Raw genomic sequence first — 115,343 nt, forward strand, 5'->3', positions numbered from 1 at the left:
CGTCATTTTCATGACTTATGGGACACCCCCTTGTTTTCTATCGGGAGATGAGTTCGATTAGTTGGGACGGGGTTCTGAGCTTTGGAAACTCCGTCCATTTTCCCGCTCTTTCTTCGGGAAGAAACCAGGTCGCATGGTAAGCCTGCAGGCCGGAGCTTGACGCGCCGGACAATTCATCAGAGCCTCCATCGCCAATAAATAAGGCGGCAGACGGCGGCACTCCGATCCGTTCGCAAGCAAGCTGGTAAATGCGGGGCTCAGGCTTGGCGGTATTTACCGCATAAGAGAAAATCGCATCGTCAAAGTAAGCGGCTAGTTCGCTGGTTTCCCATGAAGATACCTCTTCCGGCGCACAATTGCTAATCAGACATCGTTTAATTCCAGACGAGCGAAGCTGCTCAAGCATGTCCAGAATAGCCGGCTCTATCTGGTTGAACGGGACGGACTTGGAAGCAATCCGTTCATTATGAATGTTATCGATGATTTCTTCGGCTGCTTCATGTCCAAGCGTACTCAAAATATCTCTTAATACGGAAGGGAAATCCGGAAATGTCCCGTTCATCCTCCGCTCTTGCCTCTTTTTCCACTCTTGCTCGAACAGATGGGTATCAACCCCCAACTGCCCGACAAAATGATTCGAACGCGGCGCTTTCCGTACGCCGTTCTCAAACTCGGTAATTAAAGTCTCGAACAAATCAAAGAATACGGCTTGAACTTTCAACAGGATCCCTCCAGGTTGGCGTGGTAAACAGGAGACAAATAGCTTAAGCCAATTTTATTTAGATGCAACAGGCGCTCTTCCAATTCTAGCAATATAGGAAGCGAAACTGTTGCTTTATTAGGAGGTATAAGATCACGGACAAACAACAATAGCTTTTGAATAGACAATCTCGAAGTCTCATTAATCGTCAGACCATTTATCGTAACAGACAAGCATTCCGTGTCGTAATGACTGCTTTGGCTGCAATCCGGGCAATGAACCGAGCCTGAAAAATAATCAATAGCTTTTAGATTGCCTTTGCTTGTTGTGCCGGAGTCTCTCAGAAACTTAACATCGTTCACGCAACCCCTGTAGAAGCCCTGTTTGAGTTTAGATCTGTGCGTATAAGTTAGGAGTTCTTTCTTATAACCGTACAATAAAATCTCAATAAAGAGAGGATCTTGCTCTGCCAACGGACGATCATAGCTGATGCCAAGCACTTCGGACAATTGCTTCATCATTTCGACGGGTCCGCAGTTTGTGCCTGCCCATAATAGGACGGCACCGCGCTTAAGAGACAGCTCCGAAGCAATCATGCGGCGGGGATCAATGTCAATCATTGCCGGACTGCCGCTGCATGTAGAGCACTCTCCATTTGTTTTCCGTTCTGAGAATTGATCCGCTTCCCATCTACTGCCGGCATCCGTTAGATTCCCGCTCCAAGCATATAATTGCTTTAGTCTTTCCTGCACACTTGTGATTATCGCAATTAGAGAACTGCGAGGATTAAACTTTTCCGTTGCTATCATGGTTTGCTGCATGCTCGCCGACGCCCTCCTCCCTAATATTGGAAATAACATCTAACACCAACTATAACGAATTCCAGCCTTCCTATCAATCATTCGATATGCTAGTATAGCGAAAAAGAATCCTTTCTTTCTTCATTAAGGAGGCAGCAAATATGTCTACATTCCGTTTTTCGCCTTATAGCGTAGCCATCATTACGCCTTTCCGTCAGGATGACACGATTGACGAACAAGGAATTCATCAAATGGTTCAATATTATGTAAAGCAACAGGTTCCTGCCCTGCTAGTTGGAGGCTCAACCGGGGAGCAGCATTCCTTGTCCTTGGAGGAGAGAATCCTTCTCTATCAACGGACCAGGCAAGCCGCTCCTGCAGACACTCCTTTGTACGCGGGAGTAGCGGCGATCCGGACTCGTGACGCGGTCCGACTTGCGACGGAGGCTGAAAAAGCCGGACATGCGGCCATTATGCTTGGCTTTCCGCCTTATGTCCGCCCAAGCCAACGTGAAGCCGCTTTATATGTTGAAGCGGTATGCTCAGCGACGGCACTGCCCGTGATGCTCTACAATAATCCGGTACGAACGGGATTTAATCTGGAGCCTCAAACCTTAATAGCCCTGGCTAAGAAGTTCCCTCAAATTAAAGCGCTAAAAGAAGCCGGCAATCCTGATGTCGTTAGAGGCATTACAGAAGAGCTTGGAGCAGACTTTCAGGTGTTGTCCGGAATCGACGCTACCATTGCAGATTATTTCTCGAAAGGTTATAACGGCCTAACGAGCGTCGCAGGCAGCCTTTTCCCTACAGAAATGAAAGTAATCGTTACTCTGCTAAGCTCGGGACAACAAGCAGAAGCTTTGTTAAACCTTGCAGTTATTCAACCTAAGCTTGAACGGCTCGGCAGCATCGGCTGGGTCAGAGTTATCCGTCACCAATTTGCAGCTGAAGGGATCATAGCGGGCGGCTTCCGCGAACCTCTCACTCCTCTAACCCCGGAGGAAGAAGAAGCGGTACGCACCGTCTTGCTGTAAAGAAAAGGCGCCTTGCAATTTAATTGCTAAGGCGCCTTGCCCATTCTATTCGATTATGCGGTACAGCTTATTCTCCCAGCCTTCTTGGCGGACGGGATGCTCATGCTGCAGCCAGAGGACCATCGTGCCCCGGGAACGGTTATTCCAGTATGGATAAGGAACCGCCGTAATTGGACGGCCGTCCGCATCCGTTGTCCGGATGATAACGGCGCCGTCGAAGAAGCTTGCGTCATGCTCCGTTTCGAATACTGGCTGAATCGGCAGCTTGCGGTCCATATGATTCTCTCGCAGCGCTTCGCGGGTATAGAGAATGCTGCCGTTTTCCACTTTTTCATTATCCACCGACTCCAGACAATACAGCACAGGTCCGCGCCGGATGGCTGCTTTGTCCGCATGTGTCGTTACATTCGGATGAACCTCTACCAAATGAACGGGCATATCCAGTTCAAGCTGTATCCGGTCCCCCGGCGACCATACCCGGTGCAAGACGGCATATCCGTCTTCCAACTCATAACTTACTGCTTGATCGTTCACGCGGATCGCATACTGCCCGCACCATTCCGGAATGCGCAGCCTCAAGTCAAACTCGGCATCCCGCTCCGGCGTAACCGTAATTCCAACTGCTCCCGACCACGGATAATTCGTCTGCTGCTTAACCGTTACAGTCACCTCCCCGATAAGCAATTCGCTTACGCTTCCGATGTACAGATTAACGAATGCTCCCTTGCCGTCATAGGCGTAAATATAGGAAGCGAGCTCAGGCAAAAGCTTCATGATCATCGGCGGGCAGCAAGGGCAGCTATGCCACTCCCAGCGGTTATGGCCGCCTTTGCTGACCAGCGGATTTTCGTAAAAGTATTTATGCCCGTCCATCGAACGTCCCGCCAGCACGATATTGTAGATAATCGTCTCCAGCTTGTCGATATAGCGGCTTTCACCGGTTGCAAGGAACAGATTCCAGCTGAAGAAGCCCATGCCAACGCCGGCGCAAGTCTCCAAATAGCCGTTATCCGGCAATTCATAGTTTGCGCCAAACTTCTCGTCATGGTGAACCGCTCCAACACCGCCGGTAATATGCGATTTCTGGTACGAAATGTTATCCCACAGCTTCCTTGCGGTCTCCAGGTAAGGCATTTCACCCGTGCATAAATAGAGAGCCGTCAGACCCGTGTACAACAAAGTCGCGCGAACCGCATGCCCGACCGCTTCCTCCTGCTCCAGCACCGGCTTGTGATCCTGCGCATATTCCCCGCCATGCGAGTATCTGCCTTCATGATTGCCCCGGTTATGAATCCAGAATGCAGCAAGCTCCAGATAATCCGATGCAACAAAAGGAACCTTCATTACCGCGCCAAGCTCAGGCTCATCCAAAGCCAGCTGATACAGCTTCAGAACCGCCTCCTCCGGCAGCGAGTGGGCCGGGACAATGTTCCGTTTCGGCGGAGGCCCCATAATGCCGCTCATATGATTGGCGTACTGAACCGCTGCTTTAAGCAGGGTTGTTTTGCCCGTCGCCTTATAATGATGAACCGCTGCTTCAATCAGGCAGCCGGCATTATACACATCATGCTGCCATCTCAGGAATCCGCCGTTCTCGCCCCAGCGCTGGCCGGGACGGTCAAGCTGCGTATAGGTATTGATGTATCCGTCATCGCCAGCTTCTTGGGCAAGGACAATTTTCTGAATAATATCGTCTACTCTATCATCCAAACGCTCATCCTGGGATACGGCCAGAATATCGGAGATCCCGCGGATCGTTTCATAGACGAGCCCATCAAACCAAGGCTCCCCGGAATGAAATCCGCCCGATCCCTCCGCTACAAAATCGAAATTTCGCATCGCTCCGTCATTCTCGAATTTGCGGAGCACATCATAGGCGGTTACTTCATGCAGCACCTTTAATTTCGGATTCCAGAACGCATCCTGGATGCGGACGGCTTGAACGGGCACGTTGTGCACCGTCTGATACTTGTAGGTTGTTGGTTTCTTCTTAAGTTGAGCTGCTTTGGAAGTCAAACTTGAACACCCCTTCGCATGGAATGGAATTGTATTCGTATCGTTAAACCGCGAGCAATTCTTTCAAAGCTTGACCAACGGTATCCGCTCGATGGGTAGCCGTAGTCAGAACTGTACCGTGGGCATGGGACATGGCAAAGCTGCGGGAGCAAATACGGAACATCGCCAAATCGTTAAACGAATCGCCAATGCATGCCGTCTCTTCCCTGCGGATATCCAATAATTGCATTAGAGCTTCGACAGCCGCGCCTTTATCTACGCCGCCGGGCATGACATCAATGCCGTCAGGGTCGGAGAACGATGCCGTAATCCGGTCTGCGAAACGCTCATCCAAAGTCTCAAGCATCCGCTCTAACAGTGGAACCTCACCATAGACGGAAAACTTCGTGACGGGCATTCCGTTTGCCATATCTTCAATGACTTGGCGGCGCTCGATTAACGGTGTCAGGAAGCGCGTTCCTACACGCTCCGTCTCTGCCGTTTGCCTGGCAACGTAATTGCCCTCGCTGCCGCAAATAACGGTAACCAGATCGGCCGGCGCTATCAGCTGCTGCACGTCAAGCGCCAGATCAGCCTGGAACGTACTGGCCCGAATGACGGTTCCATCCTGGTCCACAATGGTTGCCCCGTTCTGGCAAACCGCGTAACACGGTACGCCAAGCAGCTCCATAACGACCTTGATCTCCTCATGCATCCGTCCGGACGCCAGACAGATGTGAACGCCCTGCCGATGGGCCAAGCGGATGGCGTCGATATCCTCCTTGCGAATCAGTTTGTTTCTGTCCATCAAAGTGCCGTCAATATCCGATACGAAGAGCTTTAGCAACGTTTATCCACCTCTTCGGCTTTTACTTTTCTACCCGAACTCTACGCCCAAGCTTATAGGATTCAATCGCCGCTTCCGCGATTAATAAAGCCCGGTAACCCGCCGAAGCATGAACCGGAGGCGCTTCGCCGTTACGCAAAGCCTGAAGCAACGCATCGACATGGTAATCAAACGTATGGTGGAAATCGCGGTCCGCGTCGTTGAAATAACCCGCTTCCCAGCTTTCCCCGACCTCGTTGCCTGCGGCATGATACGTATATTTCTTCACCGTATCCTGAATAACGCAGCGGCCAAGCGATCCGTTAATCTCGACGCGGTGCGTATCCGGATAAGCATAGGAAGAATCATAGCTTCCGACCAGACTGCCGACAGCTCCGTTCTCGAACCGTAAGGCAAGCGACAATGTCCGGTAACCGCCCCCCGTCTTATCCGTCATTTCCGCCACAACCGTATCAACCGGACCGCATAAATACTCAAGCATATCAAAGCCGTGACACTGCGTTTCGATGAGATTGGCATGCGGATGATCGCTGCTTCCTTCTCCGCCAAAGCGCCAGGTTGCGAAGGAAAGCTCGCCGAGCTTTCCTCCCTGAATGGCAGCATGCGCCAGCTGTACCGGCTTGGCGAACCGGTGGTTGAAGTTGATGGCGAAAAAGACGTTCCGTTTAGCAGCTTCATTAAGAAGAATGTCGGCTTCCTTCAAGCTGAACACCAGCGGCTTCTCGACCAATAACGGATAACCGGCCTGAATAACCTCCAACGTCGCTTCGAAATGCCCCTGATTCGGCAGGCACATGCTGACCAAATCCGGCGTTTCTTTTTCAAGCATATCGGCAATCCTCGTATACGCTTTAGTTCCGAACAACTCCGCTTTTTCCTCGGTCCGGGCAGCATTGCGTCCTACGATTGCGCAGAAGTCCACGTCCGGTCTCGCTTCCCAGATCCGTGCATGCTGCAGGCCCCAGCTGCCTGCCGATTGGAACCCTTCCGATCTTCCTCGGCTGCTTATTGCTCCTCCGGCACCGATTAAGGCTACTTTTAGCTTTTTGTCCGCATTATTCATTGTTCGATTAACACCTTTCCGGTATTGCCTTGGAAGAACAGCTCGTAAGCCTCCTGAATTTCATTCAGGCCGTATCGATGCGTAATAATCTGCTGCAAGTAAGGAAGATGCTCAAGAATAAGGGCATGATTCTCCGCCAGCTCGTTATATTGGAAATATTCGCTTCCGAGCACCGCGCGTTCGGGAGCAATCAGATCATTCGATACGCCGAGATTCAGCTCTTGCCCATGACCCACGCAGACCAGCACGCCGCGCTGGTTAAGCGCATCGAGAGACGTACGGCGGCCGGAGGTTTTGCCGCTTGTATCTATGGCAATATCCGTACCTTCAAGACCGGCAGCCTTGATGACCTCCTGAACCGACTGATTCGCCAGCTGCACCGGAATAGCTCCCATCTTCTCCGCAAGCTCCAGACGATAATCGACGTAATCCATAATAAAGACCGGAGTTTCTTCTCCAAGCAGCAGCTTCGCCATGGCAAGCACGCCAAGACCGATAGGACCGGCTCCCGCAATAAGAACGGACTGAATATCCGGATGAACCAGCTTTGCACGCTTAATGGCGTGTCCTCCCGTGCCCATAATATCGAGAAGCATAGTCGCCTCAGCCAGCGGAATAGACGGATCAATCGGGAAGAAGACGTTTTCATTAACAACGATATAAGGCGTATAACCGCCATCATGCGTGAAGCCGTAATCCGCTCTCTTATTCAGGCATTGGTTCGTGAAGCCCAGCCTGCAGCTGCGGCATTCCCCGCAGAAGTCCATCAGGAACACAACTCCCGGCGTCCCGATGGCCGTTGCTGCACCAACACCTGCGCCAACGACAATCCCCGCCGCTTCGTGACCGGGAACGGTATCGCTTCCGTCATAGAACTGGCTGCGGTCCGAGCCGCAAAGAGCGTTCGCTTTTACCTGCAGCAGCAGCTGTCCTTTGCCCGGTACGGGTACCGGCTTCTCGCCGTATTCGATTTTACCTTGGCCTACAAAAAGCGGAATGTTCATTGTTTGTGGTACATGGATAACTTGACTCATCTTCTTCCATCTCCTTAACCGTTCACATTATCGTTCATGTCTAAGGGTAAAAAGGGGCGCATCCCGCATCCCATCTGCGTTTATCTGGTGCTTTCCCTTAAAACCAGCTTGGTATCGATAATTTCGTTAAACTTCTGCTTCGAATCCGGATGATTGATCTTGTGCAGAACAATATCGACGGCCCGTTTGGACATTTTGCCCTTGGAATTGCTCACCGAGGACAGCTGGAACGGAATAAAAATCCGCGACTGGATATTGTCGAAGCCGATAACCGAATAATCTTCCGGTACTTTGAAGCTATGCTTGCTTAATACGTATGCCGCTTCCCAGGCAATTACATCATTGAAGGCAAAGATCCCGGTAAACGCCGTCTGCTGCTCGATAAGCTGCTTCATAACCTGCCTTGTATCTCCCGCGGAAGCCCCGACCTCGATAATGAGCTCCTCGAGTACCGGCAAGCCCGCTTCCTCATGCGCCCGCTTATAGCCTTCAAGCCGCTCCTGCGCACTGGAAATCCGGATGGGCCCGTTCAGGAACAACACTCTCTTATGTCCGTTGTCGATCAAATGTTTGGTTGCGAGATACCCGCCCTTCTCGTCATCGCAGATCACGTAATCGAATTCCGGCTCATCCTTGAACCTTCTGCCGATCAGCACGAACGGCACGCCGTTCTTCTGCAGAAACCGGATGTTATCGGCTCCGCGCTGGGAAGGACAGATAATGATCGCATCCACATTTTTGCCGATAGCGGTGTATATGGCCCTCTCTTCCATCTCGTAGTCATCTTCCGTGTTAATGACAAAGATCGTGTAATGATGCTTGCGCGCCGACTTTTCGATTTCCTTCACCATAATGCCGAAGTGCGGGTTGGCTACATCACTGACGATAACCGCGATCGTGCGGGTCAGACCCGACCGGAGCGAACCGGCAACCGCGTTGCCGACATATCCCATTTCCTTGGCTAAATCCTTAATCATCTGCCGGGTGGAGGCTGCGATATCCTCTTTGTCCTTCAGAGCTCTTGAGATGGTGTTGACCGAAAGCCCGGCTTTGACGGCCAGATCCTTCAGTGTCACTTTCCTGCCTTCCATGCTTTCTCCCCCAGCTACTAGAATGTGTTTGCTAGACTCTCTTGTTTGATAAATAGATTAGCACTTGAAATTTTTGGAGTCAATTATCTAGAGGAGAACAGCTTGTTAACCTTTTAATCCGGTCATGACGATGCCTTCGACAAAGTATTTCTGCCCGAGGAAAAAGACCAGCATCGCCGGCAGAAGCACGACCGTTGTCGCCGCCATCATTAAATGCCACTGCGCGTTATACATGCCTTTGAAGGTTTGCAGACCCAGCGCAAGGGTATAAAGTTTCTCGTCGCTCAAATAAATGAGCGGACCCATAAAGTCGTTCCAGCCGTTCAGGAAAGAGAACAAGCCGACTACGACAAGCGCCGGCACTAGAAGCGGCAGCATAATCCGGCTGTATATCCGGAAGTAACCCGCCCCGTCCACCAATGCGGCTTCATCCAGCTCTTTCGGAATGGTCATAAAAAACTGCCTGAGCAGGAATACGTTAAACGCACCTCCGCCGAACCATGCCGGCAGCGTCAACGGGATAAACGTGTTGGTCGCCCCAAGCTTCGCCCATCCGACGTATTGAGGGATCAGCGTCACCGCTCCGGGAAGCATCATGCTCGTCAGAATGACCATAAATACGAGGTTTCTTCCCGGCCACCGCAGTCTGGCGAACGAATAAGCGCAGATCGAACTCGACAACACAACACCGGATACCTCCAGCACAACGATAATTAACGTATTCAGAAAATACCGGTTGAACGGCAGAATCGTGAGCGCCTCCCGATAGTTGCTGATCAGCCAGTCATGGGGGATCCAGATCGGCGGGATGACAAAGATATCCGACTGGTCCATAAACGAGCTTCGAAGCAGCCAATAGAAAGGAAACAGACAAAGACAAGTTCCGGCAGCGAGCAGCAAATAGATGATGGATTTGGATAAGAACCGGCCTCTAATCATCGTTTCCCCTCGCTTTCGCTGTACACCCATAACGCCGATGTCTTGAACACCGTCAAGGTCAACGCCAGAATAACCAGGAACAAGATCCAGGCAATTGCCGATGCGCTTCCCATGCTGGAGAACTCGAATGCTTCCCGGTATAGGTAATAAGAGTAGAACAACGTTGCGTTGTTCGGCCCGCCCTGCGTCATAATGTAGGCCTGCCCGAACACCTGAAAGCTTCCGATGAATCCCATAACGAGGTTGAAGAAAATCGTAGGCGTCATCAGCGGGATCGTAATCGAGAACAGTTTATGAAAAGGTCCGCCGCCGTCTACCTCTACCGATTCATACAAATGCTTCGGAATGCCTTGAAGCCCGGCCAGGAAAATAACCATTGTTCCCCCGATCGTCCATAGGCTCATCAAAACCAGGGACGGTACGGCCAGATTCTCCGAATAAATCCACTGCAGTCCAGGAAGCCCGAATACTTTGAGCAGCTGGTTAAGCAGACCAAGATCCGGATCAAACAGCCACAACCAGATCATCGACGAAGCTACTGCGGGCACAATCGTTGGCATATAAAAGACGGTGCGGAAGAACGCCTTCCCTTTAATCGGTTGATTAAGCAGCAGCGCCACCATAAACGCCAGCAAAATCTGCAAAGGCACGCTCAAGATGACATAATAGCCCGTAACGCCAAGCGACTTGTAAAATAGCGGGTCCTTACCGTCGAACAGATCCGAATAGTTGGAGAAGCCGGTAAATTTCAAGGGAGTTATGACGTTGTATTCCGACAAGCTGAATATAAAGCTGGCAATCATCGGCCCCAGGACGAAGATCAGAAATCCGGCAATAACCGGTGACGCGAACAAAATGCCGGCCCTAGCCTCTTTATTCCAAAGCTTCCTCCCGGTGATCATCGCTCCGTATAAACCCCTTTCAGCTCTTTCTCCACTTGAGGTTTGATCTTGGTTAATGCTTCCTGCGCCGTTGTTTTGCCAAGCCAGACCTGCTCGAGAGCCGGGTCGATAATGCTGTTTATTTTGGACAAGTTCTTCACGTAATAGGATGTATTAGGAAAGCCGTTGTCAAAGGCGTTTCTCATTACCGCATCCTGGTAGCCTTCCGGATGAGCCGGATTGCCGGCCGCCCATTTCGCAACCAGATCCGCATTCTCGTACCATTTTTTCAGAACCGGCATCCACAGTCCGCTTGTTTGCAGCTCCAGCGTGTTCTCCGGATTCATCATCCACTTGTACAGCATCCAAGCTTCTTCCGGGTGTTTGGTATCTTTGAAGATCACGATCGGTTCGCCTAAGGTCATCGTCGCTTTGTTCTTCATGACGGGAGCTACGCCAATGCCGAAGTTCAGCTTTTTCGCCGCGCCAAGATCAACCAGACTCCACTGGCCGTCAAGCGTCATTGCCACCTTGCGGGAGGACAACGCATTGGCGCCGGAAGGAATGTTCTTCGACTGGGTAGGCGACGGAGCGACATGGTATTTGTTAATCAGATCGGCCCATTGCTGAATCGCTTCGGCCGCTTCCGGATCAGCCAGCTTGAACTGTGTCCCGTCCTCGTTCACGAACTGTCCGCCGTTTGACACGACGCCGTTCATGTAGGCCCAGAGAGGCATCGTTACTCCGAATTGCTTGATCGACCTCGGATCAAAATCCGGATCAAGCGCATTCCGCCCTTTTTGGTCCAGCGTCAGCTTTTGCGCCGTCTCCACGAATTGATCCCAGGTATACGCCTCGTCGGCTTTTGTAGGCGGAAGCGGCAGACCCGCGTCCGTAAAGGCTTCCTTGTTGTAGAACAAAGCGAAGGCTTCAAGCGCGCCGTTAACGCCTGCCAGCTTTCCTTCCTCCCAGTAATACATCGTGTTTGGCAAAATATCGTTTACGCTGACATCCGGATCATTCGCAAGGAAATCCATAATGTTATAGATCCGCCCCTGCGATGCCCATTCCAGCGCAACATCGCCATTCAGGAGTCCAATGTCCGGCATCTGATTCGAAGAAGCCATCGTTGTCAGCTTGGTCGTATAGGAGTCCGGGATATGAAGCGTATTCACCTTGATCCACGGATATTTCTCCGTAAACGATTTAATCGCCGCTTCCTGTACCTTCTTCTCGTTCGGGCTTCCCCAGAACGTATATTTCAGCGTCACCGGATCATGCTTCACCGGTTCTTCCCCGCCGGCGCTATTGGCCGGAGTATTTGCGGAAGTCGTTGCCGTATTGCCGGAAGACTCTTTCGCTTCCGAATTACCGTTAATACCGCTATTGCCGTTATTCCCGTTGCTGCTTCCGCAGCCGGCCATCAAGACCGAAAGCGCTAATAAAGTTGCCGATGCCACACCTGCCGATTTTCTCATAGACTTACCTCCCTCAAATTGGTTAAAGATCCCCACTCTTTTTCTTTCAACCAATGTTGCAAGTCATGATGGATTTTTTGCGTTTTGAGCTCTCTCGCACCTCCATTTACGTTAACATTATCGTTAATGTAAGCTTACAGCGTCATTATAAAAGGATTATTAAGGAATGGTCAATTGTAGAAAACGGACATTTTAAGGAAATGACCACACTATAATGCGTCGTAATTCTGGAGTAATATTCCAGGATAGCCAACATAAAAAAGCCGGCTCCAACTTGAAGTTGGAACCGGCGAATGACACGGATCGACCTTTATTCAATTGTCTTAATTACATTTTCGAGTCTATTCAAGCCTTCTGTCAAAATCGCGCGCGAACAGCCGATATTAATGCGGATAAACCCGTCTCCGGCTTTGCCGTAAGTCGAACCCTCGTTAATCCGAAGACCGGCTTCGTCAAACAATCTGCGGCTGAGCTCCTCTGACCCAATCCCGAGATTTCGGCAATCCACCCACATTAAGTACGTGGAATGCGGCGTGATTACCTTTAGCCTTGGCAGTTTTTCTTGAATATATGAAAGGAAATAGTCACGGTTGGCTTTCAGATAAACCAGCAGCTGATCCAGCCACTCGTCTCCCTTATTGTACGCAGCGATTAAAGCTTCCACCCCAAAAGTGTTTGGTTCATGAACGCCCCTCATAAGCAGATCCTTCTTGAATTTATCCTTGTATTCCTTATTGGCGGTAATGATGTTCGCCATCTTTAATCCGGCAATATTAAAGGTTTTGCTCGGAGAGGTACAGGTGATCGAGTTGATCGCGTCTATCGAAGCAAACGGAACATAAGGCTGTCCTTCAAACACCAGATCCCTGTGAATTTCATCGGCTACAACAAGAACCCCATGCTTTTGGCAAATGGCGCTTAACCGCTCAAGCTCGTCCTTCCGCCACACTCTTCCTACCGGGTTATGGGGATTGCACAAAATAAACAGCTTAACGGCTTCATCCGAAGCCTTCCTCTCGAAATCCTCAAAGTCGATTTCATAGGAATCGCCCGTATGGATCAGTTCATTCTCGACGATCTCGCGGCGGTTATTGGCAATGGTTGTATAGAAACTGTTATATACCGGAGCTTGAATAAGCACCTTGTCTCCCTGGCTTGTAAAAGCTTGAATAATAGCGGCCAAAGCCGGAATAACGCCGGGACTGAAGGCTATCCATTCTTTTTCAATCTGGAAATCATGTCTCTTCTGCCACCAGTTGATTTCCGCTTCATAATAGGCGTCCGGCAAATGGGCATAACCGAATACCCCATGCTGGAGCTTGCTCTCCAATGCCCGAAGGATGGGATCCGCTGCCTTGAAATCCATATCTGCAACCCACATGGGTACAATATCTTCTTTGTCCTTCGCTGAGTCCCACTTAAAGCTGTTCGTGTTTTTCCTGTTAATGACTTCATCAAAATCATACTTCATCTTGCATGCCACCTTTTCTGTTCGCAAACTTCTGCCTAACATATAATAGCACAACTCCCGCCAGCAATGCCCATAAGGGAGCCGATATGCCGAACAAATGAAGATGCGAAGCGGCCAGGACAAAGGTAACGGTGGACGGAACGATGTATGGACGCAGCTGCACGGCCGATTTGACTGACTTCATAAAAAGGCCAAGCAACGGAATACCGGTCATCAAAGCGATAAACGGGGCAGGCAAAATCTGAATCCAACCGATCAATTTCGAAGCGAATAGCCCGAAGAGGATAACCAGAACGTTCGAGGTGATTGCCGCGCCAATCCGTCGCGATGGCCAGCCTGTTTCGGGACTGCTGCAGAGAGCCGTCATCATCCCACCCACGTTTGCCGCATGCCCGCCGAACAGTCCGGCAGCTACGGATGCCAAGCCGGAAGCGCTTATGACACGGTTGACCGACGGATCATACTCATGGCTTTTTAGGGCGGTAAGAGCCACTGCCAGGTCATTGCTCATCACGATAAACGACAAGGGGATTGCAATGGAAAATATAGCGGTAGTCGAAAATTCGGGAATGATCGGCGCGGGAAGCTCAAACGGTAAGCCTTGCACAGCCGCCCATGGAAGTCGCTGCTGAAGAAGCAAACCAACAAATCCCATGATCATTGCCCATAAGGCCGGCGACAGGAACCGCGTATAACGAGGAATCAGCCAATACCCGGCTGCGGCCAGGATGCCGCATAGCGGAAGCTGTACGGAAGACGGAATCATTCCCCAGACATAGGATAATAACAGCCCCGCCAATAAGGCATCGATTATAGGCTTGGGAATCAAAGGCAGAGCCCGTCCAAAAATCCCCGTACTGCCAGCCGCAATCATGATGACTCCCGACAGTATAAATCCCCCGGCTAATTCCGGCAGCGTATAATGGGCGGCAATGGATCCAATGTAGGCAATCCCCGTAATGGAATGCGCTCCCGCAAAGGGCATTTTATACTTAAGAGTGAGTATCGTATTTAACACACCGCCAGCGACATAAACGGCAAAAAACCAAGATAAAAGCTCGTGATCGGACATTCCGGCCCGATCCGCCGCTTGGACAAGCAGGATTGCGCCTCCGGTACAAGCAAGCATGGCAGACATTATTCCCGTAGTGAAAAATCGCAAGGCACATCCCTCCTTCAGCCCATAATAGGACCAAATGGAAAAACTGTAACCAGCCAATTCGGAGAGACTTCTGCCATCCACCCATAAAAAAAGAGCCCGCTCGCGCAGGCTCTTCCTCCCTTAAGTCCACTTTTTCTGATAAGCGGCAATTTCTTTGTATTCTGGCGTAAGCAGCCTGGATACCCGGACGTAGATCCGGCTCAGCTCCTTGTAACGTTCAACGTTGGCTTGTTCAGGCAAATGCTTGTGGGAAGTTCCCATCATGCCCGACACGACATGAAGCGAATCTACCTCGCCAATGCTGTACAAGCCTAGGATCGCCGCGCCAAGGCATGAGCTTTCGAAGCTTTCCGGCACATGGACCTCTTGCTCGAAAATATCGGACATCATCTGACGCCACAGCTCCGAGCGGGCAAAACCGCCGGTTGCCTGGATTTTCGTCGGATGGCCAATCAGCTCCTCCAGTGCCATATACACCGTGAAGAGGTTAAAAATTACGCCTTCCAGCACCGCGCGGATCATATGCTCCTTCTTATGCTGCAGGCCAAGGCCAAAGAACGAGCCTCTTGCATTGGCATCCCACAGCGGAGCTCTTTCGCCCGCGAGATAAGGATGGAACAACAAACCGTCTGCTCCCGCCGGCACGCGCGCGGCAATTTCCGTTAGAATATCGTACGGATCCTTGCCGAGCCGTTTAGCGGTCTCGGTCTCCGCGGCGCAAAGCTGATCTCTCAGCCATCGGAATATCATCCCGCCGTTGTTAACCGGACCGCCAATCACCCACATATTCTCGGCTAACGCGTAACAAAAGATCCGTCCTTTCGGATCGGTGACCGGCCGGTCCGTTACGGCCCGGATTGCCCCGCTTGTTCCGATTGTTACGGCAACGGTTCCCGGCTCAATCGCATTCACGCCAAGGTTGGACAATACGCCGTCGCTGGCTCCAACAACGAAGGGAGTTGAAGCAGGCAGCCCCATCTCGGCGGCCCATTCCGCCTTCATGCCTTCCAGCGCATAGGTCGTAGGCACAGGCTCGGATAACCGCTCGGGCGTAACGCCTGCCACCTGCAAGGCTTCGGCATCCCAGCCCAGCTGGGATAAATGAAACATTCCCGTTGCCGATGCAATCGAATAGTCAATCACGTACCGGCTGAACAACTGATGGAACACGTACTCCTTGATGGAGATAAACTTGTGCGCGCGGGCGAACAGTTCCTGCTGCGTGTTGCGCAGCCATACCAGCTTGGACAACGGAGCCATCGGATGCAGCGGCGTACCCGTGCGCAAATAAATCTGATGGCCGTTCATCTCGTTCCTGATCCGCTCCGTCCACATCGCGCTGCGGTTGTCTGCCCAAGTGATGCAGCGCGTCAGCGGACGGCCTTCGCCATCAACCGCGATCACGCTATGCATCGCCGAGCTGAACGATACGCACAATACGCCTTCCTCGCCTATGCCGCCAAGAGCAACCACTTGCTTGATCGTGCCAACTACCGCGCGGAAAATCTCGTCCGGATCCTGCTCCGCTACATCGGGCTTCGGCGAGTACAGCGGGTATTCGATCGTATGAGTCGCGATGACTTGTCCGGCCTTGTCAAACAATACGGATTTCGTGCTTGTTGTCCCGATATCCGTTCCAATTACGTAAGAGGAAGCCAATGCCGCTCACTCTCCTTTCTCTCTATCCAACCATGCCTTCTATCTTTAAACGACGGCGTTCAACGCCATAATGAGCACAAGCGCCACAACGGAAATAATCGTTTCCAGCGCTGTCCAGGTCAGGAGCGTTTCCTTCACCGTCATGCCGAAATATTCTTTGATCAGCCAGAAGCCGGAGTCGTTCACATGGGACAAAATAAGCGAGCCTGCGCCGGTTGCGAGTACAAGCAGCTCCACGTTGGTTCCCGGCATTGCTGCCGCGATTGGAGCCACGATACCCGCAGCCGTCATCATCGAGACGGTTGCGGAACCGGTTGCGATCCGGATCATCGCCGCGATGCCCCAGCCAAGCAGAATAGGCGATACATGCGAAGAAGTAGCAAGATCAGCGATGTAGTCGCCGATGCCGGAATCCAGCAGCACGCGGTTAAACGCGCCGCCCGCGCCAATAACAAGCAGAATCGTTGCCGTAGGGGCGAGACAGTCGTTCGTAAATTTCAATACTTTCTCGCGGCTGATACCGCGGGCAAAGCCTAAGCTGAAGAACGAGTATACCGTTGCAATCAGAAGCGCCACAACCGGATCGCCTACAAATTTCGCGGCAAGGAATAGAGTATCATCCTTCGCAAGGGAGCCGCTTTCCACGAATACGTCCGCGAATGTGGCAATTAGCATCAGGAATACCGGAATCAGAATCGTGATGAGCGTATTGGCAAAACCGGGCAGTTCGCGGTTCTCATCGGTTTCCGCAAGCTGATCTCCCATTTCCTTCGGTACTTCCTTATGAATTCGTTTGCCAATCCAGCTGCCGTACAGCGGTCCGGCAACGATTGCCGTCGGCAGACCAACGATAATCGAATACAAAATCGTCTTGCCGATATCGGCATTAAAGATGCCAACGGCAGCCATGGCAGCCGGATGCGGAGGCACCAGACCGTGAACGACGGATAAGCCGGCTACCAGCGGTACGCCGATTTTGACAAGCGAAAGACCCGTTTGTTTCGCAATCGTGAAAATAAGCGGTACAAGCAAGACAAAACCAACTTGGAAGAAGACGGGAATTCCTACGATAAACGCAACAAACATCATCGCCCAATGGACTCTCTTCTCTCCAAACAATCCGATCAAGGTTCGTGCGATCCGCTCGGCGCCGCCGGATTCAGCCATCATTTTTCCGAGCATTGTGCCAAGCGCCAATACAATCGCGAGGAAGCCTAGCGTATTCCCCATCCCGGTCTTGATGGAATCAATGATGCCGGTCTGGTCTTCGGTAGCCACAATAGGCATTCCCGCGGCAAGCCCTGTGCCGATCGCCGTAATGATAAGAGCGACAAACGGGTTAAGCTTGGCAACCGTAATGAGCAGCAGCAGCACAACGATCGCTGCGAGTACAATAAATAGCAACATGGTGTTAGTTCCCCCTGAAATGGATTATTGCGGCTGACCGTCGCGGTATTCCTGCGGCGTCATGCCGAACGTTTTCTTAAAGGCGCTGATGAAGGAATGCGGCCGTTGATAGCCCAGCCGGGCGGCAATGACATAGACCTTCTCATCGCTGCGCCGCAGCATGGACTGGGCTTCTTCCATCTTCGCGCGCTGAATGTAATCACTTAAGTTCTCGCCTGTTTCCAGCTTGTATACCTTGGATACATAGACGGGATGCAGCTTGACGTAATCGGCTACCGATTGAAGCGAGATATCGCCGGTCACGTTGTCGTCTATAAAGCTTCTAATTCTCTCGATCAAGGTATGGCGGTTGTCCTTTGTTTCCTTCGCCATATCCTCCTGCAACGCTTTCAGGGTACGGAAGGCCCATTCCCGGAGATGCTGCACGGTCCGAAGCGGCATGCCGGTCGTCATCCGGTTGTAATCGGTACCAAGTGTTTCGTTTAGAAGACGTCCGTTCTTATGGGCGATATAAGCATAGGCCGAAGCCATCGTAAAATAAATTTCGAGCAGATGCTCTTCGGAAACGGATACACTGCCCTCCACTCCCGCGAAAATACGCTTATACCTCTCTTCTACCGCTTCCCATCTCGCGGCTTCCAGCAAATGAATCAATGCCGGCGGCTCGTACAGACAGTCCAACGACCGGATTGCCGCAGGCTCGCTTTCCTTCTCCTCCAGACGCATGAACTGCTCCGGCTCCTGCCCGATCCGGTTGCGGAAAGCCGTAATGGATCGGTTATAAAAGCCGGGAACATCTTCCGGAAAAGCTCCCGCGCCGCTTACCAGAACGGATATCTTTCCTTTCAAGTAGACCCCTATGGCGGATTGCAGCACCGATGCCGTACGCTCAAGCCAGCCCGGATCATCCCTTTCCGCTACATCCTCAGGGGTCAGCAGAAAGATGAGATAATCATGGGCATCCTTCGCATGCCAAAGCGAGTAACGACCGCCGAACAGCTCTTCGGCCATATTGGCAACCGCATATTCCTTCCAGGACATGTCCTCTTCGGCAAACTCCCCGAACCGGTCATCCAGCCGAACAGCCATCAGCGAAAATCGCTCCCAATCCCGGTCGCCAAGCTCTAACCGCGACATTTTCTCCCGAAGCATCTGTCTGCTCCACAGCTTTCCCTGCAGCAGCTCCTGCAACAGGCTTGCCCTTAACAGGGGCAGATGCTCCTTCAGCGTATACGTCATCCGCTGGGCGGAGATCACTTCTTCCCACTCCTGCTTCAGCTTTAGAAGCACGCGTTCCACCGTTGACAAGAGATCCGCGGTCTTAACCGGCTTGAGCAGATAGTCCTCGGTCTGGAACTGCATAGCCTGCTTCGCATAGTTGAATTCGGAATAGCCCGACAACAGGATGCTTTTGGTCTTCGGCCATTGCCGCTTGATCTCGGAAATAAGCTGCAGCCCCGACATCCCCGGCATGCGGATATCCGTAATGACGATATCGATGGAGAATTGATGAAGCTGCTCAAGCGCTTCCTGACCGGAATACGCCTTGTACACCTGATCGATGCCCACGGATTCCCAATCGACCGTTGTCGCCAGACGGTCGACGACATGCGCTTCGTCATCCACAATTAAGAGCTGGGCCATTCCGTTTCACCCTCCAACCGATCGTTATTCCCTGCCTTGGCATTTACCTCGCTCTTCAGCCACGCTACCGTAACGACAAGACCTTCTCCATCCGCAACATGCCGGAAACGAAGCCCCGAGCCTTTTCCGAACCGGCCCTGCAGCCGCTGATGCACGTTCCAGGTGCCGCATCCGATCTCGTCGCCCATTTCCTTCTCGTCTAGCAGCGCTTCCAGCCTAAGCCGTTCCTCGCCGGTCATTCCCGCTCCGTTATCGGCAATTTCAAGAAGGTTATAATCACCCTCTTGCCTGCCGCTAATGGTGATAAGCCCTCCGCCGATCCGGCCTTCAATCCCGTGCACAATCGCATTTTCGACGATCGGCTGCAGGGTCAGACGGGGAAGCGGCTCCTCTAGCAGGGCATCCGGAACATCGATCTCGAAGGCTAGCCGCCCCATCCTCAGCGTATGGATATTCAGGTAATGCCGGACGAAATCCAGCTCCTCTCCCACCGTTGACAGCTGATTGTCCACCCTGGTCGTATACCGGTAAAACTCGGCCAGATTTTCGGACATCGAAATAACCGAATCCCGGTCCTCCATCATCGCCGAGTTGATAATAAAGAACAGCGAGTTATACAGAAAATGAGGATTAATCTGCGACTGCAGCTGCTTCAACGTCGCTTCCCTGGATCTTAGCTTTTCGCTGTATATATCCTCGATCAACCGCTGAATCTGGCCGGCCATTTCGTTGTAATGACGAATCAAGTCATCAAATTCGTTATTAGCCTTATAGCCGATCCGCCAGGACAAATCGCCGCCCTTCATCCGTTTGATACCGGCAATCATCTTGGACAACGGGATCTGAACATTGCGGTAGAGCAGAACGGAGGCCAGCAGCCCAATCAAAACCAGAAAAGCGATTGAACCGTAAAACCAGTTCCTGGCCTGAATGATAGGGGCTACAATCCGTTCGACCGGTACGTAATCAACCAAATACCAGCCTAACTGGCGCGACTTCGCGTAACTGACCAGATACGTCTGTCCATCCATCTTCAAGATCCGTTGACCGCTTTGTCCGAGGCTCCCGTGTGCAAGCTCCCGAATGACCTTGGCGGAAGACACTTCCGCATACGTGCTGTTGCGTACAGGCTCCTCATTAGATCGGAACAGAAACGGGTCGCCCCGGTTCTCCTTCTTGTATAAATCAAGCATGTCGCTAATATTCTGGACGGGAAAACGGACCTGAATAACCGCTTCCGCGTCTTCAACCTTTACGGCAGCGGCAGGAACTCCTGTCTCGCGGACGAACGTATCAATCGGATAACCGCGCGAGCTGTCCCGCTCGTAAATCCAATCCTTCTTGATCATTCTCCCCGGTGATTGGACTTCGCTGCCGTTTAAGTAAATATTCGAGGAGAGAACGAGATTCTTCTCCGGAAAAGCAAAGGTTAAATCGTTTGACCATGAGCTGGATACGCTTTGCAGTCCCAGCTTTTCCGTTAGTCTGGCCTGCTCCTTCAGCAAAACGCTTTCCGGCTCGCGTTGGGCGGGAGACAGAAAATCGCGAATATGCGGATCATCGCTTAAGATGACCGGGAACATCGACAAATTTTCCATCGTTCCGTCCATTTGATCCATAAAGAAAACAAGCTTGCTCAAGCTGGAAGAACGCATCTGCTCTTCCACAACGCCGGTTGCAATCCGGTTCGAATAACCGTATAGCAGCACAACGGGTACTAGAAGCAGGATGATGGTGAAGGCAATCTTGTTGAAAATCGATAATCGGCGCGGCATCTTGGTTACTCCGCTTCCTCATCAAGGAGAGCCTGCAGAGCGGCATTCGCCTGATCGGCCGATTGCCGGATGTCCGTCTCTCCCGTGATGACCATTTGCACGATTTTCCCTACCTGCTCCCGCGCTGCCGCTACATCAACGGTCTGAGGCCGGTCGTGATCGATGCCTCCGTTAACCGTTTGCCGGAATACGGCTGCCAGTTGCTCCGGGAAGCCAATCGTGCCCCGCGGATCCTTCCATACCGACGATCTTGGTCCGGGATTGCCCGCCTGCTGAGTAAGCAGCATGACTGACTTTCCGCTTGCCCATTTGATAAATGCCCATGCCGCCTGTTTATTCGGCGATTTCGGGTTAATGGCAAGCCCCCAGGACGTAATGTTGTACGGCATGGAACCTTTTGTCCCCGAAGGAAACGGCGCAAAGCCGACATTTCCCCGCACCTTCGACTCTTCCGTATCCAGCGCGCGGTAGATCGAATTGGCATCGGTGTATAACGCGGCCTTCCCTTGCGCAAAAAAAGCGCTTGCCTGAGGCCAGGACATGTTGATCGCATTAGGCGGCCCGTAATTTCGAAGAAGACCGCCATAGGTCTCAAAGGCTTTGATCGCTTCCGGAGAATTAATCGCTGCTTTGCCGTTCTTGATAAAATCTCCGCCTTCGGAGTAAAGAAACGACGAGACCTGCGTCACTAGCGGACTCCGTTGTCCTCTGGCTACAAAGCCGTAAACGCCTTGCTCCGGATGATTCAGCTTCGCCGCCGCTTCTTCAAGCTCATCGATAGTAGCGGGAACCTTAATCCCGGCTTCCTTCAGCAAATCTTTCCGGTAATACAATATTTGTTGCTCCGTCACGATCGGAATGCCGGCTAGGTGGCCGTCTACCGTTGAAGAACGGATCGATTGCGGCGAGAAATCGCCCAAATCGTATTCCGCATCCTGCCCTGCATAAGCATCAAGCGGTTCAAGCCAGCCGCTCTGGAAGAAAAGCTTGCCTTCCTGCAACGGCCGGTACATGAACACATCAGGCGTTTCCGAGCGCGCCGTGAATTGCACCGTCAGCTTTTGTGTCAGCTGATCCTCGAAATAGCCCTGGATCCGCACATTAATGCCGGTTTCCTTCTCGAACTGGGGAATTAACGGCTTAATGACGTCAACCCAGGGATGGGATCCGGTTACGAACGTAATCGTTCGGCCTTGGATTCCATCTCCGGGCTTTGCTTCGTTCTCTGCTGAGCCCGACTGTTTGGCCGGACTGTTACTGTTACTGCATCCGGCTAACGCTGCAATGACCAATAATCCAGCCCATCCGGTCTGTAAGAGCTGCAGCTTTTTCATGCCTTACTCTTCTCTCCTTCAAGCGGAATCGGCCTTGCCTCAAAAGCAACGTCGATTTGCGTCGAAAAATTTTTATTAAGCATCCTTAACATTACTGGATCGCCGGTTCAGGCGATATAACGAATACTAAACATTGATAACGAATCCTAAAGATCGGCTTTGCCTATTATTGCCTGTACGTTCGTTTATCACTCCAATCGGGCAAATAGAAAGAGACCGCAGCAGGTGCGGCCTCTTTCGTAAGCGGATTTACACGTAAAAACTTCTAAAAACAATATCCTGATCGTAATTCCCAAAGCCCTTTCCGTATAGGGTTAGTCCTCCCCTTCCGCGTCCGGTATCTTCAGCCGCAATGCGGAAAGTCCAGTTGATCGCGCCGGTCCCGATATCTTTAAGACCTATGTCCGAAATTTTCAAACCGTCGATATACGAGCCTGTCTCCTTGACCCGGAGCACCTTCAACAGGCCGTATTGATTGACGTCGCTGGACCACCAATCCGGAGTAAGCCTTCCCCTCGTTTTCCCGAAATCTCCCGGGCTTGTCCATACGCCAAGCGATTTTCCGTTAAGACTGAAATGAATATCCGATGGCCAATTCTCATTGACGCGAGGAGCCTCGGAGCCGATTTCGAAGGAAATCTCGATCTCGTGCAGCCGCTGATCCTTATAAAGGTAATTAGGAATTTTATATTCCACCCACCCTCTTGCAAGCCACAGGATTCCCGCGTTTACCCTCTCCGGGTCCATGAAGCAGGCCGGATTATCATACTGTCCGATCATTTTCTCCGTGGTTGCAACCCCGCAGGTTGGCCATGCCTCATAGTCGGTGTAGTGGCCGATTGGCACGGACAGCCCATGAAAGCTTAATGACGATGATACATTGGGAGACAGCTTGATCTGAAGAAATTCAGACTTGATATAACAATACTTGTAAGTTCCTCCGTCAATCCGCTTCATCTTGCTGCCGACAATTCCCGCCTGCTCCAGCTTGCGGATATGGCCGCTGATGACCGCGCTGCTTAGAAACATCTCGGAGGCGAGCTCCTTCACATGGCGCTCCCTCTCGAACAATTTATCAATAATTTTCAAACGCACCTCGCTTGCCAGCGCTTCATAGACAATTAAGGACTCCGCATTGGTTGATAGCATCATTTCACCTCGATAGGATTTTGTTTTTCCAAAATCCTAAAACTTATTGTTGTCTGCTAATACCTATTATGTTACGAATATTATAGGATTTCAACCATACGGATTTTGTTTTTCCCTAATTCTAAAGGAGGCTTTACCATGACTATTCGTTCCAGCATGCTTGTTGACAAGAACTTTACCGTCTCCCCTGTTGATCCCCGTGTATACGGTTCCTTTATCGAACACTTGGGCCGCGCCGTCTATGGCGGCATTTACGATCCGGGACATCCGACGGCTGACGAGAACGGCTTCCGCCAAGATGCCATTGAAGTCATCAAAGCTCTGCAGGTACCTATTATCCGCTATCCGGGAGGCAACTTCGTATCCGGCTACAATTGGGAGGATGGCGTAGGTCCAAAGAGTGAACGGAAACGCCTGCTCGAGCTGGCCTGGTGGACGACGGAAACGAACGAGGTAGGCACCAACGAATTCGCGGATTGGGCCAAGCTGGTTGGCTCCGATGTCATGATGGCTGTAAATTTGGGGACGCGGGGCATGGATGCGGCAAGAAATCTTGTGGAATATTGCAATCATCCCGGCGGTACTTACTGGAGCGATCTGCGGATCTCTCACGGCTACAAGGAGCCTCACCGCTTCAAAACCTGGTGCCTGGGCAACGAGATGGACGGTCCGTGGCAGATAGGCGCCAAGACGGCCGTCGAATACGGACGGCTTGCCAATGAGACCGCAAAGGTAATGAAATGGGTTGACCCGTCGATCGAGCTTGTTGCCTGCGGCAGTTCCAGCAGCGGCATGAGCACCTTTGCAGACTGGGAAGCTACGGTGCTTGATCTTACTTATGATCAAGTGGACTACCTGTCTCTCCATACTTACTACAATAACAACAATAACGATACGGCGAACTTCTTGGCCAAATCGCTCGATATGGACCAATTTATCGACAGCGTAGCCGCGATCTGCGACTATGTAAAAGCGAAGAAACGCAGCAAAAAAACAATCATGCTCTCCCTCGACGAATGGAATGTATGGAACACCATCGGCACAAGCCGCGCCGACGAGCGTTGGCAGATTGCTCCTCCGGAGTTCGAGGATGTGTACACGCACGAGGATGCTCTTGCGGTTGGCTGCTTCCTGATTACGCTGCTTAAGCATGCGGACCGCGTCAAAATGGCTTGCATCGCTCAATTAATTAACGTTATCGCCCCAATTATGACCGAGACGAACGGCGCGATCTGGCTGCAAACGACCTACTATCCGTTCCTGCATGCCTCAAACTTCGGACGGGGTACGGTGCTGCAAGCTAATATCACCTCTCCGAAATACGATTCCAAGGATTTCACCGACGTTCCGTATCTCGAAGCGATCAGCGTCTTCGACGAGGAGCAGGGTCTGATCACGGTGTTTGCGGTTAACCGCCATCTGGAAGAGCAAATGGAGCTTAGCCTGGACCTCCGCAGCTTTGGCGAGGTAAGCGTAATCGAGCATGTCGTCATGGAAAGCAAGGATTTGAAAGCAACCAACACCAAATCCAATCCGCGCAACGTCGTTCCGCATGCCGGAGGCCGCACGACGGCGGATAACGGCAGCGTTCAAGCCGTCCTGGGTAAAGCTTCCTGGAACGTGATTCGCTTGCAGACGAAAAAAGGATAAACCGAACAAGTATAGCGGTGCTTTCTGCACCGCTATACTCTAAGCAATTTCGTCGCTTGGGAGCAGCCGGCGTTATTTACCAATGAATTAAGGTCTGCGTTCAGGAAGCTGCGTTGATCAAGCAAAACCACGAAAGCTGACGCCGGTTAAATACCAGCGTCAGCTTTCCGTTTGTACGAACTATAAAAAGAATCAGACGGTAATAGGCTCTTCCCAACGGGTCATTCCGGCAAGCTCCGGATGATTGTCCGGACAGGATTCCGTTGGCAGCTTGGTTTTCTTGGATAGCACGCAGCCGCATTTACCGCAGATCTTCTCGGCAGTTCCGTCGCTTGCCGCAGATTTGGACAAGGCGTTGTATAGCAGCTTATCCGGTTTGCTCTGACTGTGCGGGCATGCCGTACAGGCATCCATCCGCTTGCGGTATATCTCGTCCTCTACCGTGGCAAAGCCCGCTTTGGCCCATTTCCACAAAGCATGTCCAACCTTCTTGGCGAGTTCCATATTGGAAGGGTTTCCTTCAGCGGATGTTGCCTCCGTCTCCGCTTCCGACGCCGAATCCACCTTAGGAGGATTACTGAGCAGATAATTCAGAAACATCTCCGATCTTCTTGCGGACAATAAATTATGCGCGTAGCTGGGATCATGAACAGCCGCGAACAATACCTCTTCCGATACCGGGCCTTCCAAACCCAGGATACTGCCGAATTGCCTGCACTGTTCTTCAATCGTCCCTGTGAATGCTCCCATCTCTGGAGCGGCTGATTCCATCTCTTAATCCCCTTTCTCGTTGTAATTAAGCTGTTATTTCAACGTAACTTCTGCCGTCGAGGCGTTCGGATCCAAGGTTGATCCGATATCCGAAGTTAATGCTCTGGAGACGGACACGGTATACGTGACTCCGCGCTCGAGAGAAACCTTCAGCAATACCGACGAATTGTTCTTGCCCGGCTGCGCATCCGTAATAACGGCGTTAGGCGTAAACGAAAAATCGTCTTCATCGGCCGCATGGATCGCTTTTACAGCCGTATTAAAATGCAGCTCAACGGTGGATGCGGCATGCAGCAAGACATAACGAACCTCCTCCGTAAGCAGGGTCCTCATTTCGTCAGCCTGATCGGCGAACAGGAACGATAAATCCGTTGCTACCGTGAAATCCGCCGCAATCAAGCCAGACGCATCTACAATGCTTTTCTCCTGCAGCAGCTTGAACGCCGCCGCCGCAAGGTCGGCCGCAATATCCGCCGTCACTAGCGAAGCAATACTGATTGCCGGCCCCGTTACCGTTGCTCCGGTAACCTTCAGCCCGTTCAGCTCAGGGCCTCCAATCCCGTTCGGAGGGAAATTCATGCCGTTGCCCGCTTCCACCGCATCCATTCTCGTTCCCGTAGTCGGCTGGAAAGGATCGGTCTCGAAGGCATCGTGCAGCGAGACGTTAATGTTGCCGAAGATCACGTTTTGAATCTGCTCCAAACCGCTGGTCATCAGTGGTGCATAGAGATTGCCGAAGAACATATTTTGCAGGATCGCCGGCGTGTAGTAATCCGCCATGCCAACGGTTGTGAAGCCGTCCGCGTTCAACGGGGCGCTCTTCTGAAGACGGCTGACCATATTTCCGAGGATAAAGGCCATTCCTTCCATGCCGAGACCTTTAATGCGGGTCAATCCGCCGGATAATACAATGTACTGTTTGCCATATTGGGTGAAGGCGTAAGCGTTTGGCTCCAGACGGCCAATATCATGATAGAAGGTAATGTCCGGGTAGAAGCCCTGGAACAGGTTCACCAAATATTTCACCATCGCATTGCCGATGCTCACTTCCGTAAAGCCCCATCTGTCCGCTTTATCGTTTACATCGATGGCTTGCAGAGGGCTGATGAAGCTTGCCGCGTTGTCCGGTACAAACGCCACGTTGGAGCCATGCACGTAGAACTTGCTGCGCTGCGCCGCTGCTTCGGGAGTAGCTGCTACCGCATGCGTATCCTCGCCAGCTTTAAGATTCGGAGCGCTGAACGACAAATAATTTCCGGCAACCAAATGCGAGTGAGCCGCTTCGTATTCTTTTGTGCCTACTATCGGAAGATCCTCGGTATCCTCGAGCAGACCGCTTCCCTGAAGCTCTCTTTGATGGATCTGCAGATTGAAATCGCCGGATACGAGTCCCTCTGACAGCAGCAAGTGCCCGTCAAGCGTTCCGTCAAAAGCAACATCGGTAGCGATATGATGCACGCCGCCTTTGTATTCGCCAACGCTGATCTCGTTGATTTCTACTTGCGTATTGTTGTAGGACACGAGCAAATCCTTGCCCGGCACAAGCCGGTCAGCGCGCTTCAGCTTGCCGCTTGGCATAAGGAACAGATGGTCCGGCGTTACGATGATGCTGCCATGACCGCCGAAGCGGATGTAGATCATCGCGGGCTGATGACTCTCGGGGCCGGTACCGTTACTGAAATTCAGCTTGGCTTTCTTCCACTCCAGCTGCAGCCCTTCCGAGCTTTGCTTCAAGCTGGCCGTGATCACTTTATCCCCAACGCTGAATTTCTCGATCGCTTGAGAGCCCTGCGGCGTGCCGATTTGAGTACCGTGCGCGAAGCAGGAGCAGCAGCAATAGCAGGTAACGACATTCCAGGTATCGCCCAGGCTCATGCAGCCTCGGTTGCCAAGCGTGGCATGGCTCAAATCGGATGGATTGCTGGTATTGAAGCATATTTGAGCCGCATACGGGTACAGGTAGTCGTGCGGGGAACAGCCCGGAATCGAATGCCCGTTAATGTCCGTACACTGGCACAAGCGGTGAGCTTGAGGCGTGAAATTGACGTTATCCTGGCAATGCTCCCCGGGACATACCAGGTAGAACGGCTTTCCGAATTGAAAGTTGTTGTTGTTAATATCTTGAATATTCACTTGGGACCAGTTCACGTCCGTCAAATTTTTCGCCTCGCCCAAGTTGATTTTAAGAGAGTCTAAACAATCCATCATTCATAACCCCTTTATTGGTTTAGTTGGTTGTGCTTGTTTTCGCGAATACATTGGATTGATAAGTAATAATGACCGTAAGCCCTGCTAACACATCCGGATTTAATGCTCCATTAAGCAGAAGAGCCGCCGGCGTATTGGATAATTGGAATTGCAGGACGGCATTGAAGCCGGTTCCTGCGATATTGCTTAAATCGCAAGTGCCCGAGTTGTTCGTAACGTGAATCGGCGCCGCTGGATTATCCCCAAGCTTCAAGCTCAAAAACGGCGTATTCGCATCCTTATCGGACACGATTGCTTGATTGGACGTCTGTACCAGAACCGTGGCTGACAATAGGCTTACATTCGATAAATGAGTCAAAATCGTCCGGTCCGTAATTGGGAAGCTGATCTGCTGCACGCCTTGAGCCGCAGGCGGACTAAACAAAGCAAACCATTCGCTTGGGTAAGCTTGCTTCAGGTCGATCATTTTCGCCGGCGTATACGGATAAGGAGCGCTGTCCGCATGCAGTTGCTGCCGTACCTGATTGGCAAAGTCTGTCCCGCCGTCTTTTGCCGTGTATTGAATTTTGACGATTACATCCGATATATTGCCGAAATCGAAACGGTTCGTCTCCGGCGGCAGACTCAGCGTCCACGAGGATACGGCTCCCGTCCCTTCGAACGGCAAATACCGGTCGTCTCTGAAATCGAGAACAAACAGCCCGGAATCATTCATCCCCCTGGTTACGGCAACCTGCTGCGCGAGACGGCTTTGCCTTAATACGTCCGTTCCCGGTAACGGATTAGCCGGATCGAGGAGATATTTGACCCCCGAGATTTTATCGTCCGATTGGACGACAACCGAATTGCGGTTTTGAACCAGTATCGCGTTAAGGTTCTGGTAAGGTCCGACAACAGCCGGAATGGATATCGTGATGGACTTGATCTTACGGCAATAATGACCCGGGAAGTCGAAATCGAACAGCTTCTCGCTGAATTCGAAATCCAGCTTGCCCTGTGTCCCCGTACCGCCCGGCATCCCCCCTTTAAAAGCTATAAATTTAACCGGATCCAAGCTAAGCAAGGAAACCGTCTTTTCCAGCTCCAAATCTCTCGAGTTGTTGAACAGGTATGCCTTCTCCATCTGGTTCAAGGCCAGAAGCAGCCCCTCTCCGGCAAGAAGTCCCCGGTGGAGATTGTCCCAGTAGTCGAACTGCAGGAATTGATCCTGCCGCTCCAGCTCGTACTGGTAAGCCGCTTGCGCAGCCATCGACAAGTCCATTGCCAGCTGATAACACTGGAAATAGGCGGTTGACAGCCGGCTGATCATCCATTGGTACAGCTCTTGGCCGGTAAACTTGCCGCGCAGGAACTGCTCGACTTCATCCTGCTGTTTCATCGATTGCTGATGAATGTCCAGCTCCCGCTGCAGCATGTCCGCGCGGACGTTTGAACCGGCAATTTGCTGATCCAGCTGCTTCACCTCGGAAGCCGCAATGTCCCGCTGCAGCCCCCACTCCTCCCGGCGGCGCACGTACTGTGCTCCGGTGCTGATCAAGCCGGCGGCTTTATCCAATCCGCTTGCCGTTCCGTCCACCATGGCGGCGCCCGCATTTACCGCGTCGCCGAATTGCATGCCGCCATCCGCCAATCCGAATATGTTCGGTGCCAGATAAGCCCCGATCGACAGCCCGTGAATGGCAACGGAGGCCACCTGAAGATTAGCCGAGACCCCTCTTAAGGTTAGATCCGTAATTTCAAGTCCGTTAATATTCTCGTTATAGAGGGAGCTGTAATGATTCTGACGGAACAAGGCATTTGCACGGCTTTCCGTTAAGGACGCAACCGTATCCGCAATCTCCTCCAGCTGCTTTTCCTTAATCATTGTCGTGAGATTAAGAATATTTTTCTCATGCGTGCTCTGCAGGAGCGCCAGACCCTCCGCATCGTTCCTCTCAAGCGCGGCTAGCAGGCTTCCGCCAAATTGCGTTAACGTTCCCGCGATCGATTTGGCTCTATCCAGCAGGAAGGCGAACCGGTAAGGAACTCCTTGATTTACCGGCGTAAGAGCCGAGAGCGGATTCACGCCCGAGCTGACCATGCGGATTAATTGGGCAGGATCAATCGGCGGCTCGAATAAAGCCAGAGATTGCGGTATGCCCTGGATGTTGAGACAATGCCGGATTTTGAACAGCCTGTCCTCCACCCGGTCCCAATACCCGATAAATTGCCGGTTCTCCGGTACGCAGAAATAGGTGTCCAGCGCATTGAACGGAGAATACGCCATTAAAGCGTCGCCTGCAGGCGCCTCCTGCTCCAACGCAATGAAAAATTGCGGAATGTCCTTCTGGTACTGCGCAAGAAGATCGTTAAACGTTTTGGGTTCAGGCTCAGGGAATTTTCCCAGATCCTCCGGTCTTGGCCCCAGCAGATCATAAGCGTACACGTACATCATCGTAGCCGTTACAATCGATTCCCAGGTGTATTGCGCAAAGTAGGAATCGCCCCACTGCAGAAGATTGTCGATATAAGCCATCACCACCGCTTTCTCGTAAGCGCCTATACGAAGGCCGGCGATGGCGTCGGGATCAAACGGATCCATGTTATAGGCTTCAATCTCCTGCGGATTGGTCAATTGATCCTTAAGAGCTTCCAAGCTATGGTTGCGGAAAGGATTGAACTGCCAAAAGCGTGCATTCGGGTTGCTTAATTGGTCATTCAGAAGCCGGTTCCGGACCGAATCGATCTGCTTGTCGTCCAGAAAGGCGAACAGCTGGTTGATCGGCGTTGCTTCCGAGAAATCCCCGCTTACGGCGCCTTCGTCCGTAATAATCTTCTGATCGACCAGAATCTTGTAAATGCGCTGAGAGCTTGTGAGACCAATCGTCGACGTCTGAAAGTCTCCCGGACCGATCCGCAGCGGCTGCAAGGTTGGGTTGAAAATGTACTGATACCACTTCTCGGCATCCTGATAGCTTTGATTGGTCTTGAGCAGATCCGCTATTAAATACGGGGCATGGAAGAACAGCTCCCAATAATAGGTCTTGTAAGCCCCGTCGAAATCAACCTGCGCTCCGTCCGCAGCAGCCGGCGCTATGACAAAATGGCTGTCGAACCGGAATCGCTTGAACAGCAGCTCCGCTTCAACCGGTATTTGCTGCGACTCGAGGCTGAGCAGCGCGTCGATTCCGCCGGTGAAGAGCGCGGAGCTAAGCCGGTGAACGGCTGCTGTCGTCAGGCGGAAAGCCGTAAAATTGTATTTGATGCTTCCAATGCCATCCTTGTTCCGGTCCAGGAAACCGACGGACACCGGGAACGGCCATTGATACAGCGTATCCATGACATGACGGACCTTCAAATTCTCGTTTGGCTGTCCGTCCAGCAGCCCTTCGACGAATTCGTTTAATTCATAGAAATCGATATCGGCCATAATTCTGCCGTTAGGGTCCAAATACCCCGATTTGACGAGCTGCTGGTACACGGATTGGGAGCCGGAAGCTTCAATATCAATCGGCGCCGGCGCGACAAAGGACTGTTCCATGAACATGGGACTGTTCATCAGAATGTTCACGACTGCCGAAGTATTGGCGACGAGCTGCGGCTGCAGATACTCCGTTAAGCTCTGGGCATCCGAGTCATTTTGCAGGACCCCGTCCTCATCCAGGAAACCTCCTTGCGCGAGCAGATTGTAGATCGATTGGGAACCGTCTGCGTTAATGTTGAGATTAGGCGAAATAAAGGACGCCGTCGTAAAAATCGTATCCGGGTTCAGCAACGCTTCGCTGATTGCGGGCACATGCAGCTCCTCATCGATATCCATCAGCAGGAAGGCTTCTTTATCTCCTTTGAACAAAAAGGCCGCCGGATGGTTCTTTACGGTAAGCACTTCGTATTCATTGCCCCGCATATTGCCGGACAGCGATACCGTTCCCATTGCTCCGCTGATCTGCTGCAGCACATAAGACGTTTTCGCCGGGATATCCGCCTGTCCCGACAGATAGCCGGCCACGTCCTTCCCGAGCTGAGCAAAGCTGAAGGAGCCTAGAACGAGACCTCTTTCGTTGATGTAGCCGGATTTGATGAGGCCGTTCCAAACGGCCGTTGACTGTGCGGCATCCATGCCAAGCCTTGCCGAGACAAAAGAAGCTTCATTCAACCGGGATGCCGCAATAACCGGCGAAGGAGTCCGGATGGAATCCGCCGCATAGTTGTCGTAAACGATTTGATTCGTGTCAATCAGATTCAGCCTGCCGGAGCTGCGGTCGATTTCCGGCCGGAAATACGTCTGGCTGATTAACGCCTCTTTCCCCGCTATGATGTACTCGTCCGGGTTTACGATAAAGCCGGGCTGAAGGTCATCGTTCATTACGATAGGACGGAACACGGGCAGGAAGCCGGTGTGCCCGACATTTTTAGCCAGGACGAACTGATGAGTCACTTCGTATAAACGGTCCTCGAATTGCTGCAGCGCGTCTGTAGCGGACTGCGGGGCCGCCGGCATCGCGAATGCGGACAGACCGCCAATATCAATCATGGGGCCCAGGAAAATGACCAGCTTCTCGAATTGGTTGGCCCCGACATTAGGCGTTAGATAGTTATTTCTTTCGATCTTAAGCGGATAGACCTTGTTCCACCAAAGCTGAGAGGCATCGAATTGCGAAGCGTCGAACAGCGTTTTGACTCCATTCAAATTCATAAAGGTGCTGTTGTCCGCCGAAATGACCGTATCCTCCGACAGCGTTTGCGGGGCAACCCAGCTGCCGCTGAAGTTATAGAACGTATACCGGATCGTTGCTCTTACCGATCGCTGCTGGGCCGAGCCGGTGCCGTTATCCCTTACGGACTTCTGCTCTACCCAAAACAGGAAGAGGCGGTTGAATACATATACAGGCGAGACGGTATCCGAATTGATCGAAACCTTGATCTCGTTCCATTCCGACCACACGTTGCCTTCATCCCGCGTCATATAGTAATACTTGTAAGGCTGCGTCTCCGTCCGGGCAAAAAGATACGTCACCTCCGCGTTATTATGCGTCTCATCCGTAACGCGCGTATGATAGGTGTCGACAACCTTCAGCTTGGCAAGCTCGGCGAAGCTGTCGAGGTACCTGCGAAAGGCGGCCTCCACGGTCTCCTTCGTAATATCGCCCTGCTTCAGCGTATTCTGCAAATCGGTGAACAGAGAGGTCCTGTTCTTCCGGTAGGACGGATTAATGTAGTTTTCCGGATATAAGAACACTTGGCGGTTCGCTTCCCAAAGACGGTAGTTGATCATCCAGCTCCACCAGGCCTCAGGAATATCGAAATGAATGACCCCGGGCTCCAATCGCTCCCTGCATCTCTGGAGATACAGCTGAATGGCGTTTAACGCTTCTTTGATATAAGAGATTGTCGCGCAGCCGCTCATTTCCACGTCGATTAACAAATATTCATACAAATTCCGGCTGTTCTTGATCCATCCCAAGTCGTCCTTTTGCGACAGTGCATTCAACGCGGTTGGAATCAATGCCGTCCTCTGCTTCTCCTGAACGGCTCCGTTCACCTGGAGGAACAAGCTGTCCCAATCGTCGCCTCCCAAACGCGCCCTTAACGCCAATAGCAGATTATCCGCCGCTTTCGCGTAGTCCGTCCAATGCGTTGCGGCATCCTGTCCGGAAAGCCTACTTACTTCTGACAGAAGACTAAAGCCGGCGCCGGTTGCATGCAGGATTCCCGTCACCCTCTGAAGCAGATACAAGCGTTCAATACGGGACAACTGTGGGAACAACGCAAACAGGGAAGTCAATTCGGTATCCGCTAGACCGGTCAGCGGGGCAATAGCAGCGGATGCATCACTGTCCGAGGCGGCGCTCAAGTATGCGGCAACCGCTCCGTTCACATCGCCAAAGATCGCTTTCAATTCCTGATAAGCGTAAATGTCAAGTACATTCGAGGCACTGAGCTTTGCCGGGTTAACAATGCCAAATGCGGTGAGGCTGTTCTTGATCACCGCAAGATCATCGTTTGTCAGCCCGAACCTCTTCGCCAGCACAAGCCACTGCGACAACTGCTTTATTGTTGCTTCCGCCGTGGATTGCTGCTTCGGATCGGTGAATACGGCGATCATATCGGTATAGCCGAGCAGTTGAATCAAGCTGCTTATTTGCGCGGTTTGCACATGAAAGAATGCCGCAAGCTGTCCAATCAGCTTTAGTTGCTGATCCTTCAACGCCATGCCGGCATCCTGATCCGAATCCGCGCTTGCGATAAGCTTCGGCAGATTGCCGAGCCAACCGTCCAGCTCCGCGTAACGGTACAGCGGATCGACGTAGTCGGATACGTTCCCGTTCACCACGTAGTCCAGTTCGTAAACGTTAAGTCTCGACCGCTTCAAGCGGTCCGCGTTCTTTCTCAATAACATCCACGCATCCATTGAAGGTACGGGCGTGAAGGAATGAAACAAGGCAAGCAGCATAACAAATTGCGCCATAGGCATTCCGAGCATGCCGGCAAACAAGGAATAACGATAGAGAACCGATAATTGACCTACGGTTAACGCTACCTTAGACTGGTTGCCGAACAGCGCTGTCGCAAGCTGCTCAAGATCGTTTTGTTTCAGCTTTAAGGCCGCGGCAATCCGGGCGGCGAGCTTCGTATTGTCGGCATCCGCGGCACCGATTGTCCAATGCAAAAGGTCATCCCTAAACATCGGATTAAAGGCATAGCTGTCTTTCCCTTCGTCGGCGGGATGATAGAAAGCCGATTCCGGTCCGTTAAAGAGGTTATCGAACAGCGTGTTCGATACCGCAGAATCGCCCTGCCCGTACGTCTTCACATCGAAGATAAGCGCGCCGGCCTGCAGGACGGACAAGTTCCACTGCTCCATCGCCGACTTCAGCTTCGCAAGACCGGCCAATGCTCCGGCGTCCAGCTTCGGAGCTCCGGCGTTGACGCATTGCAGCGCCCAGTCCAGATCCGCATAGCTCCAGCCCAGCTTGCTGCTCAGCCTCAGGAACCGGTGGATCCGGTCCAGAGCGTCATTGGTTAGATAATCGATCTTCAAGGCGGCACCTTGACTGTTGACCTGAAGGGGCTGGGCAAGCCCATAGTTAATGAAGAACGATTTCATTAGCCCGGCTTCAATCTCGGCTGCCGAAAGATCTTGGTTTAACAACGTCTGAAGCTGCACCAGCGTTATGCCGGTTTGCCCGCAGAAGGTCTTTACGTCGGACAGCGTTGCAAGATCGGTTACGCCATAAAAGGCCTTCAGCTGCGTATCGTCCGTTGCAGAGGTCCCAATCAAATGGAATTCCTCCGGAGACAGGCCTAGCGTTTCAGCAGCCGTTCCCTCGTCAGGTGCGCCAAATACCGCAAACAAATCCTGGAGTCTTACGTTCATCCGGTTCAAATATATCCTGATCTGCTCCAAAGGATATTGGAAAGGCAAGTTAAACGGATACACCTGTGCCGCCAGCTTCTGATACAGATCCCCCTCGATTTCCATTGCCGACCTGACGGTCGCCTCGAGGCGCTCGTTAACAACCTGCAGATAAGGCATCGTGGTGTTCGTATTTTCGCAGGTAAGCGCTAGATTGGCCAAATCCGGACGGCGAGCCGCCAACGCCATATTAGCCGGAATAGTCGATTGGTTTGGCACCGTGATGTTCTGATTCACAATACGCATCAACTCGACCAGGTACGCTGCCGGTCCGAAAATGGATTTGCATTCATCGCACTCGCAGTAGTTCAGCGTACCGAAGATCTTCTGATAATCGGGGAGCTCTTCATAATGCTGAACAATAGCGCCCGATATGGAGTTAACCGCGAAATTTCGCGTATACGGCGCAGACAGCTGCGAGACGGAAGCCCATTCATGCATCAACTGCGCTTGAATATGCCTAGCCTTCTCATGAATGGCGGTTGCTTGCGCTTCCCCGTCATCCCCCAGCAGCGGTCCGTAGAAGCTTACAAAATGCTCCGGATTGACCGCTGCAATCTGAATCGCCGAATGCAGAGGAGGATGTCCGTTGTCGCTGCCGGCCAGCAATACGCCGGCCGCCTGCGGATTATCGGTGAGTCGGAGCAGCCTTTGGTAGCCGCCAAGCCTATGCAGCGCCTCCGCATGTTGTTCGCCGGTTCCGTTTAACGCGTCTACCGATGAAGCGTCTGCGAACTGGAAGCTGGTAATGTCGAACTTCGGGTTATTGGCGTAAAATTGCGCCACCGACGGATGAGTATCGCTCAGATACGATCGAATATCCATGTGTAAATATGATCCTCCTTGGTTCCCGAATGGAGTTAATAGCCGAAATGGCTGTTCAAACTCTTGGTCGCTTCCGTCTTCTTCTGCTTCTGGAGCGTATCCGCCCGAAGAATATCGGCTTTGAACTTGGTGGCGTAAACTTGTTTGCCGCTCAAGTCATAGATTTGGTAGAAGAATTCATCCGCAATATGCGTGATTGCGCCGTCAGCCCTAAGCCGCACGTTGGCGCCTACCTTAATGAGCACTTTCTCGCCCGTTGTGCTGACAAAATCTTTAACGGCGAGCTCTATTCCTAGCTGCACGAGGTTCGAGCCTTGGCTTCCCGCCACGAGATTGTTGGAGGCTTCGGGGCCGCCCAGGCAGTGAGCGATCAGATGGCACCAGGCCTCGCCCAAGCCGCCAAGCTTGGTATCATCCCGGTTGGAATACAGACTCGCCGGCAAGTTGTTTGTGCTGTGGAAGGCGCTTGCCTTGCCCATCGTGTCGTTGGTGGAATCGCGGCCGTCCACGTTTAGACTGGATGGGGAAACGATATGCTGTCTCTCGATGTAGTCGCGTTTGCCGAAGAAGAAGCCTCCCTGCACGCCTGCCGGGTCGGCTACCTTTACCGGCAGGGCTTTGCCGGAGCTTGGCGGCACGTCGAATTGATCCAGCTCTACCTGCGCCTTGTCCGCTTCCTTATGGAGCACCTTGCGGACAAAAGACTGCCGTGCCAAAGTAACCCTGAGAGGCCGCCCCCTCAGCTGCGAGATGGTTTGGGCTTTCGTCGCGCTGTCGCCGTTAACAAACTTCGTCAAATCGTTTTTCCGTTGCTGTGCCTTCATCTTGGCGTGGAGCTTCTTCTTGGCGACCGCATTGCCGGATTTTTTCTTCTTCGCCATCCCGTTCAAATCGGCGAAGCGGATTGGGTTGCCGCTGACGAATGCATACATATTCGGATCATCCGACATACCTGCCGGATCCGGGTTCATCCAACGTCCCAGCCAAGGCGGATAATACCTTGCCCCGTAATAATACAAGCCGGTACAGTCATCCCGCTCCCTGCCGCTATAGCGGTACTCCTTCAGCTGCACCTCCAGCTGATTCGATCCGGTGAGGTAAGACGTCCCGCCATAAGGGAAATATTCTTCGTAGCTGATCAAACCGGCGTCCTCGTCTATCTCCATGGTGGAGGAACCGAGATAATCGCTTAATTGATACCGCAATTGCCGTTTGCCAATGGCATCGGTCTCGCGTCCCGGATCGTCCTTGGTCCAAAAGTTTACGATGGCGGCCATTCGCTCATCCTCCATGACCCGGTAGGTGTACCGCTCAAGAATGATGGATTGCACGCCATTCTGAACCCGGGTAATGCGTTTGATTTCCAGACGCCCAACATAGATTTTTTCTTGAATCTCGGTGATGCCGTCGCTGATTTTGCGCTCCAGCACCTTTCGAACCCTGTGTCCGCTGCTTTCGTAGATGAAGTAGGAGCAGTCCGATTGATCCCCTTCTCTCGCGATGACGGTTGCGCTTGCCAGGTTGTTCCTGTAATTCCACTGCAGGGAGCTTAAATGCTCCAGCGCCCGAAGATTGCCGTTATCGTCGTATTGCAGCTGTACCGGAAGCCCTGTCTGCGTGCCTGCGGTCATTTCCTTCAGCCGGTTGGAATCCTCGCTTACCGTCAGCGTTCGCGTCCAAGTGGCGGAAGCTGCGGCATGCCGGGTTTTGACCAGATTGCCCGCTTCGTCGTACGAATAGGCTTCCGTATAATTTTCCAGCTTGTCCGCATCATTCAAGTGCGGCGGTGCGGCGGGCAGCCACATGCTTTGTTTAAAGCCCGTTGCGTGCGTATCCGGCAATATTCCCGGATGCTGACGTCCCGAAGCCTGAATTAACCGGTAAAGGGCGTCATAGGTGTAGTCGCTTAACGGCTCCACGATCTGTTGATTCTGGAATACCGTATCAAAGCTGTCGTCGCGCATCCTCGTTATATTTCCGACAGGGTCCATCGCATAAGAAAGCTTCTGAAGGAGCGTGCTTCTTGCCGCCCCTTTGCCGTCCGCGGCCGACCGGGTTGTTGTTATCCCAAGCAGCCTCCGGGTAGTCTCCTCGTAAACAAAATCCGTTATTGTCCCGTTGCCCCGGATAATCCGCGAATGCTGGCCGTCAGCGTCGTATTGAACGTCCTGAATGAATGGCACTCCGGCTTGCTCCGCGAAGTCAACCGTCACCTTCTGCAGTTGGCCGGCCAAGTTATAAGCGGTCCTGTACACCGTTTGATCGGCGGAGGTTTCGGCGATCTGGCGTCCCAGGCCGTCATAGGAATAAGAAGTGACGAAGGATTCCCCGTTTAGCGCGGGCTCGTCTTCCGCATCCCAATCCGGTTCCGCCGCGTAATCAACAAGCAGGAGCTTTTCGGTAGCCTCTATATGTCCTTGCAGGCTATATAGCTGATAATGCGTGACGCCAGACTGGTCATATAAGGTATACAGCTTGCCAAGAAGATTCCGGTTTTGGGCATCGGCCAAGCTAAGTCCGGCATTATCCCCGTAAACATATTTTTCAACCGTATTAGCCAGCTTCAGATTGGAAGCTGGATCGGACCCGTCCACTCGAATCCGGGCCGTTCTTTGCAGTCCGTCATAAAGGGTAGCGGTGTGAAACCCCCGGCTGTCCCAGGTATGCGCAGGATCGTCAAACATGTTGTTTATCCCAAGGCGCACGCCAGCGTCCCTGCTGTCCGTGCGTAACAGACGATTCTGCATATCATAGGTAAACTGCACATCCTTCAGCGTGGTGCCTTGCGAGATGCCCGAATAATAATGCTTCGCGTTGATCTCGTATTTAACGTTACCTTTGCTGTCATAACCCGTGTACTCCGGCAGACAGCTCTGTCTGAGAAGCACGGCAATCCGATCCGCGAAAGGCTCGTATGCCGGTCCTATCGCAAGCTTGAAGTCCGGGGCGTACGGACGGAACCTTGCCGATGCTCTCCCGCTTCCAGAAGCGGTATCCGTCATCTCCACATACCCTTGTCGAACAAGCTCATTCCATACATCCGATGCGGAAATGCCGCTGCCTTGCACCATAGCAGAAAACAACCCGCTTGACGTTTCGCCCAGATTATCGCGCAGTCTCAGGAAAACGCGTCCCAAGTTATCTTTCACTTGCACAAGCGGCGTGTTACGGAACCGGTAAGCCTTGAGCAGAGCGTCCTTCTCGTCTGCCTGGCTTTGATTCGGCTGGCTTGGGTAACTCTGCATGAACTGCTTGTAATATTCGGAATCCGCAATCGTGTCATTTGAATCGTATTGCGCTTCCTCCCAAGGCGTATATTCCGTTTTCGCATAAAATCCTTTGGGCGAATCCACGCGGTATACACGGGAAAGCGGGTCATAAGAGGTTCTTGTCGGCGGAGGCAATACTGCCTGTGAATCCGCATCCTTCTCATAGACCGGAACGCTGGAATAATAGGGCAAATACTGCTCGACAGGTCTTCCTTTGTTGTCGTAGACCGTGCGGCCGGAGACGAGCCAGCGTTCAGCGTGCGGAGAAGCGCCCGCGGAATCCGCTCTTTTCCTCGTTTCCATAACCCTTCCTAGTCCATCGATATAAGTGACGTTGACGAGAATACGGGTTGTTTGGCCGCCGGATTCCTCCGACACGCTCGTTTCCCGGAAAAGCTCGACGGTACGGTTCGGCCCCTTGCCTTGTCCCCAGGCAAAAAGCTCGTAGTAAGTAAACGACGATGCCTGCTGAAGGTAACGTTCCGGGTAGGCTAGAACATCCTCGAATGAGCCGCCCGCGACGGTCTGGTACGCGTTAAGATCTCCGTCTCCTACCCTCTTGCCGAGCAAAGTCCCGAACAAGGAGGATACCGTGACCATGCCTAACGGATCATAAAGAACCTGAGCCGTATTTCCGTTAACGTCCGTCGTGTATTTCGGCTTGATGACGTTGTAATCCAGAACCATGGACATCGAGGTGGATACCGTTTCACTGACATACTGAGTCGTATTCGTCGGAACCAGACAATAAGGATCGTAGCTGAACTGCGTCCGGTTGAAGAGATTCGTGTTGCCGGCTAGCAGCGTATTCTCGATTTTCCAAGGCAGATAGAAACGGTTATCCGTACTCGACGCGTAGTGCTGGACCAGCCCCCGATTCCACCAATACCCTTCATTCAGAACATAGCCGCAGTCGTCCGTGATTTCTCCGTTTGTCAACCTGGACGCATAGAGGCTGCTGACCTGGTCCGATGCAAGAAGCGCATGCTCGCTATGATGGTGAAGCGCTATTCCCGTCGTTTGACCAAGCGGCAAAGCATCCGTCTGAGCCAAATTCCAATAGTAATGCCGGGTCCAGGAAAGCAGCTCAGCCTGAACCAGGCCTGCTGTTGGAAGCGTACCGTACGGTATGACCGGAGGCAGCGAGTCTTTGAACCGGAATTGCAAATCTGTCACATTGAAATAAAAGGCTGCCGGCTGCCCGATCCCCCACAACGCGTAAGCTTGGCTCTCGCATTCCATGCCAAGCAGACGAAACTCGGCGGTTTCGTTAATATAGGCATTCACTTGAAGCAGCATTTGCAGCTGATGCTGTTCAGGCAGGGACAATTCAGCATTTGACCGGCGAGGATAATAAATTTGAATCTCCTTCGTCACATGTCCGAACTCATCCGCCGCAAGAACCAGATCATGACGCACGCGCGGATCGTGTGGATCCCGCTCATACTCGTAATCTATCGATTCCCTGGCCTGGACGAGCAGCGAGGCAAATATGGCGGATGGCCGCCGTGCTTGGATCAGCTTTACGGTGTAATTACTCTCGTGCACGGTATACGGATGCTCGGAGATTCCTCCCGGTTGATCTAATCCGTACACCTCTTCGCGAAGAGGCATACCTTTCAAGGCAACATAGCATTGGCGCAGCGTCTCTCCATCCGCACCTGTCAGCGCCTCGTCAAGAGCACTGTCCGGCATTGCATAAGCGAATGCGTCCTGTTTATAGTACTGATCGTAATAGCGGCGGGACAAAGCGGCTGCGTTTAGCGAGGAGCCTGTATGGTACCAACGCCTCCAATACACGGGAGCCGCTCCGGTTCCCGCTGAACGTTCCTCGGCGTCCCATTGCTCCACGAAGCCAAAGCCTCTGAATTCTTTTTCCGCCGGATCGTAATACCCCTCATGATAGCCGTACCGGGTAGTGAGCTGATTGCCCGTGCATTCCTCTGTCACGAGAACCCGCTCCACCACATGGACGGGAAACGGAAGTACGGTCTGCCAGCGGCGGCCTGCCTTTTTATCCTCCAGATAAAACTTGACCGAGCTTGCATATTCAATTTCGGTTATGGCGCCTACGCCGTTGTCCGTCCGGTTCAGTAGGTTTGGCTTCTGTCCGCCGGAAAAATCATAGTAATAATGCTTGACCGAATCCGTGCTGACTTTAGTGAAGAGCAGGCAGTCACAACCATTGCCAAGCACGTCCGTAAGCTGAATGCGATCCGTCTCCGCAAACGTTTCGGGCAAGTTGACCGTTACCGGTTTGCTCCACGCATTGCCGCCCAGATTGAAATACAAATCCGCCCGGTCCGGGTACACGTAGACGATATCCGTCAAGCCTGATCCGTTTAGATCTCCAAGAAACAGGCGCGAGGCATTAAATTCGTCTTCAAAGCAAGGGGCTTGCTCCATCCGGATAACCGGCGCGAACTGTCCGTATCCCAGGTTCGGCCAGCATTCTATACTGCCGTTCCGGATCCGGACCCGGTGCGGCAGACCGTCGCCAATAACATCGGCAAACGTTACTACTTCATTCGCGCTGTCCGTTGAGCCAAGCGGAAATGCTGCAGGGTACATTGCGGTAATCGGATTCCCATAGCCTCGTTCATACTTGGAAGGGTAGATTTTGATTTGGCGGTCCTCAAAAACAACCAAGTCCGGAACGCCGTCTCCTTGCATATCCGCCAGCTCTTTCGGATTGGAGCTTTGCAAATACTCCAGCGGGAAGCTTTCGAATGGCCGCAAGCCATTCCAGGATCGCCCGTATTCGGTTTCATAGTAGCCTGCCCAATGCGTATCCGTTACGACCAAATCCATGACGCCATCGCCATCGAGACTGGTTAAAGTAAAGGTCCTCGATTCCGCTGCAGACTCCTCCGTCACGGGAAATGAATCTGCAACCCGCACGCTTCGAAAATTTCCGTTTCCTTCCTGTTCCCAATAGGCAGCCGAAATGGAGCGGACTTGCAGGATACCGGGCAATCCTTCGCCGTATAAGTCGGCAAATTCATAGGAAGTACCGTCCAGATATCCGGGGATGGTATGTCCTCCCTCAATCTGAAGGAGTTGAAATGCTTGGTGTTTCGGTTGAAAAGAAGTGTAAGTAAATTCTAAAGGAGGTGTGGAAAGGGTGATGTAGCTTCCATTCTGTTGTCTCTGACAGCCAATCATCTCGACCGAAGTCAGCCGGTTCAATTGAACCAAGGGATCGAGAGAATAGGAGAATCGCGTGATGCGAACGAGACAAGGATCTGGACCAAGCTCCGCAAAACGGTGAAACATGAGAACCTGACGGCAAAGCCGGTGCGTTCGCACCTCGAATCCGCTTCGGTAGGTAGAGAATGAGTCCACTCGTGTCGGCCAAGATGTCTGGGGGACGTGGGGGTTGCTGCCGGCCTGATTTAGCGACTCTAAGGAGATATCGTATTCTCCGTAATCAAATACAATCTGATAGGCAAATTTCTCTTCCTGTTGTTCATCGAAGTAGTTGCCGTAATCGATGCTGTGCAAATAAACGGCAGCCATACACTGCCTGTTCTGCCCGGACAAAGCGAGCGGAATATTCTCCCCGTTCTCGGGAATATACGAATATTCTCGCTTATTGCCTTTAGCGTCGGCCTCTTGCTCCAGGCACCACTGAAAAATCCGTTCCGGACGCGCCGAATCGGCTATTCGTGCCGTTGCACTCTGGCCGTAAACCGAGCTAACGTTGCTGCCGGATTGCAGCTTCCAAAAAGAAGCTCCGGCGGTCTGCCAGAATTCGATTTTCGCGAAAGAGCCTTCCAGCCGATGAATATAGTCGGTAACGTTCCAAAGGTGATTACCTGCGTTTTCTGTTCGAATCAGCGGATTGCCGGTGTCGGGATCAAGCTTGGGAATAATCTCTTCGCCATCCAGCAAAAACCGGTCCGTACCGTCGTATTTCGGAATTCCGGTATCCGTTCGCCTAGAAATCGATGAGACGGATAAGGAAAAGCCGAGTCCAAATACACCGTTCCCGCTGCCCGAGCTGTATTGAAGCTGGAGCTTCGGTTCAAACTCCCTGCAGGGCGACGAATAGACAGGTATACTCATATGCATGCTGCCCGTGAATAAATCCGGCTCGTAAGTCTCGCCCATTCCTCTGACGGCTCCTCCACCTTTCGGAAGAGTGAGTTCAGATTTAATAAATGACGCGGACCGTTCCTGCTCGTCATTCCATGACTTGCGTTGCATTAATTCCCTCCCATATCGTTCAAATAAAATCTTTGTCACTCCATATAGAGCGTCCATGACTTTTATCGGCATCCGGAAAAAGTTATTGAACCCAGTGTAAGGTTTATGTCAGAATTGTTTTAATCATAAAAAAAAATAACCCGTTCGTGATCAACCGGGTTATTGAAGGTTATTTATTCAGCTATCAAGTTCATCTCAAACTCCTCATCCCGGTCGCATACGAGAATCCCGTCCCACACATCGAGCCGGGCGGCTTGAACGGATGACCGGCGTTGCTCGTATCCTTCTTTTGCGCCCTCTTGCATCCCGTTTCTTCCCGGATGGGTGAAATAAAAGACATACGCCTCGTCCCCGGTGACGACTACATCCGCATGATGGCCGATCCATGCGTCATCCTTACGGACGCCCGGAGTTTCGAGAATCATCCCGTTCCGCTCCCAATTGTCCAGATCATCCGAGCGGTAAACGCCTTGCCCTCTCCATTCGTCGATAATCATCCAGTAGCTGCCCTTGAACCGGAAGACATTAGGTCCTTCATGCCCGCGGTGCGTAAGTACAGGTCTGGCGTTATGCCAATGGTACAAATCCTCGCTGTCTGCCGCATAAGTAGCCGATCCATGCTCTTCATCCTTGTACCACATCCGGAAGCCTCCTCCCGGAAGCTCATGAACGCATACGTCAATCACGCGATCCGAGCTTAGAGAGAGCGGTCCTTCCAGTGTCCAGTCGATCAGGTTTTTGCTCGTATAATGAATAATCCGGCGATCCCCCGTCCACTCCACCTGGATGCCTTGAATATAGCTGACGTACATATGATAAATGCCGTCATGCCAATAGATTTCCGGTGCCCAGAACGTATTGCGCCCCCATTCGAAATCAAGCCCTGGCAGCGTCCCCCGATATACCCAATTCCGTCCGCCATCCGCAGACGTCGCGACTCCGAGATCTGAGCCATGCACCCAGGCCACCCCAGGCCCTTCCGCGGTTGCCCGCCTGCTCGTATAGACCATCCACCATTCTTCTGTTTCCCGGTTATAGATGATCGTAGGATCCGTTGCCCCGTCATAGATCGGATCTCTGAATAAAGGTGCTTTCATAGCCGCTGTTCCTCTCCGTTCCCAGTTGGAATTAACCTTTCACCGAACCTAGCAACACGCCCGAAATAAAGAACCGCTGCGCGAATGGATACATCACAATCATCGGAATCGACGCGATTACCATGGAAGCTAATTCGATCGTACGCGACGTAATTTCGCCTTGTCCTTGCGCCAAAGACAGCAGCTCGGATACCGCGGGATTGGACAGCGAGGCCGAGCTTGACAGCTGCTCTACCGCCGAGCTTGTCTGAAGCAGCTTCAGGATCAAATACTGCAGGGTCTGAAGGTCATTGGACTGCGTAAAATAAAGCGTTGTTCCGTAATCGTTCCAAATTCCGACCGCCGTAAAGATCGACAATGCCGCCAATACCGGCTTCGACAGAGGCAGAACAAGTCTCAGGAAAATCGAGAATTCGCTTGCCCCGTCCAGCTTGGCGGATTCAAACAAGGCATCCGGAATCGCTTTGTAATTCGCGTTGAGGATAATAACGTTCCAGAAGCCGCCAAACAAAGAAGGAATAATGTATACCCAATAATTATCATAGAGATGGAGCCAGTTAATCAATAGAAAAGACGGGATAAGACCGCCGCTGAAATACATGCTCGTAAATCCAAGCGCCATATACCATTTTCTCCACTTCAAATAGGGACGCGAGAAGGCATAAGCGAACATCGCCGTATAAAAAATCGAGATGATTGTTACGAACGCCGTACGGGATATCGTAATCCAAGCTGCGCTAAGCAGACCAGGATCGGCCAGAACCGCTCGCCAGCTCGCCCAAGTAAATATACGAGGCCATAGAAACACCGGTCCGCGCTGCAAATCGATCCCGCTGTTCAGGGAACTGATAATGGCGTACCAAAAAGGATATACGGTCACAATCATGATCACGACCATGATCACTGTATTCGTAACGGAAAATGTACGGTCTCCTAGAGACTTTCCTCCAACCATACCGGGATGCCTCCTTAGAACAGACCTGATTTTGTCATTTTTTTCGAAGCGAAGTTAGCTCCCACAAGCAGGACAAGCGCAAGCACGGACTTCATTAATCCGATAGCCGTTGCGACATCGAACTGGAAATTCAATAGGCCCGTCTGATAGACGTACGTATCGATGACCTGGCTCGCAGGCAGGTTCAAGGAGTTCTGCAACACGTAAATTTGCGTAAAGTTATTGTTCAGCATGCCGCTTACCGCGAAAATAATCATGATCATTAAAGTTGGCATGATGCCGGGCAACGTAATATGGAACATTCTTTTGAACCGTCCCGCTCCGTCGATCGACGCCGCTTCGTATAACGATTGGTCGACGCCGGCCATCGCCGCCAAGTACAGAATCGCTCCCCACCCTAGATCCTTCAACAGATTCGTCACGATTGCGAGACCCCAGAAATAGCTTGGATCGGATAGAAATTGAAGCGGCTCTTTCACCAGATGCAGATGGACCAGCAAATAATTGATAATCCCTTCCTGCGGATTCAGAAGCGTAATATACAAGCCGCCATAAATGACCCAAGACAAGAAATGCGGCAAATAGGTAATGGTCTGAATAGCCGATTTAAACCGGGTACTGACGATTTCGTTGAGCAGCAATGCGAAAATAATCGTGACGGGTATGCCGACCAGCGACCCGATCAGATTAATGCCAAGCGTATTTTTGACCATGGGCCAAAATTGAAAGTTGTCAAAGATAAGCTTGAAGTTATCGAAATGATTCCAGGGACTGGTGAAAATCCCTTTAACGCCGCTGATGGGGTCATAATGCTTGAAGGCCATCAGCAGGCCAAACAGCGGCAAAAAGCTGAATACGATGATGGAGATCACGCCAGGCCCTATCATTACCGCTAGCTCGGTCTGCGTTCGCAAGTCGGATTGCAGCGCATAGCCTGTTTGTTTCTTCCTTTTTTTATCCGACGGATTCATCAGTTGACTCCCTCCTGCTCAAGGGCGGATCGTGCCGAAGCATTCGGCTTTGACACGATCCCCTTCTTGCCTTGCTTAAGAATTGATGCCTTTAATCGTTGTACCGTAGCTTTCCTGCTGCTTATGGAATTGCTCGTTGATCTTCGCGTTGATATCGTCTAGTCCCATCTTTTTCACCTGGGCGATCATATCGTCATAGAGCTTGTCTCTTGACACCTCGTCTTTTGCCAAAACAATTTTGGATATTTGAGCCTCGAGATAGGTTTTGATTTGCAGCTGATCATTGGCCATCTTGCTGCCGGCCTCAATAAAATTGCTAGGCATAATCAAGGCCGAAGAATCGTAAATCTCGGAATTTTTGCCAATCGTCGTCTGTACCTGCATGGCCATTACGCTGTCCGCCCCTTTGTTCGAGGTTGGGGCTACCGTTGCATGGTCATGCCAGGCAATATTATGGAACGGCCAAAAGGCAAATACGCCGGTTTTAGAATAATCCGCGGCAGCCTTCAGCCCTTGCTCCGTTTGCACGACAAGCCCATTCGCATCGAGCGTATAATCGGTTCCTTCGAAGCCGTAATAATTAAGCAAGAGTCCCTCGTCGCTCGTCATGAAATCCAACCATTTAGCGATTCTCTCCGGGTTAGGAGCATCCTTCGAAATAAACGTGTTCATCCAGCCTGTACCCGCCTTCAAGGAGCGGCCTGCTACCGGCTTTGTCCCCTCATTCGACAACATCGGACCTGGCGTAATCCATGTACCGACCGCATTCTCATCCGTAAATCCGGTATTCGCGGAATTGCCGATGAAGCTGAATACCCGACCGGTCTTGACGGATGCTTTTGTGGATGTATCATCCACGGTCATCTGGCTTGGATCAAAGGCGCCCGCCTTTGCCGCCTTGTACAGAAAATCAAGCGCATGCTTCGTTTCCGGAGCCAGGATGACGTCGCGGTAATTGCCATCCTTGTCGACCGGCATGGCGCCAAACATCGCTTCCAGCGTGCCAAGGGTGCCGCCATGCCCTGTTCCGCCAACCGATAAACCTTGATAATCTTTCCCGTTAATCATCAGGGGAACAACGGGTGCTCCGTCGATTTTCAGTCCCTTCACTTTCTCAAAAGCCGCAAGCACGCCGTCTTCCGTCTTTAGCCCATCTTCCGTAATGCCCGCTTGCTGCATAATCTCCTGATTGAACATAATCGAATTATTATTCCGGTACTTGGCTGCATCGGAGTAATATTCACTGGACGGCGGGTAAATCTTGCGTGCATCCTGCGTATCCATATGGCTTGGATAGGCGTACCAACCACCATCACGCTCGATTAAAGCCTGCTTTAAGTCCTGCGGAAAATTGGCGAGCAGCGGGGAGGAAGGATCATACTTTTTCAGAAATTCATCCAGGTCCCATACTTTTCCGGCATCAATCAGCTTCTTCTCCAAAGTGCCGTCCGTCAGCGTCATAATGTCCGGCAGCTTATTGGACGAGACAAGCATCAGGCTTAATTTCGTGCCCGCATCCTGTGCCGGAATGTTGAACTCGAAGGACAGTCCGGTCTTGCTCGTAATCGTCCCTTCTACCGAATTGGGATCCGAATTCCAAGGCGAAGGCGGATTCCAACCGCTAACATCGGAGAACCAAGTCAATTTGACCGGAGCCGCATCCGCGGGCGCTGCGCTCGCTGACGGCTCTGCAGAGTTAGCTGCGGCGTTATTTTTCCCTTCCTTGCTGGAATCCGGTTGATTCGAACTGCAGGCTGAAAGCGCTATCGAACAAGACAATAGCATGACCGTCCACAAGCTGTAATGCTTTCTCATACCTTTGTTCCCCCTTAAGACTTGTAATGGCTCTTACCCTTCCCATGATAGTTGGATTCCGCCCCGAGCCATATGTTTGTAATTTTGCAAATTGGTCTGGATTGTAGATAGCGCTTTCATATTTTTCTGAACTTGCTTGGCGTCAGCCCGACGTGTTTTTTGAACAGCTTGTTGAAATGAAAATAGTCCTTGTAGCCGACACGCTCCACTACCTCGTGAACGGAAGTAGAGTTTTCTTTGAGCAGTTCTTTTGCTAGCGCGATTCTTTTGCCCGTAATATAGTCCGAATAAGAGGTTCCCGTCTCCTTCTTAATCAGGAAGCTGAGATAGCTAAGGCTCAAATTAAAACGTTTGGCGATGGCTCCCAGCATAATATCCTCCGTAAAGCTTGAATCGATATAATCCATCACGGCTTTCACCTGCCCGCTTATTACCGGGAGATCAGGCGTTCCTTCCAGCTCGAGGCCATTCTTCAACCTCTCAAATACGGCATCTATCGAAGAATAGTTCCTTGCCAGCTGATCGCAAGCCAGAAATTCAATATCCTGGCTGCATGCTTGCGTGGCTGTAATATTTATGGATAAGCGAAATGATCTGATTGTACACGCTGGCGAATTGGTCCAGCTGCATGCCGCGGCATTGCTCCATCAGCCGTTGAAGGCATTCCTGCATATCCGATAGTTTTCGTTCTTTCATGCTCAGCTCCAGCTGCAGCATAGTTCCCGAAATCCCGGCGGCCGCTGCCTCATGCTCTTTATAACGGACAATCCGTTGATCCGGATAAAAGCAGGAAGTGTATAACGCGATATCCGCCGCATGAAACATCTTTGAGAGCGAATAAGACAAATCCGCCGTCATACTGATTCCGATATGACTCGCATCATTTAGACTTCCAGTTATAAAATCCAGCAGCTCCTTGGCATGCACGGCTTCATCGTATAGCAAAATATGAGACAGCTTGTTTGAGCCCGTTCTCATGACATGGGCATTCATCCCAGACAATTCAGCAACTCTTTCGGAGGCATCCGTCACCGTAGCATACGGAAATAGAGCGTTTATGAGCAGAACATTCGGATGCTCCGGCTTTATCCCCCGATTGAGCATATACTGATCGATCGAAGTACGACCATCGGCATCCAGCAGTTCAAACAGATCGTTCAACTGTGCATCGGGGTCGCCAGCAGCCAGCTTTTTTTGCTCCAAATAGCCTCTCAAACGCCCGATCGTTTCGAGCAACTGCACCTTCTCGATTTGCTTAAGCAAATAGTCGAACGCGCCAAGCCGCAATGCCTGCTGGGCATATTCAAACTCGGAATACCCGCTCGCGAGAATAACCTCCGTCCCCAGCTTCCGCTTGGCGATTTCATTCAGCAATTCAATCCCGTTAAGACCAGGCATCCGGATATCCGAGACTACCGCTTCGGGACGATGCTCCTCAATAAACCGCAAAGCCGACGAACCGTCGTAAGCTTCGCCAATAACCTGAAACCCTTCCGACTCCCAATCGATAAGTTTCGATATGCCGTAAGCGACCCAAGGCTCATCATCCACGATTAACACGCGATACATGTTCGTTTCCTCCCTCGATGACGCGCGGCGGGAAAGAAATCCTGACGCTCGTCCCTTCATTCAACACGCTGTCAACCTCAAGGGTTGCAGCTTCGCCATAGAATAAAAACGTCCGGTTATAGATATTGGAGATTCCGATCCCCTTTTGCTTACCCAGTTCCCCTGAGACAAATTCCTGAATGCCGGCAAGTCCTTCCCTTATTTCTTGCAGCTGGCTCCCGCTCATGCCGTAGCCGTTATCCTGAACAAGAACATGGATCCGGTGATCGGCGGATCTATGGATATCGATCAACACCTCTCCTTCACCCAGCTTCCGTTCCAGCCCATGAAATACCGCGTTTTCAACAAGCGGCTGCAATAACATTTTGAGCATCGTCTCGTTCAGCAAATTCTCTTCGCAGCGGGTAACGATCTTAAACCGCCCTCTGAATCGAAAATCTATTATTCTCGCATATTCCCTAATATGGGCCAGCTCCTCCGCAATCGTCACAAAATTGCTCCCTTTCACCGCATAGCGGAACATGCGCGACAGAGACTCCGAAATATCCGCAATATCGCGGACATTATGGTAAAAGGCCATGGCGCGGATGCTTTCCAGCGTGTTATAGAGAAAATGCGGATTGATCTGGTTCCGGAAAGCCGATATTTCCATTTGTTTTTTGGCCAGCTCAATTTCCAGCATTCGGATTTGGGTAGAGCGGACCTCATCGCTCAGCTCGCTTATATCGTCCAGCATATTATTCAGCTTTTGGCCAAGCACTCCGATCTCGTTTTTGTGAACGACCTGATAGCGGCTATCCTCTCCGTTTTTCGGATAGGATTTGATGAAATCCATCAACGATTTAATAGGCTTAAGAATTCGGCTGAAGAAAATAAGCAGGAACATGCACAGAATGCCGAACATAATCGCGTAGGTTGTTATATTAATCCGTTTGACCGTTCCCAGCTCGTTAAGCAGCTCGCTCTTCGGAATGATACTGATCAGCTTCCAGCCGGAAGGAGCAAGCGTAATCGACTGGACGATAAATTTCGAGTTTGCCTTCCACTTGCCTACATTCACCGAATCGCTGCTGGACACCTTGCCTTCGCTGGTTAAGATATGATCGTTCCGGTCCAATAGCATTACCCGGGAGTTGGCCGTAACTTTTGCGCTTCTCAGAATCGGGCTCAGGTTGGAGACATCCATCACGTAACGGCCGGTGCCCCGGTATTCCGTTGCGATATGGTTGCTGTCCAGTCCATAGATCGGAGCCGTAATGATGTAAAAATGCTCCATCGGCCGGTCATCCAGATTAACCAACCCGGAATAGGACATCGTTTGAACGGGTGCCGTCGTCTCGTCCTGGCCCTCGCCAAGCCTTGTCATCAGCTTCCCGCTTCGGTCATACAACTGAATCCCTCTTATATTGGATTTCATCGACATTGTATTCGCGAATACCGACAGCACTTCGCGGTTCATTAGTACCCGGTCCAGCATATCGTCCGTATTGATATAAGTCTGCACGGTAGGGCTATAAAACAAGAAGGTGGAGATTCCCTGCATGTCGCTGTCGAAGCTCGTCATCTTCTCGTTGACCTGCTGCAGGATGGTATTGACGGAAGCGGTTACCTTCCGTTCGATAATTTGCTGGGCAATGCGGTTCGTAATGATATACGTAATAAGCAGCGTGACCAGCATAAGCGCAATCAAGATCAAGATCTGCCTCATCAAGCTGGGCTTCCATATCCGGTTCAGCATAACGATCCCCTTTTCGAATAACGGCTGTAAGGCCCTTAAATAGACGAAACAACAAAAAAACCGCTTTTTAGGCGATTTTTTTGAAAACTTGCTTTATTTCACTCTGAATACCGTAATGGAATGCTTGGGAAAATCGTACGCAAACCGGTTGCCTTGGACACGGATATGGCTCTGCTTTGGGGATACAAGGTCAGGCGCTTCGAATGTATTCTCGTCATCCAGCGAATGGCCGGACATCTCGTGGATATCAACATTCAGGAACGGTTTCTGCAAATCTTCCAGCACCACGTCAGCGTTCACGGAGTTGTCTTGTACATTCACAACCTTTACGATGGTATCGCCCGTTGTGCGATCATAGCTGGCGGAATAATACAAAGGCTCGATGACCGGCAGCGTATCTTCCGTCTCATTAATGAGCTCGCCGTTAATCCATGCTCGTATCCGACGACCCGACACTTCCAGCTTCATGTCGTATTCTTTAAAATCTTCTACGCTAAAAAGGCTTTGGGTGAGGACGGAGCCTCTTCCATTGATATGGGAGGCAATAATCGAATCCTGATTCTGCCAGCCGCCAAACTCCCAGATTCGCTTGTTCTTCTCGTCCGTTTGCCCGAACTTGAGATTAAAGCCTTTAGGTCCGCTCATTCTTTGCGCTTTCAGGGTTATCGTATAGTTCTCCCAATCCGTTTCCCCTAGATCAATTGCCTTGACCGACGTCCCGTTCCGTCTGTCTTCTTCCGTATCGGAGAGCGTGCAAGGCAAGCCACCGTTCAGCTCTTTTACTTCCCCGTTCTCGTTGTTCACCAGCAAGATATCCCAATAACGGAAGGAGCAGCGATCCGTCTCAAGAGATAATGCTCCGTTAATCGGCATCTTTATATCGTTCGGAGCAGCTTCCAGACCGCTTGCTTCGATCGTTATGAGCTGATCCCCTTGATGATGCATAAACAGCTGCTGCACATAATAGTTAGGCGTGCCGTAAACTTCATGATTGTTGAACCAGATCATATCCGGCTTCCAGTTCACGTAATCGACGTTGCACAGGAGCGGTGCATAACAGGCAAGTCCTACGGCATGCGCGTTTTTCTCAAGCCCCGTCATATAAGCCGCTTCGGCAAGCGCGTTATAATACGTGTTTCCCCACGAGGCATATTCGCCGAGGAACACTTTCGGGTCATCCGCTTTGAAGTTGTCATAGCGATGGTAGTTGGCTAGGAACCATTCCGGCGAACTGTAATAATGCTCGTCCACCAGATCCGATTGATGCTCTCTGGCAGATTGCCAGCCGCGTTCATATTCCGTTCCCGCGGCAAATGGCCCCGAGGAGTTTATCACCTTCATTGCCGGATACTTCTCTTTGATGGCGCGATGGAAGTACGGGTATCGTTCGAAGAACGGTTCCCCAACCTCTTCGTTGCCGATTCCGATATACTCAAGCCCAAACGGCTCGTGGTGACCCAGCTCCGCGCGAATCGCTCCCCATGTAGTCGAAGCATCGCCGTTAGCGAATTCAATGAGGTCTAACGCATCCTGGATCCATGGCGACAGCTCCTCGACCGGAACGATTCGGTTGTGATGCGGATCATAGCCGCCCGGCAGAATCGGGATTGGCTTGGCGCCGATGTCCTCGCATAATTGAAAATATTCGTAATAGCCAAGACCCAGCGTCTGATTGTAGCGCCAGTTGTTCCTTCTGGCCGGTCTTTGCTCAACGGGGCCAATCGTGTTTTTCCACCGGTACATCGAATTTCGGTCATCCGCGTTCAAGGAGCCGTCATGCACGAGGCAGCCGCCCGGGAAACGCATAAACTTCGGCTTCAGGTCGGCAAGCAGCTTCGCAATATCTTCTCTTAAGCCCCCAGGCCGCTTAAGATAAGTTTTCTCCGGGAACAACGATACCATATCGAGATACAGCTTCCCTTGCCCTTTTGTCAAAAGAACAAGACGACTGCCCATATCCGTCGCGTCTGATGTTATTACAGCCTCGTATTTCATCCATTCCGATGAATGGACCTCAATGGCCGCCTCGCCATATACGGCACCATCCGCCCCTTCAATCGTGACGGTCAGAGGTTCATGGAAGCTGGCGTCACGCCGCGCAAATACGGAAAATAAATAACGGTCGCCTTGCTTGACGGGAATGCCGCTGTTGAAACCAAGATTCATAAGACCAACGCCATTCCCCTCCGCAGCAATTTCAATTACGGCGTAATGAGGGTTACGCGAGTTAAGCGGTTGGCTATCCCCGATCGTTGCTTCCGCCTGTCCGCCGCCTCTTTCTACCTTCTCCCAACCCATGAAAGCGTGGTAATTGGGATGGTCAATCGGATCAAATTCGAAGGAACGGTTCAGAACAAGCTCCGCGTAAAGCCCCCCATCCGCCGCATGATTCAAATCCTCGAAAAATATGCCGAACAAGTCGCCTAATTCCGCGCCTCGTTCCTTCGAGCGTACTGTTAATGCAGGCTTCGTGCTCATGTAGATAAGATCTCCTTTGCCCTCGTTTTCTTAAGATTCTAAGGAGTTGCCTCATCGAAAACAATTCATTATCCTGCGTTAAAACTGACCTATCGTACTTTCCGTTAACGAATAACGATCAAAAAGATAGCGTTGCGGGCATAGCTGCCTGCAACGCTATCTTTTATCAAGTCGCAATCTCCTGCTGAATAGCATGGCTGTTATCCAAAAATACCGACCTTTCTACTTGATACAAATCATAGATTTGCTCGGTCTCATTGATTCGAGTATACATATACGGATTAAGCTCATTGGCTAAGGCGACATAGGGCAGCTTCTCGACCGCTTTTTTCGATCGGATATTTTGCTTGCGAATTTTTAAAAATACCGTTTCAATCCCATGCTCCAGAAAAAGCTCCGTGAAAAAAGCATCCTTAGCCAGCTGGTTATACCCTTTGCCGAAATAAGGAATACCGATCCATGTAGCCAGGAAGCCTGTACGATTGACAATATCGTAAAGATCGATACTGCCAATGGGTTGTGCCGTCTCATTCAGAATCGTTCTTGAAATACAGGTGCCCTGCTCCTCTTCGACGATCAACTGCTTGGTTGCGAATAAATATTGTTCATACGACTGGGGTTTGTAGCGAACGTAAGGGAAAACAGCGGGATCAACCAATAAATGATACAAGGAGTGGCATTCGTGCAAATCTCGTTTTTTAATCATCTTATATCACCCTAGTCCTTGAAAGTCGTCTTCTCAAGTATATAAAAGGACATGAGGGATTGTATGAACGCCACGTTTTGTTTGTGTAAATCGCGCTTGAAAAAGGACCACTCCTAGTCAATCGGAGCGGTCCTTTCCTCTAATTAAAAGTTAACGCAAATCCGCTTTGCACGTAGTTCACGTTCGGATAGGCGATGTTTCTCGTAACCAGATTGTTAAACGTTGCCGATCCGTTCCCCGTATAGGTATAGATGGCCGCCCCTAAATGCGGGCCAGAGAACCTCGACGTCGTTACCCCGTCTTTGCCGGTACCGTCAATGGTCACGTTGTTAAAGACGATATTCTCGAAGCCGCCTCCGTAACCGAATTGAATCCCGTCACGCTGCGCATTAATGATATCAATGTTGGTAAAGGTCACGTTCTTGATCGAGTCATTGGAAGCCTCCAGGTCGATCGCTCCCCGCTCCCCGTTATACAAGTCTTGACTCGTACCGCTATTAATGATCGTCGTTTCCGAGACCGTAATACCCGTATTGTTCTGGAAGTGATAACCCGGGAAGACCGTATTCAGGCGGACGCCGGAGCCGCCAACGGTATCGATAATCACGTTGTGGTCGGCTTTGTGTCCGCTGCCGCCAAAGAACGCAATGCCCGCCGCGCGCCAGTTATTCTCAATCGTGTTGTAGGAGAACGTATTGTTCACGCCTGCGGGAGCGCCGTTCGTGTTACTCGTCCAGACGGCCAGAGCATCGTCGCCGTTATTGCGGAGATTGCTGTTGCGAACGATGGAATTGCTGGTGCCTTGAGCGAAGTTGACGCCATCCGCCAGATTGTTCCGAATTCGGCTGTTCTCGATCGTCAGCCCGTTCGCGTAAATCGCAGGAGTGTGGGCATAATCCCCCACCCAAAAGCCGCATTCGAAATGCTCCACCCACACGTCATGGATTTTGGAGTTCGTTCCGAAATTGTCCATAAAGCCCTTGTAAATCGCGTTCTGACCGTAACGGGAACGAAGCTTCGAATTCAGGTAGACGTTGCTGAAATCCAGCTTGCCTGTAATTCGGAGCGAGATTCCCCCGCCGGCTGCGTTCGGATTCGTAAACTGAATATTCGTATACCAATAACCCGCGCCTGTAATCGTCAGGTTATTGATCATGTTGCTGACCGAGCCAATCTCCCACATGTTGCCGAGATGGAACGTGCCTGCAGGGATATATAACGTTTTGTTGGCCGCTGCCGCAGCGTTAACCGCAGCTTTGAAAGCCGTAAGATCATCTTGCCCGTCATTGGCAATCGCGCCGTAATCGGTAACGGACACCGAATTAGCCGGTTGGGCAATTGCCGTCGGAACCTGTTCGACCTCGATGAAGTCTACCCCGTATTCGATGCTGTCATTTCCTTTCTGAATGCGAACGGTATCACCCGGCTGAAGCGGAGTATCCAGCTTCCAATGCACCTCGTCGAAGCGGAACAGCGGCCGTCCGCCGCCTGGAGCATCCGCCGGCATATCTCCCGAGAAATATTGCCAGTTATAGTAAGAGGATAACGCTACGGTCTTCACTTTCACGTTGTTGACATAGACGTCAAGGGAGCCGCTTTGACCCATGCCGTCCGCCGAGTCAGGCATGGTAAAGCGCATCGTCACGCCCGCTCCGCCCTCACCCTGCCGTACAGTCCATTGCAGATAGGAACCGCTCGAAGGAAGCGCGATATATTTTTGCCCGGAAGCCTCGGATGCCGTTAATGATTGATCAAAGGTTGGTGCGGATTGCAGCGTTGCTCCGCCGCCGCGGGTTGCGTCATTCGTATCGTACCGGGTATACGGCACGCTTGCGCCACGGACCGAGTAAACAACCAGATTCGTTGTGCTTACGTTATTCCCTTGCTTGGACGCCGCTTCATTGGCATCCGCCGCAATGGTTGTCGTTACGGTGTAATTGCCGTTGACGGCCGTCCAAGTGCCCGGAATGCTTACATTAGCCGAAGCCCCCGAGGCTAATGCGCCGTTATACGAGCCGCTAAACGTCTGGATTGTGGAGCCGGCCGAATTTTTCAAGGCCACGGTAATGGCATGGGAGCCGCCAGCGGAAGCTACGGTACCCTGGTTTTTCAAATTTACCGTAAAGGCAATCGAATTGCCGGCTACCGGATTGCTAGGCGTCCATGAGGTTGTTCCGGTAAAGTCTGAGCTTGCAATTGGCGCAACCACCAATGCCGCCGCGTTCGTGTAGCTGTTATTGTTGTCGTTAAGCTCGATGACGGCATTATTCTCGTCTACTTTCGCGCTGACCGAGTAGCTTGCTGCTGTCTTGCTGCCGAAATTGACGGATACTGGAGCAGAAGCACCGGCAGCTAACGCCGCCACTGCAGCAGAACCGGCAAGCTCGTTGTTCAGGTAGAAGTTGACGGTAGTTGCCGCAGAGCTGGCATTGCCATCATTCTTAACCGTTGCGTTAAGCGTAACTGCGCTGGATTCATCCGGTGAAACGGGCGACCAGGACAAGCCCGTAATCGTCAAATCCGGATTGGCCGCAGGCGTGCCGAATATTTGGAATTCCGCGATTTGACCTGCCGGAGCTCCGGAATTGGACGCAATGTTTAATTGAAGCCTTTTTACCGTAGCCGTAGCCGTAACCGGAATCGTCACGGTGTTGCCGGAAGCCGGGTTAAAGGTATACGACTGCGAGGAGACAAGATTGCCGAAAGTTGTTGTTGTCTGGTTGTGGCCAAGCACTTGAATCGTCTGGGTGCGAGTGCTCCACTCGCTTGCCGGATTCAGCTTTAATACGATGGAGGTGACATCGTAGTTTTTGCCGAGATCAAGAGTCAGCGTGCTTGGGTTGCTGCCGCCTTCCCAATACGTGCCCGTATTGTTGTCGTTAGCGTTCGAAGCTACAAACGATTGCGTGTTTGAGGACGCCGTCATGGTCTTGCCAATCGCGATGTTATCGGTTGCCGGCGGTGTTGGTGTTGGCGTTGGTGTCGGTGTTGGTGTTGGTGTTGGCGTTGGTGTTGGCGTCGGTGTCGGTGTTGGCGTTGGCGTTGGTGTCGGCGAGCTGGACGCCGTTACTGTGATCTCGTCGATGTTAATGTTCGCGGAGTCCCCGGCGTCGTATTTGTAGGTTATCGTATTATTGCCTGCGTTTAGCGTAAGCGTCTCTACCTTGGTTCCCCAAGTATCCCAATTCGCCAGATTGGGCAGCGTTGTTTGACGAATCTTTGTGCCATTGACGTAAATGCTGACGGTTCTCGAAGCTCCGTTGGCATTGGCGTATTTCAAAGCGACGTCATAACTACCGGCGGAAGCTACGTTTGCGGTAAAAGCAGTCGATGCCCCTTGCGTCCAGTATCCGTCAACGAAGCCGGTACCGGAGAAGCCCGTATGATCGGTATTTACCTTGGCCCCGCCCGACAAAACGGCGGATTCCGCTTGATATGTACCGGGCGCTGCCGGAGTGCTCGCTCCATAAATTTCGAACTCGGATAACTGGGCTGCCGGCCATCCGGTATTTGCCGTAACATTCAGACGGACGTAACGGGTGCTTGCCGCGGCAAAGTTGATCGTAACCGTGTTGTTTTGAACGGCCGGATCAAACGCGTAATTGGCGGAAGCAACAATATTCGAAAACGTCGAGCCGTCCGCGCTTCCTTGGACTGCCAGGGTTTGCGTCCGCGCTCCCCAGCCAGCGGGCAGCTTCAGTACAATCTGATCGATGCTTGCAACGGCACCTAGATCAACCTGAATCCATTGCGGGAACGCGTTATTCGCGCTTTCCCAATAAGTAGCCTGATTACTGTCTTTCACATTGTTTGGCGTGTACGTTTGCGATTGTCCGCTTGCCGTGATGGTCTTGCCAAGGGTTAGATTCGTTCCTCCCGCAGCGGATGCGGGTTCTCCAATGGATGCTAACAGGCTCGTGATCAGCAGCGTAGCAATTAACAGCCACGCGATATGCTTGTTGCGCATTCTATTCCTCCTCGAATGATAACTCTGATTGGCCTTTCAATTGGAAGCGATTACAAGTTGTCCCTTAACGGTCCTCCTTTCATTAGGCATATCACTAATTATAGGAAGGATAAGGCTATTGGAATAAGATGCAAATCTACGGAAAATGTATGTAATTCCAAGATAATCAAGCCGGATGTTCGGGAATGCGGAGCAACAAAAAAGCAGTGCATCCATTCGGGACACACTGCTCTGCTTATCACAATGATTAAGCTAATACGATTTGATCTTGTCTACCGCTTACGTGCCAACGGCCGCCTACCAGCATCCCTCCGGAAAAGACGGCTTCGCGGGGAGGTACAGCCGCGATAGCATGTCGGGCATTTAAGGCATTAACCAAAGAAAAGCTTGCGCGGTCTCCAACCTTCGGAACAAGCGAATCCGATGAAATAAGCGAATAGGTTTGCAGCAGCTGTTCGTCCGTAATCCAGCTGAATTTTTCAGCCAGCCGCGAGCCGCGCGCAAGCAAATCTCCGTTGCCGAACGGACTCCACGCATCCAGAATATTGTCCGAACCGACATGAACCCGAACCCCTTCCTGAAGCAGCTGATCTACCCGCGGCATAGGACGGTCGATAGGAACGCTGGTCATAATCGCCACTTGGCTTGCGCTAAGCTTTTGCGCCAGCTCTCGGGATTCGGCTTCACTGACCTGCCCGAGACAATAGGCGTGGCTGACAGCCGTACGACCGCTTTGGCTTGCCTCCAAGGTCAAGTCAGCGAATCGGCTAATCGTATAGGTTCCCAGATGCCCGGGGTCATGCAGATGCAGATCTACGCCGGCATTAAACTCCGTGCCGAGCTCGAACATCGCTTCCAGGCTCGCGTCAACCTGTCCGTCCAGCCCGGCCGGATCAACTCCTCCTACGTAATCCGCTCCTGCCCGAAGCGCTTCTTTCATAATCGATACGGATTGGGACCGCAGCAGGCCCTGTTGAGGAAAAGCTACAATCTCGATAGCCATCCGCCCTCTAAAATGCTCTCTGACCTCCAGGATATCCTCCAGATGAGAAAGTCCAAGCTTGGGATCAACATCCACATGCGTCCGAATCGCCGTTGTCCCATTCATCAGCAGAAGCTGCACCAGCCGGTGCGCTCTTTCCGCAGCACGCGTTGGCAGTGCTTCCAGCATGCGAGTTTCGAACTCTAGCTGCCCGGGTAACGTAACTAAAGGCTGCAGCGGCTTCCACGGCTCTCCGAGAAAATGTTTGTCCAGATGGATATGCATATCGGACAAGGCCGGCAGGTAGAGCAGCCCGTCAGCATCCCAGACTCGCGCGAAGTCCGCTGCGGACGGCATCGTTTTACCGCTGGCTTCAATCTCTGCCACGCAGCCTGTCGTCAGGTCCAGAGTCAAGTCATACAACCGGTCTTCGATCTTTACGTTTCGCACTATTGTTTTATTCGCTTCCATCACTGATCACCTTCATCCCTCTCTGGTTGGCTAATGGGCTCCCAAATAAGCTTCAACCATCCGCTCATCCCGGAGCAGCTCGTCGGAATCCCCGTGCATCGCGACCGAGCCTTTATCGATCACGTATCCTCTGCTTGCTAGGTTTAGAGCTTTATGAGCCATCTGCTCGACAAGCAGAATCGATGTCCCTTCCTTCGATAAACCGTAGATCGCTTCAAAAATTTCGTTTACGATAATCGGAGCAAGACCAAGCGAAGGTTCGTCGAGCAGCAGCAGCTTGGGCCTGCTGATCATCGCTCTCGCCAGAACCAGCATCTGCTGCTCCCCGCCGCTTAAGGTGTAAGCAAGCTGCGTCCGCCGCTCATACAGCTTCGGGAACCGGTCAAATAACGGCTCCAGCTCCTTGTTGAACTGCTCCTTTCGGACTGAACCAATCCGTCGCTTTAAGCCCATCCGCATATTTTCTAGCACCGATAACGTACCGAACACTTCCCTCCCCTCCGGGACAAGCGACACCCCAAGGTTTGCGGTCCGGTTGGCCGGCATCGCGGTAATATCCGTCCCCTCCAGCAGCACTCTGCCGGAATGCGGCTTCACAAGCCCTAAAATGGTTTGCATAAGCGTTGTCTTGCCGGCGCCGTTCGAGCCGATAATGGCTACAATCTCGCCTTTCATCACTTCGATATCCACGCCTTTTAACGCTTCGACCGGACCATACCTGACGGATAAGCCATTAACGCTCAGCATCCGCAGCAACCTCCTCTTTGCCTAAATACGCCTGTATGACCCGCGGATCGCTCAGCAGCTGGGCAGGGTTACCCGTCCCAATGACTTTGCCGAAATCCAGAACAGTGACGGTATCGGATACGCGCTGAACAAAATCCATATGATGCTCGATCAGCACGATCGTGAGGCCATAACCGACAAGCCTCTGAAGAAGCTCCTCCAGCTGCTTGATTTCGGCTGCCGTCATGCCGGCCGCCGGCTCGTCGAGCAGCAATACGCTTGGCTCCGTCGCAAGCGCCCTTGCAATCTCCACCATTCGCTGATGACCGTAAGGCAATTGGCTGGCGGACATATGCCGGTTCCCATCGTAACCAATCAGATCAAGCAACCGATGCGCCTTCTCCTGCAATTCCGCTTCCCTGCGGCGTTGTCCCGGTGTTCGAAGGAAAGCCGCTCCAAGCCCGGTCCTCGCCTTTACGGTCATTCCGGTCATGACATTTTCAAGAACGGTCAGTTCTTTAAACAGCCTGGAATGCTGGAAGGTTCGGGCAATACCTAATCCGGATACCGACGACAGCGAACCGGAGAGAGAAGCTCCATGCAGCTCCATTGCTCCTTGTTCCGGCGTATACAAGCCGGAGATTACATTAAGGAGAGTCGTTTTCCCGGCACCGTTGGGTCCAACAAGGGAATGAATCGTGCCGGCTTTAATCTCAACCGAAACTTCTTTTAAGGCCTGTAGACCGCCGAACGACTTATTAATGCCCTCTAGGCGAAGTGCGGCAGCAGGAAATCCGCCCTTTTTCCTATCGTTCGCGAACAGTAAGCTAAGATCAGCCTTACCGCCGCTGCGATCCGCTTCCTGTGAACTTAGCTTTAAGCCAAACCGCGCTTCCAGCCAATCATTCATCGTTCCCATAATCCCTTTCGGGAGAAAATAAAGAACCGCGAACATGATCGTCCCGTACAGCGCCATACGCAGCTTCTCCATCTCCAGCATTTCAGGCAGGAAGACCAGTATAACTGCGCCGATGATGGGCCCAAGCAAGCGTCCGGAGCCGCCTAAGATTACGATAAGCACAAGCTGAACCGAGGCCTGGAAATGATAAGTATCCGGACTGATAAAACTGTTCGTATGGGCATACAACGTACCGGCAAGACCCGCTAGAACGGCGCTGACCGCAAATCCGATGTATTGCGGCTTAAACTTTCGAATACCCAAGGAAGCCGCGGCTATCTCATTTTCCTTCGTGGCGATCATGGATCTCCCCCAAGCCGATCGCCGTATATTGTAAGCAAGGATAAGAGACCCAATAGCAACCGCCGCTACGAGGAGATACATGCTCTGCAGATCAAAGACATAATCGCCTAGCTTTGGCTTAGGAATGCCCGATATGCCAAGCGGCCCGCCGGTAACCCCATCCCACCTGATCAATGCTTCATGCACAACTACCCCGAAGGCGATCGTAATCATGGAGAGATACACGCCGCCCGCTTTAATCGTAGGAATGGCAATCAGGCTTCCGATGATCAGTGAAACCGCAATGCCGGCAAGCGCGGACAGCCAGAAGTTCAATCCGTAATGCGTGCTGGCATATGCCGAGGTATACGCTCCCGCAGCCATCAATCCGGCATTGCCGATGGAGACAATCCCGCAATAGCCGACCAGAATATTCATGCCGACACACGCAATCACATAAATGCCGATTGTAAAAAACAAGTTCAGCATATAGGCATCAGCCGTCCATGAAGCGGAAGCAATTGCCGCTGCGGCAAGCAGTCCGCCCCATAGAGCTGACCTGCGGAAGATTATATTTTTCCAGGTATCATTCATTTCCGCTTCCCCCTAAGCAAGTCTAACCCTATACCTTGACGACTATTTTCCTGACGTTAAACAGCCCCATCGGCTTCCAATACAACACGAGAATAACAATGCCGTACACGAACATCTCCCGGAATGCGGTCGAGATATATTGACCGATAAACACCTCGGCGACGCCAAGCAGCAGCCCCGTGCCTACGATTCCCTTGGGATTATTGACGCCTGCCAGAATGGCGACGGAGATGGCTTTTAGACCTAGCGGCAAGCCTACATCGACGGATACGGCATAGTTCGTAGACATTAAAGCCCCGCCAATCCCCGCGAGCAATCCGCTTAATACGTAAGCAACTGCCACGACACGCCCGCTGCTAATGCCCATCATCTCAACGGCTGTCCGGTTATCCGCCGTTGCGCGCAGCCACAAGCCCCAGTGCGATTTTTGATAAAACAGGATTAACAACGCGAGCAGCACGCCAACGATAGGGAAGAAAATAAACTCCTTCCAATAAATGCCGGCATCCATAATGCGAAGCATTCCGCTGCCTGCCGGAGAAGGGACAACCCCTTCATCCGGACCATTGAAATAGAGGGCAACGTCTTGGATAATAATGCCGACCGCGATTGTGCTGAGTACCCATTCAACCGAATTCGCACCCTTATCGAACTTGCGTATGGCCAGCCTCTCGATCACGAGATTGAGCAAGGCTACCAGCAGGATTGAAGCAGCAAACGCGAGAGGAAACGGCAGCCCCGCGTGCTCGGAGAAACCAAACAGCAGGACTCCTCCTACCATAACGAGCTGCCCTTGCGACATATTGAGAGTACCGTTTACGACATAGGTTAAGCTGTAGCCGAGAGCGATAACGGCATAGAGGCAGCCGACCGCAAGACCACTGATGATTAATTGCAAGATAAGCGACATGCTGATCCCTCTTTTCCGCTCTGTTACTGTTTGTCGGATACGACAAGCTTGCCGTCCTTCCACACGGACATCAAATACGAATGAACGTCGATTGCATCATGGTTGTCTTTCGTGAACGCCTGATCCCAATCCTTGATAACCCCGCTGTATTGGCCAAGATTGGTTTCCAGCGTGTTTTTGACCGCCTCGCGGTCTTTCTTCAGATTGCCCGTCAGCTCCGTGCGTTCAATGGCCTGGAACAGCATCATCGCGCCGTCATAGCCTTGCGCCGCGGAAGCAAACGTCGTTGGAATATGGCCGAATTTTGCCGTAAAATCCTTCAGGAATGCCGCCGCAGGCTCCCGGGTCTGATCAACGTTAAAGTTGGCTGTCTGAATCGCGTAGGTTCCCTCCGCCAGCTGCTGGCCTACCTCCTGCACGCCTTTGTTGGCCATGCCGTTCTCGCCAACGATCGGAACCTTCCAGCCGAGCTTATCCATCGCTTGAAGCACATAGCCATTGCCGGCTCCTTGCCCGAACAGGTAGATCACTTCGGCTCCCGCTTCCTTTGCGTGGTTGACCTGCGCGGTCATATCTTTATCCTTGGCATTGTCGAACGACTCCACGGCTACCGGCTTCAGTCCCTTTTCCTCAAGCGCTTTTGTCATCGCCGCAGCGGCGCCTTTGCCGTAACCGCCATTCTCATGAAGAATCGCGATTTTGTCGGTAGCAAAGTATTTATTAATGAATTGCAAAGCGTATTGCGCGGTAATGTTCGCGTTCATCCGTACGCCAAAGGTCCAAGGCATGCCGCTTTCTACCGATGCGGGAACATTGGAGGTGGCTACGACAAACGGAAATTTCTCCTCCATAATAATGGGGGATTGCGCCAGCATAACGGTGCTGTAGAAGCCCCCAACTGCTCCAAGCACGCCTTCCTTCTGCCCAAAATCCCTAATAATGCTGATGCCTCGCGTAGGATTCTGCTCGGTGTCGCGAACGACCAACTCAACGGTTCGGCCATGCAAGCCGCCTTTGGCGTTAATCTGATCAACGGCGATTTGAACCCCCTGGTACAAATTAATAGAGTTCATGGCGTTATCGCCCGTTGCTTCCGTCGACATGCCGATCAGAATGGGTTTATCGCTTTTGTTGCCATTGCCCGAAGCCGCTTTGTTGCCGCCGCAGCCCGCGAGCACCAGTACCATAACCGCCATCCATGCCGCACACCATACCTTCAGGTTATAACGTTTACTCATCTATGATCCTCTCCTCTATCTTTTATATGATGGACAATCTCTCTCTCTCGATTCTTGTATCCGCGACCATAACGCCTCTTTTCCATACCGTCCGGGTCTCGGACTTATGAAGCAGTACGTCTCTTTCCGTCCTCTCCCGGAACAACACCATGTCAGCCGGCGCCCCTTCCAGAATCCCGTAGCCCTCGAGGGCTAACACCCGGCTTGCGCCCTCTGTGAGCATCCCCAGCAAGCGGCTCGCATCGCTATCGCCTCCCATATAAGCGGTAACCGCAAGCAGCCATGCCGTTTCAAGGGGATCCGCTTTGCCGAACGGGGTGAAGGGATTCTGCACGTTGTTCATGCCAATGGCTACGTTAACCCCTTTTTCCTGAAGCAGCTTGACGGGCGTCAAACCTCTGCGCGGCTTCTCCTCATCACCCCGTCCATTAATAAAAAGGTCGGTTGCCGGCAGCGTGATGATATGAATGCCCGCTTCGCTCAGCAGCTCTGCTGCCGCTTCCGCCTCCACTCTCGCAAGAGAACCCAGAGAGGTGACGTGCCCGGCGCTTACGCGGCCTTGAAGCCCGTATTGCATGGTCCGCTTGGCAATTTTAACGATCGCGAGATCCTCGGGCTTGTCGGAGAAATCCGCATGGAAATCCAGCGGCTTGTTATATTTGCCCGCGAGATCAAACACAAACTTCAAATGTTCGTCCAAGTCCGGATCTTGATACGTAATTCCGCCCACAACGTCACAGCCAAGCCGAATAGCTTCTTCCATCAGCTCGGCGGTTCCCGGGCTTTTGAATATTCCCTCTTGAGGGAAAGCGACCACTTGCAAATCCAGCAGATGCCGTACGGATTGCTTCAGCTCGAGCGCCGATTCAATGGCCGACAATCCTAGAATGGGATCAACCTCCGCATGGCAACGCATATGGGTTACGCCGTTGCGTACGGCTTCCTTAATCACTTGCAAGGACCGCTCTCTCATATCGCTTCTCGTAAAAATCTTTTTCATGTCGGCCGTCATCCTTATCGCTTCCTGAAGCGATTCAGCTTCCTTTTCCATCCGGGTCAGCAGATACGCCTTTTCCAGATGGATATGCGGTTCTACCAGACCTGGCAGTAGTACGCCGCCTTCCCCATTCACAACGGCATTCGCCGTCCATTCCGTTGCAGCCCCGCTGTTCTCCACATAAACGATTTTGCCGTCTGCTACTCCTACATCCTTCAATGGATGATGACCCATTACTCTGACATTCGATATGATTTGTTCAAGCATTGCAGCCCCCTCCATGTCACGTTTCTTGACTTCGTTTAAGCTAAATTCAGAATAGCTGTTCCTATACGGAAAGTCATTGGCTGCATCAACTAAAAAATTATAAGGAAATTGGATGAATGATCCAAATATTGATTTACACCCACCCAATTACATGTTACATTTCATGACACAAAACTCTTTTTGAAAAGGAAGGGATCCCATTGCTGCTAAGCGAGCTGCTTGCCAACGACATTTACGAGCATGCACGAGTTATTGCCGGGTTTAACGGACTTACTCGCAAGGTTCAAACCGTCAATATTATGGATGCCCCCGATATCATCCGGTTTCTGCGCCCTGGCGAGCTTTTATTGACCAACGGTTTTTTCATGAAGCAGACACCCGGCATGTTTATGGAGCTGATGCGGGATATGCAGCGTATGGAATGCTCGGGCATGGCTGTCAAGACGGAACGCTTCAAGCTCCATGTCCCCGAGGAAGCGCTTCTCGAAGCCGAACGGCTGCAGTTCCCGATTATCGAAATCTCGGCAGTAGAGCTGTCTTTAGGCGAGATTTTGCAAAGATCCACAAGTCTGATCATGAATAACAAGAATGAAGAACTGCAATATGCCTTGCATATCCATAAGCAGTTCTCCGAAATGATCATGAAAGGCAAAGGCATTACAGGTATTGTTGATGCTTTGACCAAGCTGCTTTCCTCTCCCATTCTGCTTCTTAACGGAAAACTGCAGCCCATTGCGGAATCCAGGCTCGGTTACGCATCTCTTATGCCTGACTTGGCAGCGGCAGCGGATGCCATTCTCGATGGAGCAGCCATACCGTCGTCGCCAACTTCCTTCTGTCTCCTTGACGTTTCGCTTCGCAATCGCTGCAACGTGCTGCTGTATCCGGTTCACACTTACCGCCACGAAGGTTATTTACTCTCCTTCCATTCCGGAGAGAAAATGTCCAATTTGTACGGTTTAACCTTGGAACAAGCCTCCAATGTCATTGGCATGGAGCTGACAAAAGCACAAGCGGTGAAGGAACGCTCGCGCCGTTACAAAAACGAATTTTTCTCCGATCTGATCGACGGCTACATCACCTCCGAGCAGGAAGCTATTCATCGAGGAAAGAAATACGGAATAAAAGCAAACGGAGCTTGGGTCATGCTTGCGGCTCGCCGGGATGGGGCAGGTTGGGGAAACGGTCAGAGGGATAGTCAAACAGAGAGGCAGGATGAACGGAACGTATCCGAGCGTGATGAGCATTACGAGAGGATTAAGCGGCATTTTTCCGCTATCGGGCAGTCCTTTGTGATGTTTACCAAAAACGATTCATTTGGACTTCTGCTGCATCTATCCGATTCAGGCTGGGATGAATCCTTCTTTCTCCAGCAACTGGCCCGCCTGTCCGACCGACTATACGAGGAGATCGGATTAAGCTTGTCCATAGGTATCGGCAAGCCTGCAACAAATGCGCTTGGAATCAAGCACTCCTATGAGGAAGCCATCAAGGCTCTCCAATACGGCTACCGCTTGAAGCGAACCAAGTTCGTGCAATCCTACCAGTCGAAGGATATCGGTTACTTGTTCCACATGCTGCCGCATGACGAACTGAAGCAATTTTACGAGGAGACTTTTTACGGTATCAGACATACGGAGGAGCAGGAGCGGAAAGAGCTGCTTCGGACGCTTAGCGCCTTCTACGACACGCAATGCCAGCTGATGGAGACCTCAAAGCTGCTATTCGTGCACCGCAATACCGTCGTGTACCGGCTGGATAAATGCGAGAAGCTGCTTGGGGTTAAGCTGAAGGATCCCATTGAGAGCTTAAGGCTGAGAATTGCTCTTTCCATAGAACCGCTACTGAGCGGAGACGGCTCCGTTTCTTTGTCGAGGCAACAAAAAAAGCCCAAAAAATAAAGAGGGACGCATGTTGATCATGCGTCCCTCTCCCTGTGGCCGAGCCCTAGTTAACCGTAATGCCATCCACCGTTATCGTTGCTTTATCCGCATACCAGACTCTATATTCGAGATTCTGGTTCAGCGTCTGGTTGAAGGACAACGCGAAATCCTGGTATTGATTCGCCGACGCGAACTGCTGCCGCGTAATCTTCGCTTGTTTCACGACGGTTTTTGTTGCCGCATCCCAAACATCGATAACAGCCACTACGTCTTTGTCGGTCGTGTTGTTATCGATTTTCATTCGATAAGCAATCGTATGCTTCCCCATTGGCACATTCGTATCATTCGGACCGTTCAGCATATATCCCGTTCCATCGAGCGATGGCGTAGCTTGCCAGCCATCTCCGCTGGCACGTCCCACTTCATGCCCGACCACAGCACCTTCCGCTTCATACTTGCCGATTCTTTTTGACACCGTCACCTTATCAATACTGATTGTCGCTTTATCCTTGTAATAAGCCTTGAATTCCAGGCTGCTACCGGACGGATTGTCGAAGGAAAGGTTGAAGTCCTGATACGCATTGTTAGCTTTGAACTGATTGCGGGACACATCAACCGAAGCAAGGGTATGCCCGGTTGCGTTATCGCGAACTTCAAGCGTAACGACGTTATCGTTGGTGCCCGCGTTGGAATCGATCTTCATTTTGAAGGTCGCCGTATTGCTGCCTGCAGGAATGGTATTGTCGGCATTGCCGGACAGCATGTAGCCTGCATCATCCGCGCTTACGCTAGCTGACCAGTCGCTGCCGCTCGCTGATCCTGTTTCATGCGAGAAGGCGGTTTCCGCTTCGTATTGCTTAACGACCGTAGACGGATCGATAGGCAGCTGGTTGTTTTCGCGCATTAATTGGAAATAAGTATCCGGTCTGACAAAAACGATATTGCTATTGCTGCTAAAGTTATTTACCGCATTGACGATCATCTGGTAATTAACATCCCACGGATTGGATTGGATGCTGACAAAACGAGGTGCCGTTCCATCCCAGCCTGCAATCGCGTGATTAATCTCGGAAATAATCGTTGCTTCGGAGTAACAATAAGTCGCGCTTAGCCCCTGCGTTGGCAGCGAATTGCCGTAGATCGTAATCGGACTGCCGGCGTTTTGGCCCGTTAAGCCTAACAAGGACGGCGCGTATTGGGCAAAGCTTTCCCCTACGTTCGGATTAATGCCGCCGGTAATGGTATTCCAGATAGTAGCTACCTTTAATCCCGCGCGATTCATGTAATCGTTCGATAAAGCAACAAATTTATTCAGATAGGTTTGATTCGCCCATGCATTCGGATAAGTATAGCCAAACCCGGACGGCCCTGCTATAAGCGCGTCATTTGGCGTAGCGGAATCATACAAATAATTCAACACGCCAGGCATCGCATCGAGCATAGCCGGCGATACCGTCCACCCAAGCGGTACGGCTCCGCGGTTAGGCGAATCCCAAATTTTCTTGAAGCGGTGTTCCATATACTGCAGGTTATCGCCGTCGCTCAAAATAAGCGAGACATAAATTTTGTTCTGAAGAGGCGGTTTATTCGGCACCGGCTTCACGTTGACCGTTCTCGAAGTACCGCCGAATACCGTCAGGTTGGAAGACCAGTCGCTGGCAATCGTTGAAATGCCATACTCGGAAGCGGCTTGAACGCCAATCGCTTCATCCGGCCACCAGCCCATGTACACCCCGCTGCCGGCAGGCATATCGGAGAAGAAGCTTTGCAGGAGGGTCTTCTCTGCCGGGACGGAAGGATTCAGCCAGATGACTGCCGCGCCGGTTGCCGTTGCATAATCGCGCAGCGCGCCTTTAATTCCGGGGCTTAATCCAATAATGAGATTATGGGACAGCGAGGACCAATAATGATCGTGCAAATATTGATAGACTTCAAGCTTTGTGCTGAAATCTCCGCGCAAATCATCTAGGATCGGCAGATTGTACGGCGCGGAAGTCAGCTTGCCGACCAAGCTTGGCGGCGCAACAATGGCTCCGGATTGCGCAGCGATTGTCGTAGCCAGGTTTAACGTATCGGGCAAGGCATCGTCATAAACGACGATTCCGTTAATCTCGCTGGCATATTTGGTAATTAAGGACCAGTTGTCCGCTACATCCGTATGTCCCAATCCCAAATCATTCAACCATTTATCTTTTCCGTCTTCGTTTCTCACGTTGTCATCATACGTATAGATTCTCGGCTGCGTTTTATTGACAAGTCCCTTGAGAGTTGTAAACAAGACCGTTTCATCCGATTTCCCTTGCTGTATGGAGCCTACGGCATCTACTTTGGTGTAAGCCCGGCCGTACCAATACACCCTGAATTCCAACTCATGTCCGGTGGTCGGGTTATTGTAGTTGAGCGTAAACCGCTCGTAAGTGCCTACCTTCGTCCATTGCTTCCGGGTAATGTCGCGGCTTGCCAATACCTGACCCGTCGTATTGTCTCTGACATCAACCGTAACAATGAGATCATCATTAGCCGTATTGTTATCAATAATCATATCGTAATAAGCCTGGTTATCTCCTGCCGGAATATCCTTAGCGTACGGTCCGTAAACCATATGCTTATTTGGAGCATCGATGGAGGTTTGCGCCAGCCAGCCATTGCTTTCCGGTCGACCGGTGCCATGGCCGATTCCGTTCCCTTCCGCCTCGTATCTATACTCCGTTACCACATTCATAACGTCGAGCGTAGAAGCCGGCGCCGAGAAAGACGGCAGGATCTGCTCGGAAGGCCAGCTTAATCCGGCTGCCTCCGCTTTGGGAAGCCCCACGAATGGAGAAGATGCAGCCATTATAACGGTTGCAAGCAAGACTGCACCAAATTTCTTATTCCATTTCATCTTTAGTCTCCTTTTTCCTCTTAAAATGATTGGGTTTAACTTTTATGCAAAAAGCCTTACCGGTTGCCGATTTCTTCCCTCCTACCACCTGCCTTCACCCTGACGTGAGAAGTACTGACCTAAAAACGCAAATAAGCACCCCACAATCATGCCAAATGTGCCTGAATATGTAAGCGCTTATCTCGTTGAAGATTATATCACCCATATTATATATATTCAATATATCTTATTCCATAATTCTTTCCCAACCTTTAGACATGGTTTATATTGAGAAACAAGACTAATTTCGATTTTAAGCAATCGCAATTGAAGGGGGTACAAGCTTGAAGCAGGCATCAACCATTATGGTGCAAGGCACGGCATCTGACGTAGGAAAAAGCGTGCTGACTACGGCATTATGCCGCATCTTCGTGCAAGACGGATGGAAAACAGCGCCTTTCAAATCGCAAAACATGGCGCTTAACTCCTATGTAACGCTTGACGGCAAGGAGATTGGCAGAGCGCAAGGCGTTCAAGCGGAAGCTTGCGGCATCGCGGCGACAACCGATATGAATCCGATCCTAATCAAGCCTACCGGAGAGATGAAGGCGCAGATCGTCGTACACGGCAAGCCGCTGGAAGAAATGAGCGCCTGGCGATACCGCGAGGAGTATATTCCTTTGGCCGAAGGCATTGTAAGAGACGCATTGGACCGCCTACGCGGGGAACATGATATTATCGTGCTGGAAGGCGCGGGAAGCCCTGCCGAGATTAATCTGAAGGACCGGGATATCGTCAATATGCGCATGGCCAAATGGGCCGATGCCCCTGTCGTGCTGGTTGCGGATATTGATCGCGGCGGCGTCTTCGCTTCCATTGTCGGAACGATGGAGCTATTGGAAGAAGACGAGCGAAGCCGGGTAAAAGGATTTATTATCAATAAATTTCGAGGCGACATCAGTCTGCTGCAATCCGGACTGGACTGGCTCGAAGAACGTACGGGAATTCCCGTGTTAGGGGTTATCCCCTATATGCCAAGGCTCGATATTGAAGCGGAGGATTCGGTTGTGCTGGAGAAGCGGACGGAGCAATCCGGGACTGGAGACTTGGATGTCGCGGTCATTCGGCTGCCCCGCATTTCGAATTTCACCGACTTTGATCCGCTGGAGGCCGAGCCGGATGTCCTGGTCCGTTATGTTGAGAGCATAGATCAATTAGGGCAACCGGACGTTATCCTTATTCCGGGCTCGAAGAACACGATGGAAGACCTTCTCTTTCTGAAGAAAACCGGGCTCGCGGAAGCCATCGCCAATCATGCCGCAAGCGGTTGTTATGTCGCCGGGATATGCGGAGGCTACCAGATGCTTGGACAAAAGCTATACGATCCGCATCAAGTCGAATCCTCAATCGGCGAATCGGAAGGATTAGGGTTTCTACCGCTCTCTACAACCTTTTATACCCATAAACGAACGGAACGAGTCAACGGCAATGTTTCCTGCGGGCATTCCGCTTGGACTGATTTGCATGGTCTTGCCATTGAAGGTTACGAGATTCATATGGGGCAGACCACTCCCCTCGCGCCGGTTCTACCCCTTTTGTCCATTAACGGACAGGACGAGGGCAGCATTTCGGATGAAGGCCGAATTTTCGGCACGTATGTACACGGCATTTTTCATAACGACGCCTTCCGTCGGCAATACCTGAATAAAGTACGCGCACGAAAAAATCTGGCTCCAATCGAAGAGATACTCCCCTTCCGCAGCAGACAGCTTGAAGCCTTTGACCGGCTGGCCGGGCATGTCCGCGCTCATTTGGATATGGAGAAGGTTTATAGCATTTTACATAAGCAATAACCATAAGAAAAGCCTCAAAAGCAATCCGTGCTGCGGATGTGCGCTTGAGGCTTTTAACTTATCCGTATGATCAAGCCGACAGGTAATGCCCTGCCTGAAGCCGGAACAGCTTGGCATAGCTGCCATCCAGCTGCATCAGCTCTTCGTGGCTGCCGGATTCGATGATCTCCCCGCGTTCCATCATATAAATACGGTCAGCTAGACGGGTTGTGGACAGCCGGTGAGAGATAAAGATCACCGTCTTATCCTCCGCGGCCTCCAGCATCGCCCGGTTCAAATTGTATTCGCTAATCGGATCAAGAGCGCTGGAAGGCTCATCGAGAATGAGGACAGAGCAAGGCTTGGCGAATGCCCTGGCGATTGCGATCTTTTGCGCTTCACCGCCGGAGAAGATCTGCCCTTTGTCCGAAAACTCCCTTGTCAGTTCCGTATTCAGACCCTGATTCAGACTGCTCAAACGGCCGGCAAAATCCGCTTTCCGCAGCGCTTCAATGATGACGTTCTGACGCTCCGTATCCTCGTCTCCCACCCGATCCATCCATACGTTCTCCGCGAGACTAGCCGCAAACAGCTGAAAATCTTGAAACGCTACCCCGAACTGGCCGCGATAGTCCTCCGAACGGTAATCCCGAATGCTTCGCCCATCGTAACGGATATCGCCATCGCTCGCGTCGTACAGCCTTAACAGCAGCTTGATCAGCGTAGACTTGCCTGCGCCGTTATAACCAACGATTGCGATTTTCTCTCTCGGCCGAATGCACATATGTATGCCTCGAAGCGTCGGCGCATCGTTATTGCCGTAGGTGAAGCTGACGTTGGACAACCGTATTTCTTTCGGCAAACGCGGCATTTCGCATGGCTGCAGCGGCTCCTCCATTTGCGGCTTATCGTTAAGAAAAGAGCGCAGCTGCCGGATATAAAGGTTATTTTTCTGAAACTTCGTCACCGTGTCAATCAGATTATTGAGACTCCACCCTAGCGTCCATACGCCGTTCGTTACAGCCGCAAACGTGCCGTAGGTAATCGAGTGCTGCACAATAACCTGATAAGCCGTAATGGCAAAATAAATGCCGTCCATAAGCAGCGTGCGGAATACAAAGCCGTTCAATATCCGCAGCAGGATTAAACGGGGTGCGTATTTGCGGACAACCTGCTGCATCGCCGTATTCGCTCCGCGGTAATCTTCCATGAGCGGCGCCGCGATTCGGCTCGTGCGAAGCTCCTTCGCGTAATCGGGCAGATAGAATACCCGGCTGGTATAATTCTTTTTCCGTTCCAGCGGCTTTAATTCCAGCTCGCTTTTAAACTCTGCTTTATTGGATAGAATCGTAATCCCGAATCTCGCCGCAAGTCCGATAATAACAACAGCAACGCCTAAAGGATTCAAGACCAGCAAGGTCCCGGCGATTCCCGCTACGGTAATCGTGCTTTTAAGCAGCTCGGCAGTCTGACCAAGCACATCGGCCGCTTTGCCTTCCGTCTGCGACGCCGCCCACACGAATTGATTATAATACTCGGGGTCGTTGTACCTTGCGTAATCCATTCGGATGGCTTTCCCGTACAATTCCGTCTGCATCGCTTTGTTCAGCTTCTGAAGCTGGAAGGGCGCAAACATTTCGTAAACGTAACCGGCCGCAGTCTGAATGGCTGCCCCGTAGATCAAATAACCTCCCGCGGCAAGCAGAACGGGGACGACCGAATGATGAACCGTTACCGCGTCAACGACAAGCTTGATGAGCAGGACGCCCCACATGACATCAAACAATCCGAACAACGCCTGCATGATCAGATGGACGACTGCATACAGCGGTACGATCCGGAACACGTACCTCAGCATAAAAAGATTATTGCGAAGAACGTCTCCCCGCTTAGCCATACTGAGCGGCCTCCTCCCTGTAATGCTCCGCCTGCTTGCGGAACATATCCGCGTATTTCCCGTTTACAGCCATTAACTCCTTATGGGTGCCGGTCTCTACGATTCTGCCCTCTTCCAGCATGAAGATCCGGTCGGCAAGCGCGGCGGAAGATAGCCGGTGCGAGATAAAGATAATGGTACGGTCCGCCGATGCTTGCAGCAGCAGCTCGAACATATAGGCTTCCGCCGCCGGATCAAGCGCGCTTGACGGTTCATCGAGAATAGCGATCCGGCTATTATCCGCGAATAATCGGCTGATCGCAATCTTTTGAATCTCGCCACCGGAGAGAACTAGTCCCTTGTCATCAAATTCCCTCGTCATGACGGAAATGACCGAGCCGCCCATGCTTTCAATTTTTTGATAGACGCCTACCTTGTCCAATACCTCAGCCGCCTGCGCATATTCATGCTGGGATGCTCTGCGCATAAAAACATTGTCCGCAAGCGGCATCGCGATCACCTTGCAATCCTGGAATACGGTTCCGAACAGCTCCCGATATTCGCTAAGACGATAGGTTTTAATGTCCGCGCCGTTTAAGCGAACGACGCCTTCCGTTGGATCATAGAGCCGCATCATCAGCTTGATCAGCGTGGATTTGCCCGCTCCGTTATGGCCAACCAGCGCGATCTTCTCGCCGGGCTTCACCAGAAGATCAATGCCGCTCAGGATTGGCTGCGACTGTCCGTCATAAGCAAAGCCGACCTGCTGAAGCTCCAGGCTTGGCTTTCCGGCGTCCGGAGCCACACCGTCTTGGCTCTGCGGAATAACCGGCTCATAACGCAGAAATTCCTTCACATTCTCAATATAAATGCCGTTTTCCTGCAAATTGGTGAAGAAGCCGGACACGGTAGCCATCGAGTGGCTTAAATTATTAATCGCATTCAGCAGGACGATAAACTGAAACGCCTTGATTTTCTGAAGGACAAGCACGCTATATCCCGCATACAGCATCGCAAGGGGATACGGAGCAACTCTGCCCAGGACATCGTCAAGCGCCCTGTATTTAGCGACCTGCCTGCCCAAGGTCAGGAAGTTGCCGCGCATGATGCCAACAGCCTTCCCGTAACGGTCCAGCATCACCCGAAATAAATTCGAAAGTCTGAGTTCCTTCGCATAGCTCTCCAGATAAGCAATCCGGTTTACGTATTTGCCGACCCTGACGGACGGCGTGTTGGCTTTGTTCAATTCATATAAAGCGCGGTTGCGGCGGACCGTGATCGTAAGCTTGGTTACGGCCGGAAGAATAATAAAGACAATGGCAATCGGATCCAGATAAATAACCGTGATTAACAGCATGATAAATGAAGCAAGCGCCCCCACGAAATTCGTCAGATTGTCCAGAACGCTGGCCATGCGGGTGTCCGCTTCCAGCCCCGCCCGCGTATATTTGTCGTAAAATTCCGTATTTTCATAGCAGGCTAGCTCAACCTCCGCGGCTTTTTCGAACAAGATCCGGTTGAGCTCTTGCGAGATCATGAGATCGCACACCGGCTTGTAACGCTTTTCGAACCATTCGGAGACGACTGACAGAACGAAATACGTTGCGATCATGGCGCATATAAAAGCCAATACATAACGATATGGCGTCCCGTTCTCCACCGCACCAAACACATACCCGATAAATAATATGGCATACAGATAATCCATTCCGTAGTTTAGAACAGCGAGTATAAATTGCAGGATTACCCGGCGGGGCGCCGTGCGGTAAGCGATTCCCAAGAAATACATATTGTTGTTCCAGTACATTCGAAATTGCCGGTAAACCGATTCTTTACTAGACATTGGATTCCCCTGCCTCTTCTTTCTGACTTCTTGCCTCTTGAATGACCCCGATTCCCTATGCTTTCGCAACCGATGAACGGGCAATCAATCCCCCTCTTTGCTTTCACTGCTCCAGATCCCAATATATTACAATACATTTGACATGTCAAAATAAAATTATCTATATCTTTTATAACAAATTATTTTATTTGTTTTATCCTAAGCAACAAAAAAAAAGGGACATCGACTGATGTCCCTTTTATATGCATTAATATAATCGATTAACGCTTTGGCGCAAGCTCTACCGCTTGGCGGAGCGCTTCCTTGATGCTTTGGTCATCCGCGATGCCTTTGCCCGCAATATCGAAAGCCGTTCCGTGATCGACGCTCGTGCGGATAATCGGCAGGCCGACGGTAATGTTAACGCCTGCTTCGAGGCCTAACACCTTTACCGGACCATGTCCCTGATCGTGGTACATGGCGACAACGATATCAAAGTCGCCGCGCGTCGTACGGAAGAATAACGTGTCCGCGGGGAGCGGACCTTGCGCGTTTATGCCTTCCCGCTGCGCCCGCTCGACGCCTGGAATAACCTTCTCTTCTTCCTCCCCGTAGCCGAACAGCCCATTTTCTCCGGCATGCGGATTAATGCCGCAAACCGCGATGCGTGGCTCCGCGTAGCCGGCTTTCCGAAGCGTTTCATGAGCCATTTGGATCACCTTGTAGACGCGTTCCGGCTCGATCATTCTTACGGCATCAATGATGCCTACGTGCGTGGTTACGTGAATGACCTTCAGCTTTGGAGCGGAGAGCATCATCGCAAAATCCTGCGTCCCCGTCAAATCGGCCAGAATCTCCGTATGACCCGGATAAATATGGCCGCCCTTGTGGAGTGCTTCTTTGTTCAGCGGCGCCGTGCAGATACCGTCGATCAGCCCTTCGTTTGCCAGCTCAATGGCGGTCTTCAAGTACATAAACGCGGCATGCCCCGCTTCCGGAGACACTTGTCCAAACGGAAGGTCGGCGGGCAGCAGATTGAGATCAAGGCAATCCACCGTACCGTATTCGTATTGCGCTTCCGAGACGGAAGCAATAGGGCGAATCTTGAGCTCGCTGTTCACGACACCCGCCGCACGTTCCAATATTTTCGCATCGCCAATGACAAACGGATTGCAGCTCTCATACAGAGCCGAATCGCCAAGAGCCTTCATAATAATCTCGGGGCCGACGCCTGCGCCATCTCCCATTGTGATCCCAATAATCGCTTTCATTGTTATTCCCCTCTTCCTTCTCGTATATGCTGCATGGCATGCCATAACGATCCTTTACGCCCGAAGGCCCCTGCTTTCGTAATAGCCGGCAATCGGGAACCGCCAACCAAGGTGCCGAACGGGATACCCGGCTCCACCTCATGATGAAGCTCAAAGCCGCTGACGCCTAAATATCTGCAGACGGCTTTGGCCGTATCGCCACCGGTGAGCACGAGACCTTGTACGGAGCTGCCCGCAGCAACCCGGCTTGTTATTTGGCCAAGCGTATCCGCGATCCGGTTGGAGACATCCGAGGAATCCAGTCCAAGTGCCGCTCCCTTTTCCTTGGCGGCGCGGACTTGCTCCGGAGAAGAACCGGCGTGAAGCGAAATGTCTTTCCCCGCTGCAATAGCAAGCTGCAGCTCTGCCGTACACCTTGCTATTTCTCGCTCTTGTTCTTCAGCGGGTCCGATGGCCGCCAGAGGATCCACCTCCAAAGCGGCAACATTGGCCTGCCGGTTAACCTCCGCAACCTGTTCCCGGGTAATGGCCGATATACTTCCCGCTACGAGAATGACGGCACCCGTCGCAGATTGTTTTTCGTATCGTCCAGCGGTCTTGGGCGGATCCGGCGTAATCAGGAATTCCGCCAAACCGGCCGAACCTCCCCACAATACGCTTGCTTGAAATACCGGCATAAGCGCGGCAATAACGGCGAGATCGTCATCCGTCTCCGCGTCGAACACAAACAGCTTTACGGCTTGACGAAATTGTTCTTCGATAAATTGACGAACCGCCTCCGGACCTTCGCGTAACAAAGCAAGCTCTACATTCGCGCTAGCAAGGCTGGATTGCTTTTGCAAAATATGGGCGACACGGGAATCCGGTACAGGAGTCTTCGGATCTCTCGCCATCTCGGTTTCGTGAATCGGCGTACCGTTCAAGTAATGGATTCCCCCTACGGTCGTCCGGCCGATTCTTGGAAAGGCAGGCGCAATAAATGCGGCTTGGAAGCTATAGCTGTCCATAACCCCGCGTATTTCCTGCCCCAGATTCCCTCTGAGCGTAGAGTCCATTTTTTTGTAAATAAAGCTAAAGCCTTTTTCTTTGAGCGCCGCGGCTGCACTAGCCGCCCGCTCATAAGCAAGCTCTCCGGGTATCGAGCGGCTGTCCGTGTCGATGACGATCACATCCAGCTCCGAATGGTCATCGGGAATGGACGACCAATCGAACAGCACCTGCGTCTTTAGGCCGTTCCGGGCAAATTGAACGCCGGAGTCCGATGCGCCGGTTAAATCATCTGCAATAATCGATATCTGTTTCACGTTGCATCCTCCGTCGTTTTATTTGCTTCTAGCTTCCAGACGCTTAGCCCACCATGCGGTCACAATCGGCGTAAGGATGGCCGTCACAATAACGCTCGAAGCAACAAGCGCGGTTGCCGAAGGAACGAGCGGTACATAAATCGCGTTTGCGGCGGCAACGGCCGCCGGTACGCCTGCGGCATTGCCCGCGGTAGTAGCTGCGGCCAAGCCGGCTACGCCATTGCCGCCCGTAAGCCGGTCGGTCCCCATCAGCGCCAAGCCTGTAATGATAACAACCGCAACGCCTAGCAGCACGCCAAGCGCGCCTGCTTTCCACACATTGCCCAGATTCAGCCCGGCACCAAGCGCAAAGGCAAAGAACGGAACGAGGACCGGCACCCCTTTAGAGAGGAACTCGCGGAGCTCTTTATCCAAATTGCCGAGAATCATGCCGACTACCAGCGGAAGGATTGCGCCTACAAGCGTTTGCCACGGGAACGCGGCGAGGCCGGCTGCGCCAAGCGTAATCATGGTCAGGAACGGGCCGGACTCGAGGCTCATGATCGAATATGCGCCTACATCTTCCTTGCGTCCGAACTGCCCCATCAGCGCCATATACAGACCGCCGTTTGTATCATTCATGGCCGCGACGATAGCCAGAACGGAAAGCCCGGCGAAGAAACCGTTATCAATCATGCCATTGCCAAGAAATTTACCGGCGATAAAACCAACCAGCATCGCAATGCCGATTTTGGTGATCAATAAGGTACCGCCTTTTTTCACGATGTAAGGCGTTGCTTTAAAGTCGATGGTCGATCCCATGCAGACATAAAAGACAGCCAGCATGGGAAGCGATCCGGTCATCAATGCGCCCGTAAAGGAACCAAAATAAGTCGAAATCGTTGGAAAAGCCGTATTTATGATAGCTCCAATCAATAATGGGACGATCATCATACCGCCAGGGATTTTTTCGATGCTCGCTTTAATCTTCACAAGTAGTCCCCCTAAGACGCATTTTTGTTTCAAATTGAAACAGTAAATTCAATTTGTAAGCGCTACAATGCTAATTATAAAGCGAGCTAATGGGATGGGCAACCTTAATTACGTTTCATTATTAAACGTTTTGTTCATTTTTCTCCAAAAGGTTGTCCGGTTCATTCCGAGCCTCTTGCAGGTTCTGGATTGATTCATTCCTTCCTCTTGAAGGACGTAAGTAATGATCCGGCGCTCGATTTCCTCCAGCGTTCCCCGCAGGTCTATCGTGGTAGACACCGTATCCGCATCGGCAATCAAGGACTCTTTATATTGTTCTATAACAGTCACCGCATCCTTCTTCTCTACATGATTGCCCTGGGTCAGGACAAGCATTTCGTGAATGGCGCGCTCCAGCTCGCGTAAATTTCCCGGCCAATCGTATTGCAACAACTCATCGAGAGCGGCTTCGCGGAAACCGACGATCTGCTTGCCGGATTGAAAATTATAATTCGCAATTATGACCCTGATGATCTCATCAATGTCCTCCATCCGTTCCTTTAACGGAGGAACCGCTAATTGAAGCTCGCCTAAAGCGGCGATTAGCTCATGATTGTAGTCCGCCTTCCCCTTCAGGCGGGTTAGGCTTGTTGAGGAAGAGGCAATAAACCGGATTTGCGGGTACCGGCGTATGGCTTGCAGCCATTGATCCTGCGCTTCGCGGTCCAGCCTGTCCACATTGTTCAGATAGATCGTTCCGCCGAAACCGGTCTCGGGCAAGCCAAGCTCCTCCGCCGTTCCTTTCAGCAGAAGATCGGTTTCCTGCCCCGTCATCCCTTCGCACGGAATCATATAGAAGCCTTGCGCATGGCGCCTGCTCGCCGAATGGATCGCTTGGGCGAACAGCGATTTGCCGGTTCCCCTCTCCCCGGAAATCCAAAGATTTCGGTCGCTTAGTGCATACTTTTGCGCCTTCGCAATCGTTTTATTCAACATTACGCTGGAGCCTACCATTTGATTAAACGTAGTGAGCCTTGGCGGAATATAAGCGGCGAATCTTCGCTCGTTGCGCCAATTCTCGATCGAGTCCAGGGAAACCAGATAACGGAAGCTCCCTTCCTTGCGGCGCTCGCTCACGCTGACCTTGTATTGCTGCTCGTTCAAATAAAGAAACTGCTTTGTCCATTTGGCAGTACTGTCCGCCTCCTCCGCTCCGCTTATCAGCTTATAAAGCGCGGGTAACGAGTATTGGATGCTGCTTCCTGACAAAGCGTCCGCATCCCCGCTGCCGCTGCTGGCGAGCAGTTCTCCCGCCGTCTGGTTCATGAACAGAATCCGATGACGATCATCAAGCGCGATAATCGCTCTTGTATCCTGGTCCAGGATATCCCGGTAGAACATCGTCTGCTCCCGGCCTTGCCGGTACACATCGTATACGCGCCTAACCTCCCGGAACATATCGCCGACCGATTCTTTGCCGGAGGTAATAAGAATGCCGTGATAGCCCATCTCCTGCGCTGCCCGGACCGTAACGGCATCCCCCAGCACGATCTGAACCTTATCGCCAAATGCCTGCCGCAGAGCGCCGCGCACCTCGGTCTGGTCGCTGATCTGGATAATCGGAATTTCAAAATCCAGCAGGCTGGACACCTCCGCAACCGCCTTGCATATATTCGGGAAGCCGATTATGGCTACCTTGGAATTCGTTCGGCGGATAAGCGTCAGCACCCGCAAAATATCGTAGCCGGATACCGGAATGTCCACGACCGGCAGAGAGGAATGCTTGCGGATCAGGTTTGCCGTACCGCCGCGGCTGATAATAATGTCATAGCCCTTTTCCTCGGCTTGCTGAATAAGCGGGAGAGCTTCTTCCAAATCCGCTACTTCCACATCCATCCGAATCATTGTTTCTTCCTGCACCATTTCCAACAGTAAATCCCGCAAACCTACATACGGAGCTATAGCCAGCACTTTTATTTTCATGATGACACCTCGTTTTTCGTTTCAGTTTGAAACACCATGACAGCATTATAATATACGAGCGGCCAAAACGGAAAAACGGAGCCCGCTTGCCGCGCGGCTCCGTTTCTGTCCGTTATTTTTCTTAAATAGGATCCTCGAATTCCGCGCCGCCCGACGCTTTGCGAAGCGTCTTGATATCCTGAAGGGGAGGCTGGCCGAACAGTCTTCGGTATTCCCGGTTGAACTGCGACGGGCTTTCATAGCCTACCGTCAGCGCGGCTGTAGTTGCCCCTACGGGACCGCTAAGCATCAGGCGCCGCGCTTCCTGCAGACGCAGCTGCTTCTGATATTGCAAAGGCCCCATTGTAGTGATGGCTTTAAATTTATGATGAAGCCCGGACGTGCTCATATTGCATGATTTCGCCAGCTCCTCCACCGTAAAGGAGTAGGTGTAGTTCTCCTGGATCCAGTGAATCGCCTTCGCTACCCCATCCGCCCGTTGGTCGAACAGTACCTTCTGCATAAACAAATGTCCGAAATCGCCCGATAGCAGGTTGAATATCATTTCCTTCTTCAACAGCTCGGACAGAAACCGGGCTTCTTTCGGCTTGTCGATTAACTTCAGCAGCCGGTAAAAGATGTCCAGCAGATTGGCATCCGATTTGCCGATAAAGGCCGCGGAAGTTAAATCTTTTTCTTTTGGCTCCGCAAGGATCTCAGCCTCCACGACGACGGAAGCAATCTCCTGCGTCGTGAAATCGACGCGCAGTCCGATATAAGGCTGCTCTTCGGTTGCTCCGACAACCTGGCCAAATGCAGGGATATCCAGCAGCGATGCAACGTAATCCCCCGCGCAGTAATGAAAGATATCCTGCCCGAGATACAGCTTCTTCTCCCCTTGGAGAATCAGACAAAAAGAAGGTGTCAACACGCCTGGACACGGCACCGTATCATGACTGCGTTTGACGATGGACAGGAAAGGTACGATCGTTGTATTCCGCCCTTCCACGAGCGTCATCCGTTCTGTCATCGCAATAAGCTGATCCAGCGTTTTCTTATAAATCGAAATACTTTTCCCTCCCGCTGACCGGGAATCCATGGTTTGCTCCGGCATATCCGATATCCCTCCCGCCTTGATCCTGATTATATAAGCATTCTTGACGATTGGAAAGTAAAAGAACAATTGAATTGCAGCTTTAGGCAACTTTTAAGCAGGAACGATCTACTTCGAATCGCCGATTCCATTCATAATAGCTTTCAGGAACACTAACACGGGAACAAGAAAGGAACGTGAACATGCATCAATCCAAATGGATTATTCTCACGATTATTATCGCGTGCCAGCTAATCGTTGTGCTTGACGCGTCCGTCATGGTAACGGCCATTCCGCAAATCGGAAGGACGCTTCACATGTCGACAACCAGCTTGACTTGGGTTCATAACAGCTACATTCTCGCCTTCGGCGGTTTCTTGCTGCTTGGTGCCCGGGCAGGAGATCTCCTGGGGCGAAGACGAATGCTAGGCATCGGAATCGGGTTGTTCTCTTTGACCTCATTCTTTGCAGGCATAGCGCCAACGGCTGAATTCCTGCTTATCTCGCGGGCTCTGCAAGGCTTTGCCGCCGCACTCGCCACGCCTGCCGCGCTTGCCTTGCTGTCGGCTACCTTTGTGGAAGCGAAGGAACGCTCCCGGGCGATTTCCATGTACAGCGCCGTATCCGCCGCAGGGGGAAGCATCGGCCTCATTCTTGGCGGATTCTTCACCGATTTTGTCTCCTGGCGCTTCGGTATGTTTATTAATGTACCCATCGGAATTGTTTTGCTGTACCTGGTTTACAAGTTTATTCAGCCGACTAGCAATCGTGCCGGCCGCTTTGATATAGGCGGCGCCCTTACTTCCGTTATCGGCATGACATCGTTGGTCTACGGTTTGGTTCAAGCGGCGGATTACGGCTGGGGTAACCCCGCAACTTGGATTCCGCTTTCGGCCGGAGTTGTCCTGCTGGCGGTATTTGTTCTTATTGAAACCCGGGCGGCTGAGCCGATTATCCCGCTGCGATTATTTGCGAACCGCCAGCGTTCCGGGGCGTACTTGGGAAGATTTCTGATGGTTGGCGGGAACTTCTCCCTCTTTTTCTTTATCCCGCAATATTTGCAAAATGCCCTGGGATTCAGCTCCTTTGAAGCAGGTCTGGCCTTCCTGCCGTTTACCGTTGCTCAGTTCGGAATGATGTACATTATCCCGGGACTGGTTCGGCGATATGGCAATATCAAAGTACTGTCTGCCGGGTTAATCATTGCGATTATCGGTACGCTTCTGTTAAGCCGGATGGTCTCCGCTCAGACGCCGTTCTTTCCGGATCTATTTATCCTTCTCGCTATCATGGGCATCGGTGCCGGAATGGTCTTTCAGCCGCTTACGGCAATGGGACTGACCGGTGTGCAGCCGCAAGACAGCGGCGCGGCTTCGGGTCTGGTCAATGTCGCCCATCAAAGCGGTGCTTCCTTGGGCCTTGCGGTTCTCATTACGGTGTTTAATACCTCGATCCGCGCGGAACACCCTTCCGTATCGGAGTTTGCGCATGCGGTCTCGAACTCCATATTGGGATCCGTCTTCTTTATCGTATCGGCCTTGCTGGTGACGTTTATCTGCTTTGCATCCGTTCGGCAGATGACCCGCAAACGGGCTCTGCAAGCCAATAAATAAGAACAGCAAAAAGGCTGCCTATCAAGTAGGCAGCCTTTTTTGGCTTCGTATTTACTAACGACGGAAGTTAGTGGATGCACCGCCAAGGCTTTGCTCAGCGATTTCAACCAAACGGCGAGTAATCGATCCGCCGATTTTTCCGGCATTATAAGTAGTAATATCACCATTGTAACCATCACGCGATAAGGAAATACCGAGCTCTGAAGCCACTTCGAATTTGATTTGATCCAAAGCTTGCGCTGCTTGTGGTACCACTAAAGTATTGCTGTTGCTTCTAGACATTGAAAAGCCCTCCTAATGTGTTGGTTTGTGATGTAATTTTTGGTGCTGAAATTAATTTCTCCAGCTACCACCACATTATGCAAGGTAACGAAAAACTTTTTAATAGCGGAGCCATACGTTCATTTCGCCAGGCTCACGGTTGCCCCACAGATAGTAAGGAATTGCTTTGAAACGGACGGATTCCCTATGCTTGGTTAGCGGCTGATAAGGCTGACCTTCCACCCAGCCGGAATTGTCGATAACAACTCCGTTGCCTTCCACTACGACGCAGCCTCCAAGCAGTTCCGAAGCTTTGCTTGCCGATAGTTCCGGCACTTCCGCAAGCGATAGAGATGCCAGCGGTTTGCCGTTATCCGCTTCCTCTACGCAGTAGACAAGCGGTCCGCGTTGAATGGCGGTTTTACCGGCATCCGCGCGGATTAACGGATTCGCGGCAATCAGCTGCGTCTCGATTGGCAGCAGCCATTCCACCAGATCACCGTCCTGCCATACGCGGTATACGGTGGCGTAACCTTTATCCACATGGTAACGGACCGATTCTCCGTTTATTTTCAATACCGGCTCTTTCGAAGAGAACCAGTTCGGAATACGAAGCGCAAGCATAAACGGAACATCGCCTTTATCTTCTTGCAGATATATCTTAAATACAACCTGGCCGTTCCACGGGAGCTCCGATTTCTGGTTCATTACGATTTTCCGGCCTCCCGTCTCGAATGCTACTTCGCTTCCGATAAACAGATGGACACGGACGGTTGAGCCGTCCTCCGGCACATCGTAAATGTACTCGTCGAGCGAGCCTAGCAGACGGGCTACGTTAGGCGGGCAGCAGGAGCACCCGAACCATTTTTGCCTAACCGGCTTCACATGGAATTTATCCGGACTCTTGGCGCTTGCTTCCGGCCATACCTCAAGCGGATTCACATAGAAGAAATGCTTGCCGTCCTTCGCCATGCTTCCGAGCACGTTATTGTACAAGGCCCGCTCCATCACGTCCGCGTACTCGCTCTTGGCCTCCAGCTGAAGCATCCGCCGTGCCCAGAAGATAAGGCCGATCGACGCGCAGGTCTCCGCGTAGACAATATCGTTCGGAAGATCGTGGTCGAATGTAAAAGCTTCTCCGAGATGCGTCGCGCCAATCCCCCCGGTGATGTACATTTGCTTGCCGGTCGTATTCGCCCACAGCCGCTCGCATGCTTCGCGGAGCTTGACGTCACCGGTTAAGCGGGCAAGATCCGCCATGGCTGTATACAGGTATACCGCCCGAACGGCATGTCCGACGGCAACCGGCTGCTCCCGAACCGGAAGATGGCTTTGGTACACCTCGAGATTAGGCTCCCCTTGCGCCCAGATCGTTGTCCGGCCGCGTCGTTCCCATTCCTCCAGGAAATAATTCGGCTTGCTGCCGCGTTCGTCGATAAAGTACAAGCTCAGGTTCAGATACCGTTCTTCTCCCGTAGCTTGATACAGCTTCACTAAGGCCAGTTCAACCTCCGGATGGCCGCAATAAGCCTGCATTTGTCCCGGTTCCTTACCAAACAAGCTTGCGATAAGGTCGGCAAAGCGGCAGGAAATGTCGAGCAGCTTGCGCTTGCCCGTTGCCCGATAATAAGCAACAGCCGCTTCGAACAAATGACCCGCGCAGTACAGCTCATGCGCTTCATACAGGTTGGACCACTCTTTGCCGGGCTCTTGAATCGTGAAATACGTATTTAGATATCCGTTCTCATGCTGGGCTTGTCCAATCAGCTCGATCGCTTCATCCGCAATCTTTTCCAGCTCAGGATCGGGCTGACGTTCTATCGAATAAGCAACGGCCTCCAGCCATTTGTAGAGATCGCTGTCCTGAAAAATCCATCCGCCGAACTCGCCCTTCTCTAGGCCCGCCGCAATCCGGAAATTGCGGATCGAATAGCTGGGCTCCGCGTCTTGGATGCGGTCGTTCAATGCCTCCCACTGATAAGGGATGACCGTTGTTCGTACTAGCTCTGTATATTCATTCCAAAAATCATCCTTGATGCTGATCTGCGTGTCCTTCATCATAATCCTCCTTCAGATGACTGCCTAGTCGTTAAAAACGATAAAAATTGACTCCATGTAAGTTCGAGTATATGCTTTATTCGTCTGCATCAATAGGAATGGATTGAACTTTTTCTTATACAAAATGACACAGTAAGGAGGTGAATCGCATTTGAGCTTCGTAGAACTGCAAACCCCGCCCCTCCCTTATTACTGGGAGTCCGGCCGCTCCGAGTTCCGAGCGGGAGAACGGCATCCCAATCGAAGAAACTTCGGCCTATTTGACTTGATTGTTGTGGCTGAAGGGGAGTTGTTTATCGGGGAGAACGGTCAGGAATGGTCGCTAGGCAAAGGGGATACCTTGCTTTTGCTGCCTGACGGAGAACACTATTCGGTGAAGCCATGCGAGCAGCATACCGTCTTTTACTGGGTGCATTTCGAGCATCTGATCTGGCAATCGCATGCCAAGGAAGGAGCGATGGCGCAATCTTTCTTGAATCCCCACCTCATTCGGATTCCGAAGCATATTGCCCTGAATGATCCCGGGAATGCCTTCAAGCTGATGAGTCAGCTGCTGAATCTGACCGTCGGGGATTCCTTCTGGGAGGAACAAAGCTTGCTGGCCCGGCTTCTCTCGATGCTCGAGAGCGAAAGCTTAAACAAAACCATCACGCCGGCTACGCGTCTCGCGGAAAAAGCCGCCTTTTATCTGCAGCAGAATTTCCAGAAAGACATTACAAACGAGCTGCTAGCCGAAGAACTGCACTTTCATCCCAATTACATCGTCCGCTGCATGAAGAAGCGATACGGCATGACGCCTAGCCACTACTTGCTCGAATTCCGGCTGGACCGGGCGAAGAAGCTGCTCGTTTCCTCCGAGTGGTCGATTGAACGAATTGCCGAAGAGGTTGGCTTCCGGTATGCCCCTTATTTCACGGCCTGCTTCAAGCGCAGGGAAGGCATCTCTCCGCTTCGCTACCGTAAATCGGTTCAGCAATAGAAAAGCTCAAACAAAAAAAGCCGATAAGTTATCGGCTTTCTCTGTGCTTGAGCAAATTGATTATTCGTTCATAGTCATAAATGTTATAGGTTTTAAAAGCTAATTTATGTATTCCGCCGCTCTCCGTAAATGAAAAGATAACATAATCTTCATCCCTCTCGAAATCTGCCGAAAGACTATTCTTGCTGATCTCCTTAATGAGCACGGCTTCAGACTCCGCCTGAAATAACGATTTTTTCATGACTCGAACTTCGGTATCCGTAAATACAAAGAATCCTCTAAAACGCACATCGTCTATTAGAATCGTCAGATCCTTAATTTTGGTGTCGGAGGCTTCAGCGATCTTCTCCTGTATGCTGCTGGAGGAAGTTGGCTGGAACAGCGACAGGATTCCGGATTGAACCGGTTGATTTGCATCAAATTTATTCACTAGCTTTTGCAGCAGATTAACGATTTCTGATAAGCCTATAAAGATAAAGCCTGCCGTAACACCCGACAGCCACCAATATAGAGCAATGGTCATATGAAAGCCATCAGGAGCATCCCCGAAAACTAAGCCTTCAATAAACCCAATAACAAGTAGCAGTATTCCGATACCCATCAAGCATGTAGAAATATTGTTTCTCATTTGTCTATGACTCCTTGTTAGGTAAAAATTTTCCTATTGGCATCATAGCAAAATTTAGTAGATTGGACTAGTTATTTCTTCCCCAGCCATCTAATCGACGATATTTCTTGCCTTTTCAATACACTCTTTTAACTTCTTTATTAAACCAATGAATATAACCGCAACGATCACAGATTAATATATTTGCTGATCGGTTAGCAAAATCGAGATTAAGGAAACTCATAAAAGCCGTGTTTAATTGCGCGTAACTTTTTTCGAATTTATTATAATGGCAATGCACGCAAAGGACAGTGATTCCATTAGCGCTATATTCGCCTGGTCCCTTGACTTCCTTCAGATTTTTGGCAAACAACTTAAGAAAACTCTTCGCCCCAGCTATAATCGTTCATCCTCTCATGCAATTCTTCAATTCTTCCGAGCTATTAATGCTCCTACAGTTCCAACTACTAACGTCACGACTATAAGGACGATATGGAATAACGTTTCTTCGAATTCATGGACACTATGTATTGTGTATAAGGTTAAAAGAATTGTACCACATAATGAAATCTCCTCCCCCTTTCGAGGTAATTATTTACATCGAATATTGCTTGCAACAATTTTGAATGTACATGCGTCAAAGCTAATGCAACTTGAACGGGGAACTTATCCCGACATCCCGAGGAGGTAAATCAAATGAAATTTTATAAATCCATGAAAAATATCGCAGTGGCTTCAGTGCTCGCCGGAACGTTAGCATTGTCTGCCACAGGAGCTGTCCCATCGCATGCTGCCGCTGCTCAAAGTACCGCTGCTGTCGACGATCATGCAAAAGCCTATGAGACGCTGATGAGTTTCTATAAGCCGGCTCTTAATGGTCAATTCCCTAATTTCCACGGTTTTACGATTGGTTCGACTACGCACCAGTCGGTTATCAAAGCTATTGGTGAAGCTGAATCTCCGGCTAAGGATTCCGATGGCTTTGATGTATATCATGCCGAGATGGGCCATCCTGGATATGCGATCAGCTATAAGCTGGGCAAAATCAAAGAAATGCGTTACTTCGGAACAAATGTGGAACGGCAGACTAACCTCGGAGGAATCACCGTTAAAATGCTGGTACAACACTGGGGCACTCCAAATGAGTCCGTCCTGATTAAGTCGGGCAAAACCGTACAAAAGAAAATAACCTATGTTCGCGGTAAATACCAGCTCGAATTCATCTTTGACGGTACAAGCGGAACGGGCTTAAACCATATTAATCTTGTGAACAAAACGATTAAATAAACATTACTCTATTAAGAAATAAAGGCAGATGGTCCGCTTAAGACCATCTGCCCTTTTACAACTGCCCTATTTGCGTTTTCCCAAAAAAAGTTGACTCACCCGTTTAGAGAAATCTTCTATCCCGAAACTTGCCGTATCAATCCGGTTATACCAATTCGTTATCGTTTCCAATATCCATAAAGGGATCTGTACTCCGCTAATCATAGGATAAAAATGTTTATATGACCATACTAAGTGTTCCCACCGGTTATCGTTTCCGTCTTTGCTATATTCCGATACATCGAGAACTTTTCCTCTTCCGTCCTGCAAAAGTACATTTTTAAGATGAATATCTCTTGGGTTCATCCCTTGGCTGCGAATAAACTCCCGGGCATTTTCGACGTCCTGTATCACCTGCTCTGAAACAGGGATCCCTTGTAAAAGACAATCATAGAGAGTAACTCCTTGTTCAAAACTTAAGACCAGATAGTTGGAGCCGGCACCATAACAATGGGGAAAATAGGGGGAGCCTTGCAAGCGTTCATAAATGCTTGCTTCCACATTCTTCTTCTCTAATGACTGAGCGGTATATACTTTATATGCGTAATTAGGGGTGTCAGAATGATAAAAGACCGCGGCATCCGTTCCTATGCCGATGCAACGCAAATCTTCCGAGAAGCCGACGACGGAAACCGGCTTGTTATTCTCATGTCCTACGACTTCAATGCTCTTTAATGCTTCCTCAACTTGGTTCCAGTCTTCACTCACAACAATCTTCTCCTTCTTGATTTGGCATTACATAAGTCGTGACTGCTTACAATTCGGAGGCATAAATAATAGCGGGCTTCGATCTGGTTAGGTTATCGAATAATAGTTTTACGTTTACCATGCGATAACTGTTTCAATTATCCTTCCATAAGAAAAAACCGACTGTGCAACATCCACTGCCGGCTCTCTAAAAAATCTCCTCCATCCATTCATCAACTATATAAAAGTTCACTCTGTTACTAGCTTTCCTCTAAAGATAAACTTGTTCTCGGAAAATATTTCGATACCGATACTTCCCAGCTTCGTACGACCGTTGTATGCCGTAAGCTTAATTATCGTTTTATATTTCCTAACCAGAGCTATCTTCCGAATAGATCTGTTTCCTCTCGTTGATTGTAACGTATCCATGTTATTTATATCTTCCATTTCCGTTCAAACTCCTAATCGTTTCTTGCCTTATTAATTTATAACGCCTATGATGCTAAAGCCAATAAACAATAAAAGCATCCCTGCGCTGAAAAACAGCGGGTGGAAGCTCCTTTCGTCCGTAACCCTAAAAGCCCTCTTAATACTGCCACCGCCTAAAGTAACGATTACGGCGGTCAGCAGGACAGCAGCTAAATGGGATAAGTGAATCCTTCCTACTACGATAAATACAACGGCGCTGCTGCATACTCCGGCTAAAAACCAATATATATTCTGCCTGTTTGGTCTCAATTAATCAACGCTCCTTACCCGAAAAATTTCTTGGACTATTAGCTAAAATATATACGCTTCCAGCGATTGGAATGTTACGTTGAACAGCTTTAAAAGAAAAAAAGACAGCTGGTCATCATGACCAACTGTCTCATAATGAGATTATAGATCCGATGATCGTCCGCTTTTCACCGGCTTTGTCTGCTCTTCCAACGAATCAGCCTGCTCCACCTTTAACACGTCCAGCATAAACATAAAGATTGGAATACCAATCAATAGCCCCCAGATGCCCATGTAATGCTCGGACAAAATAAGAATAAAGAACGTGTAAAACATCGGCAGATTTGTTTTGTGCGAATATAACCTTGGGTTCAAGAAGTACGTTTCGAGAGCATGAATGAGCAGTACCAGAACGATAACCCAAATGACGGTTTTAACTCCGCCAATCTGGTAGCCGATAATCCCAATAGGGACAAAGGAAACAACGACACCAGCAACCGGAATGAGGCTTATCAAAAATACCATAATGGTCAGCGCGAACAGGTACGGGAAGCCCATGATCCATAGACCGGCAATCGTAAGGGCGGTATTAAATACGGCAATCATCAGCTGTACTTCAAGCACCTTGCCGAAGGAAGCAATAAACTTGCCGCCAAAATAACGGAATTCAAGATACAGCCAGCCAATCGAGCTTTTGCTGAATTTTTCGGTAAAATTAACGATCTTACGCCGCTCCAAAAGGAAGAAATAGCTAAGCAGGATAACCAGCAAAATAATCTCGAGCCAGCCGCCAATCATCTTGGCATAAGCGAGCGCACTGTTCAAAAACGTTTTGTATTCGATTTTGTCGAGCGTATCCGCAACGACCTGAGCGATCTGATCGTTTTGCGCTGAACCTAGAAACTTTTGCACGTTGTTGACGATATCCACGATCTCGTTAATCAGCTTCGGCACGTAATTGACCAGACCGTAAACGAGGCCAAACACAAGCGCGACATACAAGACAGAGGTCACTACAACGGGCGATACCGGGATCACCCTGCGAATTTGCTTGGTTATAAAGCTCTGCAGCCGCATCATCACAAACGTGACCATAAACAGCAGCAGCAACAAATTCAGCATATCGCGGAGACTGTAGAGCAGAACTACGACCAGTAAAACAAACACAATTCTTTTGATAATCGGATGAGTGAAAAAGGTTCTGAGTGTTTCCAAAGATTTCCCCCGCAAAATTTAATTGATTTATAAAACGTTTATAATTAATAATACCTGTTTTATATATAAAACGCATCTTTTCTAATCTATATAAGGTGAAACGGTTATCTCCGTCTTTGGCGAAACGAGTAAAAAAATAAAGCTGCCGCAGCCGGCAGCTTTATTCATATAAACGAAACAGGTTGCTATTATGAAGCTTTACACAAAGCACAAGCCCGCTGTATACGGAAACGGAACCGGGAATAATTCCCGGTAGGCATCGGCTTCAGCAGGCAGCTGTATAGCATCCGTTCCGACACGATCGAATAGCAATCGAATCAGTTCTTCATCGCTTAATGTAGAGGAAGGCCGGCCTGCAGAGTCGGACAATTGCCAGCTGCCGTTATCCTTCCGGATCAAGCGAAGACCATTTGCGGTTTCTTGTTTCTCCAGCCATGGCGATAACTGGTCTATTAATGCCTCGCCGCTCAGAATTTGGACGGTACCCGGTTGCCCTTCCTCCGCAGAAGGAATCGCCGACAACCGTTCATGAATGGCTTTTTCATGCCACGGAATAGGAATCTCCAAGGATTGCAGGCCAATTCGGTTTACGGCTTCGGCGAATAATCTGACAACCTGCGCCGAATCTCCGGCATAATCGAGAACCGACCCGTTTAATTGCGTATCCGACGTAACGCCAATCACCGCAAAACCGACAACCTTCCCATCCGACTCCTGCACAAATACCCGTTGACTCATCCGCATCACGCTTGCGATGGCTTCCGCCTTGAGCAGCGTGCCGAATTCATTAATGCCCAGCTGATAACGTACCTGCCGAGTTTCAGCAGCCTCCTGCACGGCAAACAAATCTTCCGGCTGCATCTCCCGGATCTCGCCTTTTTCTTCCGATCCACCGAGCAAGGATTCTGCTTGCAGCGCATTCATGCGGTATTTGTTAATTCTCCCGAACAGCTTGCAGCCCGCCCGCGTGTATAAAGAACGGTCACCGGATACGAGCAGCAAGGAAGCCCCTGCAGCCCGCGTGAATTGCTGAACTTGCTCCAATAGCTGACTCGCGTACCCTTTGCCTCTTGCAGACGGTTCCGTACAGACCGAACCAAGCGAGGCTACGCGCAGCGCTGCCTCGCCAATCCGGATCGTCCATAGGACAACGCCCATAAACGATACCAATTTACCATCTTCTTCAAATGCGCCGTAGGATAAGTGCAACGCCGCATCGGAGAAGAGAAACGGGAACAATTGGCCCATGGACGTCTGATTGCCGTCCCGGAATGTCGCATCCGACAAGCGGACAGCTTCTTGCATTTCAGCGCCTGTCAATCTTCGGATCTGCACCATTTCCATTCCTCCGATTTCTTCAACATCCTGTTTGTTTGCCATGCTTCTTTCTTAAATTCTCTGTAACTTTGGTAAGAACTTCCGCGTCAAACTTCTTCGCCGTTGCATACAGCAATTCCTTCACTCGCAAAATCACAAATACGAGTAATTTCGATTAATCACCAGCAAATTTATCCGCCAAGGAAGACCTTCGCATGAACGGAAATGCAGATGTAGGAAGCCATCCTTTTTTTGCGTAACCGGAATGATATCCGTTGCGTATTCCCCCGCTTTGAGAGGCTTCTCCGGTCTCCAGTGAAGCTGTCCAAGGATTATAAGCTCTGTGCAAGAGGGGGTTGCTTCGTCTCCCGAAACGATTAGGAGGTCATAACGGCCTTTGGGAAGCTCGATCCTAAAAACCGCATCGCCTGCTCCACCAATAAAGTCCCGTCGAAGCAAGTCGGGCGATCCGCGGTCGATAGCTGTTAATTGTTCCGTCCGCTCCCAGCCAATCCCGCTATATGGCGTAAAGATCAGATCCGGGGTTACTTTACGGAATGCCTGACCAAGCACCCCAGCAATATGAATCTGACGGGGAAGTGCTTCCGCATAATTTTTGCCCGGCAGTTCTTCCTTAACGCCAAAGTCCAGCCGGTATGCGGCAAGCTTCGATACTCTGCTGTTTCCCGCGTAATAATCGAACGTAAAATGATCGAGCAGCCGGTAATGCTCCGTGTCCCGGTTCTTCCCCAAAAATACGCGCCGACTTGTGTGCGCTTCATGAACATGCGGGCTGCTGATGGCATTGTCATCCCTTATCCCCCTTGCATGAACCGGCGGCCAATCCGACCATAAAGTACCTTCCGCGAGATCAACATAGACGAGGTAATCACTGCCTTGAACCGTATCAAAAACCAAACAGCCTTGAACACGCGCCTCTTCCTCCAGCGTCAAGGCACGTCCGGACAAATTCACAACCTTGACGTTCTCCCCATCGTCAAACGGATTCCTCAACACAACTCTTCCGCCGGCAAGGCTTCGTATATGTACCCATTCCGTACGTCCTGCCTTACGTCTAGCGCTGACTTCAAAGCCGCCAACCGCAAGCAATCCCCTGAAATCGCATGCTTCCCACTTGCCATTAGCCCGCGCCAGCTCCTCTAACTGATGCTTATACATGCCATTTGCCCGTTTCCGCTCCAAGGTTCCTTCCGGAACGGCCGGGAATACTTCAATTACGCCGTCATAGCTTTGCAGCAGCATCTCGTTAACGGCAGCGACAAGCTCGCCGGAAGCCTCCATCATAAACGGATGGTACAAGGGTTCATTTGTAATGTTACAGTAATTCATCCATCTTTCCGTCTCCTCCGCGAACAAGCCGTTGCAACGAAGCGACAGGTCGATGCCCTGCTCGTACAGCAGCCGCAGCGCATCGTCTCCCCTGCCTAACCGCGAAGCCGCGCAGGACAGCCAGCCGAATTGGAACATGCCGAATTCCGTATTCTCCGCCGCGTAACGAAGCGTATTTTCTGCCTGCTGTCGCAGCGGCAACTCGGCATTCCTATCGATCTCGCCAATCGGATAAATGGGCATTAATAGCGATGGATGCCGCAGAGGAAGATCCGGCGGCGCCCATTCGGAATCGAGCCATATTTTCCCGTAACGCGTAGAATACGCTTCAGGATAAGGAGCCAGCTTCCCCGCAATGTCCTCCCATTTACTCCGCTCTTCCTCCGGCTCGCCGAGCAATCTGCTGGCTTCTATCGCCATGCGGAATAAATAGTTGACGGTGGCCAGCGTACAGGTCGAGTTACGCGTAAGCGGTCCTTGCTCCGGCGAAATATCCGGGAAGACGTAATACAAACCGCTCTCGGCATCAAATTGCAATAACCCTTCAAAAAATTCGGCGAGCTTTCGAATCACCGGATAAGCCTTCTCGCGCAAAAACGTCTCGTCCATGCTGTACCTGTAATAATCCCATAAAAACTGCGCGCACCACGGCCAAATGCTGTAATACAAGGCATGCGGGTAATCCCCGGCAATTCCGTCCAGTCCGTAGAACTGTTTCGCCATTCGTTCGGCGGTGCCGGCATAGGAGAGTAAACCTTCATTAAACAAGCTGGCCAGCTCCAGGTGATTGGACGTATACAGCGGCCAAAAGGCGGCTTGAATGTTCACATCCCAATACCACATGCTGCCCCACTTGGTTGGCTGCTTAATATCCCATAGACCGTTTAGTCCACAAGCCTGTTCAGGCATGGTACCTCCGCGTCCGCTGCTGCAGGACAGAGCATAAAGATTGACCCGGTATAAATCCTCGAGCAGCTTATCCGGAAGCGTAACGGACGAACGCCTCCAGAAGCCCTGCCAATAGGATTGATGTCGTTCTCTCGCCGCGGCTAGTCCGGGAATAAATTGACGCAGACGCTCGAATGCAGTCTGCAGCGGGTCGTCCGTCTGCGCTTCCGTAACGACCGACGTAAGCAAAGTTAGACTATTTTCCGCTTCATCTAACCGAATTCGAATAGCTCCTGCGCTATTCACGGCTTTTCCTTTCGCGCCAAGCAGCTTTGTCATTACAACAAAGGAAAAAGGGCGATGACGATCCTTGTCTTCCCCATCCGGGTAGAAGGAGCCTGTATAATAAATGGTTGTATCATCATGCCAATGGAAGGAAGCTTGACTATCGGCATATCTTCTTAACGGCAGCGCAAGCTCGATTTCGTTTAGCAGAGTGCCTTCCGTTTGTTTAATATCCGTGACAATGAAATCCCCGTCTTCGCCTGCCATCGTTGCAACCTCGAGCTTCTTGCCCTCTTTCTCGATCCGCAGCCGGACTTCCGCCTTGATTACGTCAAGCTGCAGCTCGTAATGATCCGGATCCTTCAGCTCCGCAGACGGATAGAGCTTTATCTCTCCGGTCGGATAATGGGAGCTTCCCCCGGGCGGCTTGCCGTATTGCCGGTACATGCTGCTGTCGCTCAGGGCATCTCCGTATAGAAATAACGGTTCTTCTGCAGGGCTGCGGTACATCGCCTGGGCATGCTTCCGAAGCTCGTCATAGGTCCGGCCATACTGCAAACCGAAGTGCTGTCCCTCTCCTTGCCGAAAGGCTGTACTGTAACGGTGCAGCTTGCGATAGTACACCTCGTAGTGGTTAAGCGCCATGGTCATCGTCTCATCTTCGTAATAGACCATTCCGCCGAAATGCCCATTGCCAAGCGGCAAGGCTTCATTCCAGCTGCTTGGCGCGTTGTCGTACGTCACCGTTGTCATGGCCATCCTCCTACCCTTTGATCGCCCCGATCATAACGCCTTTAACGAAATACTTCTGCAAGAACGGATACAAGCAAATAATCGGCAAAGTCGACACGATAATCGTCGAGTATTTGATCGTTTCGCCAATGGCATATTTATCGTCGCTGGCCGCACCGGTCATCATCGAATCCGTGCTGTTGGCGATCAGAATGTCGCGGAGCACAAGCTGAAGCGGATACTTCTCCGTGTCGCGCAAATAGACGAGCGCGCTGAAATACGAGTTCCAATGGCCTACCGCATACCATAGAATCATGACGGCGATAACGGGCATCGACAGCGGAAGCACGATCCGGAATAAAATCGTCCATTCCCCCGCTCCATCCATCCTTGCCGATTCCTCCAGGCTCGCCGGAATGGTCTGGAACGAGGTACGCATAATAATCAGGTTATACGTATTGATAGCGACCGGAATAAGCAGCGCCCACATCGTATTCATCATGCCAAGCTTGTTAACGAGCAGGTAGCTTGGAATCAATCCGCCATGAAACACCATCGTGAGCACAATGAGGAACATCAGAAAATGCCGGAAATACAAATTCGGCCGGGAAAGCACGTAAGCGCCGATAGCGGTCATGACGAGGTTAATGGCCGTTCCGAGCAGCACGTAGAGCAGCGTGTTCTCATACCCTTTCATGATCATCGGGTTTCGGAATACCGCCTTATAAGCGCTTAAGTCAAATCCGGCTGGCGCCAGCAGCAGCCCGCGGTTCTGCAGGAAAGCCGTTGCATCGCTAAACGACGCGAATAGTACATACAGGAACGGATAGAGCGTCACCACGCATAGGCCAATCATCAGAATGACGTTTATCCCGCCGAATACCCTCTCTCCCATCGTTCTTTTCATTGCAAGTCTCCTCTATCACCACAATTTGGTCTCGCTGAACCGCTTGCTGATTTTGTTGGCTGCCACAATCAGGATAAAGCTGATTATCGAGTTAAATAAACCGACTGCGGCGGTAAAGCTGTAGCTGGCCTCCAATACCCCTTTACGGTACACGTAGGTTGAAATAACATCTGCCGTTGAATAGGTAAGCGGGTTGTAGAGCAAGAGTACTTTTTCGCTGCCAACGGACATCATATTGCCCATTTGCAGGATCAGCAAAATGATAATCGTCGGCATAATCCCGGGCAGCGTCACGTTTAGCGTTTGTCTCCACCGCCCCGCTCCGTCTATTCGCGCAGCTTCATACAACGTTGGATCAATCCCTGATATCGCTGCCAGGTAAATAATCGATCCCCAGCCCACGCCTTGCCAGACTCCCGAGGAGACGTACAAGAACCGGAACCAGCCCTCCTCCATCAGAAAATCGATTGGCTGGATGCCGAAGGAGCCAAGAAGCTGGTTCACTAGGCCGGTGCGGCTAAGAAAATCGACCATCATCCCCGCCACTACGACAATGGAGATGAAATGAGGCAAATACGAGATGGATTGCACAATCCGTTTGAATGAGCTCTTCCGGATCTCATTCAGCAGAAGCGCCAGAATAATCGCAGCCGGAAAGCCAAACAGCAGCTCGTAAAGATTGAGCAGGACCGTATTCGTAATTAAGCGCCAGAAATAGATACCGTTAAAAAAGCTTTCAAAATGCTTGAAACCCACCCATGTACTTCCCCATATGCCATCGGACGGCTGAAAGTCCTTAAACGCGATCTGCAAGCCGTACATGGGGCCGTAATGGAAAATAATATAGTAAGCAAGAACGGGAAGCGCCATTAAATAAACGCCCCAATGCCGCTTCATATCCGTTTTTATCGTTTGCAGCAAAGCTGGATTCCCGACGTTTTTGGACATCGATCCTTCCTTCCTCTCTGTTCAAGGTGACGCACTCGCGCCGGTGGAGACGAGCCCGCTCGCCCCCACCTAGCCAATTCCGGGTTTAACGCTTGGAGAAGCGTTCGAGCGCAGCCTGCTGAATTTGGACGGCATCGTCGATTCCCATGCTCTTAATCTTCTTCACATAGTTGTCGAATTGGTCGATAGGCTCAACGCCCATAATGAATTTCAACAGCATTTCGTCTTTGTAGGTATTGATATCCGTCATAATCGAAGCGAATTTGCTGCTCTCATCCTGCGTTGGCGTCACAAGCGGCATCTTGCGCTCAACCGTTGGCTTGGACCAGATTTCGAGAGCTTCCTTCTGCTGCGGGAGAGCGAGATATTGCAATTGGAAGTTGTCGCTGAGCACGAACGGCGCGCTCCATGTGGCACGGTTATACTTCGCAATGGCTTGCTGGCTGCTGATTCCGTTTGACGGAGTCAACAATTCCGGCTTCAGGACCGCTTTTCCGTCCTGCATGGTATAGCTTTCGCCCTCAATGCCGTAATTGAACAGCAGCTCGCCTTGCTCGCCGTACGCGTAATCGAGCCATTTAACGGTTTCGATCGGATTTTTATCGCTTGTCGTAATCGCAGCGCCAATCCCGTTAAAGGCAAAATCCTTTTGCCCCCAAATCGGCGTATCGCCGGCGTTTAACACCGGATAAGGAGCCGCAACAAGCTTGAAGCCAGGATCTTTATCCTTCATAAGGCCGGCGTATTTGCCGATTCCGCCGCCGTTATAGGTAGCCGTTGCGCCAAGCAGGTTCGTTGTCATTTTATTGTCCAGCAGCTTGGCATTAGGCGCGGCGAAATCTTTGTCCAGCAGTCCTTCCTTATACCACTTGTTCATCGTCTCCAGGAACGACTTGAATTCCGGCTGAATCGGGCCATACTTAACGGTACCGTTATCCTGGTAGAAGCTGTTGTTAATTCCCCATGCCCCAAGGAATGGAGCGTCTACATTTAACAGGTCTTTGTCCAAATAAAGAGGAATTTCATCCGCCTGACCATTGCCGTTAGGATCCTTTTCCTTAAACGCTTTCAATACGTTGTACCAGTCATCAATGGTTTCCGGCTTGCCGAGGCCCAGCTTGTCGAGCCAATCCTGGCGGATCGCAGGTCCAAAGAATACCCTTACTTTATCGTCGCCGCGGAGGAACGGGAAGGCATAGATACTGCCGTTGTCCGTCGTGATTTGCTTCTTCCAGTCCGGATGCTCGTCGAGCAGCTTCTTCAGATTAGGCGCGTACTGATCAATGAGATCGTTAAGCTTGATGATTTTGTTATCCTGAATCGCTTTCTCGGGACCGCCCAAGTAATCATTCCAGTTGTATTCAATGACATCCGGAAGCTTGCTGGACACGATCATGAGGTTAAACTGCTCCTTCGCTTGCGCCGGGTCAAGCGGCGGATGCTGGAATTCAACCTTGACGCCCGATTCCTTCTCCCTCTCTTGATACATGCCCATTTCCGCATAGGTTTTCATTTGCGCTGCGGCTGCGGCGTGATTCGCCACCCAATAAGAAAGCTGGCTAAGCTTTGGCGGCTGCGTTTCCTTGCTTCCTGCCGATTCGGTTCCGCTTGTCTGCTGCTCGGCGTTTCCCTTACTCCCGTTATTCCCGCTGCTGCATGCCGCAAGCGATACGGCAAGAGCCGATACGGTCAAAATACTGCCGGACCATTTTAAAGTTTTGTTCATACGCGTGAACACTCCCCCTGAATTAGTGGCCATCGTCTTACAAGCGCTTACGATTCCAAGTTTACGTTCGGAGGCCGAGGTGCGCCTATGCTCTACTTTTCATCTGCGTTGTATTTTCATAAGATTTCGGGGCAAGCAAAAAACGAATCAGTTGGATCTTAAAACCGATCAGTACTCGATTTATAAAGGAAAAGACAGTCTCATGGAGACTGTCTTGCTATTCATTCAAGCTGATGGCATCCGGTACAATGGTCTCCCGGTACTTCCCCGGCGTAATTCCCTCAAGCTTCTTGAATCCCCGGATAAAAACAACATCATTGTTATAACCGACCAGCTGCGCGATTTGCGCGATCGTCAGATCTTTATTGTCCATCAGCTGCTTTGCGGCTTTCATCCGCTTCTGGGTAATGTAGTCGATCAGGTTTTGCCCCTGATTTTTCTTAAAGAATGTAGAAATATACGGCGGGGTCATTCGGAAATGCTCGGCAATCATCGCAAGCCCCAGATTCGAATCGCCCAGCATCTGCTCCACATAGGCCAGTATGTCCTGAAGCAGCTGGGTGCGATGATCGGAGCGCTCCACGTTGAAGGATCTCGTAAGCGTATCGTACAGCTCCTTTGTCTTCCGCTGCATCCCCTCTGCCGTTGTATAAGTAAACACGGCTTTTATCGGATCAAAGTCCTCGCCAAGCTCTTCCAGCTGATTCATATTGGTCGAATTCATGATTTTCAGGAAGGTACTGATAATATTGAAGAACAGACATTTCCCCATCTCCGGCGTAAAGTGGCTGGACGAGAAATTCATGTTGTAGATTTTGTCCAGCAGCTTGCCGGCATTGTCGGTATCGCCGCTTCTTACGAAGTTCGTCAGCTGAATCTCGATTTCAAGCGGATAGTAATAATGCTGTTTCGTGCTGGCAAGGTCCTGAAAATAAATAATCGCGTTTTTGCCCAAAATCAGCCTGTATTCCAACGCGGCCAGCGCTTCCGGATAAGAGTTCCGGATCGCTTTCGGACCTTCGTGGACGCCTCCGGCCGCGATCGTGATTCCAATATTAAATTTCTTCGATAGAATCTCGTAGAGGGATTGCACGATATCGTGGATGACGGCTTCCTCGTTCCTCCGCTCCTTATCCAGATTAATCAGGAACGCAAGCCGGTCCCGTTCGAGCTCCACGACAAATCCCTTCTGTGGAGGGCCGATCAGATCAATGCCAATGTTGGATACCACAAACCTGGCTCTTGCCCACTTCTCTTCATCCTCGTCGGAGAAGAGATGCACATCCTCGATTTTCACCAGAAATACGGCAAACCGGTCGCTAATAAAGTTCAAATTCATGAAATGCAGCGATTCTTCACTCTCGGAGGACAGATCCACATCCATATAGCCGTGCAACAGGCGGGATAAATAGTTCGCGCGTATGAACGGTGTCTGCCTGGTCAACGTGTTCCGCAAATGCTTTTCTTCGTGAATAGAGCCCTCAAACGTCTGCCTTATGAACTCGTATTCATTGTAGAAGGAGCGCCCGTGAATGGCTTTGCCGCGCATGATCGCATGTATGGTGGCGTGCAGCGGCTTATAGCTGCGGTATACCCCCGCTACAACCGCAAGCAGACCGGCAATTAGGCATAAGAGAAATAATCCGAGCGACCAGCTTTGAATCTGGTTCACCTGCTTCATGAACACGTTATTCGGGGTAATCGATACATAGCGGAAGCCCGCTTTCTGGGAGCTTACGAACGATACCATCTGATCCACTCCGCCCATCTTGTAAGCAAAAGGGGCATTGGTCTGATCCATTCGCTTCAGCAGATCCGCCGGGAACAACGCGGAGCCGGTGCTCATAATCGTCTGTCCGTTGTTATCTAGAATATAAATGTCGCTGTTGCTTGCCGATTCGAGCTGGGCGAACATCGCCTTGATCTCATTTACGTCTATCAGAACGATAAAATTCCCCAGATGATCCGACGGTGAGCTGACGGGCAGCGTTTGCTCGTACACGATGACGTCGCCCGGAATAACCTCAAGACTTGCGAGCGGATTTAGTCCTCGGGAGAGGGAAGTAACCGGCAGATACGCCGATTGATGCGTGCTTTCCAGCATACCGGTTTTCCACTGCTCGTAGGACTGATCTTTAAAGGTATAATTTGTTTCGTAAAACGTATGGGAATCGGTCAGCTGATCGGACTTGATAATCGTATCGCTTCGCGAGAAATAGACGAAATAATCAAAAATGAAGCTGCTGGTCATATTCCGGTAACGAGCCAGCTTGTCCCTCATAAATTCGACGAACTGATACCGGTCCGCGTTGCTTGGATGTCCTTGTATCTTCAGCATGTAATCCAGCTTGGGATCAAATACAACCTGACGAGCCAATAGATCGACCTCCGACAGTTTATTGTCGAGCGTCAGCCTAAGCTGCTCCAGCATCGCTTCATTGGACCGGTTCGTGCTTTTTTCGAGGCTGTTTTCAACCTTGGCATACAGAAATACACCCATGGCAAGGGGGATTAGAAGAATAAAGAGATTGGAAATAATCATCGTTTGGAGCGCATGGCTTCGGTTGCGGAATAATCTCTTATGAATCGGCAGATGCAAGCTAATCACGTCCCATCCTGAAGTGATCTTACGGATGCTATACTTCCGAAGCTGATATGCGTGAGGAATAATTATTTACATATTCGCCTAATTTCCAAAAAGCTCCTTTAAGCCGGGCAATAAATTAGCCAGCTCGCCCAAAAGAAGCCGACCCCTAAATAGGGGACCGGCTTCTTTTGGCTTTAATAGACGGATTTTTTGTTACAGCTCGAATGTTGAAGTATGGACGTCTGCCGCGTATGCGCTCTTTTGCATCCGTTATGCTGCACGCCATCACCATATCAAAATATGTTACTCCGAACCGGTCTTCATGTTCCACGGTATACTCATGCCTTACATACGGAATAAGGATCATAACTTCAACTCCAATCAGGAATTTTCAACAATCTACCCGATACTTCTGCTCCAGAAAAGAATATTCGTTATTTAAAGTCAACCGGTTAGGACGGATTCCGATTACCTCAAACTCATCTAATTCATTAGAGGCTTGTTTAATGGCCAGTTGCGTAACACGATTAACAACCTCATTATCAATCTCTACGGTTTCCATTTCATCCGCCAATACTACCCTTATAGGAATAGAAGCAGATTGCATGCAGCGATGTTTTTGCCAATCCATAAATACGATATCAACGGTTATTGCATGATCACCGCAAGCGATTGGGTTCGTTGTATAGATTTCCAACATAAGATCATCCGTTTTTGCTAGTACGATTGTACCTGCCTCATCTTCGTTGTGATGATTTAGGTTCGGCAAGCGAAATATACCTTCTGGCATACCAACATTTATTTGTATATCTGTGATTTCAGACTGATCAACTTCAGCCAATCGAATCCAAAGATGATTCAGTCCCTCCTCATTCTCGATCATCGATTTTGCAAGCCTGTATTCAATATTCAATCGCGATCTCCCCTTAAAAGCATGGAAACCGATTCAATGACTTTTTGTTTTACCTCCTCCGATAAACGCGGACTCAAGGTAATCGCAACATCTTCGGTGATTTGATGCGTTTCGCTTTCCAAAACACGTTCAGGATTAAAAAGGTTAATCTGGTCGCCGATTTTTTCAATTTCCTCCATGGAGAGATTGCTTAACTTTTCTTGAATGGCCGCCAGTGTTTCACCCGTTCTGCTTAAGGTGATGATCGCTCTAAGGTATTGTACATGCTTATTCGTGTACACTCTTTTATTCCCCACTAACTCAAGAGGCGGGAGTATCCCGATTTGCGTGTAATAACGCACCGTTCTAAGATTCATTTTTGCATCGTCTAGCTGAATGATCTCAGTAACTTGTTTCGCGGTAAAAGTATCCATCGTCCCCTCCTGCACACGAAAGTGTTATATTGCCACTAAAGTGTTTCAGTTACAGTCTACTGTAACTGACAACTTGCTGTCAAAGGGCAATTCGCACAAAAAAAATCCGCTATGATAGCGGATTTAAAAAGGACAATTAAACTTCCTAGTTATGAACGCAAGCTGCTATTAAAAGTTGCGAAGCTTATTCATATGCACCATGCAAAGCAGTTCTTTTTTGTTGCCTGCAAAAAAACATGACTTTAGCCCTACATTATTCGTATATTATACTTACATTTAGAAAGTACTCATGCTATACTACCACTATTAACTATAAAAATTTACCAATATAGGAGGATATTTTTGAATAATAACAGCATCATGTTAAACTACACAAGGTATACGTTACATCTGGATAACGAACTGACCAACACGGCTGCAGGCATTTTATACTCCATTAAAGGTTGCGAGGTTCTGCAAGTCAGTTACGAAGCAATTGAGGTGGGGCAGACTCCTGAGGACAACGCAAAAACGTTTTTTGGTTTAATCGATTTCCGTATCGTAGATAACAAAATAACTTTAGAAAGGATTCTGAACATTTTAAACCAAGAGCTCTTAACCTCATTTGAATTAAAGGATCTATAAAATAAAAGATGCCGTTCGCCTTCCCTAGGGAAAGCAAACGGCATTTTCAATATTATCCCTCTTATCACGTTCAATCACGTCATTTAATTGTAAGTCATCCACACCGTACTTCCTACCACTTCAAACTGCTGTTTGTACCAAAAATTCTGTGATTTGTCGAGCGAATAGACATACATCTTTTTATTCGGATATTTCGCTTTCAGCCAATTCACGAAATACGCCGCATACCCATTTCCCTCATGTTCCTTCAGCACATCCAACGCTTCTATAAGAATAAAGTTCGTCTCGTTCTTGATATCAATATAGAAATCCTTCTCCAGGTACCTTTCATCCGGGTGAAAATAATCCTTTTCCGCCTTCTGAATGAGCTGGTTGCCTTGCGCGTATTCCCGCACGACTCCGTATCCAACCATTTCGTCATTATGCTCAATCGTGTAAATCACTTCCGGCAATTCCGAAGGATCCTTCCGGCTTAATTCCCCGGCATGATAACCCGAGCTTAACTCGCCTAACAGGCTTTGCATTTCTTTGTCGAACGGCTTAGTTATAATCGAAGGCATTTGTATCTCCCTTTTAATGTTTCATCGTTATATCAGAGTATAGCACGAGACGGCTGTAGTCAAATCCTATCTGATCTTCATGACAAAAATCCCGATCAACCATGATCGGGATTTTGTCGGGCTCTTATACGGCTTTTTGCCCTACCGTGTTTAATTTATGCGCACTCGTGCCTCTTCTTACGAGCAGGAAGTAGGCGAGCATGGCCGCTATACTTGTAATTAAAATAATGATTCCAAGCGGAACAGCCGTATCTTCCCCGGCAATGCCAACGAGCGGAGCCACAACCGCGCCAAGCAGGAACGGAATAACGCCAAGCAGTGCAGCCGCGCTGCCCGCCTGATTAGCCTGGCTTTCCATCGCAAGCGGGAATGCTGCCGTCGAAGTTATGCCAATCGAGGCGACAAAGATAAACAGCGGAATAACAAGAGTAAATAACGGTCCTTGAACAAGCGTTACCACTACTACGATAATGCTTGCCAACAAGGCAAGGCAAAGTCCAAATAGCAACAAGCTTCGTTCAGATACGCGATGCGCCAGCCGTCCGACGATCTGGGAGCCGATGATCAGGCTGACCCCGTTCGAGCCGAACAGAAGAGCAAATACGGTTGGCGATACTCCGTAAATATTTTGATAAATAAACGGTGTTCCCGATACGTAAGCAAATACCCCGGCGATCATAATGCCTTGTGCCAGCATGTAGCCGACAAACTGGCGATCACGTAACAGCGAACCATAATTGCGCAGCTGCTGCCCGAAGTTCGAAGGGCTGCGGCGGTCGACCGGCAGCGTTTCCTTGAGGCTCCATTTCGTCACGGAGAGCAGGTAGATGCCAAGCACCGCCAGGAAGATAAAGACGCCAATCCAGGAGGTAACCGACAACACACCGCTGCCGGCAACAGGTGCCACGAGAGGTCCCAAATTACCTACGAGCAGAAGCAGCGAGAAGAATCGGGTAAGCTCGTGACCGCTGTACAAATCGCGTACGATCGCGCGGGAAATAACAATACCGGCCGAAGCGGCAACGCCTTGAATAAAGCGGAACAGGATCAAGAGAACGATATTCGGCGAGAATGCGCATGCCAATGAGGACGCCACATAAAAGGCCATCGAGATAAGCAGCGGAATACGTCGGCCATAGACATCGCTGAGCGAGCCCATCACAAGCTGGCCGATGCCAAGTCCAAGCAAGCAGGCTGTGAGACTGAATTGAACAAGCGAAGCCGAAGAGCCAAGCTGTTCCACGATTTCCGGGAACGCCGGCAGATACATATCAATCGTAAACGGGCCTAGCGTCGAAAATAATCCGAGCAGCAAGGCTTGGCGAATAAAATTCGATTTTTTGTTTGCATTCATTGCGAATAAGAATCTCCTATCTCCCTAGTCTGTTTTCTCTGTCTGTATCACATGTGATTATACAACCCGGAGTTCACTCCAAGTCAAGAGAAATAAAAGTAAAGCATCACTTGGTTTGCACGAAAAGAAACTCACCGCCTATGGAGTTTCTTCATTAAAAGGCCTATGCCTGATAAGTTATGCGGTAAAGCTTACCTGCTTCTACGGTTATTTCATAGGTGTTATTCCCGTTGCTTCTAACCTCGGCGTCCGGGCATTCGGGAAGATGCCTGCTTACAAAGGTCAGCACGCCTGAACCGCTTGAGCTTTCCACATGAATGCTGGTTAGATCCATCTTGATCGTGATCTGCCCTTCACCGATCGGAATGGTCCCTTGCATATGCTGCAACCCGCCCAAGTTCGGCCGGATGCGGTAGGTTTCATAACCGGGCGAAGCCGGGGTGATGCCCAGATAATATTTTCCAATCAAGTAGATCGGACCTGCCCCCCAGGCGTGACATAGGCTTTTGCCAAACGGCATGCCATACATGCCGTAATGCTGATCGTCGTCAAGCGAAGGGTCGTACTCCTCCCAGAAGGACGTAGCACCCAGATCCATCATGCCGCCCCAATAGGACAGCATCTCCTTGCGCACGACATCTTGCTCGCCGCTGTCGCATAACACGGCTAATTCATGGAACCGCATATAAGGAGTCCGAATTTGCGGAACCTCTGGATTTAGCAGTACTTGATGAATAACGCTCGAACGTTGCTCTTCCGACAAATAACCGTAGGTCATCGCGAACATATTGGCATGCTTCGTGAGCATCGGCTTGGTCTCCCCATCCACCCGGTGATGCAGCAGCCCGCCTCTTTCGTTATCCCAGAATAAGGCCAGCGTCTTCTCTTTAAGCTCCGCTGCCAAGCGACCGTAATTGGAGGAGGCCTCTTCATCGCCAATCTGGACGGAGAACGCGCTCATCGCTTCCAGGCTACGGGCCAATAAAATCTGCAAAGTACTTACAGCACCCGTATTGTTCAAATCCGCCCAATCTACAAATACCCAATCCTGCGGCCGTCCTTCGATAAATCCTTCTTCATTTCGCTGGTTTAAGCAGAATTCCATCAAGGTTACGGCACGGTCATAGTTTTGGCGGATGAAGGAGAAATCTCCTGTATACAGATAATAGTCGTATAGAGAGATGAACCAATAGAGCGAGTAATCCACAATCGTATTGAGGTGCATGGTTAGCGGGTCTTTTCCTCTCAGAGCTACAATCGTTCTGCGCGTGACATCCAGATCGAAAAAGCTGTAATAGTTCATCAGGAAAGCTTGGTAAGCATCACCGGACCAGACCCAGCGATCCCTCTTGATCCCGTCCAGGAAAAATTCGCGCGTATTCAAATGCAGCGTATAAAGCGACATTTTGTAAATATCGTTCAGTTTAGGATCCGAGCATTCGAACGAGCTTCTGTACTGAACCGGCACATATTCGTAGAGCATGGACACCCGTTCCCACGTTACGCCCGGATCGGCGTGAATCCACGCATACCGGAACGCCTTCGGCTCCTCCAGCGTGAATACGCCATCCTCTTCCTTCCCTCTTGCTGCCTCTGCCTCGAAAGCATCCAAGGTCACGCATTCCTCCGGCGAAAGCGCCTCTGCGAATGATTCTCCGAAATAGACGTTTACGGAACCGTTGCCCCTCAGATTATGAAATCGAAGATAGCCGAAGGTTTCTTTGCCAAAATCAAGGAGCGGATAACCTTCTTTGTCCATAACCGAGACAGGTTCTTTAGGAGTAACCGCCAGTCTGAAGGCGGACGGTCTATTCTCCGGCGCATCAAACTTCCAGAAGCCGGCTGGCAGCCAGTCATTCTGATAAGAAGTCACTTCCCAGGAGGAATCGGATTGAATGGAGTCTCCCGCAACATAAAGCGCCGGCATGTCCGTATCGTTATACACGCTTACCATAATTTCATGACGCCCTGCGGGAAGCGTTATCGTTGAACGGTTGGAACGGTAATTATCTTTGCCGTCCAGGTAGAGGGAAAAGACGCCTTCCGCCGCAATCGTAATATCCTCTTCATGCTCCAGCTCATAGGTATAACGGAATTTAATATTGGAATAATGCCGGTCAAGCCGCCAATACGCGGGATAAGCAACCCCTCGAGCGGTACGCTTTGCTGACATTTTCTCATGCAGCCGAATTTCGAAATCTCCGGGATACCAGATCCAGGTAGCCTTCTTCTTATCTTGTGAAACCATCGGTTAGCTTGCCCCTTTCGAATCGTTTACGTAAATTGTATAATAAGCAAAACATCCGCGAAGCAGGAACAAATGACATGATGCATAGGGGAAAATGACATGGTTACAAACGACACCAAAAAAGCGGGGAAAGCTCCCGCCCACCACTCCTCCATCGAGGAGCATTTCCATCATCCATTCCCTGTTTTTATTAACCGCTGGGAAGAGGGCTTTGATCTTAGAGAGCATGATCATGCCTATCTTGAGATTGTGTATGTCATGTCGGGTGAGGGCTATCATTATGTGGCAGACGAAGTCAACAAAACAAGCAAAGGCAGCTTGTATATCATTCCGATAGGCACTTCCCATATTTTCCGGCCCAATGGTACATCGAACCGTCTACTCGTCTATAACCTCTGCATCCGCCCCGATTGGATCGGAGAGCTCAACGCATGGTTATCTCCATACTGCCGGGATACCGACGTATTGCATGTTCTTGACGGTACTCCGGGGACGTATCTATTTCTCCGGGATACCTCGCTCGAGCTTGCGCCATCGTTCGAACAGCTGCATCGGGAATTTACTGAGGAGTCTTGGGGCTTCGAAACGACTATACTTGCCGGCTTGCTTCAACTGCTGACGCGCATTTCCAGGAAACTGAAGATGCAGGATACCACCGGCAACCAAACAATCCACGGCACGAGACATAGCGAATTACTAAACATACTGGACCATATTAACCGGCATATTGCTGAACCTTTAAAAGTGGAACAGTTAGCGGTACAAGCCGGCATTAGCCAGCGGCATTTCATCCGATTGTTCCGGCAGCAGACTGGGATGGGGTTCTCCGAATACGTGCAGAACAAGCGTGTAGAGCTGGCCTGCCAGCTGTTGACCGGTACCAGCCAACCGCTAGCGGATATCGCCAAGCAAGTTGGTTATCAGGATCCCGCCCATTTTCGAGAGGTATTTCGAAAGATTATGGGCATGACTCCAAGGCAATACAGGCCTAAGACATCCCATTAAGCTTCCTGTCGAAATAGGAATCGCCACTCCCTCACCTTCACCTTCTATTAGGCGAAGTTGTCGTTTATAATAAGTATAGCGTTTACATTGTTTTTAGGAGGGTTCATGGATGGCTGACATCGGAATGCCCGGCTTTATCCTTCTTATTATTGTTGCATTGGTGCTATTCGGCCCCAAAAAGCTTCCCGAGCTTGGTCGTGCGCTTGGCCGCACCGTTCGGGAATTTAAAACCGGCATGCATGGGCTGATGAATGAGGATGAGCCAATTGCGAAAAAGAATACAGCCGAAATCGAAATAGACCGCCCCAATTCAAAACAGCAGCTTCCGGAATAACGGAAGCTGCTGTTTTCTTATCGAATATAAAAAGGCCTGCAGGCTCAGATGATAATCTCGTAAATGCCAATGCAAATTAAAATAATTCCCCCTATTGCATTGGAATACTTTCCAACTACCGTATTGGATATTTGGTGTCCGAGACTTGACCCCAATGCAATGGTGATAATCGAGAACGCTCCTACCGAAATCGTGGTTCCCCAAGCCGATACACCGGTAACACCCGCCCCTAATCCGCTGGCAATGCAATTTAACGAAAGCGCAATTCCAAGCGTCCATGTTTCTTTCCAAGTAATGATGACCTCTCCGACTTGGTCTGCCCTATGTGATTTTTGAGCATTTGATGCTTTCCTTCTGTTTGTCGCCATCAGGGACTTGATTATCGCCCACAAGCCAATGGCCATAATCATACTGCCGCCAATGGCATTCGCAAAGGTTGGTGACGTATAAGTTGCAATCAGATGTCCGCATCTTATTGCGATATAAGCGGATAGCGTTGATAAGGCGGCAATAAGCAGGTTAGAACGAATAGGAATTTTTATACGCCGGGTGCCAAAGGAAAAGCCGATTCCCAAATTGTCTAAATTAGATGCAAGACCGATCCCCAAAATACTAAGCCAATGCAATTTCCTTCCCGTCTCCCCTCTTGCTGACAATAGTTCATGTTATGCCGGCTTTTCTTTATGGGTTCCTGCCTAGAGTTGCTGCGGTTTAAACGTACAGAGGCATGTCTCCGGCATGTACCGCAAGCCAAAAAATAAAGAAGCATGAATGGAATACGTCCATGCTTCTTTATTTTACGATTCAGCCTTTTATCAAGTGAATTGTTTTGCGTTAATAGAGGAGGAGCTTCTCAGCAATACGGAAATGGAGCTTAACAGCAAAAATAGAAATCCGCCTAACACAACGTACGGCGTACCCATTCCGGTAATAAATAGTCCGCATACCGTCGCTCCAAAGGTTGTTCCTAAATTGGCTGATGTCAGAAATAATCCGTTGGCGAACTCTGGCGCCTCCGGAGCAGCGGACGTTATCCAGTATTGGTTGATATTCGCCCCGATACCTGCCACTACTCCCCAAATTACTATAATGAGGAACATGGAAATGCCGATTTGTCCCATAGAAAGCATAAAGATGTAAACCGCGCCAAGCGCAAAAGGAAAAATAACGGCGCATTTATAAGCGTATGTTGCGAGAAGTTTTCCTGCCAGGAAGTTTCCGATGATATTGGCCGCTCCGTAAAGGAACAACGCAAAGCTGACCGTGCTCCAAGCCAAATTCGTAACGGCTTCCAAATACTCGGCAAGATAGCTATACACGCCGTATACGGCTCCGTTCATAAAAATAACGGCGGCGATGGAGAGCCAAATGGCCGATTTTTTCAGTACGCTTACTTGTGTCCCATAGGAAACTTTTTCGCTAACGGGCATGGCCGGCACAAAAAGAAGGGTTGCCAAAAACACGAGCGCATTCACAAGAGCAAGGAATATCATTGCCATGCTTAAGGAGGTAGCTTCGGCAATTAGACTAGTGACAGGCACACCAAGAACCATGCCAGCCGATACTCCGATAAATATTTTTGAGACTGCTTTTGGAGCCTCTTCCTTGCTGACAGAAGAAGCAGCTACCGTAAACGCAAGTGATACGTATACTGGATGAAAAAGGGCTGGAATCACCCGCACAATCAATAACAAGGTAAAATTGGACGTTGCCGCGGAGACCGCATTGCCGAGAATAAAAATAGCGAGCACAAGCAGCATTGTTGTCTTGCGATTCATGCGCGAGAACAATAAAGGCGTAATTGGACCGGATACGGCAATGGCCAGCGCAAAAAGACTAACCGCCAGCCCGGCGGTGGCTATGCTGACAGCATAGTGCTCGGCTATTATCGGCAATATTCCAATAACGCCCATCTCGGTATTTAATATCCCAAAGACGCCTAATGCCAAAATAATAATCAGCCATTTATTCCGTTCTACAGTCAATAGAAATCATCCTCATGTCGCACCCGATCAGCCTTGATACTGATCGTCGCTTACTTTCTCCAGCCATTCGACCGCCTTGCCGTCCAGACGCTCCTGTATGGCAATATGAGTCATCGCGGTCGTTGGAGAAGCGCCATGCCAATGCTTCTCTCCCGGCGGGAACCAGACCACGTCTCCGGGGAAAATGTCCTCAATTGGTCCTCCCCAGCGTTGTATCCGTCCGCTGCCCGCGGTTACAATCAACGTCTGGCCAAGCGGATGCGTATGCCACGCGGTCCTTGCTCCCGGCTCGAACGTCACGCTTGCTCCGGCAGCGCGTGCAGGGTCTGGCGCTTCAAACAGAGGATCAATACGCACCGTTCCCGTAAAATAATCAAACGGTCCTTTACCGGAAGGCTGAGAGCCAATTCTTTTGATGGTCATTTTAAAATTCCTCCATTTCGTATTCGTTCAATAAGATCTTACTGATTCATCATCGTGCTGACGTCAATGACAAATCTATACCTGACATCCGAAGCCAATACGCGCTCCCAAGCTTCATCGATCTGATTGGCTGAAATGACTTCGATTTCGGGAGTAATCCGGTGTTCAGCGCAAAAGTCCAGCATCTCCTGCGTTTCGCGAATTCCGCCGATAGACGAACCGGCAAACGAACGGCGCTGAGGAATCAACGAGAATACTTGAACCGGCAGCGGCTCCGATGGAGCACCAACGTTGACTAATGTACCGTCCACGGCCAAGAGCGAAAGGTACGCATTAATATCGATCTTCGCGCTTACCGTATTTACGATAAGATCAAAGGAACCAGCCAGTTGCTTGAACGTCTCCGGATCGCTTGTCGCATAATAATAATCCGCGCCAAGCTGCAGACCGTCTTCTTTCTTCTTCAAGGATTGCGATAATACCGTTACCTCTGCTCCCATGGCGTGAGCGAGCTTAACGGCCATATGTCCAAGCCCGCCAAGTCCCACAACGGCAATCTTTTTGCCCGGAGCGGCTCCCCAATGTCGCAGCGGCGAATACGTAGTAATGCCGGCGCACAAAAGCGGGGCGGCCGCGTCTAGCGCCAACGCGTCGGGAATTTTAACCACGAATTCTTCCTTAACGACGATATGGGTGGAATAACCGCCTTGCGTATATTGCCCGTAGCGGTCGATAGAGCCGTAAGTACCGGTCATTCCTTCCAGGCAATACTGTTCTTTCCCCTTATGGCAGTTTGCGCACTTCCCGCAGGAATCAACCATGCAGCCTACTCCAACCCGGTCGCCAACGTTATACTTGGTTACTTCCGAACCAACCTTAGAGACAATTCCGGCAATCTCGTGACCCGGAACAAAAGGATATTGTACAGGCCCCCATTCCCCCCTGGCGGAATGGATATCGGAGTGGCAAATTCCGGCAAACTTAATTTCTATAAGGATATCACGAGGCTGCAGTTCCCTGCGTTCGATAGCCGTGAGCTCGAAAGTACCTTCTTGACTAAATGTTGCGCGTGCATGAGCTGTAATCATTGTTCAACCTCCCGGTAGACTATTCGAATAAACATTCAACATGAACTGGATAAACAAAACACATTGTTTAATCAACTCATGTTCATTATTATATAACTTAGAAGATCGCATTCAATGGTTAAAAACTCGGATTATGTTGATATATCAACACGAAAGACAAAAATGTTAATTATCTTTACGAAAGCCAGGTGACTATTTTCATGCCCAAAGTAGATCGGAGAATTCTTAAAACGCAGGAATCATTAAAACACGCGGTTATCGATCTAATGTCGGAAAAAAGCTTTGACGAAATTACGATTCAGGATATCGCGGACCGGGCAAACCTAAATCGCGGAACGATTTACCTGCATTATCAGGATAAATACGACTTACTCGATAAACTCATCGAAACGCACTTAAATGAATTGGGAGAAATGGATAAATGGGCATGCGAAATGGATTGGGTTGACGCGCTGGTTCCTTATTTCAACTATTTCGAAGAGAATTATCTTTTTTTCTCCACGATGCTTGCCAGCAAAGAAGCGAAAGGTGCCCCATCCTCTTTCCGAACCCGGCTGCTGAACTCTTTTATGGAAGGCTTCAAAGGTGAAATTGACAGGGAAAGCGACAGAAATACCGATTTGAGCGAGGATGTTATGCTGCAGTATGCAGGGACTGCTTATGTAGGGGTAATTGAGTGGTGGATCAGGAACGGAATGCCCCATCCCCCGGAAGTTATGGCGAAGCAAGTCGGGGTTTTATTGGAGCGAAGTCTTTAATATCGACCGCTGCTGGTCAACTAAATAAACACTGACCCTCTAAGGCGCCAGTGCTTATCCATTACC

The 115,343-nt window shown here is 50.8% G+C and carries 77 protein-coding genes; 11 read left to right on the plus strand and 66 right to left on the minus strand.

Features of this window, described 5'->3' with window-relative positions; genetic code table 11:
• Positions 1–37 precede the first annotated feature (37 nt).
• A complete protein-coding gene (locus CFI03_RS12975; RefSeq protein ID WP_248757530.1) occupies positions 38–721 on the minus strand; it encodes an HAD family hydrolase in 684 nt (227 codons plus the stop codon).
• A complete protein-coding gene (locus CFI03_RS12980) occupies positions 718–1,521 on the minus strand; it encodes an excinuclease ABC subunit UvrA (protein ID WP_248757531.1) in 804 nt (267 codons plus the stop codon). Before CFI03_RS12980 ends, CFI03_RS12975 begins: the two co-directional genes overlap by 4 nt.
• Before the next feature lie 140 nt (positions 1,522–1,661).
• Here CFI03_RS12980 and CFI03_RS12985 point away from each other — a divergent pair, with 140 nt between their 5' ends.
• Positions 1,662–2,534, plus strand: coding sequence for a dihydrodipicolinate synthase family protein (locus CFI03_RS12985; protein ID WP_248757532.1), 873 nt, complete (start codon positions 1,662–1,664; stop codon positions 2,532–2,534).
• Positions 2,535–2,579: 45 nt separating this feature from the next.
• On the opposite strand, the gene CFI03_RS12990 is transcribed toward CFI03_RS12985, so the two are convergent.
• The 16 genes from CFI03_RS12990 to CFI03_RS13065 form a co-directional block, all read right to left on the minus strand.
• Positions 2,580–4,550, minus strand: coding sequence for a glycoside hydrolase family 127 protein (locus tag CFI03_RS12990; protein ID WP_248757533.1), 1,971 nt, complete (start codon positions 4,548–4,550; stop codon positions 2,580–2,582).
• A gap of 43 nt (positions 4,551–4,593) precedes the next feature.
• Positions 4,594–5,376 carry an HAD family hydrolase gene (locus tag CFI03_RS12995; protein WP_248757534.1) on the minus strand — a complete coding sequence of 261 codons (783 nt, stop codon included), beginning with the start codon at positions 5,374–5,376 and terminating at the stop codon, positions 4,594–4,596.
• Between the two features lie 22 nt (positions 5,377–5,398).
• Complete coding sequence (locus tag CFI03_RS13000) at positions 5,399–6,439, minus strand: Gfo/Idh/MocA family protein (RefSeq protein WP_248757535.1); 1,041 nt, start codon at positions 6,437–6,439, stop codon at positions 5,399–5,401.
• Positions 6,436–7,473: a zinc-dependent alcohol dehydrogenase family protein gene (locus tag CFI03_RS13005; RefSeq protein ID WP_248757536.1), complete on the minus strand. Its 1,038-nt coding sequence runs from the start codon at positions 7,471–7,473 to the stop codon at positions 6,436–6,438. The genes CFI03_RS13000 and CFI03_RS13005 overlap by 4 nt, the downstream gene beginning before the upstream one ends.
• Before the next feature lie 80 nt (positions 7,474–7,553).
• On the minus strand, positions 7,554–8,564 hold the full coding sequence (locus tag CFI03_RS13010) for a LacI family DNA-binding transcriptional regulator (protein WP_248757537.1): 1,011 nt from the start codon (positions 8,562–8,564) through the stop codon (positions 7,554–7,556).
• 105 nt (positions 8,565–8,669) lie between these two features.
• A complete protein-coding gene (locus CFI03_RS13015; protein WP_248757538.1) occupies positions 8,670–9,503 on the minus strand; it encodes a carbohydrate ABC transporter permease in 834 nt (277 codons plus the stop codon).
• A complete protein-coding gene (locus tag CFI03_RS13020; RefSeq protein WP_248757539.1) occupies positions 9,500–10,405 on the minus strand; it encodes a carbohydrate ABC transporter permease in 906 nt (301 codons plus the stop codon). Before CFI03_RS13020 ends, CFI03_RS13015 begins: the two co-directional genes overlap by 4 nt.
• On the minus strand, positions 10,402–11,862 hold the full coding sequence (locus CFI03_RS13025; protein ID WP_248757540.1) for an ABC transporter substrate-binding protein: 1,461 nt from the start codon (positions 11,860–11,862) through the stop codon (positions 10,402–10,404). Before CFI03_RS13025 ends, CFI03_RS13020 begins: the two co-directional genes overlap by 4 nt.
• Before the next feature lie 310 nt (positions 11,863–12,172).
• A complete protein-coding gene (locus tag CFI03_RS13030; RefSeq protein WP_248757541.1) occupies positions 12,173–13,333 on the minus strand; it encodes a MalY/PatB family protein in 1,161 nt (386 codons plus the stop codon).
• Positions 13,323–14,495, minus strand: a complete 1,173-nt coding sequence (locus tag CFI03_RS13035; RefSeq protein WP_248757542.1) for a benzoate/H(+) symporter BenE family transporter — start codon at positions 14,493–14,495, stop codon at positions 13,323–13,325. Before CFI03_RS13035 ends, CFI03_RS13030 begins: the two co-directional genes overlap by 11 nt.
• A gap of 120 nt (positions 14,496–14,615) precedes the next feature.
• Positions 14,616–16,154 (minus strand): gluconokinase, encoded by a 1,539-nt coding sequence (gene gntK, locus CFI03_RS13040; RefSeq protein ID WP_248757543.1) that lies wholly within the window; start codon positions 16,152–16,154, stop codon positions 14,616–14,618.
• Positions 16,155–16,199: 45 nt separating this feature from the next.
• Positions 16,200–17,561, minus strand: coding sequence for a GntP family permease (locus CFI03_RS13045; RefSeq protein WP_248757544.1), 1,362 nt, complete (start codon positions 17,559–17,561; stop codon positions 16,200–16,202).
• A gap of 24 nt (positions 17,562–17,585) precedes the next feature.
• Complete coding sequence (locus CFI03_RS13050) at positions 17,586–19,205, minus strand: response regulator (protein ID WP_248757545.1); 1,620 nt, start codon at positions 19,203–19,205, stop codon at positions 17,586–17,588.
• The gene (locus tag CFI03_RS13055) at positions 19,190–20,980 is read right to left on the minus strand and encodes a sensor histidine kinase (RefSeq protein WP_248757546.1); all 1,791 of its coding nucleotides are present in this window, start codon (positions 20,978–20,980) and stop codon (positions 19,190–19,192) included. The genes CFI03_RS13050 and CFI03_RS13055 overlap by 16 nt, the downstream gene beginning before the upstream one ends.
• Before the next feature lie 5 nt (positions 20,981–20,985).
• Positions 20,986–22,314: an ABC transporter substrate-binding protein gene (locus tag CFI03_RS13060; RefSeq protein ID WP_248757547.1), complete on the minus strand. Its 1,329-nt coding sequence runs from the start codon at positions 22,312–22,314 to the stop codon at positions 20,986–20,988.
• Between the two features lie 249 nt (positions 22,315–22,563).
• Positions 22,564–23,466, minus strand: coding sequence for an ArsR/SmtB family transcription factor (locus tag CFI03_RS13065; protein WP_164775469.1), 903 nt, complete (start codon positions 23,464–23,466; stop codon positions 22,564–22,566).
• A gap of 135 nt (positions 23,467–23,601) precedes the next feature.
• Here CFI03_RS13065 and arfA point away from each other — a divergent pair, with 135 nt between their 5' ends.
• Positions 23,602–25,113 carry an arabinosylfuranosidase ArfA gene (arfA, locus tag CFI03_RS13070; RefSeq protein WP_248757548.1) on the plus strand — a complete coding sequence of 504 codons (1,512 nt, stop codon included), beginning with the start codon at positions 23,602–23,604 and terminating at the stop codon, positions 25,111–25,113.
• Between the two features lie 192 nt (positions 25,114–25,305).
• On the opposite strand, the gene CFI03_RS13075 is transcribed toward arfA, so the two are convergent.
• From CFI03_RS13075 to CFI03_RS13170, 20 genes are all read right to left on the minus strand, one after another.
• Positions 25,306–25,884 carry a hypothetical protein gene (locus tag CFI03_RS13075; protein WP_248757549.1) on the minus strand — a complete coding sequence of 193 codons (579 nt, stop codon included), beginning with the start codon at positions 25,882–25,884 and terminating at the stop codon, positions 25,306–25,308.
• A gap of 33 nt (positions 25,885–25,917) precedes the next feature.
• Positions 25,918–28,092 (minus strand): Hint domain-containing protein, encoded by a 2,175-nt coding sequence (locus CFI03_RS13080; protein WP_248757550.1) that lies wholly within the window; start codon positions 28,090–28,092, stop codon positions 25,918–25,920.
• Between the two features lie 19 nt (positions 28,093–28,111).
• Entirely contained in the window at positions 28,112–36,313 is an 8,202-nt protein-coding gene (locus CFI03_RS13085) for a Tc toxin subunit A-related protein (RefSeq protein ID WP_248757551.1), read from the minus strand.
• A gap of 35 nt (positions 36,314–36,348) precedes the next feature.
• Entirely contained in the window at positions 36,349–43,791 is a 7,443-nt protein-coding gene (locus tag CFI03_RS13090) for a SpvB/TcaC N-terminal domain-containing protein (protein WP_248757552.1), read from the minus strand.
• Positions 43,792–43,964: 173 nt separating this feature from the next.
• A complete protein-coding gene (locus tag CFI03_RS13095; protein ID WP_248757553.1) occupies positions 43,965–44,888 on the minus strand; it encodes a glycoside hydrolase family protein in 924 nt (307 codons plus the stop codon).
• A gap of 31 nt (positions 44,889–44,919) precedes the next feature.
• Positions 44,920–45,843: a carbohydrate ABC transporter permease gene (locus CFI03_RS13100; RefSeq protein ID WP_248757554.1), complete on the minus strand. Its 924-nt coding sequence runs from the start codon at positions 45,841–45,843 to the stop codon at positions 44,920–44,922.
• A gap of 14 nt (positions 45,844–45,857) precedes the next feature.
• Positions 45,858–46,814: an ABC transporter permease gene (locus CFI03_RS13105; protein WP_248757555.1), complete on the minus strand. Its 957-nt coding sequence runs from the start codon at positions 46,812–46,814 to the stop codon at positions 45,858–45,860.
• 75 nt (positions 46,815–46,889) lie between these two features.
• Positions 46,890–48,629, minus strand: a complete 1,740-nt coding sequence (locus CFI03_RS13110) for an extracellular solute-binding protein (RefSeq protein ID WP_248757556.1) — start codon at positions 48,627–48,629, stop codon at positions 46,890–46,892.
• Between the two features lie 116 nt (positions 48,630–48,745).
• Positions 48,746–49,105, minus strand: coding sequence for a helix-turn-helix domain-containing protein (locus tag CFI03_RS13115; RefSeq protein WP_248757557.1), 360 nt, complete (start codon positions 49,103–49,105; stop codon positions 48,746–48,748).
• A 61-nt stretch (positions 49,106–49,166) separates the two neighbouring features.
• Positions 49,167–50,198 (minus strand): response regulator, encoded by a 1,032-nt coding sequence (locus CFI03_RS13120; RefSeq protein ID WP_248757558.1) that lies wholly within the window; start codon positions 50,196–50,198, stop codon positions 49,167–49,169.
• Positions 50,173–51,936: a cache domain-containing sensor histidine kinase gene (locus CFI03_RS13125; RefSeq protein WP_248757559.1), complete on the minus strand. Its 1,764-nt coding sequence runs from the start codon at positions 51,934–51,936 to the stop codon at positions 50,173–50,175. Before CFI03_RS13125 ends, CFI03_RS13120 begins: the two co-directional genes overlap by 26 nt.
• A gap of 93 nt (positions 51,937–52,029) precedes the next feature.
• On the minus strand, positions 52,030–54,414 hold the full coding sequence (locus tag CFI03_RS13130; RefSeq protein WP_248757560.1) for an alpha-L-arabinofuranosidase C-terminal domain-containing protein: 2,385 nt from the start codon (positions 54,412–54,414) through the stop codon (positions 52,030–52,032).
• Positions 54,415–54,580: 166 nt separating this feature from the next.
• Positions 54,581–55,120 carry a GNAT family N-acetyltransferase gene (locus CFI03_RS13135; protein ID WP_248757561.1) on the minus strand — a complete coding sequence of 180 codons (540 nt, stop codon included), beginning with the start codon at positions 55,118–55,120 and terminating at the stop codon, positions 54,581–54,583.
• Positions 55,121–55,259: 139 nt separating this feature from the next.
• A complete protein-coding gene (locus CFI03_RS13140) occupies positions 55,260–59,087 on the minus strand; it encodes a discoidin domain-containing protein (protein ID WP_248757562.1) in 3,828 nt (1,275 codons plus the stop codon).
• Positions 59,088–59,334: 247 nt separating this feature from the next.
• Positions 59,335–60,540, minus strand: coding sequence for an amidohydrolase family protein (locus CFI03_RS13145; protein ID WP_248757563.1), 1,206 nt, complete (start codon positions 60,538–60,540; stop codon positions 59,335–59,337).
• Between the two features lie 30 nt (positions 60,541–60,570).
• Complete coding sequence (locus CFI03_RS13150; protein WP_248757564.1) at positions 60,571–61,287, minus strand: ABC transporter ATP-binding protein; 717 nt, start codon at positions 61,285–61,287, stop codon at positions 60,571–60,573.
• Complete coding sequence (locus CFI03_RS13155; RefSeq protein ID WP_248757565.1) at positions 61,274–63,100, minus strand: branched-chain amino acid ABC transporter ATP-binding protein/permease; 1,827 nt, start codon at positions 63,098–63,100, stop codon at positions 61,274–61,276. Before CFI03_RS13155 ends, CFI03_RS13150 begins: the two co-directional genes overlap by 14 nt.
• 28 nt (positions 63,101–63,128) lie before the next feature.
• Complete coding sequence (locus CFI03_RS13160; protein WP_248757566.1) at positions 63,129–64,010, minus strand: branched-chain amino acid ABC transporter permease; 882 nt, start codon at positions 64,008–64,010, stop codon at positions 63,129–63,131.
• 23 nt (positions 64,011–64,033) lie between these two features.
• Entirely contained in the window at positions 64,034–65,248 is a 1,215-nt protein-coding gene (locus CFI03_RS13165) for an ABC transporter substrate-binding protein (protein WP_248757567.1), read from the minus strand.
• A 22-nt stretch (positions 65,249–65,270) separates the two neighbouring features.
• Positions 65,271–66,512 carry an amidohydrolase family protein gene (locus CFI03_RS13170; protein ID WP_248757568.1) on the minus strand — a complete coding sequence of 414 codons (1,242 nt, stop codon included), beginning with the start codon at positions 66,510–66,512 and terminating at the stop codon, positions 65,271–65,273.
• A gap of 200 nt (positions 66,513–66,712) precedes the next feature.
• Between CFI03_RS13170 and CFI03_RS13175 the strand changes: the two genes are divergently transcribed.
• A complete protein-coding gene (locus CFI03_RS13175; RefSeq protein ID WP_248757569.1) occupies positions 66,713–68,413 on the plus strand; it encodes a PucR family transcriptional regulator in 1,701 nt (566 codons plus the stop codon).
• Positions 68,414–68,459: 46 nt separating this feature from the next.
• Here CFI03_RS13175 and CFI03_RS13180 read toward each other — a convergent pair whose 3' ends face one another.
• The gene (locus tag CFI03_RS13180) at positions 68,460–71,279 is read right to left on the minus strand and encodes a GxGYxYP domain-containing protein (protein ID WP_248757570.1); all 2,820 of its coding nucleotides are present in this window, start codon (positions 71,277–71,279) and stop codon (positions 68,460–68,462) included.
• Positions 71,280–71,602: 323 nt separating this feature from the next.
• Here CFI03_RS13180 and CFI03_RS13185 point away from each other — a divergent pair, with 323 nt between their 5' ends.
• On the plus strand, positions 71,603–73,111 hold the full coding sequence (locus tag CFI03_RS13185) for a cobyric acid synthase (RefSeq protein WP_248757571.1): 1,509 nt from the start codon (positions 71,603–71,605) through the stop codon (positions 73,109–73,111).
• Positions 73,112–73,181: 70 nt separating this feature from the next.
• Here the strand turns inward: CFI03_RS13185 and CFI03_RS13190 are convergent, their stop codons facing one another.
• From CFI03_RS13190 to CFI03_RS13220, 7 genes are all read right to left on the minus strand, one after another.
• Positions 73,182–74,987 carry an ABC transporter ATP-binding protein gene (locus CFI03_RS13190; RefSeq protein ID WP_248757572.1) on the minus strand — a complete coding sequence of 602 codons (1,806 nt, stop codon included), beginning with the start codon at positions 74,985–74,987 and terminating at the stop codon, positions 73,182–73,184.
• A complete protein-coding gene (locus tag CFI03_RS13195; protein WP_248757573.1) occupies positions 74,980–76,809 on the minus strand; it encodes an ABC transporter ATP-binding protein in 1,830 nt (609 codons plus the stop codon). The genes CFI03_RS13190 and CFI03_RS13195 overlap by 8 nt, the downstream gene beginning before the upstream one ends.
• 260 nt (positions 76,810–77,069) lie before the next feature.
• Positions 77,070–78,059 (minus strand): 4-hydroxythreonine-4-phosphate dehydrogenase PdxA, encoded by a 990-nt coding sequence (gene pdxA / locus CFI03_RS13200; protein WP_248757574.1) that lies wholly within the window; start codon positions 78,057–78,059, stop codon positions 77,070–77,072.
• A gap of 2 nt (positions 78,060–78,061) precedes the next feature.
• Positions 78,062–79,363, minus strand: coding sequence for a four-carbon acid sugar kinase family protein (locus tag CFI03_RS31325; protein WP_248757575.1), 1,302 nt, complete (start codon positions 79,361–79,363; stop codon positions 78,062–78,064).
• Between the two features lie 18 nt (positions 79,364–79,381).
• Complete coding sequence (locus CFI03_RS13210; protein WP_201000904.1) at positions 79,382–80,335, minus strand: 2-keto-3-deoxygluconate permease; 954 nt, start codon at positions 80,333–80,335, stop codon at positions 79,382–79,384.
• A gap of 108 nt (positions 80,336–80,443) precedes the next feature.
• Positions 80,444–82,297, minus strand: coding sequence for a sigma-54-dependent Fis family transcriptional regulator (locus CFI03_RS13215; RefSeq protein WP_248757576.1), 1,854 nt, complete (start codon positions 82,295–82,297; stop codon positions 80,444–80,446).
• A gap of 121 nt (positions 82,298–82,418) precedes the next feature.
• Entirely contained in the window at positions 82,419–83,390 is a 972-nt protein-coding gene (locus CFI03_RS13220; protein ID WP_248757577.1) for an AraC family transcriptional regulator, read from the minus strand.
• A gap of 182 nt (positions 83,391–83,572) precedes the next feature.
• On the opposite strand from CFI03_RS13220, the gene CFI03_RS13225 reads away from it, so the two are divergent.
• On the plus strand, positions 83,573–84,982 hold the full coding sequence (locus CFI03_RS13225) for an MFS transporter (RefSeq protein WP_248757578.1): 1,410 nt from the start codon (positions 83,573–83,575) through the stop codon (positions 84,980–84,982).
• A 54-nt stretch (positions 84,983–85,036) separates the two neighbouring features.
• On the opposite strand, the gene CFI03_RS13230 is transcribed toward CFI03_RS13225, so the two are convergent.
• Entirely contained in the window at positions 85,037–85,264 is a 228-nt protein-coding gene (locus CFI03_RS13230) for an alpha/beta-type small acid-soluble spore protein (RefSeq protein ID WP_127493240.1), read from the minus strand.
• A 99-nt stretch (positions 85,265–85,363) separates the two neighbouring features.
• The gene (locus CFI03_RS13235) at positions 85,364–87,301 is read right to left on the minus strand and encodes a glycoside hydrolase family 127 protein (protein WP_248757844.1); all 1,938 of its coding nucleotides are present in this window, start codon (positions 87,299–87,301) and stop codon (positions 85,364–85,366) included.
• A gap of 151 nt (positions 87,302–87,452) precedes the next feature.
• Between CFI03_RS13235 and CFI03_RS13240 the strand changes: the two genes are divergently transcribed.
• On the plus strand, positions 87,453–88,280 hold the full coding sequence (locus tag CFI03_RS13240; protein ID WP_248757579.1) for a helix-turn-helix domain-containing protein: 828 nt from the start codon (positions 87,453–87,455) through the stop codon (positions 88,278–88,280).
• 28 nt (positions 88,281–88,308) lie between these two features.
• Here the strand turns inward: CFI03_RS13240 and CFI03_RS13245 are convergent, their stop codons facing one another.
• Positions 88,309–88,908 (minus strand): hypothetical protein, encoded by a 600-nt coding sequence (locus CFI03_RS13245; RefSeq protein ID WP_248757580.1) that lies wholly within the window; start codon positions 88,906–88,908, stop codon positions 88,309–88,311.
• 675 nt (positions 88,909–89,583) lie between these two features.
• Here CFI03_RS13245 and CFI03_RS13250 point away from each other — a divergent pair.
• Positions 89,584–90,174, plus strand: coding sequence for a YjgB family protein (locus tag CFI03_RS13250; RefSeq protein WP_248757581.1), 591 nt, complete (start codon positions 89,584–89,586; stop codon positions 90,172–90,174).
• Between the two features lie 66 nt (positions 90,175–90,240).
• Here the strand turns inward: CFI03_RS13250 and CFI03_RS13255 are convergent, their stop codons facing one another.
• From CFI03_RS13255 to CFI03_RS13300, 10 genes are all read right to left on the minus strand, one after another.
• Positions 90,241–90,921 carry a protein kinase family protein gene (locus CFI03_RS13255; RefSeq protein ID WP_248757582.1) on the minus strand — a complete coding sequence of 227 codons (681 nt, stop codon included), beginning with the start codon at positions 90,919–90,921 and terminating at the stop codon, positions 90,241–90,243.
• Positions 90,922–91,779: 858 nt separating this feature from the next.
• A complete protein-coding gene (locus CFI03_RS13260; protein ID WP_248757583.1) occupies positions 91,780–92,832 on the minus strand; it encodes an AI-2E family transporter in 1,053 nt (350 codons plus the stop codon).
• A gap of 198 nt (positions 92,833–93,030) precedes the next feature.
• Positions 93,031–94,212, minus strand: a complete 1,182-nt coding sequence (locus tag CFI03_RS13265) for a GNAT family N-acetyltransferase (protein ID WP_248757584.1) — start codon at positions 94,210–94,212, stop codon at positions 93,031–93,033.
• 90 nt (positions 94,213–94,302) lie between these two features.
• Positions 94,303–97,425, minus strand: coding sequence for a glycosyl hydrolase family 95 catalytic domain-containing protein (locus tag CFI03_RS13270; protein ID WP_248757585.1), 3,123 nt, complete (start codon positions 97,423–97,425; stop codon positions 94,303–94,305).
• 10 nt (positions 97,426–97,435) lie between these two features.
• Positions 97,436–98,311 (minus strand): carbohydrate ABC transporter permease, encoded by an 876-nt coding sequence (locus CFI03_RS13275; protein ID WP_201000941.1) that lies wholly within the window; start codon positions 98,309–98,311, stop codon positions 97,436–97,438.
• Between the two features lie 15 nt (positions 98,312–98,326).
• Entirely contained in the window at positions 98,327–99,208 is an 882-nt protein-coding gene (locus CFI03_RS13280; protein ID WP_373312716.1) for an ABC transporter permease, read from the minus strand.
• Between the two features lie 136 nt (positions 99,209–99,344).
• Complete coding sequence (locus CFI03_RS13285) at positions 99,345–100,985, minus strand: type 2 periplasmic-binding domain-containing protein (RefSeq protein ID WP_248757587.1); 1,641 nt, start codon at positions 100,983–100,985, stop codon at positions 99,345–99,347.
• A 217-nt stretch (positions 100,986–101,202) separates the two neighbouring features.
• Positions 101,203–103,593, minus strand: coding sequence for a helix-turn-helix domain-containing protein (locus tag CFI03_RS13290; protein WP_248757588.1), 2,391 nt, complete (start codon positions 103,591–103,593; stop codon positions 101,203–101,205).
• Positions 103,594–103,963: 370 nt separating this feature from the next.
• On the minus strand, positions 103,964–104,485 hold the full coding sequence (locus CFI03_RS13295) for a hypothetical protein (protein ID WP_248757589.1): 522 nt from the start codon (positions 104,483–104,485) through the stop codon (positions 103,964–103,966).
• Positions 104,482–104,898, minus strand: coding sequence for a MerR family transcriptional regulator (locus tag CFI03_RS13300; RefSeq protein ID WP_248757590.1), 417 nt, complete (start codon positions 104,896–104,898; stop codon positions 104,482–104,484). The genes CFI03_RS13295 and CFI03_RS13300 overlap by 4 nt, the downstream gene beginning before the upstream one ends.
• 342 nt (positions 104,899–105,240) lie before the next feature.
• Between CFI03_RS13300 and CFI03_RS13305 the strand changes: the two genes are divergently transcribed.
• Positions 105,241–105,522, plus strand: a complete 282-nt coding sequence (locus CFI03_RS13305; protein WP_248757591.1) for a hypothetical protein — start codon at positions 105,241–105,243, stop codon at positions 105,520–105,522.
• Between the two features lie 83 nt (positions 105,523–105,605).
• On the opposite strand, the gene CFI03_RS13310 is transcribed toward CFI03_RS13305, so the two are convergent.
• From CFI03_RS13310 to CFI03_RS13320, 3 genes are all read right to left on the minus strand, one after another.
• The gene (locus CFI03_RS13310) at positions 105,606–106,082 is read right to left on the minus strand and encodes a GCN5 family acetyltransferase (RefSeq protein WP_248757592.1); all 477 of its coding nucleotides are present in this window, start codon (positions 106,080–106,082) and stop codon (positions 105,606–105,608) included.
• Between the two features lie 124 nt (positions 106,083–106,206).
• A complete protein-coding gene (locus CFI03_RS13315; RefSeq protein ID WP_248757593.1) occupies positions 106,207–107,436 on the minus strand; it encodes a multidrug effflux MFS transporter in 1,230 nt (409 codons plus the stop codon).
• Positions 107,437–107,599: 163 nt separating this feature from the next.
• Positions 107,600–109,684 carry an alpha-L-rhamnosidase-related protein gene (locus CFI03_RS13320; RefSeq protein ID WP_248757594.1) on the minus strand — a complete coding sequence of 695 codons (2,085 nt, stop codon included), beginning with the start codon at positions 109,682–109,684 and terminating at the stop codon, positions 107,600–107,602.
• A 99-nt stretch (positions 109,685–109,783) separates the two neighbouring features.
• Here CFI03_RS13320 and CFI03_RS13325 point away from each other — a divergent pair, with 99 nt between their 5' ends.
• Together CFI03_RS13325 and CFI03_RS13330 are read left to right on the plus strand one after the other, a co-directional pair.
• Entirely contained in the window at positions 109,784–110,689 is a 906-nt protein-coding gene (locus tag CFI03_RS13325) for an AraC family transcriptional regulator (RefSeq protein ID WP_248757595.1), read from the plus strand.
• 109 nt (positions 110,690–110,798) lie between these two features.
• A complete protein-coding gene (locus tag CFI03_RS13330; RefSeq protein WP_127493335.1) occupies positions 110,799–111,023 on the plus strand; it encodes a twin-arginine translocase TatA/TatE family subunit in 225 nt (74 codons plus the stop codon).
• 44 nt (positions 111,024–111,067) lie between these two features.
• Here CFI03_RS13330 and CFI03_RS13335 read toward each other — a convergent pair whose 3' ends face one another.
• From CFI03_RS13335 to CFI03_RS13350, 4 genes are all read right to left on the minus strand, one after another.
• Entirely contained in the window at positions 111,068–111,649 is a 582-nt protein-coding gene (locus tag CFI03_RS13335) for a manganese efflux pump (protein ID WP_248757596.1), read from the minus strand.
• Positions 111,650–111,838: 189 nt separating this feature from the next.
• Complete coding sequence (locus CFI03_RS13340) at positions 111,839–113,008, minus strand: MFS transporter (protein WP_248757597.1); 1,170 nt, start codon at positions 113,006–113,008, stop codon at positions 111,839–111,841.
• Between the two features lie 27 nt (positions 113,009–113,035).
• Positions 113,036–113,431 (minus strand): (R)-mandelonitrile lyase, encoded by a 396-nt coding sequence (locus CFI03_RS13345; RefSeq protein WP_248757598.1) that lies wholly within the window; start codon positions 113,429–113,431, stop codon positions 113,036–113,038.
• 38 nt (positions 113,432–113,469) lie between these two features.
• Positions 113,470–114,519 (minus strand): NAD(P)-dependent alcohol dehydrogenase, encoded by a 1,050-nt coding sequence (locus CFI03_RS13350; RefSeq protein ID WP_248757599.1) that lies wholly within the window; start codon positions 114,517–114,519, stop codon positions 113,470–113,472.
• A 200-nt stretch (positions 114,520–114,719) separates the two neighbouring features.
• Here CFI03_RS13350 and CFI03_RS13355 point away from each other — a divergent pair, with 200 nt between their 5' ends.
• Positions 114,720–115,277 (plus strand): TetR/AcrR family transcriptional regulator, encoded by a 558-nt coding sequence (locus tag CFI03_RS13355; RefSeq protein WP_248757600.1) that lies wholly within the window; start codon positions 114,720–114,722, stop codon positions 115,275–115,277.
• Positions 115,278–115,343: the final 66 nt, after the last annotated feature.

Source organism: Paenibacillus sp. ATY16 (genome assembly GCF_003399985.2).
GTDB lineage: Bacteria > Bacillota > Bacilli > Paenibacillales > Paenibacillaceae > Pristimantibacillus > Pristimantibacillus glycanilyticus.

Excerpts from the sequence above, each read along its gene's own strand:
- CFI03_RS13095 (WP_248757553.1), bottom strand. The coding sequence starts at position 44,888 with ATGAAAGCACCTTTATTCAGAGATCCGATCTATGACGGGGCAACGGAT.
- CFI03_RS13080 (WP_248757550.1), bottom strand. The coding sequence starts at position 28,092 with ATGATGGATTGTTTAGACTCTCTTAAAATCAACTTGGGCGAGGCGAAA.
- CFI03_RS13350 (WP_248757599.1), bottom strand. The coding sequence starts at position 114,519 with ATGATTACAGCTCATGCACGCGCAACATTTAGTCAAGAAGGTACTTTC.
- CFI03_RS13065 (WP_164775469.1), bottom strand. The coding sequence starts at position 23,466 with ATGATGCTATCAACCAATGCGGAGTCCTTAATTGTCTATGAAGCGCTG.
- CFI03_RS13325 (WP_248757595.1), top strand. The coding sequence starts at position 109,784 with ATGGTTACAAACGACACCAAAAAAGCGGGGAAAGCTCCCGCCCACCAC.
- CFI03_RS13190 (WP_248757572.1), bottom strand. The coding sequence starts at position 74,987 with ATGGCTAAGCGGGGAGACGTTCTTCGCAATAATCTTTTTATGCTGAGG.
- CFI03_RS13245 (WP_248757580.1), bottom strand. The coding sequence starts at position 88,908 with ATGAGAAACAATATTTCTACATGCTTGATGGGTATCGGAATACTGCTA.
- CFI03_RS13220 (WP_248757577.1), bottom strand. The coding sequence starts at position 83,390 with ATGCCGGAGCAAACCATGGATTCCCGGTCAGCGGGAGGGAAAAGTATT.
- arfA (WP_248757548.1), top strand. The coding sequence starts at position 23,602 with ATGACTATTCGTTCCAGCATGCTTGTTGACAAGAACTTTACCGTCTCC.
- CFI03_RS13015 (WP_248757538.1), bottom strand. The coding sequence starts at position 9,503 with ATGATTAGAGGCCGGTTCTTATCCAAATCCATCATCTATTTGCTGCTC.
- CFI03_RS13300 (WP_248757590.1), bottom strand. The coding sequence starts at position 104,898 with ATGGATACTTTTACCGCGAAACAAGTTACTGAGATCATTCAGCTAGAC.
- CFI03_RS13215 (WP_248757576.1), bottom strand. The coding sequence starts at position 82,297 with ATGAAAATAAAAGTGCTGGCTATAGCTCCGTATGTAGGTTTGCGGGAT.
- CFI03_RS13275 (WP_201000941.1), bottom strand. The coding sequence starts at position 98,311 with ATGAAAAGAACGATGGGAGAGAGGGTATTCGGCGGGATAAACGTCATT.
- CFI03_RS13270 (WP_248757585.1), bottom strand. The coding sequence starts at position 97,425 with ATGACAACGGTGACGTACGACAACGCGCCAAGCAGCTGGAATGAAGCC.
- CFI03_RS13180 (WP_248757570.1), bottom strand. The coding sequence starts at position 71,279 with ATGAAATGGAATAAGAAATTTGGTGCAGTCTTGCTTGCAACCGTTATA.
- CFI03_RS13310 (WP_248757592.1), bottom strand. The coding sequence starts at position 106,082 with ATGCCTTCGATTATAACTAAGCCGTTCGACAAAGAAATGCAAAGCCTG.
- CFI03_RS13100 (WP_248757554.1), bottom strand. The coding sequence starts at position 45,843 with ATGGTTGGAGGAAAGTCTCTAGGAGACCGTACATTTTCCGTTACGAAT.
- CFI03_RS12985 (WP_248757532.1), top strand. The coding sequence starts at position 1,662 with ATGTCTACATTCCGTTTTTCGCCTTATAGCGTAGCCATCATTACGCCT.
- CFI03_RS13280 (WP_373312716.1), bottom strand. The coding sequence starts at position 99,208 with ATGAAGCGGCATTGGGGCGTTTATTTAATGGCGCTTCCCGTTCTTGCT.
- CFI03_RS13330 (WP_127493335.1), top strand. The coding sequence starts at position 110,799 with ATGGCTGACATCGGAATGCCCGGCTTTATCCTTCTTATTATTGTTGCA.
- CFI03_RS13150 (WP_248757564.1), bottom strand. The coding sequence starts at position 61,287 with ATGCTGAGCGTTAATGGCTTATCCGTCAGGTATGGTCCGGTCGAAGCG.
- CFI03_RS13020 (WP_248757539.1), bottom strand. The coding sequence starts at position 10,405 with ATGATCACCGGGAGGAAGCTTTGGAATAAAGAGGCTAGGGCCGGCATT.
- CFI03_RS13265 (WP_248757584.1), bottom strand. The coding sequence starts at position 94,212 with ATGGCAAACAAACAGGATGTTGAAGAAATCGGAGGAATGGAAATGGTG.
- CFI03_RS13140 (WP_248757562.1), bottom strand. The coding sequence starts at position 59,087 with ATGCGCAACAAGCATATCGCGTGGCTGTTAATTGCTACGCTGCTGATC.
- CFI03_RS13225 (WP_248757578.1), top strand. The coding sequence starts at position 83,573 with ATGCATCAATCCAAATGGATTATTCTCACGATTATTATCGCGTGCCAG.
- CFI03_RS13165 (WP_248757567.1), bottom strand. The coding sequence starts at position 65,248 with ATGAGTAAACGTTATAACCTGAAGGTATGGTGTGCGGCATGGATGGCG.
- CFI03_RS13235 (WP_248757844.1), bottom strand. The coding sequence starts at position 87,301 with ATGAAGGACACGCAGATCAGCATCAAGGATGATTTTTGGAATGAATAT.
- CFI03_RS13155 (WP_248757565.1), bottom strand. The coding sequence starts at position 63,100 with ATGAATGATACCTGGAAAAATATAATCTTCCGCAGGTCAGCTCTATGG.
- CFI03_RS13000 (WP_248757535.1), bottom strand. The coding sequence starts at position 6,439 with ATGAATAATGCGGACAAAAAGCTAAAAGTAGCCTTAATCGGTGCCGGA.
- CFI03_RS13025 (WP_248757540.1), bottom strand. The coding sequence starts at position 11,862 with ATGAGAAAATCGGCAGGTGTGGCATCGGCAACTTTATTAGCGCTTTCG.
- CFI03_RS13160 (WP_248757566.1), bottom strand. The coding sequence starts at position 64,010 with ATGTCGCTTATCTTGCAATTAATCATCAGTGGTCTTGCGGTCGGCTGC.
- CFI03_RS13105 (WP_248757555.1), bottom strand. The coding sequence starts at position 46,814 with ATGAATCCGTCGGATAAAAAAAGGAAGAAACAAACAGGCTATGCGCTG.
- CFI03_RS13135 (WP_248757561.1), bottom strand. The coding sequence starts at position 55,120 with ATGATTAAAAAACGAGATTTGCACGAATGCCACTCCTTGTATCATTTA.
- CFI03_RS13085 (WP_248757551.1), bottom strand. The coding sequence starts at position 36,313 with ATGGATATTCGATCGTATCTGAGCGATACTCATCCGTCGGTGGCGCAA.
- CFI03_RS13060 (WP_248757547.1), bottom strand. The coding sequence starts at position 22,314 with ATGAAAAAGCTGCAGCTCTTACAGACCGGATGGGCTGGATTATTGGTC.
- CFI03_RS13045 (WP_248757544.1), bottom strand. The coding sequence starts at position 17,561 with ATGTTGCTATTTATTGTACTCGCAGCGATCGTTGTGCTGCTGCTGCTC.
- CFI03_RS12980 (WP_248757531.1), bottom strand. The coding sequence starts at position 1,521 with ATGCAGCAAACCATGATAGCAACGGAAAAGTTTAATCCTCGCAGTTCT.
- CFI03_RS13315 (WP_248757593.1), bottom strand. The coding sequence starts at position 107,436 with ATGAATGCAAACAAAAAATCGAATTTTATTCGCCAAGCCTTGCTGCTC.
- CFI03_RS13250 (WP_248757581.1), top strand. The coding sequence starts at position 89,584 with ATGAAATTTTATAAATCCATGAAAAATATCGCAGTGGCTTCAGTGCTC.
- CFI03_RS13120 (WP_248757558.1), bottom strand. The coding sequence starts at position 50,198 with ATGTATCGCGTGTTAATCGTGGATGATGAGCCTTGGGTCGCTTACGGC.
- CFI03_RS13320 (WP_248757594.1), bottom strand. The coding sequence starts at position 109,684 with ATGGTTTCACAAGATAAGAAGAAGGCTACCTGGATCTGGTATCCCGGA.
- CFI03_RS13010 (WP_248757537.1), bottom strand. The coding sequence starts at position 8,564 with ATGGAAGGCAGGAAAGTGACACTGAAGGATCTGGCCGTCAAAGCCGGG.
- CFI03_RS13005 (WP_248757536.1), bottom strand. The coding sequence starts at position 7,473 with ATGAGTCAAGTTATCCATGTACCACAAACAATGAACATTCCGCTTTTT.
- CFI03_RS13170 (WP_248757568.1), bottom strand. The coding sequence starts at position 66,512 with ATGCTTGAACAAATCATATCGAATGTCAGAGTAATGGGTCATCATCCA.
- CFI03_RS13145 (WP_248757563.1), bottom strand. The coding sequence starts at position 60,540 with ATGGAAGCGAATAAAACAATAGTGCGAAACGTAAAGATCGAAGACCGG.
- CFI03_RS13110 (WP_248757556.1), bottom strand. The coding sequence starts at position 48,629 with ATGAGAAAGCATTACAGCTTGTGGACGGTCATGCTATTGTCTTGTTCG.
- CFI03_RS13050 (WP_248757545.1), bottom strand. The coding sequence starts at position 19,205 with ATGGCCCAGCTCTTAATTGTGGATGACGAAGCGCATGTCGTCGACCGT.
- CFI03_RS13285 (WP_248757587.1), bottom strand. The coding sequence starts at position 100,985 with ATGAACAAAACTTTAAAATGGTCCGGCAGTATTTTGACCGTATCGGCT.
- CFI03_RS13055 (WP_248757546.1), bottom strand. The coding sequence starts at position 20,980 with ATGCCGCGCCGATTATCGATTTTCAACAAGATTGCCTTCACCATCATC.
- CFI03_RS13195 (WP_248757573.1), bottom strand. The coding sequence starts at position 76,809 with ATGTCTAGTAAAGAATCGGTTTACCGGCAATTTCGAATGTACTGGAAC.
- CFI03_RS13030 (WP_248757541.1), bottom strand. The coding sequence starts at position 13,333 with ATGAAGTATGATTTTGATGAAGTCATTAACAGGAAAAACACGAACAGC.
- CFI03_RS13090 (WP_248757552.1), bottom strand. The coding sequence starts at position 43,791 with ATGCAACGCAAGTCATGGAATGACGAGCAGGAACGGTCCGCGTCATTT.
- CFI03_RS13075 (WP_248757549.1), bottom strand. The coding sequence starts at position 25,884 with ATGGAATCAGCCGCTCCAGAGATGGGAGCATTCACAGGGACGATTGAA.
- CFI03_RS13230 (WP_127493240.1), bottom strand. The coding sequence starts at position 85,264 with ATGTCTAGAAGCAACAGCAATACTTTAGTGGTACCACAAGCAGCGCAA.
- pdxA (WP_248757574.1), bottom strand. The coding sequence starts at position 78,059 with ATGAAAGCGATTATTGGGATCACAATGGGAGATGGCGCAGGCGTCGGC.
- CFI03_RS13125 (WP_248757559.1), bottom strand. The coding sequence starts at position 51,936 with ATGCTGAACCGGATATGGAAGCCCAGCTTGATGAGGCAGATCTTGATC.
- CFI03_RS13345 (WP_248757598.1), bottom strand. The coding sequence starts at position 113,431 with ATGACCATCAAAAGAATTGGCTCTCAGCCTTCCGGTAAAGGACCGTTT.
- CFI03_RS13130 (WP_248757560.1), bottom strand. The coding sequence starts at position 54,414 with ATGAGCACGAAGCCTGCATTAACAGTACGCTCGAAGGAACGAGGCGCG.
- CFI03_RS13355 (WP_248757600.1), top strand. The coding sequence starts at position 114,720 with ATGCCCAAAGTAGATCGGAGAATTCTTAAAACGCAGGAATCATTAAAA.